This window comes from Acinetobacter sp. YH12049 (assembly GCF_013419875.1).
Classification (GTDB): Bacteria; Pseudomonadota; Gammaproteobacteria; order Pseudomonadales; family Moraxellaceae; genus Acinetobacter; species Acinetobacter amyesii.
In genome coordinates this window covers 1-111109 of record NZ_VOZH01000010.1, presented here as the reverse complement: position 1 = coordinate 111109, position 111109 = coordinate 1, and the positions used below count along the sequence as shown (strand labels likewise).

100 protein-coding genes, 1 pseudogene and 1 riboswitch are annotated in these 111109 nt (G+C 42.3%); of the genes and pseudogenes, 66 read left to right on the top strand and 35 right to left on the bottom strand.

The genetic code is table 11. The features are described 5' to 3' along the window. Positions 1-459 precede the first annotated feature (459 nt). Both aciT and FTU05_RS06240 read left to right on the top strand, forming a co-directional pair. A complete protein-coding gene (gene aciT / locus FTU05_RS06245) occupies positions 460-792 on the top strand; it encodes an AciT family ciprofloxacin tolerance protein (RefSeq protein ID WP_078190616.1) in 333 nt (110 codons plus the stop codon). A gap of 156 nt (positions 793-948) precedes the next feature. Beyond that, positions 949-1428, top strand: a complete 480-nt coding sequence (locus FTU05_RS06240) for an SCP2 sterol-binding domain-containing protein (RefSeq protein ID WP_078190615.1) — start codon at positions 949-951, stop codon at positions 1426-1428. An 80-nt stretch (positions 1429-1508) separates the two neighbouring features. Here the strand turns inward: FTU05_RS06240 and dtd are convergent, their stop codons facing one another. Next, positions 1509-1949 (bottom strand): D-aminoacyl-tRNA deacylase, encoded by a 441-nt coding sequence (gene dtd, locus FTU05_RS06235; protein WP_168379709.1) that lies wholly within the window; start codon positions 1947-1949, stop codon positions 1509-1511. Positions 1950-2178: 229 nt separating this feature from the next. Between dtd and FTU05_RS06230 the strand changes: the two genes are divergently transcribed. The 5 genes from FTU05_RS06230 (at position 2179) to asd (ending at position 7587) form a co-directional block, all read left to right on the top strand. Continuing rightward, complete coding sequence (locus tag FTU05_RS06230; protein WP_180164636.1) at positions 2179-3696, top strand: catalase; 1518 nt, start codon at positions 2179-2181, stop codon at positions 3694-3696. A gap of 185 nt (positions 3697-3881) precedes the next feature. Next, complete coding sequence (locus tag FTU05_RS06225) at positions 3882-4382, top strand: ankyrin repeat domain-containing protein (protein WP_078193253.1); 501 nt, start codon at positions 3882-3884, stop codon at positions 4380-4382. 146 nt (positions 4383-4528) lie between these two features. Then, positions 4529-5737, top strand: coding sequence for a nicotinate phosphoribosyltransferase (gene pncB, locus FTU05_RS06220; RefSeq protein ID WP_111885113.1), 1209 nt, complete (start codon positions 4529-4531; stop codon positions 5735-5737). A gap of 153 nt (positions 5738-5890) precedes the next feature. After that, on the top strand, positions 5891-6739 hold the full coding sequence (locus FTU05_RS06215) for a sulfurtransferase (RefSeq protein WP_180011651.1): 849 nt from the start codon (positions 5891-5893) through the stop codon (positions 6737-6739). Further along, a complete protein-coding gene (gene asd, locus FTU05_RS06210; RefSeq protein ID WP_078193251.1) occupies positions 6736-7587 on the top strand; it encodes an archaetidylserine decarboxylase in 852 nt (283 codons plus the stop codon). The genes FTU05_RS06215 and asd overlap by 4 nt, the downstream gene beginning before the upstream one ends. A 146-nt stretch (positions 7588-7733) precedes the next feature. Here the strand turns inward: asd and FTU05_RS06205 are convergent, their stop codons facing one another. Beyond that, positions 7734-8333, bottom strand: coding sequence for an SPOR domain-containing protein (locus tag FTU05_RS06205; protein ID WP_180135451.1), 600 nt, complete (start codon positions 8331-8333; stop codon positions 7734-7736). 245 nt (positions 8334-8578) lie between these two features. After that, positions 8579-10369 carry an arginine--tRNA ligase gene (argS, locus tag FTU05_RS06200; protein ID WP_180164634.1) on the bottom strand — a complete coding sequence of 597 codons (1791 nt, stop codon included), beginning with the start codon at positions 10367-10369 and terminating at the stop codon, positions 8579-8581. Positions 10370-10546: 177 nt separating this feature from the next. Here argS and FTU05_RS06195 point away from each other — a divergent pair, with 177 nt between their 5' ends. Further along, positions 10547-10834, top strand: a complete 288-nt coding sequence (locus FTU05_RS06195) for a DUF2798 domain-containing protein (RefSeq protein ID WP_372491143.1) — start codon at positions 10547-10549, stop codon at positions 10832-10834. 59 nt (positions 10835-10893) lie between these two features. Here FTU05_RS06195 and FTU05_RS06190 read toward each other — a convergent pair whose 3' ends face one another. From FTU05_RS06190 to FTU05_RS06175, 4 genes are all read right to left on the bottom strand, one after another. Continuing rightward, positions 10894-11487 (bottom strand): hypothetical protein, encoded by a 594-nt coding sequence (locus FTU05_RS06190; RefSeq protein ID WP_180164632.1) that lies wholly within the window; start codon positions 11485-11487, stop codon positions 10894-10896. Between the two features lie 106 nt (positions 11488-11593). After that, positions 11594-12904, bottom strand: coding sequence for a DUF445 domain-containing protein (locus FTU05_RS06185; protein WP_180164638.1), 1311 nt, complete (start codon positions 12902-12904; stop codon positions 11594-11596). A 26-nt stretch (positions 12905-12930) separates the two neighbouring features. Beyond that, positions 12931-13488 (bottom strand): hypothetical protein, encoded by a 558-nt coding sequence (locus FTU05_RS06180; protein WP_180164630.1) that lies wholly within the window; start codon positions 13486-13488, stop codon positions 12931-12933. A gap of 59 nt (positions 13489-13547) precedes the next feature. Then, positions 13548-14087 (bottom strand): DUF924 family protein, encoded by a 540-nt coding sequence (locus FTU05_RS06175; RefSeq protein WP_078190604.1) that lies wholly within the window; start codon positions 14085-14087, stop codon positions 13548-13550. A 210-nt stretch (positions 14088-14297) separates the two neighbouring features. Here FTU05_RS06175 and gshA point away from each other — a divergent pair, with 210 nt between their 5' ends. Continuing rightward, a complete protein-coding gene (gene gshA, locus FTU05_RS06170; protein WP_168379700.1) occupies positions 14298-15875 on the top strand; it encodes a glutamate--cysteine ligase in 1578 nt (525 codons plus the stop codon). 21 nt (positions 15876-15896) lie between these two features. Further along, complete coding sequence (locus FTU05_RS06165; RefSeq protein ID WP_078190602.1) at positions 15897-16424, top strand: disulfide bond formation protein B; 528 nt, start codon at positions 15897-15899, stop codon at positions 16422-16424. Positions 16425-16493: 69 nt separating this feature from the next. On the opposite strand, the gene FTU05_RS06160 is transcribed toward FTU05_RS06165, so the two are convergent. Next, entirely contained in the window at positions 16494-17825 is a 1332-nt protein-coding gene (locus tag FTU05_RS06160; protein ID WP_180025879.1) for an alpha/beta hydrolase, read from the bottom strand. A gap of 242 nt (positions 17826-18067) precedes the next feature. Between FTU05_RS06160 and FTU05_RS06155 the strand changes: the two genes are divergently transcribed. From FTU05_RS06155 to FTU05_RS06120, 8 genes are all read left to right on the top strand, one after another. Continuing rightward, on the top strand, positions 18068-18667 hold the full coding sequence (locus FTU05_RS06155; protein WP_180135479.1) for a YqiA/YcfP family alpha/beta fold hydrolase: 600 nt from the start codon (positions 18068-18070) through the stop codon (positions 18665-18667). A 188-nt stretch (positions 18668-18855) separates the two neighbouring features. Next, positions 18856-20736 (top strand): DNA topoisomerase IV subunit B, encoded by a 1881-nt coding sequence (parE, locus tag FTU05_RS06150; protein ID WP_180164628.1) that lies wholly within the window; start codon positions 18856-18858, stop codon positions 20734-20736. Positions 20737-21110: 374 nt separating this feature from the next. Continuing rightward, positions 21111-22397: an urea ABC transporter substrate-binding protein gene (urtA, locus tag FTU05_RS06145; RefSeq protein WP_180004371.1), complete on the top strand. Its 1287-nt coding sequence runs from the start codon at positions 21111-21113 to the stop codon at positions 22395-22397. 95 nt (positions 22398-22492) lie between these two features. Then, positions 22493-24127: an urea ABC transporter permease subunit UrtB gene (gene urtB / locus FTU05_RS06140; protein WP_180164626.1), complete on the top strand. Its 1635-nt coding sequence runs from the start codon at positions 22493-22495 to the stop codon at positions 24125-24127. A 4-nt stretch (positions 24128-24131) separates the two neighbouring features. Beyond that, positions 24132-25205 (top strand): urea ABC transporter permease subunit UrtC, encoded by a 1074-nt coding sequence (gene urtC / locus FTU05_RS06135; RefSeq protein ID WP_180164624.1) that lies wholly within the window; start codon positions 24132-24134, stop codon positions 25203-25205. After that, positions 25202-26023 (top strand): urea ABC transporter ATP-binding protein UrtD, encoded by an 822-nt coding sequence (urtD, locus tag FTU05_RS06130; protein WP_180164622.1) that lies wholly within the window; start codon positions 25202-25204, stop codon positions 26021-26023. The genes urtC and urtD overlap by 4 nt, the downstream gene beginning before the upstream one ends. Before the next feature lie 10 nt (positions 26024-26033). Further along, on the top strand, positions 26034-26732 hold the full coding sequence (urtE, locus tag FTU05_RS06125; protein ID WP_180164620.1) for an urea ABC transporter ATP-binding subunit UrtE: 699 nt from the start codon (positions 26034-26036) through the stop codon (positions 26730-26732). A 353-nt stretch (positions 26733-27085) separates the two neighbouring features. After that, positions 27086-27568, top strand: a complete 483-nt coding sequence (locus FTU05_RS06120; protein WP_180116803.1) for a DUF1877 family protein — start codon at positions 27086-27088, stop codon at positions 27566-27568. A 17-nt stretch (positions 27569-27585) separates the two neighbouring features. On the opposite strand, the gene FTU05_RS06115 is transcribed toward FTU05_RS06120, so the two are convergent. Together FTU05_RS06115 and FTU05_RS06110 are read right to left on the bottom strand one after the other, a co-directional pair. After that, entirely contained in the window at positions 27586-28086 is a 501-nt protein-coding gene (locus FTU05_RS06115) for a GNAT family N-acetyltransferase (protein ID WP_111885126.1), read from the bottom strand. A 100-nt stretch (positions 28087-28186) separates the two neighbouring features. After that, entirely contained in the window at positions 28187-28948 is a 762-nt protein-coding gene (locus tag FTU05_RS06110; protein ID WP_168379688.1) for an outer membrane protein OmpK, read from the bottom strand. Positions 28949-29443: 495 nt separating this feature from the next. Here FTU05_RS06110 and FTU05_RS06105 point away from each other — a divergent pair, with 495 nt between their 5' ends. From FTU05_RS06105 to FTU05_RS06085, 5 genes are all read left to right on the top strand, one after another. Next, positions 29444-29809, top strand: coding sequence for an HPF/RaiA family ribosome-associated protein (locus FTU05_RS06105; protein ID WP_078190593.1), 366 nt, complete (start codon positions 29444-29446; stop codon positions 29807-29809). A 129-nt stretch (positions 29810-29938) separates the two neighbouring features. Next, positions 29939-30481: an ankyrin repeat domain-containing protein gene (locus tag FTU05_RS06100; protein ID WP_180164618.1), complete on the top strand. Its 543-nt coding sequence runs from the start codon at positions 29939-29941 to the stop codon at positions 30479-30481. A 14-nt stretch (positions 30482-30495) separates the two neighbouring features. Next, complete coding sequence (locus FTU05_RS06095) at positions 30496-31266, top strand: transporter (RefSeq protein WP_180059749.1); 771 nt, start codon at positions 30496-30498, stop codon at positions 31264-31266. Between the two features lie 54 nt (positions 31267-31320). Next, on the top strand, positions 31321-33117 hold the full coding sequence (dsbD, locus tag FTU05_RS06090; protein WP_180164616.1) for a protein-disulfide reductase DsbD: 1797 nt from the start codon (positions 31321-31323) through the stop codon (positions 33115-33117). A gap of 3 nt (positions 33118-33120) precedes the next feature. Next, the gene (locus FTU05_RS06085) at positions 33121-33789 is read left to right on the top strand and encodes a glutathione S-transferase family protein (protein WP_180004380.1); all 669 of its coding nucleotides are present in this window, start codon (positions 33121-33123) and stop codon (positions 33787-33789) included. 34 nt (positions 33790-33823) lie between these two features. On the opposite strand, the gene FTU05_RS06080 is transcribed toward FTU05_RS06085, so the two are convergent. After that, positions 33824-34990 carry a GGDEF domain-containing protein gene (locus tag FTU05_RS06080; protein WP_257230092.1) on the bottom strand — a complete coding sequence of 389 codons (1167 nt, stop codon included), beginning with the start codon at positions 34988-34990 and terminating at the stop codon, positions 33824-33826. Positions 34991-35271: 281 nt separating this feature from the next. Between FTU05_RS06080 and FTU05_RS06075 the strand changes: the two genes are divergently transcribed. Beyond that, positions 35272-35841 (top strand): FMN-dependent NADH-azoreductase, encoded by a 570-nt coding sequence (locus tag FTU05_RS06075; RefSeq protein ID WP_078190588.1) that lies wholly within the window; start codon positions 35272-35274, stop codon positions 35839-35841. Between the two features lie 87 nt (positions 35842-35928). Here the strand turns inward: FTU05_RS06075 and FTU05_RS06070 are convergent, their stop codons facing one another. Further along, the gene (locus tag FTU05_RS06070) at positions 35929-36840 is read right to left on the bottom strand and encodes an alpha/beta hydrolase (RefSeq protein WP_180164612.1); all 912 of its coding nucleotides are present in this window, start codon (positions 36838-36840) and stop codon (positions 35929-35931) included. 155 nt (positions 36841-36995) lie between these two features. Here FTU05_RS06070 and FTU05_RS06065 point away from each other — a divergent pair, with 155 nt between their 5' ends. Then, entirely contained in the window at positions 36996-37433 is a 438-nt protein-coding gene (locus FTU05_RS06065; RefSeq protein WP_078193227.1) for a DUF2147 domain-containing protein, read from the top strand. Positions 37434-37537: 104 nt separating this feature from the next. Here the strand turns inward: FTU05_RS06065 and FTU05_RS06060 are convergent, their stop codons facing one another. Both FTU05_RS06060 and FTU05_RS06055 read right to left on the bottom strand, forming a co-directional pair. Next, a complete protein-coding gene (locus FTU05_RS06060; protein ID WP_180008661.1) occupies positions 37538-37885 on the bottom strand; it encodes a Spx/MgsR family RNA polymerase-binding regulatory protein in 348 nt (115 codons plus the stop codon). A gap of 627 nt (positions 37886-38512) precedes the next feature. Beyond that, complete coding sequence (locus FTU05_RS06055) at positions 38513-39331, bottom strand: exodeoxyribonuclease III (protein WP_078193225.1); 819 nt, start codon at positions 39329-39331, stop codon at positions 38513-38515. Between the two features lie 40 nt (positions 39332-39371). On the opposite strand from FTU05_RS06055, the gene pyrE reads away from it, so the two are divergent. The 4 genes from pyrE (at position 39372) to FTU05_RS06035 (ending at position 41504) form a co-directional block, all read left to right on the top strand. Then, positions 39372-40022, top strand: a complete 651-nt coding sequence (gene pyrE, locus FTU05_RS06050; protein WP_078190583.1) for an orotate phosphoribosyltransferase — start codon at positions 39372-39374, stop codon at positions 40020-40022. 268 nt (positions 40023-40290) lie between these two features. Continuing rightward, on the top strand, positions 40291-40818 hold the full coding sequence (locus FTU05_RS06045; RefSeq protein WP_000537572.1) for a plasmid pRiA4b ORF-3 family protein: 528 nt from the start codon (positions 40291-40293) through the stop codon (positions 40816-40818). A 105-nt stretch (positions 40819-40923) separates the two neighbouring features. Beyond that, a complete protein-coding gene (locus tag FTU05_RS06040; protein WP_044425274.1) occupies positions 40924-41172 on the top strand; it encodes a type II toxin-antitoxin system HicA family toxin in 249 nt (82 codons plus the stop codon). After that, entirely contained in the window at positions 41169-41504 is a 336-nt protein-coding gene (locus tag FTU05_RS06035) for a type II toxin-antitoxin system HicB family antitoxin (RefSeq protein ID WP_035270373.1), read from the top strand. The genes FTU05_RS06040 and FTU05_RS06035 overlap by 4 nt, the downstream gene beginning before the upstream one ends. A 630-nt stretch (positions 41505-42134) precedes the next feature. Here the strand turns inward: FTU05_RS06035 and FTU05_RS06030 are convergent. Both FTU05_RS06030 and FTU05_RS06025 read right to left on the bottom strand, forming a co-directional pair. Continuing rightward, positions 42135-42359 carry a DUF3565 domain-containing protein gene (locus FTU05_RS06030; protein ID WP_180164610.1) on the bottom strand — a complete coding sequence of 75 codons (225 nt, stop codon included), beginning with the start codon at positions 42357-42359 and terminating at the stop codon, positions 42135-42137. Positions 42360-42484: 125 nt separating this feature from the next. Then, a complete protein-coding gene (locus FTU05_RS06025) occupies positions 42485-43231 on the bottom strand; it encodes a GGDEF domain-containing protein (protein ID WP_373685272.1) in 747 nt (248 codons plus the stop codon). Between the two features lie 484 nt (positions 43232-43715). Here FTU05_RS06025 and gshB point away from each other — a divergent pair, with 484 nt between their 5' ends. The 8 genes from gshB to lpxC all read left to right on the top strand — a co-directional run bounded on the left by gshB (position 43716) and on the right by lpxC (position 53079). Continuing rightward, positions 43716-44660, top strand: coding sequence for a glutathione synthase (gshB, locus tag FTU05_RS06020; protein WP_078190578.1), 945 nt, complete (start codon positions 43716-43718; stop codon positions 44658-44660). A gap of 302 nt (positions 44661-44962) precedes the next feature. After that, positions 44963-46060, top strand: coding sequence for an undecaprenyldiphospho-muramoylpentapeptide beta-N-acetylglucosaminyltransferase (murG, locus tag FTU05_RS06015; RefSeq protein WP_180110409.1), 1098 nt, complete (start codon positions 44963-44965; stop codon positions 46058-46060). A 14-nt stretch (positions 46061-46074) separates the two neighbouring features. Continuing rightward, positions 46075-47523, top strand: coding sequence for a UDP-N-acetylmuramate--L-alanine ligase (gene murC / locus FTU05_RS06010; RefSeq protein WP_180164608.1), 1449 nt, complete (start codon positions 46075-46077; stop codon positions 47521-47523). Between the two features lie 59 nt (positions 47524-47582). Beyond that, positions 47583-48512 carry a D-alanine--D-alanine ligase gene (locus tag FTU05_RS06005; protein ID WP_180164606.1) on the top strand — a complete coding sequence of 310 codons (930 nt, stop codon included), beginning with the start codon at positions 47583-47585 and terminating at the stop codon, positions 48510-48512. Between the two features lie 3 nt (positions 48513-48515). After that, the gene (locus FTU05_RS06000; RefSeq protein ID WP_180164604.1) at positions 48516-49370 is read left to right on the top strand and encodes a cell division protein FtsQ/DivIB; all 855 of its coding nucleotides are present in this window, start codon (positions 48516-48518) and stop codon (positions 49368-49370) included. Positions 49371-49438: 68 nt separating this feature from the next. Then, positions 49439-50701 carry a cell division protein FtsA gene (ftsA, locus tag FTU05_RS05995; RefSeq protein WP_078190573.1) on the top strand — a complete coding sequence of 421 codons (1263 nt, stop codon included), beginning with the start codon at positions 49439-49441 and terminating at the stop codon, positions 50699-50701. Between the two features lie 159 nt (positions 50702-50860). Then, positions 50861-52051 carry a cell division protein FtsZ gene (gene ftsZ, locus FTU05_RS05990; protein WP_078193216.1) on the top strand — a complete coding sequence of 397 codons (1191 nt, stop codon included), beginning with the start codon at positions 50861-50863 and terminating at the stop codon, positions 52049-52051. 125 nt (positions 52052-52176) lie between these two features. Beyond that, on the top strand, positions 52177-53079 hold the full coding sequence (gene lpxC / locus FTU05_RS05985) for a UDP-3-O-acyl-N-acetylglucosamine deacetylase (protein WP_180164602.1): 903 nt from the start codon (positions 52177-52179) through the stop codon (positions 53077-53079). A 97-nt stretch (positions 53080-53176) separates the two neighbouring features. Here the strand turns inward: lpxC and FTU05_RS05980 are convergent, their stop codons facing one another. Then, positions 53177-53617 (bottom strand): DciA family protein, encoded by a 441-nt coding sequence (locus FTU05_RS05980; protein WP_111884464.1) that lies wholly within the window; start codon positions 53615-53617, stop codon positions 53177-53179. A gap of 106 nt (positions 53618-53723) precedes the next feature. On the opposite strand from FTU05_RS05980, the gene FTU05_RS05975 reads away from it, so the two are divergent. The 3 genes from FTU05_RS05975 (at position 53724) to FTU05_RS05965 (ending at position 59385) form a co-directional block, all read left to right on the top strand. Next, entirely contained in the window at positions 53724-54416 is a 693-nt protein-coding gene (locus tag FTU05_RS05975) for a M23 family metallopeptidase (RefSeq protein ID WP_180164600.1), read from the top strand. A gap of 281 nt (positions 54417-54697) precedes the next feature. Beyond that, entirely contained in the window at positions 54698-57400 is a 2703-nt protein-coding gene (aceE, locus tag FTU05_RS05970; protein ID WP_180164597.1) for a pyruvate dehydrogenase (acetyl-transferring), homodimeric type, read from the top strand. A 2-nt stretch (positions 57401-57402) separates the two neighbouring features. Beyond that, positions 57403-59385 carry a 2-oxo acid dehydrogenase subunit E2 gene (locus tag FTU05_RS05965; RefSeq protein ID WP_180164595.1) on the top strand — a complete coding sequence of 661 codons (1983 nt, stop codon included), beginning with the start codon at positions 57403-57405 and terminating at the stop codon, positions 59383-59385. Positions 59386-59614: 229 nt separating this feature from the next. On the opposite strand, the gene FTU05_RS05960 is transcribed toward FTU05_RS05965, so the two are convergent. Further along, positions 59615-60136, bottom strand: coding sequence for a hypothetical protein (locus tag FTU05_RS05960; protein WP_180164593.1), 522 nt, complete (start codon positions 60134-60136; stop codon positions 59615-59617). A gap of 58 nt (positions 60137-60194) precedes the next feature. Then, positions 60195-60337: riboswitch (yybP-ykoY riboswitch) on the top strand. A 74-nt stretch (positions 60338-60411) separates the two neighbouring features. On the opposite strand from FTU05_RS05960, the gene FTU05_RS05955 reads away from it, so the two are divergent. The 7 genes from FTU05_RS05955 to recJ all read left to right on the top strand — a co-directional run bounded on the left by FTU05_RS05955 (position 60412) and on the right by recJ (position 67961). After that, entirely contained in the window at positions 60412-60990 is a 579-nt protein-coding gene (locus tag FTU05_RS05955) for a TMEM165/GDT1 family protein (RefSeq protein WP_078190565.1), read from the top strand. A 195-nt stretch (positions 60991-61185) separates the two neighbouring features. Further along, a complete protein-coding gene (locus FTU05_RS05950) occupies positions 61186-61983 on the top strand; it encodes an MBL fold metallo-hydrolase (RefSeq protein WP_078190564.1) in 798 nt (265 codons plus the stop codon). 97 nt (positions 61984-62080) lie between these two features. Then, complete coding sequence (locus FTU05_RS05945) at positions 62081-62446, top strand: YkgJ family cysteine cluster protein (RefSeq protein ID WP_180164591.1); 366 nt, start codon at positions 62081-62083, stop codon at positions 62444-62446. Positions 62447-62665: 219 nt separating this feature from the next. Beyond that, complete coding sequence (gene guaB, locus FTU05_RS05940; RefSeq protein WP_078190562.1) at positions 62666-64132, top strand: IMP dehydrogenase; 1467 nt, start codon at positions 62666-62668, stop codon at positions 64130-64132. A gap of 118 nt (positions 64133-64250) precedes the next feature. Further along, positions 64251-65582 (top strand): phosphoglucosamine mutase, encoded by a 1332-nt coding sequence (glmM, locus tag FTU05_RS05935; RefSeq protein WP_180164589.1) that lies wholly within the window; start codon positions 64251-64253, stop codon positions 65580-65582. Positions 65583-65600: 18 nt separating this feature from the next. After that, positions 65601-66257, top strand: coding sequence for a pyridoxamine 5'-phosphate oxidase (gene pdxH / locus FTU05_RS05930; RefSeq protein WP_180002691.1), 657 nt, complete (start codon positions 65601-65603; stop codon positions 66255-66257). Further along, a complete protein-coding gene (recJ, locus tag FTU05_RS05925) occupies positions 66258-67961 on the top strand; it encodes a single-stranded-DNA-specific exonuclease RecJ (RefSeq protein ID WP_180164586.1) in 1704 nt (567 codons plus the stop codon). Positions 67962-68032: 71 nt separating this feature from the next. Here recJ and FTU05_RS05920 read toward each other — a convergent pair whose 3' ends face one another. Next, a complete protein-coding gene (locus tag FTU05_RS05920) occupies positions 68033-68818 on the bottom strand; it encodes a putative porin (protein ID WP_180164584.1) in 786 nt (261 codons plus the stop codon). 325 nt (positions 68819-69143) lie between these two features. Further along, on the bottom strand, positions 69144-69992 hold the full coding sequence (locus tag FTU05_RS05915; protein ID WP_180164582.1) for a putative porin: 849 nt from the start codon (positions 69990-69992) through the stop codon (positions 69144-69146). Between the two features lie 181 nt (positions 69993-70173). Here FTU05_RS05915 and prfB point away from each other — a divergent pair. The 5 genes from prfB (at position 70174) to FTU05_RS05890 (ending at position 75253) form a co-directional block, all read left to right on the top strand. Next, positions 70174-71269 (top strand): peptide chain release factor 2 gene (prfB, locus tag FTU05_RS05910; protein WP_111884474.1). Its coding sequence is split into 2 segments (ribosomal slippage): positions 70174-70245 and positions 70247-71269, totalling 1095 coding nucleotides; the frame shifts between segments, so codons are not numbered across the junction. A gap of 154 nt (positions 71270-71423) precedes the next feature. Then, entirely contained in the window at positions 71424-71723 is a 300-nt protein-coding gene (locus tag FTU05_RS05905; RefSeq protein ID WP_078190555.1) for a helix-turn-helix transcriptional regulator, read from the top strand. Between the two features lie 37 nt (positions 71724-71760). Beyond that, positions 71761-72849 carry an alkene reductase gene (locus tag FTU05_RS05900; protein ID WP_180164580.1) on the top strand — a complete coding sequence of 363 codons (1089 nt, stop codon included), beginning with the start codon at positions 71761-71763 and terminating at the stop codon, positions 72847-72849. 87 nt (positions 72850-72936) lie between these two features. Next, entirely contained in the window at positions 72937-74217 is a 1281-nt protein-coding gene (locus tag FTU05_RS05895; RefSeq protein WP_180164578.1) for a 3-deoxy-D-manno-octulosonic acid transferase, read from the top strand. A gap of 325 nt (positions 74218-74542) precedes the next feature. Beyond that, complete coding sequence (locus FTU05_RS05890) at positions 74543-75253, top strand: 16S rRNA (uracil(1498)-N(3))-methyltransferase (RefSeq protein ID WP_180164575.1); 711 nt, start codon at positions 74543-74545, stop codon at positions 75251-75253. Here the strand turns inward: FTU05_RS05890 and FTU05_RS05885 are convergent. Then, complete coding sequence (locus FTU05_RS05885) at positions 75239-76210, bottom strand: mechanosensitive ion channel family protein (protein ID WP_078193200.1); 972 nt, start codon at positions 76208-76210, stop codon at positions 75239-75241. The genes FTU05_RS05890 and FTU05_RS05885 overlap by 15 nt on opposite strands. Positions 76211-76333: 123 nt before the next feature. Then, complete coding sequence (locus FTU05_RS05880; protein ID WP_180124383.1) at positions 76334-76912, bottom strand: DUF805 domain-containing protein; 579 nt, start codon at positions 76910-76912, stop codon at positions 76334-76336. 284 nt (positions 76913-77196) lie between these two features. Here FTU05_RS05880 and acs point away from each other — a divergent pair, with 284 nt between their 5' ends. Further along, on the top strand, positions 77197-79140 hold the full coding sequence (gene acs, locus FTU05_RS05875) for an acetate--CoA ligase (RefSeq protein ID WP_180164573.1): 1944 nt from the start codon (positions 77197-77199) through the stop codon (positions 79138-79140). Between the two features lie 303 nt (positions 79141-79443). After that, positions 79444-80622 (top strand): acyl-CoA dehydrogenase family protein, encoded by a 1179-nt coding sequence (locus FTU05_RS05870; protein WP_180164571.1) that lies wholly within the window; start codon positions 79444-79446, stop codon positions 80620-80622. 68 nt (positions 80623-80690) lie between these two features. Here FTU05_RS05870 and FTU05_RS05865 read toward each other — a convergent pair whose 3' ends face one another. The 4 genes from FTU05_RS05865 to msuE form a co-directional block, all read right to left on the bottom strand. Further along, on the bottom strand, positions 80691-81305 hold the full coding sequence (locus tag FTU05_RS05865) for a riboflavin synthase subunit alpha (protein WP_180164569.1): 615 nt from the start codon (positions 81303-81305) through the stop codon (positions 80691-80693). Positions 81306-81430: 125 nt separating this feature from the next. Beyond that, on the bottom strand, positions 81431-82849 hold the full coding sequence (locus tag FTU05_RS05860) for a deoxyribodipyrimidine photo-lyase (protein WP_180164567.1): 1419 nt from the start codon (positions 82847-82849) through the stop codon (positions 81431-81433). Between the two features lie 495 nt (positions 82850-83344). Continuing rightward, complete coding sequence (sfnG, locus tag FTU05_RS05855; RefSeq protein WP_180164565.1) at positions 83345-84451, bottom strand: dimethylsulfone monooxygenase SfnG; 1107 nt, start codon at positions 84449-84451, stop codon at positions 83345-83347. 39 nt (positions 84452-84490) lie between these two features. Further along, the gene (msuE, locus tag FTU05_RS05850) at positions 84491-85222 is read right to left on the bottom strand and encodes an FMN reductase (RefSeq protein ID WP_180108844.1); all 732 of its coding nucleotides are present in this window, start codon (positions 85220-85222) and stop codon (positions 84491-84493) included. 374 nt (positions 85223-85596) lie between these two features. Here msuE and FTU05_RS05845 point away from each other — a divergent pair, with 374 nt between their 5' ends. After that, positions 85597-86247: a response regulator transcription factor gene (locus FTU05_RS05845; protein ID WP_078190543.1), complete on the top strand. Its 651-nt coding sequence runs from the start codon at positions 85597-85599 to the stop codon at positions 86245-86247. Positions 86248-86673: 426 nt separating this feature from the next. Here the strand turns inward: FTU05_RS05845 and FTU05_RS05840 are convergent, their stop codons facing one another. Together FTU05_RS05840 and FTU05_RS05835 are read right to left on the bottom strand one after the other, a co-directional pair. Further along, positions 86674-87441 carry a hypothetical protein gene (locus tag FTU05_RS05840; protein WP_180164563.1) on the bottom strand — a complete coding sequence of 256 codons (768 nt, stop codon included), beginning with the start codon at positions 87439-87441 and terminating at the stop codon, positions 86674-86676. Positions 87442-87870: 429 nt separating this feature from the next. Further along, positions 87871-91359, bottom strand: coding sequence for a PAS domain-containing hybrid sensor histidine kinase/response regulator (locus FTU05_RS05835; RefSeq protein WP_078190541.1), 3489 nt, complete (start codon positions 91357-91359; stop codon positions 87871-87873). A gap of 181 nt (positions 91360-91540) precedes the next feature. Here FTU05_RS05835 and FTU05_RS05830 point away from each other — a divergent pair, with 181 nt between their 5' ends. Continuing rightward, complete coding sequence (locus FTU05_RS05830; RefSeq protein ID WP_078190540.1) at positions 91541-91873, top strand: DUF485 domain-containing protein; 333 nt, start codon at positions 91541-91543, stop codon at positions 91871-91873. A 1-nt stretch (position 91874) separates the two neighbouring features. Further along, on the top strand, positions 91875-93590 hold the full coding sequence (locus tag FTU05_RS05825; RefSeq protein WP_180063017.1) for a cation acetate symporter: 1716 nt from the start codon (positions 91875-91877) through the stop codon (positions 93588-93590). 89 nt (positions 93591-93679) lie between these two features. Here FTU05_RS05825 and FTU05_RS05820 read toward each other — a convergent pair whose 3' ends face one another. Continuing rightward, a complete protein-coding gene (locus FTU05_RS05820; RefSeq protein WP_180063016.1) occupies positions 93680-94054 on the bottom strand; it encodes a hypothetical protein in 375 nt (124 codons plus the stop codon). Positions 94055-94306: 252 nt separating this feature from the next. On the opposite strand from FTU05_RS05820, the gene FTU05_RS05815 reads away from it, so the two are divergent. Further along, positions 94307-95002, top strand: a complete 696-nt coding sequence (locus FTU05_RS05815) for an ion channel (RefSeq protein WP_180008803.1) — start codon at positions 94307-94309, stop codon at positions 95000-95002. A gap of 58 nt (positions 95003-95060) precedes the next feature. Here the strand turns inward: FTU05_RS05815 and omp33-36 are convergent, their stop codons facing one another. Next, on the bottom strand, positions 95061-95957 hold the full coding sequence (gene omp33-36 / locus FTU05_RS05810; protein WP_180164561.1) for a porin Omp33-36: 897 nt from the start codon (positions 95955-95957) through the stop codon (positions 95061-95063). A gap of 1095 nt (positions 95958-97052) precedes the next feature. On the opposite strand from omp33-36, the pseudogene FTU05_RS05805 reads away from it, so the two are divergent. Next, positions 97053-98759 (top strand): annotated as a pseudogene (locus FTU05_RS05805) (diguanylate cyclase). A gap of 41 nt (positions 98760-98800) precedes the next feature. Here FTU05_RS05805 and FTU05_RS05800 read toward each other — a convergent pair. Further along, positions 98801-99610, bottom strand: a complete 810-nt coding sequence (locus tag FTU05_RS05800; RefSeq protein WP_180164559.1) for a toxin-antitoxin system YwqK family antitoxin — start codon at positions 99608-99610, stop codon at positions 98801-98803. 194 nt (positions 99611-99804) lie between these two features. Between FTU05_RS05800 and blaOXA the strand changes: the two genes are divergently transcribed. Further along, positions 99805-100656, top strand: a complete 852-nt coding sequence (gene blaOXA, locus FTU05_RS05795; protein ID WP_180164557.1) for a class D beta-lactamase — start codon at positions 99805-99807, stop codon at positions 100654-100656. 201 nt (positions 100657-100857) lie between these two features. Here the strand turns inward: blaOXA and FTU05_RS05790 are convergent, their stop codons facing one another. Both FTU05_RS05790 and uvrA read right to left on the bottom strand, forming a co-directional pair. Continuing rightward, a complete protein-coding gene (locus FTU05_RS05790; protein ID WP_180164555.1) occupies positions 100858-101718 on the bottom strand; it encodes an AbiJ-NTD4 domain-containing protein in 861 nt (286 codons plus the stop codon). Between the two features lie 147 nt (positions 101719-101865). Next, the gene (gene uvrA, locus FTU05_RS05785) at positions 101866-104697 is read right to left on the bottom strand and encodes an excinuclease ABC subunit UvrA (protein WP_180088773.1); all 2832 of its coding nucleotides are present in this window, start codon (positions 104695-104697) and stop codon (positions 101866-101868) included. A 179-nt stretch (positions 104698-104876) separates the two neighbouring features. On the opposite strand from uvrA, the gene FTU05_RS05780 reads away from it, so the two are divergent. From FTU05_RS05780 to FTU05_RS05770, 3 genes are all read left to right on the top strand, one after another. Beyond that, positions 104877-105260, top strand: coding sequence for a hypothetical protein (locus FTU05_RS05780; protein WP_180164553.1), 384 nt, complete (start codon positions 104877-104879; stop codon positions 105258-105260). A gap of 134 nt (positions 105261-105394) precedes the next feature. After that, positions 105395-105733 carry a GlpM family protein gene (locus FTU05_RS05775; protein WP_180164551.1) on the top strand — a complete coding sequence of 113 codons (339 nt, stop codon included), beginning with the start codon at positions 105395-105397 and terminating at the stop codon, positions 105731-105733. A 188-nt stretch (positions 105734-105921) separates the two neighbouring features. Continuing rightward, entirely contained in the window at positions 105922-106644 is a 723-nt protein-coding gene (locus FTU05_RS05770) for a hypothetical protein (RefSeq protein WP_180164549.1), read from the top strand. Positions 106645-106751: 107 nt separating this feature from the next. On the opposite strand, the gene tenA is transcribed toward FTU05_RS05770, so the two are convergent. Beyond that, the gene (tenA, locus tag FTU05_RS05765; RefSeq protein ID WP_180063008.1) at positions 106752-107417 is read right to left on the bottom strand and encodes a thiaminase II; all 666 of its coding nucleotides are present in this window, start codon (positions 107415-107417) and stop codon (positions 106752-106754) included. Positions 107418-107624: 207 nt separating this feature from the next. On the opposite strand from tenA, the gene FTU05_RS05760 reads away from it, so the two are divergent. From FTU05_RS05760 to ssb, 3 genes are all read left to right on the top strand, one after another. Beyond that, the gene (locus tag FTU05_RS05760; protein WP_180164547.1) at positions 107625-108710 is read left to right on the top strand and encodes a DUF475 domain-containing protein; all 1086 of its coding nucleotides are present in this window, start codon (positions 107625-107627) and stop codon (positions 108708-108710) included. Between the two features lie 155 nt (positions 108711-108865). Next, positions 108866-110230, top strand: a complete 1365-nt coding sequence (locus tag FTU05_RS05755) for an MFS transporter (RefSeq protein WP_078193177.1) — start codon at positions 108866-108868, stop codon at positions 110228-110230. 51 nt (positions 110231-110281) lie between these two features. Further along, positions 110282-110869: a single-stranded DNA-binding protein gene (ssb, locus tag FTU05_RS05750; RefSeq protein ID WP_078193176.1), complete on the top strand. Its 588-nt coding sequence runs from the start codon at positions 110282-110284 to the stop codon at positions 110867-110869. Positions 110870-111013: 144 nt separating this feature from the next. On the opposite strand, the gene FTU05_RS05745 is transcribed toward ssb, so the two are convergent. Further along, the coding region (locus tag FTU05_RS05745; RefSeq protein WP_179992416.1) for a transposase domain-containing protein at positions 111014-111109 on the bottom strand (96 nt) is incomplete at its 5' end.

Below are 111109 nucleotides of genomic sequence, written 5' to 3'. Positions count from 1 at the left end.
GTTAAAATGCTGTGCTGCTTTTCGCACAGACATTTCATCTCGAATCATAATTTCTATGACTTTGTCTTTAAAATCTTTTGAATATCCCATATCTCTATTGTTCTATAGTTTTTAGGATTTGGCTATAGAAGAAAATTGTCGATAAAAACAACAATTAACAGCATTCGAAAAATTAATTTTTTTAGCCTAAAACCAGCTGTTTTTTTTGTAATGACACTCGAAACGAGATGCCATCATTGTTCTAGAAATTCTTTAAAAAGAAAAAATGTAATGACAAAATAATGTTGCGACAAGGTGTGTCGCATGGACAAAAAACGAGACTTTTTTTATGCAAAAAACTCAGCATAATGCTTGCAAGAGATTGAGATCGACCAAATCTATTTACTGAAGATACAGTAGTGAGACGGCTCAGCATCCTGTAAGACAAGAGATGTCAGCTGTCAAATGACGGAGGTTTTTATGTTAACAGCGAATTTAGCAACAATCGTTGGCCTGAGCTTGGTATCGGCGGCTGTGATTGCTGTTTTCTTCTCGCCTTATCGTCGCTGGTTAAGTTTTATGCTGGCGGGGATGCTGGTGTGGGGACTCATTGAAGTGATTCGATTTGGCACACAAACCATGTTTGAATTATCAGTAACTTATAGTTATTTAACGGCATTAATGGCCGCAATGGTGGTATTCACTTTAGTATTGTTACGTGAAGACCGCCGTGCAGAGCGTGCGATGGCAAAGCGCCAATGTATAGAGCACACGCCTGTATATGATGAAGAACAGCAATGTTCGAGCCGATAAGTGCCAGAACAAAATTTCAATGAAAATGCGCCTAAGGGCGCATTTTTTTATGAACGCATTAGTCCGATTTGAGATACAAAGCCTTACTTCTCAAAAGCCAAGTTATGGTAGGATGAAGCCAGTCAATTTTCCAACAATTACAATAGGCTTTAAGTCATGAAACTATCATCAATTCCTGTCGTAAAACTACCTTTAGTTGATGTCAGTACGGATCCACTTGATTTACTCGTGGCAGGTTTAGCGCTTCGTATGAAACAGCTTGCACGTACTAGCCCTAAATTCATTGAATTGGTTCATGAACGTCAATTTCGCATTCAAATCGGTACGGATTTGGGTGTTGCACGTCAAATTATTGTAAATAATGGACAGATTGATACTGTTTCAGGTGATGCTGAAAAAGCCGACTTTATTTTGCAATTTGCGGACAGCGAACAGGGCGTAAAAACCCTGATGAAAGGTGACCCAACTGCATTCATGACGGGTATGCAAAATGGCAGTATTAAAATGGAAGGTGATTTTGGGCTTTTGGTTTGGTTTAACCAAGTGGCGAAGTTAATTCCACCTAAACTTCCAAAACCGGTTAAAGAAAAAATCAAAATCGCACGTGCGTTTATTAAAGAAAAAACAGGTAAGTAAGATTTACGCCTTGTTCTCCTCCTTTAGTGGAAGGATTAAAAAAAAGCCCTCTTTTGAGGGCTTTTTTTATGCTTCAGTTGTTATTCAACTTCTAAATTAAAGGTCACTGGACCGTCATTAACCAAATGCACTTTCATGTCGGCAGCAAAGATGCCTGTTTGTACATGGTCATATTGGCTCTTGGTGTAATCGACCAGCTGTTCATACAGTGCTTTGGCATCGTTTGGCGGCATGGCAGGGCCAAAATCGGGGCGCAGGCCTTTTTGCGTTTGCGCCATCAGGGTAAATTGAGACACCAAGAGGATACCGCCGCCGGCTTGACTGACATTCCAGCCCATCTTGCCTTGTTCATCATCAAAAAAGCGGTATTTCAAGATCTTATCAATCAGCTTTTTGCCTTTTTCTAAATCGTCAGCTTTGCCAAGGCCTAAAAACACCAAAATACCGTGATTAATTTCACCCGTGATCTCACCATCGACCACCACTTTGGCTTCTAAAACACGTTGTAACAAGGCCCGCATAACTTCTTCCGAGTAGAAAATTGAACATAGGGCAGGGATTGTAGCAAAGACAGCATTCTTACGAGGCGATGTGTAGAAATTTTTGGGCTCAAACATTTGAAAATGAACTGTATATTTTTTATAAATCTAATAATGCGATTGAATTTATAAAAATAATCTGTTTTATCTATTTATTGAATGCCAGTATCTTTGCGGGGCAGGAAAGGTATTTAACAGAGAGATTAAGACGATGTTTAAGCGTTCTTTATTGGTTGCGATGTTAGCAACAGCAACAGCGGCGACTCAAGCAGCGCTATTAACTAAAGACAATGGTGCACCAGTAGGCGATAACCAAAACTCGATTACTGCGGGTCCAAATGGTTCAGTTCTACTTCAAGACGTACAATTGGTTCAAAAATTACAACGTTTTGGTCGTGAGCGTATTCCTGAGCGTGTGGTACATGCCCGTGGTACAGGTGCGTATGGTGAATTCGTTGCAACTAAAGATTTATCTGATCTAACCATTGCTTCATTGTTCAAAGCAGGTACCAAGACTCCAGTTTTCTTACGTTTCTCGACTGTAATTCACGGTAAACATTCTCCAGAAACTTTACGTGACCCGCACGGTTTTGCGATCAAGTTCTATACACAAGAAGGCAACTGGGACTTAGTGGGTAACCAAACTCCAGTATTCTTTATCCGTGATGCGATCAAATTCCCTGACTTCATCCATGCCATGAAGCCTAGCCCAATCAACAACGTTCAAGACGCAAACCGCGTATTTGACTTCTTGTCTAGCCAACCATGGGCAACCAACATGTTGACTTATGTGTATGGTAACCAAGGTGTTCCAACTAGCTACCGTGAGCAAGATGGTTTTGGTGTGCATGCATACAAGCTTTATAACGACAAAGGCGAATACAAATACGTTAAATTCAACTTCCGCTCTAAACAAGGTGTGAAAGGTCTGAACGTTAAAGAAGCTGCTGAGCAACAAGGTAAAGATTTCAACCACTTGACTAACGATCTTTATAACAACATCAATGCTGGTAAATTCCCGAAATGGGATCTTTATATCCAAGTGTTAGATCCTAAAGATTTAAACAGCTTTGATTTTGACCCGCTTGATCCAACAAAAATCTGGCCTACAGATCTAGTGAAAGAAACCAAAGTGGGGACTTTAACGCTGAATCGTATGCCAAAAAACTTCTTCAATGAAACTGAACAAGTGGCATTGGCTCCAGGTAACTTAGTTCCAGGTATCGAGCCATCAGAAGACCGTCTGCTGCAAGGCCGTATCTTCTCTTACTCAGATACTCAAATGTACCGTTTGGGTGCGAATCACCAGCAAATTCCAGTCAACCGTCCGCTTGTTGCTGTTAACAACAACAACCAGGATGGTTCTATGAATGTTGGCGGCACTTCATCGAACGTGAACTACGAGCCAAGCCGTAAAGAGCCTAAAGCTGCTACTGAGAAAGCACGCGCTGTTCAAACTCCGCTGACAGGCACAGTTCAACAGATCGGTACCAAAGAGCAAAACTTCAAGCAAGCGGGTGAGCTTTACCGTTCATACACTGCCAAAGAAAAAGACGATTTAATCATGAACTTGGCTGCGGATCTTGGCAACGTAAAAGATTCTGAAACCAAGCACATCATGTTGTCTTACTTCTACAAAGCAGATGCAGACTACGGTATGCGTATGACTAAAGCAGTAAACGGCAACCTTGCAATTGTAAAAGCTAAAGCAGCACAACTGAAAGACTAATTTCGATCAGTCGGAAGGATTGGTAACTAGGGTCTAGAACGTTACCTCAAAAAAGTCCTATGAAGCTCCATACCTTTCCTGCACCCTAGGGGGAGTTTCATAGGCACTCCTTAAATATTCATTTTTTTTAATGAAATGAATTGTTTCCAATTCAATTCTACATTCGATTTCTGTTGGAGTTCATCATGAAAGTTATGCAACATTTGACTTTAGCCAGTCTTCTAGCGTTTGGTTCCGCATTCGCAAACGTGGCAATCGCGGAAGATATCTCCCCCGCTAAAGCAACTGCAAGCGATCAGATGACCTCACAACAGGAATTGATCGCAATTTTCTTTGCTGCAGCCAAAACTGGCAATGAAGAAGTCATCAATGAATTTCTTAAGCACGGTTTTCCGGTCGATGTGCGCAATGCTTCGGGTTTTACACCACTGATGATGGCGACCTATTATGGTCATCAAAATATTGTGACTCGTTTGCTAGAACAAGGTGCAGACCGCTGCGCACGTGACAATAAAGGCAACACCGCATTGATGGGTGCCATGTTTAAATTAGAATGGGCGATTGCAAAGCAATTACGCCAAGTGGATTGCGATGCAAATGCCAAAAAAATGGGGCAAAAGACTGCAGAACAGTTTGCGCGTGAATTTGGTCAAGAAGAAAAATATCGACAGTTACTCAAAAAATAGTGAGCTTGATCGCGCTCAGCTTCAGCAAAAAAATTGAAAAAAGTCGATGAATCGCGGTGATTTATAAGTTATTCCACTAAATCAATCGGCTTTTTATCAATAAAGTATGCTTTAATGCAAAGAGTTGATAAAAACTGAAAGTCTTTATGTCTCCAATCATCCAATCCTTATTAGACACAGATCTGTATAAATTCACCATGCTTCAGGTGGTGTTACACAAATTTCCGCAAACCCATAGTGTGTATCACTTTCGTTGCCGTAACTTGGATGATACAGCCTATCCACTGGTTGAAATTTTGGATGATTTAAACATGCAGCTCGACATGCTTTGTCAGTTGAAGTTTAAAGAAGATGAATTGCAGTATTTACGCAGTTTACGTTTTATTAAAAGCGATTTTGTTGATTATCTTGAATTATTTCAGCTTAAACGCCGTTTTATTAAAGCGGGTATTGATGATGAAGGTCGACTGGACATTTGGGTAGAAGGCCCAATGGTTCAAGCGATGATGTTTGAAATCTTTGTTTTAGCCATCGTCAATGAATTATATTTCCAACGTATTCGTACACCAGAAGTTTTAGCCGAAGGTGAGCGCCGTTTGCAACATAAGATTGCCTTGCTGAAGCAGTATGAAGCACGGCAAAATCCAAATGATCCACCATTCTTGGTCTCTGATTTTGGCACGCGTCGTCGTTATAGTTATGCATGGCAAAAGCATGTAATTGAAGAATTAAATCAGGCTTCACCGTATATTTTCCGCGGTACAAGTAATGTTCTGATTGCCAAAGACTTGAACATTACTCCAATTGGTACGATGGCGCATGAGTTCCTACAAGCATTCCAAGCGCTTGATGTTCGTCTACGTAACTTCCAGAAGTCTGCGCTAGAAACATGGGTGCAGGAATACCGCGGTGACTTAGGAATAGCCTTAACGGACGTTGTCGGTATGGATGCGTTCCTACGTGACTTCGATTTGTACTTTGCCAAACTATTCGACGGTTTACGTCATGACAGTGGCGACCCGTATGAATGGGGCGATAAAGCCTATGCACATTACAAAAAGCTTAAAGTCGATAGCAAAAGTAAAATGCTGACCTTTAGTGATGGTCTAAATATCGAAAAAGCGTGGGATTTGCATAATTACTTCAAAGACCGTTTCCAAGTTAGCTTTGGTATTGGCACCAACTTGACCAATGATATGGGACAAACTGCGCTGAATATCGTACTGAAACTGGTTGAATGTAATGGTCAATCTGTGGCAAAAATTTCAGATAGTCCGGGTAAAACCATGACGGATAATGATACTTTCTTAGCGTATCTACGTCAGGTGTTTGACATCTCTGAAGTTAGCGCTTAAACACAGCATTAGATAAAAATAAAAAAGCCGAATCAATGATTCGGCTTTTTTATATCTAAAATATTGCTAAAGGAATGCAAAAATTCAGAATAATAGTGAAAATGACTTATGCTAAGATCGAATTTAATCGCACAAAATACAACACGAACAACGATGACAGCATCTACACTGAATTTTGGTCTGCTGATTGAAGCGGAAGAATTGGTTCCACATCTTGGTAATGAAAAACTACGGATCGTCGATTTGAGTCGTCGTTCGGTTTATGACCAATTGCATATTCCACATGCACTGCATGTGCAGCCGAAACTGTTAGTGCGCCAAGAAGAACAAGCGATGGGGCTATTACCTGACCAAGCTGGCTTAGAACAGCTCATTCGCTATCTGAATATCAGTCCAGAACATCATGTAGTAGTGTATGACGATGAAGGTGGGGCATGGGCTGGTCGACTGATTTGGAACTTACATTGCCTCGGTTTTGAAAATACCAGTCTCCTCAATGGTGGCATCCATGCTTGGCTTGGGGCAGGCTTACCGACCTCGTCTGAAATTGAGCAATTTGAACCCGTGAGCCCATTGGTTGAAGTAAGTGCAGAGGCGCGTGCTCAGTATCAAACAGATTATGATGAGCTATTGGCTCGTGTGCAGCAGGAGCAGATCCAAGTATGGGACTGCCGTACCGAAGATGAATATACAGGCCTACGTTTGGCTGCGCGACGCGGCGGTCACATTCCGGGGGCACGACATTTCGAATGGAGTACTGCCCTTAACCGGGAAAATCATTTAAAATTGCATCCTTTAGAACGCACACAACAACGCTTAGAACAATTGGGATTCAATTTAAACGAACCTGTGGTGGTATATTGTCAGTCCCATCATCGGTCGGGCCTAGCTTATATACTGGGACGTTTACTCGGTTGGAATATTCGAGCTTATGATGGTGCGTGGAGCGAGTGGGGCAACCGACTCGATAGTCCTGTGATCACCGGAGAGTTGCCGTCTTGAGCCTTACATCTCAGTTAAAAAAACAAATTTTTATTCAAGCTCAGCGTGTTGTTCCACAGCACAAATTATCACGTATCGTCGGTAAATTGGCTGCGAGTGAAAACCCTGTGGTGAAAAATGCTGTGATTACCGCATTTAAAGCACAGTATGGCATCGACATGTCGATTGCTGAGCAAAGTAATGCCCTGAAATTTAAATCATTCAATGAATTTTTCACTCGTTCTTTAAAAGAAGGCGTACGTGTAGTTGATGCAAATGCCAACAGTGTTGTTTCACCCGCAGATGGTGCGATTTCACAACTAGGTAAAATTGAAAATGGTGACGTATTTCAGGCCAAAGGGCAGAAGTTCACCGTTGAAAACCTGATTGCCGATCCACAATTGGCTGAACCCTTTAAAAATGGGCAGTTTGCTACGGTTTATTTGTCACCAAAAGACTACCACCGTGTACATATGCCATTTGCAGGGACATTGACAGAAACTTTGTATGTACCGGGTGAATTATTCTCTGTAAACCAAACCACTGCTGAAAATATTCCGGGTTTATTTGCTCGCAATGAACGCATGGTCTGCTTATTTGATACAGAAGTTGGTCGTATGGCGGTTGTACTGGTAGGTGCAATGATCGTGGCAGGTATTGAAACCGTGGCTACAGGTAAAGTTAAACCGACAGGGCGTTTGGAACTGAATCAACACGATTTATTCTTAGAAAAAGGTGCAGAATTGGGCCGTTTCTATTTAGGTTCAACAGCGGTTGTGTTGTTTGAAGAAAACAAAATGCAATGGGATGCGACCTTTAAAGCCAACTCGACTGTGGTGATGGGCGAAGCTTTAGGGCATACCATTTAATGAATTCCCTGTCCCTTTAGGAGAGGGTTAGGGAGAGGTTTTTGAGCTAAGCTGATGTATTCAAAAAAGAATCCCTTCTAACCTCCCTTTATTAAAGGAATGAATAAAAAAAAGCGCCATCAGGCGCTTTTTTTTAATTTCAAAATTTAGCGTTTTACGACAATCGAGTCGATACTGCTATGACGTAAAGTTTGCTGTGCAATCACAGCAGCTTCTTGTGAATCATAGGGGCCAGACACAACGCGATACCAAACTTTGCCGTTTTCATTACTTTGAATCACATCGGCAGATAAACCGTTCAAAATAATTTCAGCACGTCGTGCATCGGCTTGATCAGGATCATCATAACTGCGCACTTGCAGAATATAACTTGCAGCAACAGGCGCAGTTTCTGTGGTTTCTAGTCCAAGCTCTGTGGTTTCAACTGGCTTTTGTTCTGGTGCATCAACAATCACCACCGTTTCTTTATTTTCGGTTTCTGGAACAGCTTGTTCAGGAATTGGCGTCACTTGTTGCTGAGGCAATAGGTCGTAGAAACGATAGTCTTTATTGGTTTCTTCTTGGTAGTGTTCAGAGGTAATTTGACCTTTCGGTTTTACCGGCTCCCATGGTTTCCATAACATCAAGGCCACCAAGAAACTCAACACGATTAAAATGATCACAAGTGTACCTAACCATGCAGGAATCAATGGTTTTTTAGGCTGATTTGGCCGCTCTGATACACCGCGTTGCGTTTTTCCAAACACGAGGAAACCTCTTTAATTGTAATTGTTACGAACCTAGTAGGAACTGACCCAAAACCAAGTTCTGATTATTATATATTACATGACTGTCATGCTGTTTATGTTTAATTTTCACAATTTCAACATCTTCAAGTTTTCATTAAAAGATGACTGAATATCCATGAAAATACAGGCTCATAAAGAGCCTGTATAGGCGTCAATGTATATGGTTCATACATGGACGGATTCTAACGTATACTAAGAATGGCTTACATTGATTCAGGCGCACTCACACCCAATAATTCAAGACCATTGCGTAAAACTTGCTGTACGTTTACAGACAGTAATAAGCGAGCTTGAGTCAGTTCTGCATCATCACCCAAGACTTTATTTTCGTTGTACCAACCATGGAACAACGCCGCCAACTCTTTCAAGTAGTTACCCACTTGGTGTGGTTCATAGCTGTTTGCTGCACGAACCACAATTTCAGGGTAAGCCGCAAGTTTAGCAAGAACTTCAGTTTCAGCTTCTAACTCAAGTTTAGCTGCAAATTGACGTGCAGCTTCAGCAGAGAATTGAACGTCTGTCGCAGCAGCTTTTTCGAGCATACGGCAGATACGTGCGTGTGCGTATTGGATGTAGTACACCGCATTGTCTTTACTTTGAGACACAGCAAGGTCTAAGTCGAAGTCAATGTGTTGTTCTGATTTACGCATGACGTAGTAGAAACGAGCAGCATCGTTGCCCACTTCTTTACGTAAGTCACGTAAAGTCACGAATTGACCTGAACGAGATGACATTTGAACCATCTCGCCGCCACGCCATAGGCTCACAAATTGAACCAAAAGCACCGTCAATTTTTTAGAATCATAGCCAAGCGCATCAATCGCTGCTTTCACACGTGCGATATAACCGTGGTGGTCTGAACCCCAGATATCCACGATATCGGTATAGCCGCGTTGCAGTTTATTTAAGTGATAAGCAATGTCAGATGCGAAGTATGTAGTTTGACCATTACGACGTTTCACAACACGGTCTTTTTCATCACCAAATTCAGTTGATTTGAACCAGATGTTGCCATCTTTTTCGTATAAGAAACCACGTTGATCGAGCATTTGTAATGCTTCATCAATTTTTTCAGTCAAGGTTGCTTCGCTGAACCATTGATTGAAAGTCACGCCAAATTCACCGAGGTCATCTTTAATGTCATCAAGAATGGCTTTCAGCGCGGCTTGATGGAACACACGGTAACCCGCAGCCAAATGGTTTTGTGAATTATGAATTAGGCCATCAATGTGTTTTTCTTTATCGCCTGAAACAACGACTTTATTGCCTTCGCTATCAAGTTCAGCAGCATATTGCACATCTTCAGGAACATCTTTGTAGATGTCGGCAACAGGGCGTACATAAGCATCGCCATCTTTGTCGATAATGCTTTGTGCGATTTCTTTAACGTAGTCGCCTTGATATGCATTTTTAGGGAAGACCAGTTGTTGACCGGTCAATTCTAAATAACGCAAGTAAGTCGATGTCGCCAAGATATCCATTTGACGACCAGCATCGTTGACATAGTATTCACGGTCAACTTTGGCACCTGTTGCTTCAAGAAGATTGGCAACGGTCATACCGTAAGCTGCGCCACGACCATGACCAACGTGTAGGCTAGACGTTGGGTTAGCTGAAACGAATTCCACTTGAACACGTTTTTCAGCATTGGCCTGTGTACGACCGAACTGATCTTTCTGAGCTTGAATTTGGTCTAAGACAGCAAATCGTTGGTCAGCATTTAAAAAGAAGTTAATAAAGCCAGGACCTGCAATTTCTGCTTTGCTGATATCTGCGACTTCTGGAAGATTTGCCAGAATTTTTTCGGCTAAATCACGCGGCTTCATACCTGCAGCTTTAGAGGCAATCATGGCAATGTTTGACGCAAAGTCACCGTGGCTTCGGTCTTTGGTTCGGGTCAAATTGCTAGTATTGTTCCAGTCATTTGGGAGTACACCTTCAGCTTGAAGGGATTGCACTGCATGATCGAGCGCTGCTTGTATTGCCGTATTCATAATCAGTCGAAAAATAAATGTCGCAGAAAAACGGTAAATATAGCAAATTTCAGGCTCTTTAGGTGAACCCATTTGTTGCGAATAAAAAATATTCGATAAAAGTGAAGCATTGCTTATATCGAAGTAAAACGATATAAGTGGTTTAGCGATTCAGGATCACTGCTTGAGTATATGGACATGTCACAACCCACCCCTAAAATTTTTGGCAATGTGCCGAAGTTAGCTGCACGCTGGGCGCTGATTATCGTGCCGTTTATTTTGTCTTGTCTCATGAGCGGCATTATTTCGTTTATTAATATGCTCAGAAATTTAGGGTGGTTTGAGGGATTTCTTACCCTATGGCTGCATAATTGGATGATTTCTTGGGCAATTGCTTTTCCCATTGTGCTGATTTTATTGCCGTTTGTTCGAAAATTTACAGGCCTGTTGGTCGATATGTCAGGGCCACAGCCACCTGCAAAATAAGCCTGCATGTAAGTCACAGCTGAGTCAAAAGGTGACTTACTGCATTTTGCCTTGAATATTTATAAGCTATCGCGACAACTTACGGCTTTAGAGAGTAACTCGGCTTTGTTGTTTTGGAAGGTATAGAGTTTTGAGGCATTAAACACTTTGATGACTTTAGCTTGAGCGATAGCGGTTTTAAAGTTTTGGAACTTTTGCTGATGGGCTGTCTCAAACGGATTTCCAAAGTTTTTATTGTCGAGCAAAATTTGAATTTGCCCCACATTCGTGTCATGTGCTTTTAGGATGTCTTGGCCATCTGCATTGCTTAAACTGAAAGTAGGGCGCTGAGTGCTGATTTTGCAATTCAATTTGAGGCTCAAGGTGAAATTATCTGCCGATTTATTTTTGAGGGTAGACGTACCTTGTTGATCATTTTCAATATAGACCCACTGATTTTTCGGCATATTGGTCAGTAGGGTTTCTAACTGTTGTTGGGTACTTTTGCTGATATCGACCGTGCCTTTTTTATCGATTTCAGGGGCTTTTTCTTTACCGAGCATGCCCATCACTTTGTCACTGACTGTGCTGCTGGTTTTGGAAATGGTCTGGCAAGCACTTAAGCTACTGATAATAATAATGAAAGGTAGGGTATAGATGGCAGGTAAATGCATAGATTTTATTGTTCTATTAAATTTTCAGATCGGCAAAGTTTAACGGTTCTACGCATAAAGCTCAAACCTACGACCTATCTCCTGTGAGAAGGACTGTAGCGGGCGGCTAAAGCAGCCATTCTACACAGGCACGAATAACCCCCAGTGCAAGGCCAATAAAACCACCGACCACGACACCATTGACTCGAATCATATGCAGGTCGCCACCGACTTCGTTTTCGATCTTATCGATCATTTCACGTGAGTCCCATTCGTGTATACGTTCACTGATAAACCGAATGACTTTTTCACTGTATTGGTCGGAGAGATTGATGGCAATATCACTCATTTTTTCATTCAGCAATTGGCGTACAGCAACGTTAGAGACAAGATTTTCGCCTACTTGTTGAATGGCGACACGTAGGTTTTGTGCAATGCCAGAGTCGGGTTTTTCTAAATCAGAACGAATCGCATCGCATAAAATCACCACTGCACCACTGATAAAATTCAACATTTGTGGACTATCGAGCATGGCATCTTTGGTGCTATTTAGGCGTTGGCTGGCAACACTCTGATTGTCCGCCAGTTGCTGCATAAGCTGCTGTGCCATGTCCTCGATTTTACGGCGCCACGGATGTTCATGGTCGGCAAGCATGGACTCGACACGACTGACCAGTGAATCAATGGTTCGCTGCTGTACATCAATACCAATCCAGCTCGCACCTTTGGCGAGCTTCCAAACTCCAAGTTCTTTAAACAATTGACGTGATAAATCACGGGTTTGTTCAGGGTGTTGTAGCATCCAATCATGGGCTAAATCCAGTCCACGTTGCAGGACATCTTGATGGAAGTCATTTTCTAAAACTGCCCGTAGCATTTCACTGGCAAGATGGTTGACTTGCGTATTGCGTACCCATTGCACGCTGTTATTTTGGATAAATCGTCCAATTTGTTCCTGACCGACAAATTCGAAAATTTTCGGTACCGTTTGCTGAATGACTTGGGTCACTTGCGCATTATTGTGCGGATTGGCCAACCATTTCCCGACGGCAAGTGAGAGATCCGTCTCCGCTAAGCTTTTTTCAACCACTTGAGGTGAAAGAAAATTTTCCTGAACAAAGCGGCCCATCGACTCGGCAATGCGTGCTTTATTGCGTGGAATAATTTCAGTGTGGTCACGTAAAAATTTGGGAATCGGAATCCGACCAAAAGGATTGCGAAATAAGACAGTTATCGCATACCAGTCTGCCAAACCACCAACCACGCCAGCTTCTGCTGAAAGCATCAAAATATGAATAAGCCAGACGTATTCAGGCAGCAATTTAGCTGCGATCATCAATGCAATCCACGCCAGCACCGCCACCACCAAAGCAATGGTGGCAAAGCGTTTACTGCGTTGCAGACTGGGTGAAACAGCGGGCTGTTCAGTTGGGTTCATCAATGATCGGGTCTCTATGGGTTGACTTATTTGGTGGCAGGCTCAGCGGCTACAGGCAAAGGATTTCCTTCGCTGTCTAGACCATATTTAGCCCCGAGTGACTGCAAAATCAAGCGAGCATCAAAGGCATCCTGAGGGGCTTTGGCACGATCTTTATAGCAAGTAATACTGTAGGAAACTTGAGTTGGATCGAGTGTGACCACCTGTGGAACGTCATAAAACGGGCTTGGCCAAAAGCCGGGATGGCGACGGTAATAGCCATATGGATAAGGCATAGGGTCTGGGTAAATCACTGCTTGGCGCGGCGGTTTTTGACTCCGATTACTTGGGTCATCCATGACTTTAAAATATTGAAAGCCATTGTGTAGGGTGGTTTGAGCGGCTTTAACCAAGGTGATTTCTTCGGCAGTGCCATAGCTCATATTGGGTCTAGCTTGGAAGCTAATCCGATAGCTTTGAGCATTTAATGGCGTTGCAGTATAACGACCCAATTGTTCGAAGGTTAAAGGCTTCGATGGGGTGCTTGCACAGCCGGTGAAGCCCAGTGCTGCGGTCATGGCTGCTGCGATAATGAGTTTGTTCATGCGCATACTCCTGTTCAGTCGGTTCATGGCAAGGGGAGATACTGGCCAAAAGCCGTCAATTAAAAGCTAGAATTGGGCTGGGTTAAAAATTCCAATTCCTCTGCTGTAGATGTTCTGCCCAATACCGCATTGCGATGCGGGTAACGTCCAAATCGATCGATAATCACTTTATGCTTTTTTTCAAATTCTAAGTTGATCGGATTGCCCAGTTGCTCAAATAATTTTAACGCGCTTTGATGGATTTTTGTCGATTCGCTATGCATAAAGGGCATATATAAAAATGAGCGCTGTTCAGGGCTTAATTGTAGATCTAAACCCTGCGCGATAGCTTCTTGGGCAAGTGCCAAAGCCAGTGCATCTTGGGCAAAAGCCAAGCCAGAGTCACGGAATAAATTTCGAGAAAATTGATCTAAAACAATAATTTCAGCCAAGCGACCTTCGGCAGTAGTACGCCATTGCCATAGTTCTGCTTGACTGGCCGCTTGATGGATGTCTTTAAACTTTTTTTCGATTAAAACATCAAAATTATTGCTTTTAGCGAACCAATTGGGCTGATTTTCTGGGTTAAACCAAAATTCGAGAATATCTTGATAATTCATAAGTTTTAAGCATTATTAGCATATATTTGTTTATAAAATCACAAATTTCAAATGTCATATAGAGTAAGTTTGTGATAAAAAATTGCCAAAATAAAATCACGGTTTGTCTCAAAACTATACAGTGGGTCATATGCCCACTTCAAATCGCGTTATACTGATATAAACTGATGATTTTATTTTAGTAGTTTCTTCCATTTAAGCGAGATAGCAATGAGTCAACCCGAATCGACCTCTCAAGACATTTTACCGACTTGGGTAGATTCTTCGCTGATTAAAGGAATGTTGCGCGGTATTGAGCGTGAAAGCTTACGTATGCAAAGCAACGGTTTCTTGTCTCAGGCCGACCATCCCCAAGCCTTGGGTGCGGCTTTGACTCATCCGCATATTACGACAGACTATTCTGAAGCTTTAATGGAATTTATCACGCCGCCAAAAGAAACCATTACCGAGGCGTTGAATTATCTGCAAGATATTCACGCTGTTGCACATACGCATTTAGAACATGGTGAAAAACTTTGGCCATTGTCGATGCCATGCATGTTGGATAAAGACGAAGACAGTATTCGTTTAGCGCAATATGGCAGCTCGAATATAGGACGTTTTAAAACCTTGTACCGTCGTGGTTTAGGGGTGCGCTATGGTCGCCGGATGCAGACCATTTCAGGGGTGCATTATAATTTATCCTTCCCAGATCATTTCTTTGAAGCACTACAACAACACGAAACTGACGATGCTCTCAAAGCATTGAGCTTACAAGATTATCGCAGTCATCGTTATTTCGGCCTGATCCGTAATTTTATTCGTTTAACGCCATTGGTGATGTTTTTGGTTGGGGCGAGCCCGTCGGTGTGTAAATGTTTTATGACTGGACGTGAACATCAGCTGTTACCGCTCTTAAAAGGCACGCTATTTTTACCCTATGCAACGGCGCTGCGTATGGGAAATTTTGGTTATCAAAATTCGGCACAAAAACAGTTAGGGATTCACTACAACGACATTCAGGCATATTTGGAAGGTTTGCAAAAAGCGGTGCATACCCCGTATGCCGCATTTAGTCATTTAGGTTTAAATGATGAACAGGGTGAACCGATTCAAATTAATGACCACGTGTTGCAAATTGAAAATGAATACTACAGTTTGGTTCGTCCGAAACAAGTGCCACAGGATGGTGAAACACCATCTGAAGCCCTGCAAAATCGTGGTGTGGGTTATGTAGAATTACGCGCAGTAGACGTCAATCCTTATAGCCCAATTGGGATCAATGAAGACACGGCAGGCTTGCTCGAAGTGGTGGCTTTATACTGTTTATTGCAAGACAGCCCAGCATTGTTAGATGCCGAACAAAATGAAATTGAGAAAAATCAGGCTGAAGTAGTAAACCGTGGCCGTGCGCCAAACGCAGTGATTTTACAGCAAGGCCAAGCGATTCCAATTGAAACATGGTGTCGTACACATGTTGCAGCGATGCAACCGTTGGCTGAATTGCTGGATGATTCTTACAATACAGATATTTACACTCAGGCAATGGCTGTGATGCAATCACGCATCGATGAAGTCGATGAAACATTGTCGGCACGTATGATTAGCGATACTTTAGAACAAGGTGGAACTTGGGGCTTTGGTAGCTTTATGGCCTTACAACATGCTGAAGTGTATGAGCAGCATGTTTTGAGCCCTGAAACTGCAGCATATTTTGCACAAGCTGCTGAGCAGTCTTTAGAAAAACAGGCTCAACTTGAGCAAGACTGCACCTTGAGTTTTGAAGAATATTTGAAAAACTTTAGATAAAAAATTTTAAGAGGATTTACCATGAAATGGAGTTTCCGCTTCGTGAGTGGTTTGTTGTTTTTAGCCAGCGTGATCGGTATGTCTTTTGCGCTGTTTTTAGAACATGTACAAGGCTTAGAACCTTGTCCGTTATGCGTATTCCAACGTATTGGTTTGATTGGACTCGGCATCATTTCATTGATTGCATTGATTCACAATCCAGCATCGAATTGGGGTAAACGCATTTACGCATTGTTGGGGACACTATCAATTCTATGGTCTGCTGGGGTGGCTGCGCGTCATATTTGGCTGCAAAACTTACCGCCAGACAAAGTACCTAGCTGTGGCCCAGGACTGGATTATTGGGTAGAAACGCTGCCTTTAAAATCGGTCTTTGAGCAAGTACTGACCGGCTCTGGTGAATGTGCCAAAGTGGATTGGACCTTCTTGGGACAATCCTTACCGGTTTGGTCATTGGTGTTTTTTGCAGTCTTAACTTTGCTTAGTCTTTGGCAGTTATTGCGTAAATACCCAAGCAAACCAGTGCCACGTTTACGTGATAAATTTTAATTCTATGATGTAAAAAAAAGCCCTCAGTTGAGGGCTTTTTTTACGCATACACATGGTAGAAATTTTACTTTAGGTTAGGGCAATGCCTTCCATACTTTCCAAGTCCATCATAAATTCATAGATATGATCACAAGCTTTATCGTCATTGTTTGGATAGAACCAATGCACGATTTGCTCGGCCACTTGAGGGTGATGCTGAATTTCAAAATGGTTCAGGCCATAAAAAATCGCTTTATGTGAATCTGGCACTTTAAGCTGATAACGTGCATTTGGGTGTTCCCCTAAGGCACTTTTCACGCTGACCAAGTAATCTCCAATCACATGTCGCGTTTTATTGCGACGATGTTCATATTCAATGGTCCCTGCCACGAGGTAGGTATTGATATGTGATGGAATCGGGGCAGGTTTACGGTTGTCGTCCATGAGTCCAATGCGGACATCATTATGTTCCCAATCGTCATCACGCACGCTGCCATAGCGCAAATCTAAAATGCCGTTACTGCGAATATTCACCACGTGACCTACGATTTTGACCAAGGGGAAACGCCCCAATTGATCTTGCAAATGAAATCCGACACGTTCAAGTACCGCACCATGATGTGGTGAGCCCAAGCAGACTAGATTTTCAACTTGATGAATCCATTGATACATATTTTGTTTGCCATAAAAAATGGCACTACGGGACACTAAGCCCCCCATACTATGACCAATTAAGTCGATACTGGTAATACCTGGGTTGCGACGAACCAAATCTTCTAATGTATTGGCAAGGCTGCGGCCATTGGTCGAAATACGACGACCCGTGTTGTAATTTAAATACAGCATGGTGTTGTGGTCACGTTGTGACAGTAATTTTTCACCAATGCCGCCATATTTGGCTGTCGACCATGACAGATGATTCATGCAGAGCCCATGAATCAACAGGGTAATACGACCGGTTAATTCGCCTTTTTGTACCGCACCATAATGGTCGTAAACCACCATTGGTAAGGCCATCGGGTTGTGATATTTCAGTAAATAGTCGCCCAAGACCCCATTCAGCGCGCCCACTAAAAAATGTAAAGACGGCGTGAGCGGTTTGTCGTGTAAGCGTGGGAATTTTTCAATAATGCTACGCAGCGTTGGTGCGAGTAAATAATTGCCATAATTGAAAAAGGTGTTGTAAGAAAATTCGTAAATCCGTGCAATGGTCGGCTGCTTATGAAAGGCTTTCGAGCCTTGTTCGCTCATTCCAAAAATACTGATTAAAATTTCACGTTGAATGTTTTTGATCAAGTCATGCACGACATCACTAAAACGCATTGTCACGAGTTGTGCCAAACCTTCCAGCACATCTGCTTGACTGGGTGGTGTGCGGTCCCATTTACAATAGGTTTCATGCAATGGTGTTAAGCTAGGCATAATGTTCCTATCCTTACATTCAATGCTATCCCTCGATTGTATTTATTACTGGAATAGCCTGAAGTTTCATTGTTTATTTTATACAATTCTCACGAACAGCTTTTACAATACCGATAACAGACCTGTCGGTGAATGCCTTTTGTCTGACAATTTTGCTAAAAATTCAAATTTAAAAATGTGACGCAGTTAGCACTTATATGCCACTTTTAAAGCAATTTAAAGATCAATTTGGAATCAAAATGATGAATATTGTGTATTTGCATGGTTTTCAAAGTAACTCAAATTCAGTGAAAGGACAGATATTGCGGCGCTATTGCGCAGACTTAAATGGTGTGCATGTGCATTTGCCAGATTTGAATATGCCACCGCTACAGGTGATGCAGCAGATGTCAGAGCTGATTGAAGGTTTAGATGATGTGGTTTTGGTGGGCAGCAGTTTAGGTGGCTTTTATGCGACGCAGTTGATGGCACGGCATCATATTCCTGCGGTGCTCATCAATCCTGCGGTCTATCCATGGCAATTATTTCGTGACTTATTTGGCGAGACGGCATTGCCCTATCAGGTGACTGAAACGTGGTGCTTAGATGATGCACAGCTCAATCAAATGCAGGCTTTGGCGGTATCTAAGGTTGAGAATGCAGATCAACTGTTGGTCTTGCTCCAACAAGGTGATGAAACCTTGGATTATCGAGATGCTGCTGGTTTTTATAGTGCGGCTCAAGCTGGCATGGCCATGTTGATCACTGAGGTGGGTGGAACACATGGCATGGATGATTTTGCAGAAAAAATACCGATGCTCTTGCAGTTTTTGTCCGATGCTGTCAAAAATATGCCTAAATAAAATGATCCAATACAAATGCTGAAAAGCTAGATCCAACATACAAAAAATGGGCAGTTACGACATCATTTGACGTTTAAATTGTTTAAGAAAATGGCGGCTGATCGCAAGAGATATGCATTTTAATAAAAAAGCATATACTGTAGCGCTTGAAGAAATGTTTTAACCAAAAAAGTAGGGAATTTTGCAACGTGACGCAATATACGGCTCAATCACTTGAAGTTTTATCTGGCCTAGATCCGGTACGTCGTCGTCCGGGGATGTATACAGACACTACACGACCAAACCATTTGGCGCAGGAAGTGATAGATAACGCCGTCGATGAAGCGCTTGCAGGACATGCCAATAAAATTACCGTGACAGTGTATAAAGATGGCTCATTGTCAGTTGAAGATAATGGTCGTGGGATGCCAGTTGACATCCATCCTGAGTATGGTCAAAGCGGGATTGAAATCATTCTGACCAAACTACATGCCGGCGGTAAATTCAGCACAGACAATTATCAATTTTCAGGTGGTTTGCATGGTGTGGGGATTTCTGTCGTCAACGCATTGTCCAACCGTGTTGAGGTGGAAGTTCAACGTCATGGCAACCTGTATAAAATGGCCTTTGAACACGGTGAGCCAGTTGCGCCACTGGAAGTTTTAGAAGGTAAATGTGCCAAACGTGCGACTGGAACAACCGTGCATTTTTGGCCTGAAGCGAAATATTTTGACTCGCCTAAATTTGCCTTAAAAGCACTTAAACATAATTTAAAAGCCAAAGCAGTATTGGCAGCCGGTCTACAAATCATTTATGTCGATCAAATCAATAACGAAAAAATTGAATGGCAGTTTGAAAATGGTCTGGTTGACTATTTGATGGATGAACTGCAAGACCGTGACATCGTTCCTGTTCCTGCATTTGTGGCGACTGGTGAAGCTGAACGTGCTAGTGCTGAATTTGCCATTTGCTGGAACGTTGAAGGCGGCGAACAGATTCAAGAAAGTTATGTCAATTTGATTCCAACTGCGCAAGGCGGTACACATGTCAACGGTTTACGTTCGGGTGTGACAGATGCGATTCGTGAGTTCTGTGAATTACGGAATTTATTGCCGCGTAATATGAAGCTGTCTGCCGAAGATGTCTGGGATGGCGTCAACTTTATTCTGTCTTTAAAATTCCAAGAGCCGCAATTTTCGGGTCAAACTAAAGAACGACTTTCAAGCCGTGAAGCCTCTAGTGTGGTGTTAAATATTGCCAAAGATGCCTTTGCACTGTGGCTGAATCAAAACTCCGATATTGCTATGCAACTGGCAGAAATGGTGATTGCCAAGGCCGGTCGCCGTTTAAAAGCTGCGAAGAAAGTTGAACGTAAAAAGATCGTTTCAGGTCCAGCCTTACCAGGTAAACTGGCTGACTGTGTGGGCCATACCTTAGAAGAATCTGAACTGTTTATTGTGGAAGGGGATTCAGCGGGCGGTTCTGCCAAGCAAGCACGTGATAAGAACTTCCAAGCGATCATGCCGATCCGCGGTAAGATTTTAAATACTTGGGAAGTGTCTTCTGATGAAGTCTTAGCATCGCAAGAAGTACATGATATTGCGATTGCGATTGGTGTAGATCCGGGCAGTGATGACTTGTCAGAACTCCGTTATGGCAAGATTTGTATCTTGGCCGATGCCGACTCGGATGGTTTGCACATTGCGACTTTACTTTGCGCATTGTTCGTCAAACATTTCCATACTTTGGTTGAGGAAGGACATCTGTTTGTGGCGATGCCACCGCTGTTCCGTATAGATGACAATAAAGATGTGCACTATGCCTTGGATGAAGATGAACTAGAAAGCATCTTAAAGAAATGTAAAACCAAAAATCCTCAAATCACACGATTTAAAGGATTGGGCGAGATGAACGCGAGTCAGCTGCGTGAAACGACTATGGATCCCGATACACGTCGTTTAGTGCAACTGGACTTGGATGACGTACAGTTTACTTCAGGTTTACTCGACAAATTATTGGCGAAGAAGCGCTCTTCAGACCGTAAATATTGGTTGGAACAGAAGGGTAATTTGGCCGATTTAGCGGTTTAAAATTGCAACAAGGAAAAAACCACGCAAGTGGTTTTTTTTTGCTTCAAATTTAGGAAAAGCTGCATGATTTGTGTGCCAAAACACCGTGTTTTTTGAAAAACGTCGCAAAATTGTTCAATTATAGGTCAAATGTTGGATACAAGTTTGTATGCATCTTTGCGGTGATTTTACGATTTTTGAATCGACCCATAAAAAATTAAAAGCAAATTTTATGATTGTAACTATTTGAAAAATAACATTTAAAAATAAATAAAAGCACTCAATCAAAATAAAAAATAAGGCTTGGCACAGTTATTGAATTGCTCTGTTGTGATGAAAGACAACAAATGCATTTTAAAAATGTGAATTACAAGCTTAGGTTGGGAGTGTGAATAATGTTTCAACGCAATGTATTTGCTAAAAGTATTTTAGCGGCAACGATGACTGGGGCGATTGCTTTAACGGGCTGTTCAAAACCTGCAGAAGAAAAAACAGAAAGCGCTACATCAGAACCAAAAGCCGCTGCAGCAAGTGGCGATACTATTAAAGTCGGGATCTTACATTCGCTGTCAGGCACGATGGCGATCTCAGAAACTTCTCTAAAAGATACGGCCTTGATGGCGATTAATGAAATTAATGCCAATGGCGGGGTATTGGGCAAAAAACTAGAACCTGTGGTGGTGGATCCGGCATCGGACTGGCCACTATTTGCGGAAAAAACCCGTCAGTTGATTACCCAAGACAAAGTAGCCGTGATTTTTGGTTGCTGGACGTCGGTATCTCGTAAGTCGGTTTTACCCGTGGTTGAAGAATTAAATGGCTTATTGTTCTACCCTGTTCAGTATGAAGGTCAGGAACAGTCTAAAAATATTTTCTACACAGGTGCAGCACCGAATCAGCAAGCGATTCCTGCTGTTGAATATCTGATGAGTGAAGAGGGTGGTAAGGCAGAACGCTTTGTACTATTGGGCACAGACTATGTTTACCCACGTACCACCAACAAAATCTTACGTGCATTTTTGAAGTCGAAAGGCATTGCCGATGCAGACATCATGGAAGAATATACCCCATTTGGTCATAGCAACTATCAAACCATTGTGGGCAATGTGAAGAAGTTTGCGGCAGGGAAAAAGACTGCTGTGATCTCGACCATTAACGGCGATTCAAATGTGCCGTTCTATCGTGAATTGGGCAACCAAGGCATCAAAGCTGCGGATATTCCAGTGATGGCGTTCTCTGTGGGTGAAGAGGAATTACGCGGTATCGATACCAAGCCGCTGGTCGGACACTTGGCGTCGTGGAACTACTTCATGTCGGTGAAAAATCCAGTGAATACTGAATTCACCAATAAAATGAAGCAGTATGCCGTGGAATACAAACTGCCAAATGCCGATAAATTTGTGACCAATGACCCGATGGAGGCTACCTATGTCGGCATCAATATGTGGAAACAAGCGGTAGAAAAAGCAGGAAGCACAGATGTCGATAAAGTGCGTGAAGCTATGGCCGGCCAAGAATTTAAAGCGCCATCGGGCTATACCTTGCAAATGGATGCGTCGAACCATCATTTGCATAAACCAGTCATGATTGGTCAGATCCGTGCCGATGGTCAGTTTGATGTGGTACACAAAACCGCAAAAACCATAGCTGCAGAGCCATGGAGCCCGTACATCCCGAAATAATTCAATCCAAATGCCTGCTGCCATTGTGTAGTGGGCATGTTTTGATGTGAGCCCTAGATGGGGTTGTTCTATTACTCAATAGGGATGCTTATAAGATGAAAAAATTACGCAATTTCCCGATCCTTTTTCTATTCCTGAGCCAATTATTCTGTCTGCAAATCGTGCATGCAGAAACTGCAGCGGATGTGGTGTCTACGGTGCAATCTGTGCAGCAAGGTGACGCCATTCAGCAATTTGTTCGCGGGAGTTTTACCGAGCGCCGCAGCTTACTCAATCAATGGCCGGGCGATATTGAATCCTTAGATCAGTTGGCCGCATTGGTCGAAAAAGACCAGTTATATAGTGGTCAAAGCGGTCAAACCTATATTTTAGAAACTGACGAAAAATTATTGAGCTATCCTGATTTGCAAACCGTGACGGATTGGCCTGCCGATTTATCTCAAGTCACCTTGGTGAATACCCTTCGTAAAGCCTTAACGTTTGCGCAAGCGAAAGAAAAGCTGCAATCGGATGATTTAAACCAGCGTTTAGATGCGATCGATATTTTAGAAAATAACTTGGCTGAGTTGGATGTTAAAAATATTAATCAATTGTATTTAAATGAAAAAAATAACAAAGTTAAAGCCCGTTTAGCGCAGCTCAAAGCACGTTTAGACTATCAAAACCCCGATGTATTACAAAAAATACAGGCGGCTAAAGTGCTGCAAGATTCTAACCGTCCCGATGTGTTGGCAATGGTGGAGCAGGAATTACAACAAGCCAATCTGCATCCCGAGTTAAAAGCCGCACTGACAGAAGCCAAGAGCAATATTAAAACCCGTATTCAAGCCAGTGAATGGACTGGACATGTCTTTTCTGGACTGAGCACGGCCAGTATTTTATTGCTTGCGGCACTGGGCTTAGCCATCACGTATGGTCTGCTAGGCGTAATTAACATGGCGCATGGTGAACTGATCATGATCGGGGCCTATACCACGTATGTGGTGCAAAGCCTGTTTAAGAGTTATCTCAGTAGCTATGTCGACTGGTACTTGATTGCCGCGATTCCTGCTGCATTTTTTGTTAGTGCTTTGATCGGCATGTTGATTGAACGTACCGTTATTCGTCCCTTGTATGGCCGTCAATTGGAAACACTATTAGCCACCTTTGGTGTGAGCTTAATTTTGATGCAATTGGTGCGCATGGTTTTTGGTGCGCAGAACGTTGAGGTGTCGAATATTTCATGGCTGTCAGGGGGCATTGCTGTGACACCAAGCCTGATGCTGCCTTATAACCGTATTGCCATTATTGGCTTTACCGTTGCGGTACTGTTGTTACTGGTTTACTTGCTGAATAAAACCCGCTTTGGTTTATTTGTTCGTGCCGTGACGCAAAACCGTCAAATGGCACAGGCCGTAGGTATCCGTTCTAGCCGCATTGACATGATGGCTTTTGGCTTAGGTTCAGGGCTTGCAGGTCTGGCAGGTTGTGCCTTAGCACAAGTCGGCAATGTCGGTCCTGATTTAGGACAAAACTATATTATTGATGCGTTCTTGGTGGTTGTGGTGGGTGGTGTTGGCCAAGTATGGGGCGCAGTACTGGCTGCCTTAGGTCTAGGTGTCAGTGGCACTGTGCTGGAAATCGGCATGGGTGCGGTCTTAGCGAAAATTATTCTACTGGTTCTTGTGATTTTGTTTATTCAAAAACGTCCACAAGGTTTGTTTGCCATCAAAGGCCGTTTTGTGGAGTAAGCGCATGAAAATCACTTCGTTATTATCGGATAAACCCTATAGCGGTATGGCGATTGCCGTGTGCTTTGCCATTTTGCTGATTTTGCCTTGGTTACATGTATTGCCAGCCGATTCAGCACTGCATTTATCAGCGTATTGGGTCACGCTCATTGGCAAGATTATGTGTCTCGCCTTGGTGGCATTGGCCTTAGATTTGGTTTGGGGCTATGCCGGCATTTTAAGTTTGGGGCATGGTCTGTACTTTGCCTTGGGCGGCTATGCCTTCGGCATGTATCTCATGCGTGAAGCAGCAGGCGATGGCTTACCCGACTTTATGCGCTTTTTGAGTTGGACCGAGCTACCGTGGTACTGGATGGGTACTGAACATATCGTGTGGGCATTGGCTTTGGTGGTTTTGGTCCCAGGACTGATTGCCTTCATTTTTGGCTTCTTTGCCTTCCGCTCAAAAATTAAAGGCGTGTATTTTTCAATTATTACCCAAGCCATGACCTTTGCTGCGGCGCTACTGTTTTTCCGCAATGAAACCGGCTTTGGCGGTAACAACGGCTTTACCGGTTTTAAAACCATCTTAGGTATGGATATTACCTCTGCACCAATGCGTGCAACCCTGTGTTTCCTCACTGCGCTGACTTTGCTGGTCTGTTTTGTCGGCTTACGCCACTTGATGAATAAACCCTATGGTCGCGTACTTGGTGCAATTCGTGACAGTGAAAACCGTTTGCAATATTTAGGTTATCGCACCTTATGGTACAAGCTCTCTGCATGGGTCTTGTCTGCCGTGATCGCAGGGATTGCAGGCACTCTGTATGTCCCTCAAGTCGGCATTATTAACCCGAGTGAAATGAACCCTGTCAATTCGATTGAAATGGCGGTGTGGGTGGCTGCAGGGGGACGCGGTACGCTGATTGGACCGATTTTGGGTGCAGGTTTAATCAATGGGGTGAAGACCTATTTCACAGTGGCTTATCCAGAGGCATGGTTATTGATTTTAGGTGCACTGTTTATTGTGGTAACGATATTCCTACCAAAAGGCGTGATTGGGCTATTAGAGCGGTTTAAAAAGGAGCGCAGCGAATGAGTGATCAATGGGTTCAACCGCATGGCGGTCATGCTGCTGAAGGCTATGGACGACCGAAGGAGCAGGGTGCGGATTTCAGTCACGGCATTGCCTTGTATTTAGAAAAAGTCAGTGTCTGGTTTGATTCTTTCCGTGCATTAAATGATTTGTCGTTATATATCAAAGAAGGTGAGCTGCGCTGCATCATTGGTCCCAATGGTGCAGGCAAAACCACGCTGATGGATGTGATTACAGGGAAAACTCGTCCGACAGAAGGTTCGGCTTTTTTTGGGCAAACCTATGATTTGGCAAAAATGAGTACAGAGCAAATTGCAGAAGCTGGGATCGGTCGTAAGTTTCAAAAGCCTACTGTATTTGAAAATTTTACTGTGATGGAAAACCTGTTATTGGCAGCACCGAAAGATAAACGGGTGAAAAAGAGTTTCTTCAGCAAACTCGATCCAGATGCGCAAAATGCCTTGGACGAATCTTTAGCACAAATCCGCTTAGAAGAATTAATCCATAAACCGGCAGGGCTGTTGTCACATGGTCAAAAGCAGTGGTTAGAAATAGGCATGCTACTGATGCAGCGTCCAAAGTTGATTCTGCTAGATGAACCCGTAGCAGGGATGACCGATGCTGAAACAGAGCGTACCGCAGAGCTGTGTTTAGAATTGAAAAAGAACCATACCCTTATCGTGGTTGAACATGACATGAGCTTTATTGACACCATCAGTGAAAAAGTCACCGTGTTGGCGCAAGGTGCGATTTTGGCAGAGGGTACATTGGCCGAAGTCCAAGCCAATGAAGATGTCATTGAAAAATATCTCGGACGTTAAGGAGCAGACCATGTTAGAAGCCAAAGACGTCAATCAGTTTTATGGTGGCAGTCATATTTTAAGAGATGTGACATTTGCCGCTCCCGTGGGGGCATGTTCAGTGGTGCTCGGGCGAAATGGTGTGGGTAAAACCACCCTCTTAAAATGTTTAATGGGCATTTTACCGATCAAGTCAGGGCAGATCCTACTGGATGGCAAAGATATTTCTAAGCTAAGTCCAGAACAGCGTGTACGTGAAGGCTTAGCTTATGTACCGCAAGGGCGGGATATTTTCTCGACCTTGACCGTTGAAGAAAATATTTTGATTGGGATGGCAAAATTTAAAGGCGCTAAAACCCGAAAAGTGCCAGAACATCTCTATGAGATTTTCCCCGTATTGGATGAAATGAAACATCGTCGAGGTGGAGATTTATCTGGAGGTCAGCAGCAGCAATTGGCGATTGCCCGTGCGCTCGCTTCCGAACCGCGGGTATTGATTTTAGATGAACCGACTGAAGGCATTCAGCCGTCGATTATTAAAGACATTGGTCGTGTGATTCGTCAGTTAGCTGATGGCGGAGAAATGGCGATTGTTTTGGTTGAACAGTTTTATGATTTTGCAGAAGAACTGGCAGATGAATATACCGTGATGGCGCGGGGGCAAGTGATTGCACAAGGTGTCGGTAGTGAAATGCCTGAAAAAGGCATTCGGGAATTGGTGGCGATTTAACATTTAGTTGACTGCGATGTGTGGCGGGCTTGTATCAATCAAGCTCGTTACTCTTTTCATTCAATTTACTACGCTCAAAAAATCGTTGCTGGTCATGGAAATGGCATCAAAAAAACGAGTGGCATAAATTTTTTTTGTTTTAAACCATAAGCTTAAGTTGTTCTCAGTATCGTCATTTGAAGCTTCAGCATGTCGTGCTTCAGTGATGCTAAGTGCAGTACTGAAACTTTGGTAAAGGGCGAATGGGCATCCATCAGTATTCGATCAACTGCAGTCGAATATACAAGATATCTGCTTTATTTTTGTGTGGATTACATTAATCTAAATGTACGACATAACAAGAAGATAAGAATATGGACGCGATATTATATTTGATCCCACCGAATGATTTGGAAACTCTGATTTTAGAAGCAGAAACCCCTCAAGATGTCTTGGATTCACCTTTTGTACAACACTCCTTTTTTTTAGGGGAAGCGTGGCAAGAGTTGAATCCATTATTAAGCGTGAACAGTGAGTCAGTTGCGGCACTGAGTTATGCCATTCAGGCAGAACATCCTTTGTCAGAGCGACGACCGGGACTGAGCCTTGCAGTGCATTACAATACTGTAGTTCGCGTTGCAGAAATCCATCAGGCATTACAACAGTTAAGCGTGGATGAAATCAAAAAACGTTATTTGGTCACGATTGCAGAAACCGCACCTGAGCAAGAGCTTAAATTGGCCGAATTAAAACTACTTTTTTTACAGTTACAAGATCTTTATCGTGATGCGGTGCGTCATAATTTATCGGTGCTGAGTGTGATACAAGATGGTATTCGTTTGGATAAATTACCATAAACACAGCTCAATACGGGTTATAACTGAAGTTGCATCAGGACGAGATCACGCCATTCACCAAACTTTTGTCCCACTTCGGGCATATAACCTGTTTGCTTAAAGCCTAATTTTTTGTGCAGGGCAATCGAGGCGCTATTGCCGTGATCAATGCCAGCGATCATGACATGCATATTTTGGCTTTTGGCATGCTGAATTAGGTGCTCTAATAATTGCTGACCGAGACCCAGTCGAGCATAGTTTGGGTCAATATAGACAGAATGCTCAACAGTATGTCGATAGCCAGCAAAATGACGGAAAGAACCATAGTCAGCATAACCGGCGATTTGCTGTTGATCCTGATCTTCAATCACCACAAATGGAAAATTTTGCTTTTGGAATTCCAGCAATTTCTGTTGAAAAGAGTCGAGGCTGTAGGCTTGATCATTCCATGTCGCAAAGCCGTTGAGAACTTCATGATTATAGATTGCGAGAATGGCCGCTAAGTCTTGTGGAATTGCAGGTCGAATGAGAAAAGACATGCGCAAATTTCTGATAAAAATAAAGTCAATTTAAAAACTTAGGCATAAAAAAAGCAAGGTGATGAACCTTGCTTTTTCTTCATCGCGTTCTGAGTTGAACTTAGAAATGGTATTTCACCAACGCGCTGACATCGTTTTGGTCCTGACCTTTCAGACCATATTTGTTGTTCCAAACCGAGTGTTCAACACCTACGTAGAGCTTAGTCTTAGGAGAGATATGCTTACCGATATTCCATTTATATTGGCTTGTCCAGTTTAATTCACTAGCTTGCGCCCCTTTTTCAGCTGTTGACCAATCAAGGAAGGCATCTACTAGAAAATCTTCAGAGCCGATTTTAAATGGCACAGCATAAGTGATCGTCATTTGATAATCATCTTTAGTACCGGCTGATTTAGAATCATTATCCGCTTTATAGAAGTTGATGTTTGCATACTGTGTATATGGAATGTCTAAAGCAAAGCCAATACCATACAAGAAGTTATTAAACTCAGAATTTTTGTCGTAGCCGGCATTATGTTCCCAAGTCGTTGCAATAAGAACGTCTTTGATCGGACCCATAGAAAGGTCTTTACCAGAAACTTCACCTAAGCTAAGGCGTGGTGCAAGCTCAAGGTAAGTCGATGCTTCATCATCTTTGTCCCAAGCTTGGTCAACGAAGAAGAATACATCTGAATATTTCAGTTTAGCGGCATATTCAGCTGTGATCGTTTTCTGTTCATTGTTGTCACCATCAAAAGGCACAACATAATTTTCACCATATAGGCCAGTTAAGCTGAAATCTTGCCATACGATAGGTGAAGCTTGAGTGAAAGCAGCAGCAGATGCTAATGCACATGATGCAACGATTTGTGTAAGTTTCATTAAAAAATATCTCCCCCGAGAAGCACTGAAAGCATACAGATTATTAAGCAAAAATAAAGCCAAATTTTACTCAACGGCAAAATTGTTTTGTAATTTGAAGGGGAAATACGCTGTGAATGATCAATGACGGTAAAAGCGAGATTTTGAGTTCGAATTGACTTGTGCAAATAGATGGTGGACGTCGAGGAAATGCACAAAAATATGACCCAAATCAATTAAAACAATGCAAATCTATAATAAAGTCTTACTTTTTTTATGGATATTAAAAAAATATCAAAATAGCACTTGCAAAATTCTAACTTAAGACCGATATTCGAAGTATAAGGACACGGATCTGCAGACTCTAAAGTGTTCATCATTCAATGTGGAGGACGACGTTCCATACAAAGTTGAAGATGGTCATTGCTGTAATATTTACAGCAAATGTAACGTGCCAAGATAATAAGTTTTGCACAAATTTTTATAGCTAATACAGATAGATATGAGGATAATATTATGAACATTGAAATCCGTACAGATAAAAACATTATAAACAGTGATCGACTAATTACATACGTTCGTGCAGAACTTAATGAAGAATTTCAGCGCCATAGTGAACGCATTACCCACTTTTCGGTGCATTTAAGTGATGAAAATGGGGACAAGGGCGGCAGCGACGACATCAAATGTATGATTGAAGCACGTCCAGCAGGTTTGAAACCTGTCGTGGTCAACCATCGTGGTCATAATGTAGATACAGCTATTCACGGTGCAATTGATCGACTTAAACGTAGTCTTGAACATGTGTTCGAAAAGAAAGAGAACCCACGCAGTACGCAACCTGCTTTTGCTGAAGCGGATGACAGCGTAGACGACGAATAAGTCTCAAAATTTAAAAAAAGCCCTGCGGGGCTTTTTTTGTGTGTTTTGTATTTTGTTTTACATGAAATTCAAACAAACGCAGCTTTATTCGGCATAATAGATCAAAATAAATTGAAGTGAGCTTTCCAGATGTTAACAGCGCAACAACAGCTTTTTGTGCAAGCGTTAGAAGAACAAGATCTTGCACAGGTGCAACGCCTGTTGGCAGATGGTCTTAATCCAAATTTTATCGACTTTGAAAAAGGACCTGCGGTTTCTGTATGGTCTGATGGTTTGTTTAAATGGTGGGAAATGGTTTGCGAAGCGTATGAAGCAGGCCAACCCTTAACAGCAGAACAGAAAACACAACATTTAGACGTACATATGCAAATCTTGGAAGCGCTGATTCAAGCCAAAGCCAATGTGTATTTATGGGATGCTGAAGAAATTTATGGTCCATTATGGGATGCCGCGAGTGCAGCATGTGTCCCTGCGGTACAGCGTTTATTGGATGAAAAAGTGAATCCAAATATGATTGATAGCGATGGTTTAACCATTTTGTCGTCGATTAGTGAATTATTTTTTGACTGTGATTTTGACGCGGTAAATTGGTCGGAAGCATTGGAAGAAGAAAAACAAACCTTGGAGCTTTTGCGTAGCCATGGCGCAAAAATGACCAAAGAATTAGCATAATTGTGAGTAAAAACATGACTGTATTTAAAGTTTTAAGCATTGCAACATTATCCAGTTTGAGCCTGTCTGCATTTGCGGCGGATTTTTCATTTGACCGTCCGGGCGCGGGTATGGGCACAGGCATTACCCCTGTAGGTCGTTTGGCATGGGAACAAAGTTTGCCAGCAGCGAGCTATAGTGAAAGTCGTGATGAAAATGGTGAAAAAGTAAAAAGCACCACTTTAAATGCAGACATGTTATTCCGTACTGGTTTGGCAAAAGATTTGGAATTGCAATTGGGTTGGCAAGGTCCTACATGGTCTAAAACCAAAGTTGCGGGTCGCTCAGTTGAAGACGATGGTTTGGGTGATGTCAGCATTGGCCTGAAAAAAGCCATTGATTTGAATGGTGAGAAATTGTCGATGGCTATTCTTGCTGAAGCCATTATTGCAACAGGCAATGAAGGCTTTAGTGCTGAAGATGACATTTATAGTCTGACTTCCGCTGTGGCTTATGATTATAGCGATACAATTGGGACTTCAATGACCATGCGTTATGAGGTTCAAGATGGTGATTGGGCTGTGAGTGCCATTCCGGGAATGGAATATCAAATAGCAGGTAATTTATCGGGTTTCTCTGAGCTGGTTTATCGCAAAGCAGAGAGTACCGATCAGGAAGTGTCTTTGGCTTCAGGTCTGACATATGCCGTTTCGGATCGTATGCAGTTGGATGCGAGCGTCGGTCTAGAACTCACTGGCGGTCATAAAAATTATCAGTCAGGTTTGGGCGTATCTTACCTGTTCTAAAAGAACCCTAAATTTTAAAACGTATAAATACAGACTGAGGATGAATTCAGCTGAATGAAACAATGGACTTATGTTGCGGCAGCGGCTGTGCTGTCGTTCAGTATGGGCGTTTCTGCTCAGGATGCATTACTTTCAGCTGAAGATGCTTTTCCTTTCTCGGTCGTCTCCGATCGTGCAGATCAGGCGGAGCTGAGTTGGGATATTCCAGCGCATTATTATCTGTATCAGCACAAAATAGAGGTGAAGCAGGGCAATCAAGTTTTGGCTTTGGATTTGCCTGCTGCTGAGGATTTAAAAGACGATAACTATGGTCATACGCAGGTGTATTACCAACAGTTGAGTTTTAAAATTCCAACTCAAAAGCTGCAGACCTATCAAGTCAGTTGGCAAGGCTGTGCCAAGGATCGGGTGTGTTATCCACCACAGAGCATCAGCTTTGAAACGGATGCTTCTGGCTTGGTCACACAGCAAAATCTTGCCAGTCCAAATAAACGCTTACTCGACTTCGCAGCAGAAAATAATGCCGAACAGCCCACGGCGAATCGTTTAGATCAGCAGAGGGCAGATAATGCTGCACTGGCTTCTGAACGCTATACCGCAAGCGACCAAATGTGGTCTGAAAAATTAGCGCAAAGCTCTATATTTTATGGACTTTTGCTGTTTTTTGGCCTGGGTTTTTTGCTGGCTTTTACCCCTTGTTCATTGCCAATGCTGCCGATTTTAACCTCACTGATTGTCCGCGACAGCCGAGGTTTAAAAGCATGGATGATTGCACTGACTTTTGTCACCAGTATGGCGATGGTGTATGCCATTCTTGGCTTGGTGGCGTCGTCTGCAGGTTTGAATTTCCAGCGTTGGTTGCAACAGCCTTCGACTTTAATTGCCTTTAGCGTGCTCTTTGTGGTTTTTGCCCTGAACTTATTTGGTTTATTTGAACTTAAATTGCCACGCAGTTGGGTCAATCGCTTAGACCAAGCTCAGTCGATGCAAAAGGGTGGCAGTTTAGTTGGTGCTGGGGTCATGGGGATGATTTCAGCATTGCTGGTCGGTCCTTGTATGACAGCACCGTTGGCAGGTGCATTATTATTTATTTCCCAAACCCAAAGTCAGTGGCAAGGTGCGTTGTTGTTATTCACCCTCGGCTTTGGCATGGGGACCCCGCTATTGTTGGCCAGTGTCCTTGGCTCACGGGTATTGCCTAAAGCGGGTTTGTGGATGAACCAAATCAAGGTGCTCTTTGCTTTCATCATGTTGGCACTGGCTTTGTATTTTATTCGACCATTGATCAGTGAAGCTTGGTTACAGTGGTTATCCCTTGCTCTGGGGCTGGTGTTTAGCGCTTATGTGCTTTGGCGCATTTTATGGCGCAGTACTCAGCTCAAATGGTTGTATATCTTGGTGTTCTGTGCAGCTGTACCTTATATTGTGTACAGTCAATATCAACACAGCCAACGTTTTTTAGTCGAAGAAAACCAACAGCAAAGTGCTTGGCATGTGGCACATACAGCGGAAGAGTTTCAACGTTTATTAAGTGAAATTCCCCAAGGTCAATCCGCGATTATTGATGTCTATGCCGATTGGTGTGTGGCCTGTCAGCCGATTGAACATAAAGTTTTAAAATCGGCTTCGGTACAACAGGCTTTGGCACCGTATTACTTAATTAAGTTGGATTTGAGTCAGTATGATGCAACCCATCAAGTTCTGCTCAATCAATGGGATATTTTAGGGCCACCGACCTATTTATTTTTAGATACAGCGCATCAAGAGATACGTGGACTGCGTTTGACGGGCGCATTTAGCGAGAAAGAATTGCTAGCGCAATTGGAAAAATTTAAATCGCGTGGAGAATAAAAAATGATGCAATTATATATTGCCAATAAAAACTATTCGACGTGGTCTATGCGACCGTGGTTGGTGTTACACGCGTTTAATTTACCCTTTCAAGAGATCTTGATTCCTTTTTCTGAAGAAGCAGATGGCGGAGCATTCAAGCAGCAAATGTTAGCCCTACATGCCAATGGTAAAGTGCCCCTACTGCAACATGACGGTGTGATGATTTGGGACTCATTGGCAATTTGTGAATATTTGGCAGAGCAGTTTCAAGATCTTCCACTGTGGCCTAAAGATCCCACGCAACGCGCATGGGCACGTAGTATTTGCGCGGAAATGCACAGTAGTTTTATGCAATTGCGTAGCTTATGCAGTATGAATCTACAGGCGGATTATGGTCGTCATGGTCAGAGATTATGGTCTGAACATGCTGAATTGCGTGCTGAAGTGACTCGAATCGAGCAGATTTGGTCGAGTCGTCCTGCGGTGGATAGCTTTCTATGCGGTGAATTTAGTATTGCCGATGCATTTTTTGCACCCGTGGTGACACGTTTACAGACCTTCCAGCTACCTGTGAGTGACAACACACAGCGTTATATGCAAAAGATTTTGCAGCATCCTTCTGTGGTGGCATGGATCACGGCTGCTCAACTGGAACAGCCAGTCCGTCGTATGGAACAGTATCCACGTTAAAAGCTCAACGCCACGTCTGACCTAGATAAAAGTTTTAAACCAAATGGCTAAAGCTTTGTTGTTCTGTGTACGCCATGACCATGTTACGACCACCAGCTTTAGCTGCATATAGCGCTTGATCTGCATGGGTCAGTAATTGTTGTGGTACTAATTCAGGCGTTGAAATCGCAATGCCAAAACTGGCTGTCACATGAATCGACTGACCATCATGTCCCCAAATTTCAAGCTGCTCAATGGCTTTTCGACAGCGCTCTGCAATGAATATCGCTTGTTCTAAGTTAGAATTTTTTAACACCAAAATAAACTCTTCCCCGCCAAAACGCCCAACCACATCACTACCGCGTAAATGTTGGTTTAATACTTGGCTGACGAGAATCAAGGTTTCATCGCCTTTATCGTGTCCATATTCATCATTGATGCGTTTGAAATGGTCTAAGTCCAATAAGACCAGTGCATATGTATCTGTTTTAGCACTATCGAGCTGTTCCAAACATTGATTGATACTGCGTCGATTAAATAAATTGGTCAGTGGGTCGACTTGACTAAGTTTTTGAATCAGATGCTCTCGATGACGCCATTGGCTGAGTAAGATTTCAAATAAAGCCAAACAGGTTAATAAAATAGGAACAATGAAAAAGATCATTGAGAAGAGCCAAAAACTATTTTGATAGCCATAGGCATGAGGTTGAAAAATCGGGGCATAGGGGATAATGCCGCGGATGCTTAAATACATGCAAATAGATAAAAAAATCGTGGCTGGGATCAGCATGCTATAGACGATTTTTCGTGTAAATAGTACCAATCCAACGGTCACAAGGCTCACGTAGGAGATCATGGTGGCTGGACTCATAACGCCAATTAAATAACCATCACGACATAAAGAAATGACGAATAAGCCGACCGAAAGATAAGGTAAAATTAGCTGAATCTTGGGATTATCTTTTCCAGCATAGCAAGGCCAAATCAGGAGGACCATTAAGCAAAAAAAGACGATATTGGTCCACAATTGAGAGTGGATGAGATCAAGGTTAACCCACTGCCAAAGTTCTGGCGTGACATAAACATAAAATTTCCAAATGATCCAAAGCAGATGAATGGCTGAGCCAAGCATCAGCATGAGCATACACTTTTTCAGGATACTCCAATTCATCACCACTTCATCTTCCAGCAAATACTGGACGATTCTATTGCGGAGGATCATGTCACGTATGCTTGATTTCACCGTCATCCTGTGTCATTGCCCTGTTCGAGTTATCAGTTTTTTTCTTAAAGTTTATATAGATATCATTTTATAGGCTTACATTAGCATGAAAATTTACACTTGATAACGGTCAAGAACCGCTCAGTAATTTTAAATTTTTTACGAGTTTAAAAAGATTGTTCTAAAAATAAAACATAGTGTCATAAGGATTGGGATTATTCTATTTATGAAAAGTGATTACACTAGGCTCAAGTTAATAACAACAGCTTTAGGTTTTAGTCATGAAAATTTTGCATATTGATTCAAGCATCATGGGCGACGCTTCAGTTTCGCGTCAACTCAGCGCTGAAATTGTACAACAGCTACAGCAAAAACATGGGGATGCGGCACAGGTTCAGCATCTCGATTTAGCAGTACAGCAGATTCCACATCTCAGCAGTGAAATTTTGATGGGTCAAAATGCAGAACAATCGGCTTTAGGCGAGCAGTTGTTACAGCAGTATTTGGATGCCGATGTGGTTGTGGTTGGTGCTGCTATGTATAACTTCGGTTTGCCATCAACTTTGAAAGCATGGATCGACCGTATCAGTGTTGCAGGTCGTACCTTTAAATATACAGAACAAGGTCCAGTGGGTTTGGCAGGTGACAAAAAAGTCTATATTGCCAGCAGTCGTGGCGGTGTGTATGGCGATAACAGCCCTGTAGATTATCAAGAAGGTTTATTAAAAGCCGTGTTTAATTTTACAGGTGTCAGCGATATTGATGTGATTCGTGCCGAAGGTGTCAATATGGGACCTGACATGAAAGCACAGGCAATGGCGACAGCTCAGGCTCAAATTCAAGCCATTTAACAGATTGACATTTCCCTCTTAGGTCAGCATCTGCTGACCTTTTTTTATGGTGACTTTGATCCGTTTCAGGGAATTAGTTTTCAGGGATTAGTCCTGATCCAGTCGGTGTGCAAAATCGGCTAAATCACTTAGCGCACGCTGTCCTTCTTCAAACCATGGGCTAAACATTTGGAAGTTATGCCACATGCCAGTGTACAGCATAAATTCGACATCTAGGCCGGCTTCTTCTGCTTTGACTTTAAAGCGCTGCGCATCATCCAATAAAATTTCTTTAGAACCCACTTGAATATGAATCGGAGGTAGTTCTTTGAGCTCGGCAAAAAAAGGCGAGACCAATGGATCAGCTCGATCGACCGAGCGTGGTACATAATAATCAATGCCTGTTTCGAGGGCTTCTATGCTTAACAGCGCATCATGCTTACGGTTATAACGCAAAGACTCACTGCTCAGCGTCAAGTCTAAAAACGGTGACATTAACACCAAACCACTGACTTGTGGAAGTTGTTCCTGTTGAATTTTAAGGGCTAAGGCAAGCGCCAAGTTTGCACCACAAGAGTCGCCTGACAAAATAATATCTTTGGCTTGAACCCCTTGATCTAATAACACCGCATACACATCAAAAAGGGCATCGAGTGCTTCAGGGAACTGTGCTTCAGGGGATAAAGGATAATCCAAATGTAACACTTGCATTTGCGTGCGTGCCGCAACTTGAGTCAGAAACGCCCGATGCGTGTTCATCGAACCCAAGAAAAATGCGCCCCCATGAATATGAAAAATGAGTTGGGTCGATGCCTGTTGAGGTTTGATTTCTTCGGCTTTTAAGCCGGCTAAGCGAATAGGACGAATTTGTACATCGGGGTTTTGGGGAAATGCACGACACATTTGTTCCAAAGCAAACCTTAAAGTATTGGGCGGTAAATTGAATTGGCTCGGCCCACGAATTGTGGTTTTTAAAATGCTTTCTGTAATCAGTTGTTTCGTCAGTGGCGATATCTTCATTGTCTTTCCATCTTTTTCTATTTTTGGAATCGTGTGAGCATATTTACCAACACAAATTACAAGGTTACACTAAACGGTCACATACAAAAATTGATAAATTGTTGTGACTTTTGGATACTAATGTCGTCTATATCAGACCAGGGAAATAAACAAAAATGAAAAAAATTGCACTAGCATTAGGATTGATGAGTTTAGCCGCATTTGCAAATGCTGCAGATCCGCTAAATGGTACAACTTGGAAAACCATTGATGATAAAACCAAGCAGCCAAAAGCGATTGTAAAATTCACTGAACAAAAAAATGGTACGCTTTCTGCGAGCATTCAGTCAGTTTTGACACCAGGTGAAGAAAACGCTTGTAAAAAATGTGAAGGCCCATATCACAACAAATCATTAAAAGGCTTACGTATTGTGACAGGTCTTAAAAATGTAGGTGGTACAAGCTATGAAGACGGTTCAATTTTGGATCCTCAATCAGGTAAAACTTACAAGTTAAAAGGTCAATTGGCTGATGGTGGCAAAAAACTAGAGCTTCGCGGCTTTATTGGCGTTGCTGCTTTAGGTCGTAATCAAACATGGATTCGTGCCAACTAATTTGACATGATTCAAACAAAAAAAGCCTGACAATGTCAGGCTTTTTTATAGCCTATTTTCAGCCACAATTGAACTAGAGCCGTGCATGAGTGTGATAAAAAAATTTATTTCAATGCACGGTAAGCGCTTTCATCAAAGCCAACCAATAAATCGCTACCTGTATCGAGTACAGGACGTTTAATCATGCTGCTATGCGCTGTTAAACACTGAATCAAATTTTCTTCACTGGCTAAGGCTGTCTGTTGCTCTTCTTCACTGAGTTTTTTCCATGTGGTGCCTTTTTTGTTGAGAATCACATCAGCGCCTTTGGCATCGAGCCATTTTTTTACGGTTTTAGCATCAATCGCTTCTTTTTTATAGTCATGAAATTCGTAACTTAGGCCTAATTCGTTGAGCAAGTCGAAAGCTTTTTTCATGGTATTACAGTTTTTGATGCCATAAATTTTAAGCATGAACAGATGTCCTCAATTATTCAAACAATAAGATAAAAATACAATTCAGCATTATCCTACAGGCTAATTCATCAATGCTCAAAGCTCGATCTGGATGTGGATTGAGAAATAAATGTTTTGCTGTAAAAGTCGCATGTAATAAATATTGGGTATTGTCATCAAAACGACATTTTGGTGTTTTAAAATAGCCTACAGAACAAAACGAATCAGAAAAGAAAGCGCTGCGATAACAAGAAAATTCAGCTTAAGGTTGCACAGTCAAAAGTAGAAAGAAAGCGAGAATAAGAAAATGCTGTGCAGATCGAATTTTTAGCTGTTTTATTTGGGGGATGTTTGAGTCTATAGATGTGGGGACTAGATAAGAGAAAACCCGCATTTAATCATCCTGATCATGCGGGTCTCAATCCAACGTCCATTGTCACATCCTTGAAAACAAGCTAAATCATTTAGTTTGTTTTTATACTTCCTTCGGCGTCCAATCCTTTTATGTCATCCTGACATGTCCCTTTGCCGTGCGACCATAATGCTATGTTCAAGTTATGAGATAAATCCACAAATTCGTCATGTAATGTGAGAAATAAGCTCTAATTGAGTAAACAATCGTTCACTAAATTAATTGTTGGAAGCTTAAATTTTATAATCAATAATGACAGGGGCGTGGTCGCTAAACCATTCATCTTTAAATATCCAAGCATTGACTGTACGTTCTTTCCAGTCTGGTGAACATGCATGGTAGTCGATACGCCAACCCACATTTTTGGCACGCGCTTGTCCTCGGTTAGACCACCAAGAGTAAAGCTCGGCTTCTTTACGTACCTCACGGAAGGTGTCGACATAGCCAAGCTCATCATAAATATGATCGAGCCATGCACGTTCATGTGGTAAGCAGCCTGAAGCCTTTTGGTTCCCAGACCAATTTTTAATATCAATACGTTTATGCACGATGTTGTAGTCACCGCAAACAATCACTGACTTATTTTCAGCACGCCATTGCTTCAAAATTTGTTGATATTCGCCTAAAAATAGGTCTTTGCGCGCCTGAGCTTCTTCACCCGATGAACCAGAAGGCAGGTAGAGCGAGCAAATATGTGCAGTTTGTCCAAGTCCTAAATCGAACTCAGCAGAAATAAAGCGGCCTTGAGTGTCTGCCAATTCAAAACCTAAACCATCTGTCACTGAAACAAAAGGTAGGCGGCTATAAATCGCAGTACCGGCATAGCCTGGGCGTTCTGCAGGGAAAAGGTGTGTAAACCAACCTTCGGGTTTAAATTTATCGGTCCATTGTTCATGGGTAATGCGGCTTTCTTGCATGCAGATGACATCGGCATCTGAAGTTGCCATCCAGTCAAAAATACCTTTTTTTTCAGCGGAACGCAGACCATTCACATTAATTGAAACGACACGTAAAATTTTTTGATCACTTGGATAGCTACTCTTTGGTATCATGCTCAGGTTTAACCTCAAACTTAAAAAAATGGAGCACCTCATGACAGCGCAAGCGGCATTTAATCCACAAGCTTTTATCGAACTGGCATTATCACGTGGTGTGCTTAAATTTGGTGAGTTTACTTTAAAATCGGGTCGTGTGAGTCCTTATTTTTTTAATGCGGGTCTTTTGAATGACGGTGAAGCATTGTCGTTATTGGCTTCTGGCTATGCAGCTAAATTAACAGAATGCGATAATGTGGAAGTGGTCTTTGGCCCAGCTTATAAAGGTATTCCATTTGTAGCAGCAACGGCTGTCGCACTGTCACAAAACCATGGTGTGAGTGTACCTTGGGGCTTTAACCGTAAAGAAGCGAAAGACCATGGTGAAGGCGGTGTGCTTGTGGGTGCATCAGTAGAAGGCAAAAAAGTCTGGATCATTGATGATGTGATCACTGCAGGTACTGCGATTCGTGAAGTAGTGACTATTCTGAAAAATGCCGGTGCACAAATTGCGGGCGTATTGGTGGCGCTAGACCGTCAAGAAAAAGGTCAGGGCGATTTGTCTGCGATTCAAGAAGTACAAAAAGAACTCGAAATCCCAGTTCATGCCTTAATTACCATGAAAGATTTGATGACTTTCTTAGAGGCTAAAGGTGAAACTGAAGCTTTAGCGAAAATGGAAGCGTACCGTGTTAAATACGGCATTTAATTTTTCGGGATTTCAAAAGGCAGCTGAAGCTGCCTTTTTTACGTCTTTAAATGATGATTGTTGCATCTAACTAACAAAAAACGTGAAATATTGCTTAAAAAGTAGGCGTTAAACGTGAAGAATCAATAAAAAGCCGTCTCAGTGCGCTATTTACTGAAACGGCTTTAGTTAAACTATTGATGCTTATAGAAAATTTAAAGAATTTCGTATAACGTGTATTATGTTAATTTTAGATTTACTAAAACTATTTTTTGAGAACTAGGCTGTTATGGGAACTGTAAAGCTCAAATCTTCTGATGAAGTTTTTCAATTAAAAATTAGTCTGCTAGGTAGTGATCCTGAAATCTGGAGAACTATTCAAATTTCATCGGCAGCTACTTTATCTAGGCTCCATAAGGCAATTCAATCCGCTTTTGATTGGGAAGATAGCCATTTACATGAATTCACGACTATTAAGCATGAAAAGATCAATAAAAGACAAAAATTGAAAGAAGTTCTACGTGTAGGTAAAAAAATTATATATACATATGATTTTGGCGATTGTTGGGAACATTTGATTACTGTAGAAAGCAGACAATCTCCTGATTTAAATAAAAAATATCCATGTTGTATAGATGGTCAAAATCATGCTCCATTTGAAGATATTGGAGGAATTTTTGGATATCTTGATATTTTAGATGCATTACAAGACCCCAAACATCCAAGATATGACGATTACATGCAAATTATCGAAGATGAAATAGGAGAGATAGAGTTTGATCCGACCTACTTTAATTCACATGATATTAAGTTTTAAACCTGATTTAACATAAGGGCTGTTATACGAAATTGCAACTAAATATAGTTGCAATTATTATTTAAAAGTAACTATACTTAGTTGCAATAGCAGTAGGGCTGAAGTATGGGTAAAACGGAAAAGTTACTGGAAAAATTTGGAAATTCAAAAAATACATTTCCGTATAAAGATTTAGTCGTTTTACTGAATCAGCTCGGCTATGAAAAATTTGAAATGGCAGGCTCTCGTGTCCGTTTTTTTAATACGAAAACTGAACACATGATTTTACTGCACAGGCCACACCCTGAAAATGAAATCAAAGGTGGGGCTTTGAAATCTGTAAAACAGGCACTCAAGCAGGAGGGATTTTTATGAGCTATTTAAAATACAAAGGTTATCTAGGTACAATTGAACCTGATCTTGAAACAGGTGAGTTATTTGGAAAGCTTGCATTTATCCGTGATCTCATCACTTATGAAGCAGAAACATTAAAAACTCTTGAACAAGCTTTTCAGGAATCTGTCGATGGATATTTAGAGTCTTGTGCTGAATTAGGTAAAAAACCCGATCAGCCATTCAAAGGTACATTTAATGTCCGTATTAGTCCTGAGTTACACCGTAAAGCTGTTTTAGCATCAAGTGATAATTCTCTTAATGCTTTTGTAAGCGATGCGATTCAAGAGAAATTAATGCGTTTAGGTGCTTAATTTATTGAAGCCTAGATTGACATCTAAAAATTGAAAAAAATTAGTAAAAAAGGGAGCTTACAGCTCCCTTTTTTGATTTCGCATAAGGTGTATTATGTTAATTTTAGGAACGCTACAAGATAGATTAGACTCGATTTTTTCTCTTTTTGAGATATAAATAACAAATCAACAGAAAACTAAGCCAAAATAAGTAGTCCAAAATAAAGTAGTGAAGAAGGAACTCATCTAAATCCCAAAAAATAAATAACACGCTTATATTGTTACCAGGTGAAGTGAAATCTCCATCAATTAAGAATGGCTTTGTTGCACAAAGATTTCATAACTATATGATTTTAAAAGTTTTGATTATTTTTTGATCTAAAATTAAATTTATTTAAATCAGATGCTTACATATTTATGCAACAAAGCCATTAAAACTTAACAAAAACCTGAACTTGTAAAATAATCTAAATATCAATTACTTAATTCTCAGAAAAATATTATTATTATTGTGTTATTAATGTTTAATATTTGTGGTTTGTATGTTTTGGATTCTTATAGCAGTTCTAGTTTTGATTAGTACACTATTAATTATTTCTATATTAAAGGAATATCTTAAAAATCCTTTCAGATAAATGACTCAATTTTAATCTATTTAACATAATGGCGATTATACGAAGTACAACACATCTCTTCATCACACTTCTTACATTCCAACATTACCCCTAACTTTTCGTTCCGTCCTTGCTCAGTGATAACCCAAGGACGGTTTTGCCAAGGCGGATCATGCCGGACATGCTGTGTATGACCACAAGCTAAAATGGCATACCAATGATTTTCATCATCCAAGGCAAAATCAACAATGGCTTGCTGCATATTAAACACCTATCTAAATTAAAATGATGCTGAAAAGGGAAAAGAGTTCATGTTGAGCAATCACAACGGCTTGAATATCGAATTGCAAAATAGACTGTGAAATTTGGTTTATTTCTGGCGCACACTTAGGCCGCGACAATTCTATTTTTCCCGCCATGTTTAGCTTTATACAGCGCTAGATCAGCACGTTGAATTGTATCTTCGTAGGTGCAATCTTCAGGCATGATGGTTGTCACTCCTATGCTCACGGTGACATGCGCGTTATCTATTGAAAACCGACTTAATTCTTTTCTGGAATGTTCATGAATCCGTTTGGCAAACTGGATGGCCTGCTCGCAGCCCGTGTTGGGCAAGGCGACCACAAACTCATCTCCACCTAAGCGGCAGGCGCAATCAGTCTTGCGCAGCGTTAAACGAAGAATATCTGCGACTGCTCGGATTGCCTCATCACCAACATGATGGCCTTTGCTGTCGTTGATCTTTTTGAGGTTATCAAGATCGAACATCAAGATCGAGGTCTGTATGGAATGCCGTAGGTATGATTCATAATGTAATGCTAAGTCATGCTCTAATTTTCTTCGGTTGAAAAGACCGGTTAACTGATCTGTATGGCCGAGTTCTTTCAGCTTGATTTCCAGGTTGTGACGCGCTGAAATATTACTTGCGACCCAAAGTACAACGTCTTCTTCATCTACCGAAAAACTGAGAGCTTGGATGCGAACCTCAAACCAAATGGACTCTTCAGGACCATAATCGGGCAGACCTTTTACATCCCTATTGCTCAATTCGTACTCTTCGATGAGTAGATTTCCTGACGCTAGAGCTTGGTCGATCAATTGCATAAAAAAGTTGGCTTTATCTGGCTTGATCACATCTGAAATATAGGTACCAACAAGACCGGAACCATCGTGGTAATAACGATTATCGCGCCCGCCAAAAACTGCAACGTATTTTCCACTACGTTATATGACAAATGCAGGGTCTGGTAAAGCATCAAGAATGATAGCCATCTGCTCAATGTTGATCATCAATGAATTCTATTTTTTTTATTTACAATAATTAACACAATAGCTAAAAAAAATTAAAAGCACGTGTTTTTTTTACCAAAAATAGTGATGAGTGAGATGTAGGTGTGATGAATATCTGTATCGAGGTTTGGCATCGATTTACGCAGGCTTAACGCCATAATATTTTCACGGCTTATTTCCTTTATGGAGATAAGGCCGATGATAGAAATATATCGAATTATCGCCTGCATCACACGAATCCATACATACACATGCAAAATCAGAATAAACAAAAGAAAAATCTCGGCTATACTCGTTCATAAATTGATAATGAACAGAGCACTGAATAATGCGTGTACTTGTTGTGATGGATCCCATCGAAAATGTAAACCTAAAAAAAGATACCTCAATGGCGATGCTATGGGCAGCAGCACGTCGTGGACATGAGCTAGGCTATGCATTACAGCAAGATTTATATATCGATCAAGGCAAAGCCTTTGGTTTGATTTCACCGCTAAAAGTTTTTGAAGACTACAACCACTATTACGAACTCGGCGAAAAACAAAAAGAATCAATTGCAGCTTATGACGTGGTTTTGATGCGTAAAGATCCGCCGTTTGATATGAACTTTGTCTACACCACCTATATTTTGGAACAGGCTGAACGCGAAGGCGCATGGATTATTAACAAGCCACAAAGCCTACGTGACTGCAATGAAAAATTGTTTGCAACGCAATTCCCTGAACTTCAAGTACCGACCTTAGTGACCTCGCAGCAAAGCCTGATTCGTGAATTTTTACAAGAACACGGCGATGTGATTGTGAAGCCATTAGACGGCATGGGCGGTATGGGCATTTTCCGTTTATACCAAGATGGCGTTAATATTGGTTCAACCATTGAAATCCTGACCAATAACGGCACACAGCCGATTATGGCGCAGCGTTACATCCCAGAAATTGTGGATGGCGACAAGCGCATCTTGATGATCAATGGCGAACCCGTACCGTATTGTTTGGCGCGTATTCCGCAAAATGGCGAAGTGCGTGGCAACTTGGCGGCAGGTGGTTTGGGCGAGGCGCGTCCATTGACCGAAAATGATAAAGCCATTGCAGCCAAAGTTGGGCCATTCCTTCGTGAAAAAGGGTTAGTGTTTGTTGGTCTGGATGTGATTGGTAATTACGTGACTGAAATTAATGTCACCAGTCCAACCTGCGTACGTGAAATTGATGCGCAATTTGGCACCTCGATTGCCGATGATTTATTTGATGTCCTTGAGGCAGGTTTAAAAGCTTAATTTTGCACTAGATTTAAAAGAGTCCTTCACGGGCTCTTTTTTGGCCTGCGCTAAGGGGAGGGGAGCTTAAAAAGCAAAAAAACTGTAAGTGAATGCAATTAAAGTGAAAAATTGTCTGATTTTTTTTCAATTCTCATAGATTAATAATAAAACTAGTTTAAACTTTTAAAATAGTAGAAAAAAACAATCATACGCCTGTTGAAAAAAAGTAAATTACCTTTCACGGTCATGCGTTTGTGATTACAATTGTTTGCTTAAAATCGAATATCATTAGCCTCTTTTTAGAATTGAAGAATTAGACAGTGACCGAAGTAACGCAAGTAAAGCCGAAACATGTCATGATGATGGCTGCCGGAACCGGTGGTCACGTCTTTCCAGCGCTCGCTGTTGCCAAAGAGTTGCAACAACAAGGCTGTGAAGTTTCTTGGCTCGCAACGCCAACAGGCATGGAAAATCGCCTGCTTAAAAATCATAATATTCCAATTTATCAAATTGATATCCAAGGCGTACGCGGCAATGGAGTCGTGCGTAAGCTGATGGCACCGTTTAAAATTCTCAAAGCTACTTTGAGTGCCATGCGTTATATGAAACAACTCAAAGTTGATGCAGTTGCAGGCTTTGGGGGTTACGTGGCTGGGCCAGGTGGCTTGGCAGCTCGTGCATTGGGCATACCAGTCATTATCCATGAACAAAATGCTGTGGCTGGGTTTACCAATACGCAATTATCGCGTGTGGCGAAAACGGTGTGTCAGGCATTTCCAAATACTTTTCCAGCTCAAGATAAAATCGTGACCACAGGCAATCCTGTACGGAAGGAAATTACAGAAATTTTAAATCCGTCATGGCGTTACCAAGAGCGTGAAAAAGCTGGGTTGCCATTACGGGTTTTAATTGTAGGTGGCTCACTGGGCGCACGTGCCTTAAATGAATGTGTGCCGGCTGCTTTGCAGCAATTAGAACAGCCCCTCAGTGTATATCATCAGTGTGGTCAAAATAATGCTGAAAGCACATTGGCTCGTTATGCAAATGCACCTGAACATATGCAAGTTGAAGTTCAGCCGTTTATTGAAGATATGGCAGCAGCCTATTCTGCAGCGGATTTGATTATCTGCCGTGCTGGTGCGCTAACCGTCACTGAAATTGCGACAGCGGGTGTAGCAGCCGTGTTTGTTCCTCTGCCAAGTGCAGTGGATGACCATCAAACTGCAAATGCCGGATTCTTGGCCAATATCAATGCTGCAAAAATTTGCCCACAAGCGGACATGACCGCAGAAAGTTTAACAGCGTTGTTGAAGCCGCTGATGAATCGCCAACGACTTATGGAAATGGCGGTTAAGGCTCGACAACAGGCACAACCCGATGCGACACAGCACGTGGTTGGTTTAATTCAAGATTTGTAAAATTCGAGTAATCTATGTCTCCAGCAACGCCTGCCGATCAAGCGAAAAAGCTCATTAAAGTGCCAGAAATGCGCCGTATTAAACACATCCATTTTATTGGGATTGGTGGTGCGGGCATGTGCGGTATTGCCGAAGTATTGAAAAACCAAGGCTATAAAGTTTCAGGTTCAGATATTAAAGCGTCGAAAACCACGGCTCAGCTTGAAGAAAACGGCATTCAAGTTTTCATCGGTCATGCTGCTGAAAATATTCAAGGCGCCAATGTAATCGTGGTATCGACAGCCATTGATTCTGAAAACCCAGAAGTGAAAGCGGCGATTGAAACCCGTACACCTGTCGTGCGTCGTGCAGAAATGTTGGGTGAATTAATGCGTTACCGTCATGGTATTGCCGTTGCGGGGACGCATGGTAAAACCACGACAACCAGTCTGGTGACCTGCATGTTGGCAGAAGAAAATCTGGACCCAACTTATGTCATTGGTGGTTTATTAAATCGTACTGGTGTGAATGCTGCATTGGGTGCAAGCCGTTATATCGTGGCTGAAGCAGACGAATCAGATGCGTCATTCCTGCATTTACAGCCGATGGCAACGATTGTCACCAATATCGATGCTGACCATATGGATACCTATGGCGGTAGTTTCGATGTATTGAAAGATACCTTCGTACAATTCTTACAGCGCCTTCCATTTTACGGTTTAGCTGTGATGTGTGGTGATGATGCCAACATCCGTGAAATTATGCCGCGTATTGGTCGTCCTGTCGTGACGTATGGTTTCAATGAAGACAATGACATTCGTGCCGTTGATGTGGCTCAAGAAGGCATGCAATCACACTTTACAGTTTTGCGTAAAGACCGTGAGCCGTTACGTTTAACCATTAACTTGCCGGGTCTTCATAATATCTTAAATGCCTTGGCAGCGATTGGTATTGCAACGGATGAAGGCGTTTCTGATGCTGCGATTGCGCGTGCCTTAGAAAGCTTCAGTGGTGTAGGTCGTCGTTTCCAAGTACAAGGCGAATTTGAAGTTGAAGATGGCTTGGTGAAATTGGTCGATGACTATGGTCACCATCCAAAAGAAGTCGAAGCGACCATTAAAGCGGCACGTGCAAGTCATCCAGATCGTCGTTTAGTGATGATGTTCCAACCGCACCGTTTTAGCCGTACGCGTGACTGTTTTGATGACTTCGTCGATGTCTTGTCACAAGTCGATCAACTGTTGTTATTAGAAGTTTATCCTGCGGGTGAAAAACCAATTGTGGGTGCGGATAGTCGTGCATTGGCTCGAAGCATTCGTCTACGTGGTGAGGTTGAACCGATTCTTATCGATCCAGTAGAAGGCAACTTACAAGCAGTAATGAAAAAAGTGTTACAAGCAAATGACTTGTTATTAACACAGGGCGCAGGTAATGTTGGAGCAATCTCAATCGAACTTGCTCAAAACAATCTCTATGTAAAATGATCACCGCTTGGTGATCCAAAGTTTGTTTAGACCGTAGATAAAAGTTTAAGGATATAAACGTGTCAAATGCTTCAAAATTCGGCAAAGTTGCCGTGTTATTAGGTGGGAAATCTGCCGAACGTGAGGTTTCTCTCGATAGTGGTAAAGCTGTACTTGAAGCATTGGTGCGTTCGGGTGTAAATGCCGAAGCATTTGATCCGCAGCAACGCAGTGTGACTGAGTTAGTGGCTTATGACCGTGCATTTATCGTACTTCATGGCCGTGGTGGTGAAGATGGTCAAATTCAGGGTACTTTGGAATGGTTAAACATTCCGTACACTGGAACGGGCGTTCAAGGCTCAGCGATTGGTATGGATAAAGTCAAAACTAAACAAGTTTGGCAAGGTTCAGAACTACCGACAGCACCTTATCGTATTGTCAGCAAAGATTCAAATTTACAAGAAATTGTAGATTCAATTGGTTTGCCATTTATTATCAAGCCGGTGCATGAAGGTTCAAGCATTGGTATGAGCAAAGTTGAAAAAATTGAAGACTTTGCAACCGCAATTGCAAAAGCGACCCAGCATGATGCAGTCGTGATGGCTGAAAAATGGATTACCGGACGTGAATTTACCATTGTGATTTTAAATGGTCAGGCATTACCGGTGATTCGTTTAGAACCGCCTGCAGATGTGGCTTTTTATGATTACGAAGCGAAATATAACCGTAACGATGTGCAATATGGTATTCCATGTGGCTTGACTGAAGATGAAGAAAAGCGTCTACAAGCTTTATCTTTACGTGCTTTCCAAGCGGTAGGTGCGAGTGGTTGGGGCCGTATTGACGCGATGCAAGATGCAGACGGAAACTTCTGGTTACTTGAGGTAAATACCGTTCCGGGTATGACCAGTCATTCTCTAGTACCAAAAGCAGCCAATGCCGTAGGTTATAGTTTTGATGATCTTTGTGTCGCAATTTTGGAACAAACCCTGACAGGTGCGGCACACTAAATTATGGCTCAACTTCCTGCGTCTATGCGCCGTAAACGTGCAGCAACGACATCGATACATGACAAACCACCGACACGTAAGGAAAAACTTACCAATGTGGGTGGATGGCTGTTGTTGTTTATTGCATGTGTGGTTTTGATTGCCGGAATTTGGGGGCTATATAAAGTCATGACGGATGCACGTGTGGCTGAACTTGATGTGGTGGGTGTGCGGAGCGCCCAAGAAAAACAACAAGTCATATCATACGTTTCACCGATGATGACTCAAAATTATTTTACCTCTGATTTACGTGTCATTCGTGACCGTACTTTAGAAATCTCTTGGGTCGATCGCGTGGTGGTATCGCGTGCTTGGCCAAATGCAATTCGTGTACGGGTGATGCCGCGTCAAGCGATTGCACGTTGGGGAACTGGGCGACTGTTAAGCGATAGTGGTGATGTATTTGCCGAATTAACCCCGACCAATCATCAGAATTTGCCGTTATTGCATGGGCCGACGAGTCAGTCCAAAATGATGATGCGTCGCTATAATGAAATTAATCAATTGTTTATACCTGTTGGCATTCGTTTAAAAGAATTATATTTAACCGAACGAATGACTTGGTTTATGCAGTTTGATTCAGGTTTACGCGTGATTGTCGATCAGGATCAGACCATGAGTAAGTTGCAGCGTTTAAGTTATCTCGCACACAGTGACTTAAAACCTGTATGGCCACGAATTTCTGCCATCGATTTGCGCTACCGAAATGGTTTAGCGATTCAATGGAAAAACTCTGTGCCAGCAAAGTCGGTAAATGGTCAGTTTGTTGTAACCAGTGATGACATAGGCATTGCGAATGCAGCGCCGGTAAAGCCATAATGATCGGCTTTATAAGTAGAGGCTTTAAGCCATAAATTAAACAAACATGTGAATGGTAGTAGTAAATAATGAATGAAGCTGTTCCCTCGGTTGTTGCGATTGACATTGGGACACACAAAGTTTCAGTTTTGATTGGTAAGGTACACGCGCCAGACAATATCCAAGTGGTAGGGATGGCGACCGCTCGTAACCGCGGCATGAATAAAGGGAAAATTGTCAGTCTCGATAAAGTTGTTACCGCAATTAAAAATGCAGTGCAAGAAGCGGAAGATATGGCGGAATGTCGTGTACATTCTGCGTGGATTTCCATTCCAAGTGCTGAACTAAAAAGTTTTTATGCCTCTGGTCGCACTCCAATTGAAAATAATGACCATGCGATTACCACCAATGAAGTGGTGCGTGCTTTAGAACTGGCCAAAGCCAGTCATTTAACGTCTGACCATTATTTGGTGAGTGCTGTACCTTTAGGTTTTGAACTAGATGATGAACCTGAATGGGTGTTAAACCCGATTCGCATGTCAGCACGGAGTATGACAGGACATTATCATTTGATGATGTTGCCCATCAGCACCATGCAGAATTTGGATCGCGCATTAAAAGGTGCCAATATTGGTGTTGAACGCATGGTCATTTCATCATTAGCAACAGCTGAAGCCAGTTTGCTTAAAGATGAAAAAGAATATGGTGTGTGCTTGGTTGATATTGGTGCTGGTACGACCAATATTGCGGTGTATTTAGATGGTCGCTTGGCGATGACACACACCTTGCAACGTGGCGGTGAGCATGTAACACGTGATATTGCTGCTGTATTGCAAACCACAACAGAAGAAGCTGAACGCATTAAGCTGTTGTATGGTTGTGTTGATCTGAAAGTGGTTAAACCTGAAAGTATGATTCAGTTCCAAGGTATTGATGGTCCACAAACCATTAGCCGTATTGAACTGACCGAAATCATTATTGCGCGCTATGAAGAAATCTTTAATCAAGTGCGTAATGAGTTGGTCGATCATGGTGCGATTCATGGGTTATACCATGGTGTTGTACTCACAGGTGATGCCTGCCAAATTGAAGGGATGGTGACATTTGCACGTCGGATTTTAGGTGTCTCTGCACATTTAGGTAATCCACCTATGCAAGTGTATGCCGATGATCAACAGCAAGCCGCTTTACGTCGTTCACAATACGCGACTGCCGCAGGTCTGTTAATTTTCAGTCAAAGCGAAACACAAGATACGATCGTTGAGCCAGAAGATACGGAAAAACTTTCAGTATTGAATCGGGTAAAACGTGCATGGTCGGGCTTCAATGACACCTTGAAGTCGATCTTTTAAGTTGAAATATTTGGGAATATTGTTGGGAAGTTGTACGGATTATTGCTTGTACTTGACAAGCTGGAACTTGGACAGCATTCTAAAAAACAATTTTTATTAAGATCAAGGCAGTATACGGGCTGAAGTGTCTGCCAATTATGGATTAGGAATTTTTTAGGCATGGCCTCATTTGAATTTTTAGAAGATGATCAAAGCGACAGCAACGGTCAAGCCCGTTTCACAGTATTCGGTGTAGGTGGTGCTGGCGGTAACGCTGTGCAACACATGTTGGAATCAGATATCGAGGGTGTAAAATTTGTTTGTGCCAATACAGACAAACAAGCACTCGACCGCATGAATGCACAATTTAAAATCCAACTCGGCGAGCAAAGTACGCGTGGTTTGGGTGCAGGTGCAAATCCACAAGTGGGTCAAACTGCGGCTGAAGAAAGCCGTGAGTTGATTCGCCAACACCTTGAAGGTACGGACATGGTGTTCGTGACTGCAGGTATGGGTGGTGGTACAGGTACCGGTGCTGCGCCAGTTGTTGCTGAAATTGCCAAAGAAATGGGTATCTTAACTGTAGGTGTGGTGACGACTCCGTTTAACTTTGAAGGTAAACGTCGTCAGCAATCTGCTGAGAAAGGTATTGAAGCACTTGAGCAACATGTTGATTCTCTGATTATTATTCCGAACCAACGTCTACTTAAAGTATTCCGCGATATTTCAATGAAAGATGCCTATAAAAAGGCAGACGATGTATTGTTAAATGCGGTGCGTAGTATCTTTGATTTGGTGGTACGTCCAGGTCATATCAACCTTGACTTCGCCGATTTGAAAACTGCCATGAGTACACGTGGTTACGCAATGATGGGTGCAGGTTCTGGTCGTGGTGAAAACCGTGCGCGTCAAGCTGCTGAGCAAGCGATCCGTAGCCCGTTGTTAGATAACGTGACCATCATGAATGCAAAAGGCATTTTGATTAACGTTACAGGTGGCGATGACGTAACCTTCGGTGAAATTGAAGAAATCACTGATGTGGTGAACCAAATTGTCGATCTTGATGAAGGTCAAGTGTTCTACGGTACGGTATTTGATCCAGATGCACGTGATGAAATTAGCGTAACGGTGATCGCAACGGGTTTAACTCGTAATTCTGCCGATTCTGCTGAGCCAGTGAAACGCCCTGTCGCACAAGCAACGCGTACAGTCGCTTCTGCACAAGTACCTGTAGATGAAGATGATGTGCCAGCGATTCAACGTCAACACAATGAAGCAGCAGCTCCAGCTGCGGCAGCGGCGTCAGCATCCAATTCACGCCCTACGCCAATGAGTATTCAAGACTATTTGAAAAATCAGCAACGTAAATAACATAAATTCAATGACTTAAATGTCTGTTGATTACAAAAGGTAGCTGATCAGCTACCTTTTTGTTTTTTATCAATGGCTGAATATGCTAACGTATAGCGGTTTTGTGAACTGATGATAGAAGACACATGTTGAAACAACGTACCCTGAAACGCATCGTGAAAGCGAGTGGCATCGGACTGCATAGTGGGCAAAAAGTGATGATTAACTTTGTGCCACATCATGCCGATGGGGGGATTGTGTTTCGTCGTATCGACTTAAATCCACCGATTGATATTCCAGCCGATGCTATGCTGATTCAAGAAGCATTCATGTGTTCTAACTTGGTGCAAGAAAATGCCAAGGTGGGCACAATTGAGCACATTATGAGTGCGATTGCTGGTTTAGGGATTGATAACCTGATCGTGGAAGTGTCGGCGTCTGAAGTGCCCATTATGGATGGGAGTGCCGGCCCGTTCATTTATTTGCTTATGCAAGGTGAACTACAAGAACAAAATGCACCTAAAAAATTCATAAAAATACGCAAACCTGTCGAAGCACTGATCGATGATAAACGTGCTGCCTTCCAACCCCATGACGGTTTCCAATTAAATTTTACGATTGATTTTGACCATCCTGCATTTAAGAAAGAATTTCAGTCGGCAACAATCGACTTTTCAACCGAAACATTTGTCTATGAAGTTAGTGAAGCGCGGACTTTTGGTTTTATGAAAGATTTGGATTACCTAAAAGCTAATAATTTGGCTTTAGGGGCGAGTCTCGAAAATGCCATTGGTGTAGATGACAATGGTGTGGTCAATGAAGAGGGTTTACGCTTCTCGGATGAGTTTGTTCGTCACAAAATATTAGATGCAGTGGGTGATTTATATTTGCTCGGTCATCAAATTATTGCGAAATATGATGCCTATAAGTCGGGTCATGCATTAAATAATCAGTTATTACGCAATGTCAAAAGTGATCCAGACAGCTATGAAATTGTAACATTTGATGACATTAATGATTGCCCAATTGGTTATGTGAATGTGACATAAGTCATTGTCTTATAATAGTGATGTTATATTGTATCATTTGCAAGTGTTAAGTCTGTCACATTCTGAATATTCAAATTTATCTGTTACAACTCGGTGGTTACTTTTTATTGCTTGCCAAACGCAGCATTGCTTGGCTAAGCTTAGGGTCGCTCACAAAGTCAGCAGCATTACGGAGTAAATCCTGAGTTTCTGTACTGAGGGTTCTTGAAATTTTTTCAGGGGAATGGGGCGTTGGAGACGGAGTTCTCAGACGGACTTGAATCTTGTGTAAATCCTTGAATTCGTATATTTGTGATAACTGTGCAATATATTGCTTTTGTAAATAGGCCAACTGACTTATCAGTGCCTGATTTTCTCCAGTTAATATAAGTACACCGTTTATATAACAAACGACTTGCCATTGATCCGGTTGGGGTAATAGCGGTTGGACAATTTTCGTAAGCTTCTGCCATGCAGCAACTTGCGTTGAGAGAAACGAAAAGTTTCCTGTTTTTATGTGTTTTCTTGTTGGTTGAAAGACGTTGACAGGTTCTGACATACATATTTCCTACATGTTTATGTCTTAATCTTATGCGCTCCTTTTGACTGATATCAAGGACGAAATCACACAAGGAACAAAAGAGAACAGTTTATAGAGGTTTTTTATGCATTTACGACGTATTTTATTGGCGTTTTCATTGGCTGCTTCGGCCGCTTCAGTCGCTTTTGCAGATTTAGTTGAATTAAATCAAGCAGATTCATCAGATCGTATTGAACAGTTAACTCGCACTTTGTCTCAAGGTGCTTACTCTGAAAGCAATGATATTGATATTCCAGCAGAAACAAAGTTGAATGTTAAAATTAGTGAAAAATCAATTGAACTCAACAATGCGACAATCGCAAAAAAATACGGTTCAAGCAATTCCTCTAAAAACTATTCAGCAAGTTCAAATAATCCATATTCATGGTTAATTGCCCACCCACTTCCAGACATGAAGCGTGTAAGTTCAAACTATGGTGGTCGTACCATGGGTGGCCGTGCGGAGAATCATTCAGGTTTAGATCTTTCTGCGGCTAGTGGCACACCTATTTATGCAACGGGTCCAGGCATTGTAACAAAGTCAGGTTGGGGCACAGGTTATGGTCAATATGTTGAAATTAACCATGGTAATGGTTACCTGACACGTTATGCGCATGCATCACGCTTAATTGTACGTGTAGGCGACCGTGTTGCTGCGGGTGAGCATATTGCTAACGTTGGTTGTACTGGTCGTTGTACTGGCCCACATTTACATTACGAAGTAGTGAAAGATGGTCAACGTAAAAACCCATCAACGTATTTAGCGATGTTGCCATAAGCGCATATAACATCTGTATACGAAGCCATTGTCTGAACCTCTACAGACAATGGCTTTTTTATTTATCGCTAATAACTATAAAATTATCATTCTAAAAAATATTGTCTGTATGAAAAATGGCGAAAATTGACCCAAAAATGTAAATTTGTGTAATTGTTAATCAATAAGTATTTAGTAAATAAATAACAGGGCTATTTCGTATTCATCTGTGGCGATAACTCAGCCTAGCCAAAATATGGTACTAATAGAGCCATATATTTAGCACATAGGATAGGTGAAGTATGGCGTTTTATGGCGATACAGATGCGCAAGAAACCCAAGAATGGCAGGACGCATTTGATTCAGTTTTACAGCACATGGGAACTGACCGCGCTGCATTTTTGCTTGAAAAACTCTATCAACAAGCGATTGCTAAGCACGTTCCCATTCAGCGACTAAATACTCCTTACTTAAATACCATTTCAGTTGAAGAACAACCGCCTATGCCAGGTGATTCGGATATGGAGCGCCGTATTCGTGCGCTGATCCGCTGGAATGCCTTAGCGATGGTACTGCGTGCCAATAAAACAGGTGATGACTTAGGTGGTCACTTGGCAAGTTTTGCATCATCTGCAACTTTATATGACGTGGGCTTTAACCACTTCTTCCGTGCCAATAGCGACAGCTTTGGCGGTGACATGATCTATTATCAAGGTCACTGTGCACCGGGTATCTATGCACGTTCGTTCTTAGAAGGTCGTTTGACTGAAGAGCACTTAAATAATTTCCGTCGTGAAGTTGGCGGTAAAGGTTTGCCGTCATACCCACATCCATATTTGATGCCAGATTATTGGCAGTTCCCAACCGTATCGATGGGTCTAGGTCCAATCATGTCGATCTATCAAGCACACATCCAAAAGTACTTGATGAACCGTGGCCTGATCAAAGAAGAAAACCGTAAAGTTTGGGCTTACCTCGGTGATGGTGAAATGGATGAGCCTGAAAGTACAGGTGCCATTTCACTTGCAGGTCGTGAAAAGCTCGACAATCTGATTTGGGTCGTGAACTGTAACTTACAGCGTCTAGATGGCCCAGTTCGTGGTAATGGTAAAATTATTCAAGAACTTGAATCATTGTTCCGTGGTGCAGGCTGGCGCGTGATTAAGGTGGTATGGGGTCGTCATTGGGATCCGTTACTGGCAAAAGATGATTCAGGTGCCTTAAAAGCGGTGATGGAAGAAGCGGTTGATGGTGACTTCCAACGCTATCAAGTGAAAGGCGGTGCGTATACGCGTGCACATTTCTTTGGTAAGTATCCTGAAGCTGAAGAGTTGGTGCGCAACTTAAGCGATGAAGATATCGATAACCTGAACCGTGGTGGTCATGACCCGTACAAAGTGTATGCGGCTTATGCAGAAGCGATGAAGGCCAATGGTCAGCCAACTGTAATCCTAGCGAAAACAGTGAAAGGCTATGGTTTGTCTGAAGAGATTGAAGCCGTCAACAAGACGCATCAAATCAAGAAAATGCAGCTTGAGTCGTTGAAATACGTGCGTAACCGTTTCAACTTGCCATTTACCGATGAACAGCTTGAAGAAGTGCCATTCTATCGTCCGAGCGAAAACTCACCTGAATTGAAATACATGAAGGCGCGTCGTGAGGCATTGGGTGGTTATTTACCGGCACGTCGTAAAGAAAGTGAGCAGCTAGCGATTCCAGAGTTGTCTGTGTTTGATGCGGTACTGAAAGGCAGTGGCGGTAAAGAACAATCGACGACTATGTTGATGGTGCGTTTGATTTCTTCGTTATTGAAAGAAAAAGCCATTAAAGACCGTGTCGTGCCAATCGTGCCAGATGAAGCACGTACTTTTGGTTTGGAAGGTATGTTCCGTCAGTTGGGGATCTATGCTGCGCATGGTCAAAAATATACCCCTGAAGACCAAGAACAATTAATGCATTATCGTGAAGCCAAAGATGGTCACATGTTACAAGAAGGGATTAACGAAGCAGGTGCGATGAGTGCGTGGGCTGCGTTAGGAACCAGTTATTCAACCAATAACTTGCCAATGATTCCGATGTATATGTACTACTCGATGTTCGGTTTCCAGCGTATTGGCGATATTGCATGGGCTGCAGGTGATGCACAGGCGCAAGGTTTTTTGCTCGGTGCAACTGCGGGTCGTACAACACTGAACGGTGAAGGTTTACAGCACCAAGATGGTCATTCACATATCTTGGCAAATACGATTCCAAACTGTATTTCTTATGACCCATGTTTTGGTTATGAGTTGGCAGTAATCGTACATGATGGTTTAAAACGCATGTACGTGAACCAAGAGCGTGTGTTCTACTACTTAACAGTAATGAATGAAAACTACGAACATCCAGCTATTCCTGAAGGTGCTGAAGAAGGCATTAAACGTGGTATGTATCTCTTCGAAGAAGATGAGAAAGCAACGGTTCAGTTGATGGGTTCAGGTGTGATTCTGCGTGAAGTGATTAAAGCGGCGAAAATCCTTCGTGATGAATATCAAATTCATTCAAACGTGTGGAGCGTCACTAGCTTTAACGAATTAGCTCGTGATGGTATGGCGTGTGAAGAATACAACCGCTTACATCCGTTGGCTGAAGATACGAAAGAAGCTTGGGTCTCTCAATTACTTCGTGAAAAAGACGGTATTGTGGTATCGGCAACCGATCACATGCGTGCATATAGCGAACAAATCCGTGCCTATCTTCCAGACAATCGTCCATTCGTGGCATTAGGCACAGATGGTTATGGTCGTTCAGATACACGTGGCAACTTACGTAGCTACTTTGGTGTTGATGCCGCACATATTGTGGTTGCAACATTGAAAAAACTCGCGGATGAAGGCGAAGTTGATGCACGTTTAGTTAAAGATGCCATCTCAAGCTTTGAACTAGATACTGACCGTCCAGTGGCATGGGCTCCGCAGGAAACGCCGGAACTGCATGCTGTGGCTGACTACAAAGAGGAGAACTAATCATGCAAATTACGACTCCTGATATTGGTGTAGATAAAGCAACGGTCGCTGAGATTTTAGTGAAAGTCGGCGACACCATTAGCGTTGATGACAGCATTGTGTTGTTAGAGTCTGACAAAGCCTCTGTTGAAGTGCCAAGCACTTTGGCAGGCGTGGTGAAAAGCATTGCAGTTAATCTGGGTGACAGTGTTGCTGAAGGTGCTTTGCTGATCGAGTTGGAAGCAGAAGGTCAAAGTGCTGCTACAGCTGAGCCAGTACAAAATGCAACTGAAGACCAAGCAGCAGAACCAACTCCGGTTGTGGAAGCAGAACAAGCTGCAGCAGCACCTGTTGCAGCCAATGCTCCTCAGTCGCAAAGTATCGATGTGCAAGTCCCTGATATTGGCGTAGAGAAAGCTACGGTGAGTGAGATTTTGGTCTCTGTCGGTGATGAGATTGATGTTGATCAAAGCATTATCGTGGTGGAATCAGACAAAGCGACAGTCGAAGTCCCAAGTACTGTATCAGGCCGTGTTGAATCGATCACGATCAGTGCTGGCGATGTAGTGAAAGAAGGTGTAGTGATTTTAACGGTAAAAACGGCGGCTTCATCTGCTGCGGTTGAATCGGCTGCTGTGCAAGAAACTGCACAGCCTGTTGCTGCACCTGTTGTTGCAGAAGCAACACTAGCGCCGTCTACGGCTACAGCGTCTGCACCTGTTGAAATTACAGTGCCTGACTTAGGTGTTGATAAAGCAGCAGTGGCTGAAATTTTAGTCGCTGTGGGTGATGTGGTTGAAAAAGACCAAAGCATCATCGTGGTGGAATCAGACAAAGCAACGGTAGAAGTGCCAAGCTCTACTGCTGGTAAAATCACCGCGATTCATGTTCAGTTAGGGCAAAGTGTCTCTGAAGGCGTCGCTTTGGTGACGATAGAAGCCGAAGGTCAAGCTGTTGTAGCACCCGCACAAGCAGCGAAACCTGCACCAGCTGTAGCACAGCCTGCGACAGTTGCACCTAAAGCTGAAAGCAAAGTTGAAGCAGCTCCACAATCACAAGGCGCAGATAAACTCACCAAAGAGCAAAATGCTGCCAATGCCAAAGTGTATGCAGGACCGGCCGTTCGTAAGCTTGCACGTGAATTGGGTGTGGTTTTGGCAGAAGTCAAAGCATCTGGCCCGCATGAGCGTTTAATGAAAGAAGATTTATTCGCTTATGTAAAAACCCGTTTGACTACTCCGCAAGCGGCACCTGCAGCTCAAGCTGTGGCACAGGTTTCAGGCTTGCCGAAATTGCCAAGCTTTGATGCTTTTGGTGGTGTCGAAGAGAAAGTTTTGACACGTTTACAACAAGTGTCGATTCCGCAATTGTCTTTAAACAATTTTATCCCGCAAGTGACGCAATTCGATGCTGCGGATATTACCGATCTTGAAGCTTGGCGTAATGATTTAAAAGCTAACTTTAAGAAAGAAGGTATTGGCTTAACCATTATGGCTTTCATCATCAAAGCAGTGGCTTATTTGTTGAAAGAAGAGCGTGAATTTGCAGGTCATTTGTCTGATGATGGCAAGTCAGTATTGCTACGCAATGAAATCCACATGGGGATTGCCGTGGCAACGCCTGATGGTTTGACCGTGCCTGTACTGCGTAATCCAGATCAAAAATCGATTAAGCAGATTGCAATTGAGCTGGGTGAGCTGAGTCAAAAAGCACGTGACAAAAAACTGTCGCCGAAAGATCTACAAGGTGCGAACTTTACCATTACCAGTCTGGGTTCAATTGGTGGTACGGCATTTACACCGCTGGTTAATTGGCCACAGGTGGCGATTTTAGGTATTTCACCTGCAACTATGCAGCCGGTGTGGAATGGTGAAGGCTTTGATCCACGCCTAATGCTGCCGCTGTCATTGTCATACGATCACCGTGTGATTAATGGAGCGGACGCTGCACGTTTTGCCAATAAGCTGACGAAGCTGCTCAAAGATATCCGAACTTTATTGATCTAATCTGACCCACTTAAGTTTCAAAAAACCCTGCTTTGGCAGGGTTTTTTTATGGCGTCGTGATGGTGGACTGACAAAGCCAGTCAGGAAGTTCAAGAGGTGAGGGGTAGAGCTTTAATGCTGAGTTTGCGTTGAGGTTATAGGTGAGTGGAAGCGTACGATGTGGGTGCGCCGTCGACCAAAGCTTATGTCGTAAATGTTCAAAGCGTTGGAAGTCTTTTAAAAATAAGCCCTAAAACTTTTCATAATGCCCCAGTTCTTGTACATGTTGATACGCATGTGTTTGGCCCTGTTGGTGCTGGAAGTCATAGTCCATCAGCCAAATACGCTGCGGTTGAAAGAGATGTGCGAGTGAATAGGCTTGAAGGCCGCAATTATTACCATAAACAAAGTACGGTGAATGAAATAACTCCGCTTGCGTATCGATGCGCACGGTTTTAAAGTTAATCACTTCATGTTCAGGATATGGACGGTTGTGACCTAAACCACATCCGCTAATGATGTCACCTTGAAAGCAGGCTTTGAGCATGGGTTGATAGTGTACCCACCACGCATAATCTGAATGATGGGCAATTTGAGCCTGAGGAAGTTGAAGAAAACTTTGATTACAGCAAATGATTAGCAGCTTTTTTGAGGGCTGAATGGTGGTTAAGTCGAAATTGAGCTGAGATGGACCACCTGCAATAATTAATACATCCTGCACATGTATATAGTGTTGAATAAATTCTTGAAATTTTTGATTATTGTTTTGCATATCAAATTGAGTCATCGAAAATTAAAATTGCGAAAACATGCATTCCTCGCTAGAATAGCATTACTTCATTGGGGAGTAGCCGCTTTTTACGCAAAGTAAAAAGGTGATGGTCAACATATTTGCTCTAAAACGAGCATGGTCATCATAGCAAAGAACCAAATGAGCTCTTCGTAGCTTTCTTTTGTTGGCAAGACCTTTGATTTATCACTCTGCACATTGGCTAGCAGGAGGGATAAGTCATCGGTATATGTTATTGCTAGCCAGAGAAATGCACCATGTTAACCGCTTTCTTCATTTCCCTTGCTGTTGTTGCCCTGTCAGAAATGGGTGATAAAACACAATTACTTGCCTTACTGCTTGCTGCACGTTTTCGTAAACCCGTTCCGATCTTAATTGCAATTTTCCTCGCGACTGTGGTCAACCACGGGGTTTCTGCTGTGTTGGGTCAATGGATTACCACTGTTTTAAGTCCAACCGTTTTATTGTGGATCGTTTCTCTGGGCTTTATTGCTATGGCGGTGTGGATGTTGATCCCCGATCAATTGGATGATGAATCTGAAAGTATCAATAAGTGGCAAAAATATGGGGTATTTGGTGCCACTTTCGTTTTGTTCTTCTTGGCTGAAATTGGAGATAAAACCCAAATTGCCACAGTCGCACTGGCTGCACGCTTTGACAGTATTGGCTGGGTGACTTTGGGGACGACGCTAGGCATCATGTTGGTTAATGCGCCTGCGGTATTTATTGGCAACAAACTAGCAGAAAAACTACCGATTTCACTGATTCATAAAATTGGCGCCTTGGTATTCTTGGTGATTGGTTTGGCTGCGTTGGCACAACACTATTTATTTTAAATAGCAATCTCACCTTATAAAAAAATACATGAAATCCTGAGTTAAAAACTCAGGATTATTTGCCAATAAATGAGACCCAATTCACTGATATTTCAGATAATATTGACTGAATATTTATTGTAAGTTTCCCTAAATAAATATATGTTATTCACCTATAGAATATATATTTTTTGATAAAAAATTTGGGGAATGGGAATGGCTTTCGAACGCACAACATCACAGGTACTTTATGATGATGGAAAGCATAAATGTATTAGCTTTACCAGTTTGGTAAAAGGCGAGGGCGTACAGGCGAACCAGTTCCTGATTTTGGATAATGAGCGCGCAGCGGTGCTCGATCCAGGTGGTGACTTGACTTATGTCCCACTGACTATGGAACTGAATAAATATACCCGTTTGACCAATCTTGACTATGTGATGGCCTCGCATCAGGACCCTGACATTATTACTTCGATGCCACGTTGGTTGGTTTATACCGACGCCAAAGTGGTGGCATCTAAACTGTGGGCGCGTTTCTTACCGCATTTAAACTCTGCATTTATGAGTGACCGCATGAAAGGCAACTGGCTAGATCGTCTGATCGAACTGCCAGATCATGGGCAGGTGATTCCATTAGGCAATAGCCATTTGGTGGCTGTTCCTGCACACTTCCTACATTCGGTTGGTAACTTCCAATTTTATGACCCGATTGCCAAAATTTTATTCTCAGGGGATATGGGCGCATCTATGGTGGACGACGCCTCTAAACCTTTAGAAAATTTTGCCGCTCATATTCCTAAAATGAAAGGCTTCCATCAGCGCTATATGTGTTCGAACAAAGTGATCCGTCTGTGGGTCAACATGGTACGGACGATGGATGTGGAAATGATCGTACCGCAGCACGGGACACCATTTATTGGTAAAGAACAGATCAACCAATTTTTAGATTGGATCGAAACCTTACAATGTGGTGTTGATTTAATGGATGAGACAGTTTTTACTTGCCCAGTATAATGACTTGAAAATTTCAAAAAATAATTGAGTTTGCAGATAACATTTTTTAATATTTTTGTCCATAAAATAAGCTTTTAGATGACGAGAATAGATAAGAATGTTGTCTCAAATACCGACTCAGGATGCATGTTTAACCTGTGGAGCATGTTGTGCCCACTATCGCGTTTCTTTTTATTGGACAGAAGGGCTAAATATGCCTGAACATTATACGGAACCTGTGACATCGGTGTATTCATGTATGGTGGGTACGAATCAGGCAAATCCACGCTGTATTGCTTTGGGTGGAGAAGTGGGCAAACAGGTGAGTTGTAACATGTATGAGGCACGTAGTTCATCTTGTAAAGAAGTTCAAATCGCCGATGAGCAATGTAATAAAGCACGCATCGCGCATCAAATGATTCCATTGATCACTATTCCACTGCATGATGCTGAAAATGACGAAGATTTCGATCAAGTCAGTTAAGGCTTTATTTCCAGAATAAATTTATTGAAATTAGGCGGTAGAGTCTTCGGATTCTGCCTGTATTGCACTGGATGCTGACCAACCCCCAGAGTATTCTTGCTGAAAACAGCATATTCGATGGTTAATACTGAAAACTCCGTAAAGAATTGCCGCAATTAAAATGAAAATTGAACGGAAATTTGTATATAATGGCTCACGGAAATTACCAGCGAGACTGTTATGTTGACCATCGTTCAAGAAGCCCTAACCTTTGATGATGTCTTATTACTCCCTGCCTATTCTACTGTTCTCCCAAAAGATGTCTCTCTTAAGACACGTTTCACACGTGGCATCAATTTGAATATTCCACTTGTTTCTGCTGCGATGGATACTGTGACTGAATCACGTATGGCAATTGCAATGGCGCAAAACGGTGGTATCGGTATCCTGCATAAAAACATGGATATTGCTGCACAAGCTGCAGAAGTTCGCCGCGTGAAAAAATTTGAAGCAGGTATGGTGAAAGACCCAATTACCGTTACACCAGAAACGACTGTACGTGAGCTGATTGCTTTAACTCAAGCAAATAACATCAGCGGTGTACCAGTGGTGAAAGACGGTCAAGTGGTGGGTATTGTTACTGGTCGTGACACTCGTTTTGAAACCAATCTTGAGCAACCTGTTAGTAACATCATGACAGGTCATGATCGTTTGGTGACTGTTCGTGAAAACGAATCAAAAGAAAACATCCAAGCATTACTTCAAAAGCACCGTATTGAAAAAGTCCTTGTTGTAAATGACAACAACGAACTGAAAGGTTTAATCACGGTTACTGATTTCCGTAAAGCTGAAAACTATCCAAACAGCTGCAAAGATGACTTAGGTCGTTTACGCGTTGGTGCTGCAGTTGGTACAGGTGCAGAAACACCAAGCCGTGTAGAAGCATTGGTAGAAGCGGGTGTTGATGCGATTGTTGTTGATACAGCACATGGTCACTCTGCAGGTGTAATTGAACGTGTACGTTGGGTTAAAGCCAACTATCCACAAGTTCAAGTGATTGGCGGTAACATCGCGACTGGTGATGCAGCTCTTGCATTATTAGATGCTGGCGCAGATGCAGTGAAAGTGGGTATTGGCCCGGGTTCAATCTGTACTACACGTATTGTTGCTGGTATTGGTATGCCGCAAATCTCTGCGATTGATAGCGTTGCCAATGCACTAAAAGATCAAATTCCATTGATCGCAGACGGTGGTATCCGTTTCTCAGGTGATATGGCAAAAGCGATTGGTGCAGGCGCGAGTACCATCATGGTAGGTTCATTGATGGCGGGTACTGAAGAAGCACCTGGCGAAGTTGAATTCTTCCAAGGTCGTTACTACAAAGCGTATCGTGGTATGGGTTCATTGGGTGCGATGGCAGGTGCAACAGGTTCTGCTGACCGTTATTTCCAAGACTCAAAAGCCGGCGCTGAAAAACTTGTACCAGAAGGTATTGAAGGTCGCGTACCTTACAAAGGCCCAATGGGTAACATCGTTCATCAAATGATGGGTGGTTTACGTTCATCTATGGGTTATACCGGTTCTGCGGTGATCGATGACTTACGTAAAAATGCACAGTTTGTCAAAATTACTGCGGCAGGTATGTCTGAATCTCACGTACATGACGTGACTATTACTAAAGAAGCACCAAACTACCGTGTTGGTTGATATTTAGTAGCTTTTAGCCGAAAAGGCCGTCATTAATATGACGGCCTTTTTGTTTTTGGTGTAAAGTATTTGCAGTAAAAAGTGATGATTAAGATCACCATTAAGAAGTGAGTACAACATGAGTTATTTTGGTACAGATGGCATTCGTGGCAAATTCGGTGAATTGCCTATTACCCCTGAATTTGCATTAAAACTAGGATTTGCCGCAGGTAAAGTATTAAAACAATACAGTAAAAAAGCAAAGCCCATCGTTGTACTAGGTAAAGATACCCGATTATCGGGCTATATTTTAGAGTCAGCATTACAAGCCGGTTTAAACGCAGCAGGTGTTTATGTTCATTTGTTGGGTCCATTACCTACACCTGCAATTGCCCATTTAACCCGTGCATTACATGCCAGCTTAGGCATCGTGATCTCGGCGTCGCATAATCCGTATTTTGACAACGGCATTAAGTTTTTCTCGAGCGAAGGTAAAAAATTGCCGGATGAAATTCAAGAAGCCATTAACAAAGAACTTGAAAATGACTTGGTGATCGAAGACCCTGCAAACTTAGGTAAAAGTGTGCGTGTAAAAGATGCCAATGGTCGTTATATCGAGTTTTGTAAATCAACCTTCCCGTACCATTTTGACCTGACAGGTTTAAAAATTTTGGTGGACTGTGCCAATGGTGCAGCCTATAGCGTTGGCCCTTCGGTGTATCGTGAACTGGGTGCAAAAGTGATTGCGCTGTTTAACGAACCGGATGGTTTGAATATCAATAAAGACTGTGGTTCGACGCATCCTGAGTTTTTACAAAAAGCAGTGGTTGAACATCAGGCGGATTTAGGGATTGCCTTTGACGGTGATGCTGACCGCGTGATTATGGTCGATAAAAATGGTCAGCAAATTACTGGTGACCATATTCTTTATATTTTAGCCACTCAAGCGAGTCAAAAACCTGCGGGTATCGTGGGTACCGTGATGAGCAATATGGCACTTGAAATTGCTTTAGATCAAGCCAAAGTGCCGTTGCTTCGTGCCAAAGTCGGTGACCGCTATGTTTTACAAGGCCTAGAAGAAAAGGGTTGGGTAACGGGTGGTGAGCCATCAGGTCATATCTTGACTTTAGATAAGAGCACCACAGGTGATGCGATCATTGCTTCACTACAAGTGTTGACCGTCATGGTTGAACAAGGCAAAGCCTTGCATGAACTTGTGGAAGGTTTTGAATTATTGCCAAACGTATTAGTGAATGTACGCCTTGCAGCGATGTTTGACCCGTATGCTGTACCAGCTTTGGTGTCTGAATTTGAAAAAGCTGAAGCTCAGCTTAAAGGGCGTGGTCGCATCTTGATTCGTAAATCAGGCACAGAGCCGGTCATTCGTGTCATGGTTGAAGGTAATGACCTTGAAGAAGTCACCGCATTGGCAAATCATTTGGCCGATGCTATTCGTGCCAATGCAGCTTAAATCAAGAGGGGAAATTGCATGAATGATGTGATTAAGGACTTAAGTGAACTGCGTTTAACTTATCAAAAAGGTGAGTTGCATGAAGATCAGGTCAACCGTGATCCACATGAGCAGTTTTTATTATGGTTTAACCATGCCTTAGAAGCACAATTGCATGAACCCTATGCTATGTCTTTGGCTACGGCAAATGCCCAAGGTCGTCCGCACGTGCGGACGGTCTTGTTGCGCGGTGCGACCCATGCAGGTTATGACTTCTACACCAACTATGACAGTCAAAAAGGCAATGATCTGCTCGATAATCCTTATGCAGAATTGTTGTTTTATTGGCAAGAGCAGGAACGTCAAATTCGGGTCAGTGGTCGTGTGGAAAAGATATCTCTCGAAGAATCGACGGATTATTACCATAAACGACCGCGTGACAGCCAAATCGCAGCACACATTAGCACTCCACAAAGTGGTGTTATCGCCAGTCGTGAAGAATTACAACAGCGATTCCAAAATTTGCATGATCAAGTGGAAAGCAAAGACGTATTGGCGAAACCTGAGTTTTGGGGTGGCTATCGTTTAGTTCCGGATTATTATGAATTTTGGCAAGGCCGTCCAAATCGTTTACATGACCGCTTGAGTTATAAACTACAGGATGGTCAATGGGTTTTACAGCGACTGATGCCATAAATGTCTAAACTTTTAATTCAACAAAGACCCCATTTGACGCGCCCTGAAGATATTCAGGGCGTTGCCCCGTTTATTGCTGATTTATTGGCACGTCGTGGGGTTTCTTCCGCACAAGAGCTGGAATTGAAGCTTAAGCACTTACATACGCCAAACTTAAAGGGTTTAGAGCAAGCGATTGAAATAATCGATCAAGCAATTGATACTCAAAAGAAAATCGTCATTGTTGGTGATTATGATGCCGACGGTGCGACCAGTACTGCATTGATGGTCTTGGCACTACGTGATATGGGCGCGGATGTTGAATATCTTGTTCCAGATCGTTTCAAATATGGTTATGGTCTGACACCTGCCATTGCCGATTTGGCCTTCGTGAGCTTTACTCCAGATGTGCTGATTACGGTCGATAATGGTATTTCGAGCCATGCTGGTGTAGCGCAGGCACAGGCGCATGGTATGCAGGTGATCATTACCGACCATCACCTGACCACAAAGGAAACACCACAAGCAGAAGCAGTGGTAAACCCCAATCAGTTGGGATGTGAGTTTCCAAGTAAAGCCTTGGCTGGTGTTGGTGTCGCATTTTATGTGTTGGCAAATTTGGCCAGTATGCGCAAAAAAAATGCTAAATCCACAGCCAATCTCAGCCAATATTTGGACTTGGTGGCCTTAGGCACTTATGCCGATGTTGCAAGTCTAGATCTGAATAATCGGATCTTAATTGATGCTGGTTTGAAGCGGATTCAGCAAGGGCTATGTCGTCCAGGGATCAGTGCATTATTGGATATTGCTGGTCGTGATCCTGCACAGTTAAAAGCACAGGACTTGGGCTTTGTAGTTGGCCCACGACTCAATGCAGCTGGGCGTATGGAGACTATGGATATTGGGATTGAGTGTCTGATTGCGGCAGATTTAAGTACGGCTTATCCGATTGCGCAGCAGTTGAATCAACTCAATATTGAAAGACGCCAAGTCGAAGGGCAGATTAAACAGGAAGCTCTGGCTGAGTTAGAACATATTCAGCTTGATCAGGATAACTTACCTGCAGCCTTGATCATGTTTGAACAGCATTGGCATCAAGGGGTGATTGGGATTGTTGCAGGGCGTTTGAAAGAACAATTCCATAGACCTGCAATCGTCTTTGCCGCAGATGAGGATGGCGTACATATTAAAGGCTCTGCGCGTTCTATCGAAGGTATTCATATTCGAGACAGTATTGAGCGTATTGCTGAATTACATCCGCATTTAGTGAGTCATTTTGGTGGACATGCTGCCGCAGCAGGACTAACCATTCAAAAGCAGCATTTTTCTGAATTTAAAACCGCTTTTGAAGCACTCATCGCTGAGCAAGATGAAAGTTTATTTCAGGCGACTATTTGGACAGATGGTGAATTGCCTGATTCGGCCATTAATGTCGAAACCGTCGATCTTTTGCAAAATTTAAGTCCATGGGGACAAAAATTTCCTGCACCGGTCTATGAAGGCCTATTTAAAGTTTTAGATTATCGTTGGTTGAAAGATGTGCATCTGAAATTAAAACTTGCTTTAGATAATGGCTTAATGGTGGACGCAATTGCATTTAATGCGGCAGAAAAATATGAATTTAATCCTATGCAAGATCAAATCCGCTTGGTCTACGAACTCGATAAAAATGAATTTAGAGGAAATGTCAGTGTTCAATTGAGAGTTCTACACTTGGCTCAATAAATTCTATTTTTACAGGCAAATAAAAAAACCGCTCAGAAGAGCGGTTTTTTTATGGTTTTGACTTCAATGGATTAGAAGCGGTATTTCGCTGCTACACCAAATGAATTGTAGTCATTGTTGCCAACTTCACCGAAACCAACACGACCTTCAAGGCTTACTTGTTGGTTGAAGAATTTACGTGCATTGATCCCTACTTCGTTACGATCAGTGACATCGTTGTTGTAGTAGTCGGCACCAACACTGAAAGTTTTGTCGATGAAGTAATCCGCTGCTAGATTGAATTCATCTAGATCACCGAATGCTGCACCCGCTTCAAGGTTGATGTCTTTACCATTGCTTAAAGTTGTTACGTATTTAGCACGTAAAGTTGGATCTACACCATCATCATCATCGTTATCCCAACCTTTCACACCAACTGCAACTAAGAAGCCTGGTGCAGGAAGATAACCGACTTCAGCGCCGTAGTAAGTTGTATCGTTGTCTATTGTGCCGACTGCAGTGTCAACTTCGACATTATTACGGCTTACATCACCAGATACATAGAAATCTGAGTTTGGTACGAAGTATTCGATACCAACGCCATAAGTATTGTCGTCAACATTGCCACGGTCAGCGAAAGTTGCGTGTGCATTTACGTTACTTGCACGGTTTAAGAATGCAGCTTCTGCAAGAGGAGCGTTACGCGTTTGAACAGGGTTGAAGTAATAAGTACCGTTTACACCAAATTCACTGCCAGAGCTTCCATTATCTGGGTCGATGTAACCAGCTGAAGCGCCTACTTCTGCTTGATAAGCATGAGCTGTACCTGTAATAGCAAGTGCAGAAAGAAGTGCTGAAGCAATTGCGAGTTTTTTCATGGAAACTACCCCTCTAAATTGTTTGGCTAAATTTAATACATTTTTTGTTACAAGTTTTAGTCTAGAGAATTTTTAAAGATGGTCAATCGCTGCAAAGTTGCAGAACTGTGTATTCGGTAATTTTATGTAATTTCAATTACTTAAGATGTTGAAAAATATATAATTATTATTAATGTTTTGTTTTATTAAAACTGTGTAGATATTATGAATTTGTAGATTATTTGGTCAATAACTCGACTTTTTTTAAAGTAAATATTACATCCAAAAGAAAAAAGCACCTCAATTTTGAGGTGCTTTTTTATGCACATTCCTAATTCAAACGAAATTAGAAACGGAAAGTTGCATTGATGTTGAACGCTTGAACGTCGTCACCAAAACCAACCTGACCACCGATTGCTAGGTTCGGGTTAAGGAAGTATTTTGAACGGATAGCGAAGAAATCCGTGTCTACATCACCATCATCTTCGATGTTGTAAGATGCACCCACGCTAAATGCTTGGTCGAAGTAGTAGTCTGCACCAATCGTAACAGAGTCTAAATCACCAAAAGCGCCATCTGCTTCTAGGTTGATGTATTGACCATTATTAAGAGGAGCAACATATTTTGCTTTGACAGCAAAACGGTTATCGTCATCACCATCTTCAACTTTAACGCCGTCAACACCAGCAGCTAAAAGTAAATTAGAAACAGGTAAGAAGCCAACCAATGCACGATAAGTCGTTACATCATAGTCGTCTTTATCAGAACCTGACCAACTTGGGAATTTATAGTTTTCTTTGTACTTAACTCGAGAAGTACCAATTTCACCATTTACATAAAATTGTTGATAGTAGTATTCGATACCAGCCGAAATTGAATGTACATCTTGTTCATCAGTTTCAGTACCAAGTTCAACGCCATCAAAAATTGCGTAATCAACGCTTTCTTTACGATTAAAAGCATATTGAGCATAGACGTTGCTATTATGCCCAAGGAATGCGGCTTCATTTAACGGACCATTACCAGTTTTTACTGACTCAAAGTACAATGTACCTTTTACATCAACAGAATGATCTGAATCTGTATAGTCATCATCCCAATCAGTATATGTATAGCCACCATCAATTTGCGCATCATAAGCAAAAGTTGATGAAGTGATAACAGCTAATCCTAGTGCAAGTAATGTCTTTTTCATAAAACCCTCGAAACATTATTGTTGTAAAAAAAATGTAATAAATAGTAATGCGAGCGTATTGTTCATATTATGTGCATTGAAGTCAATGATTTGGATGCTCAATCTGGCTGAAACTGTGCAAATTCTCTGTGATATAATAGGCGGCTATTTAAGCCAAATTTTTTGATTGAGAGTAATTCACGTGGAAATTAATCCGTATCTATTACAGCTAAAAGACTTAAACGACCGTGGTCAAACATTACGGGGGTATCTTTGACTACGATCTGAAAAAAGAGCGTTTAGAAGAGGTTCTACGTGAGCTGGAAGACCCAGCAATTTGGAATGATCAAAGCCGTGCGCAAGCAATGGCAAAAGAAAAAGGTGAACTCGAAAACGTCATTAACGTGCTCGAAGGGCTTTCAACTCAACTAGAAGATGCCCAAGCAATGCTGGATCTTGCGGTTGAAGCAGAAGAAGAAAGCTTACTTGCAGATGTGCAAGCAGAGTTAACTTCAGCGGAAGCAGAACTTGCGAAATTAGAATTCCGTCGTATGTTCAGTAATCCGATGGACCCGAACCCATGCTATGTCGAAATTCAAGCAGGTTCAGGTGGTACTGAAGCACAGGACTGGGCATCGATGTTACTGCGTATGTATCTACGTTGGATTGAACGTCATGGCTTTAAAGCAGAAGTGATGGAAGAGTCTGATGGTGATGTGGCAGGGATCAAGTCTGCAACGATCCGTGTAGAAGGTGAGTATGCATATGGTTGGTTACGTACAGAATCTGGCGTACACCGTTTAGTCCGTAAGTCACCTTTTGACTCGGGTAACCGTCGCCATACTTCATTCTCAGCGGTTTTTGTATCCCCTGAAATTGATGATAATATTGAAATTGAAATCAATCCAGCTGATGTACGTACTGATACCTATCGTGCATCTGGTGCGGGTGGTCAGCACATTAACAAAACAGACTCTGCGGTACGTTTAACTCACGCTCCAACAGGGATTGTGGTGGCATGCCAGAACCAACGTTCACAGCACGCCAACCGTGACCATGCATGGAAACAGTTACGTGCAAAATTGTACGAACTTGAAATGCAAAAACGTAATGATGCGGCACAAGCGTTGGAAGACACCAAGTCAGATATCGGTTGGGGCAGCCAAATTCGTTCATACGTTTTAGATGACTCGCGTATTAAAGACTTACGTACCAGTGTGGAAAGTTCAAACACCGGCGCAGTACTTGATGGTGATTTAGATAAGTTTATTGAAGCCAGCCTCAAACAAGGTTTGTAATTTAAATTTATATAGAAAACAAAGTTCTATCTGTTCTTGATTAATATATCTAAAAAAATCGATATAAAAATCGAAAAAATACGATATAGTATATTCAAGATGCTGAATAGAACTTTGTTGTCCAAATTTTTATTTAATTAAACCCGTTTAAATTATGGATATTGATTTAATTTTTAAAGCACTTGCCAATCCGACTCGACGTCAAATCTTGGAATGGTTAAAAACACCTGAACAATTTTTGTCAGAAGAACAATGTGGCGGCTTTAATCGTGGTGTATGCGCTGGCAATATCGAAAAACTCGGTAATGTTTCGCAGTCTACGATGTCTAATCATTTGTCTGTGTTACAACAGGCGGGCTTAATTCAAGCCGAGAAATATGGTCAATGGTCGTATTTTTCACGCAATGAAGAACTCATTCAGCAATATATTGATTATCTGCAGAACTCACTTTAAATCATTTTTCGCATTTGAAGTGTCAGGCGAGACATATATGGCTGAACTTAATACTCCTCTCATTTTGGGTGATTTACACCTCAAAAATCGCGTTGTAATGGCGCCACTAACCCGTAGTCGTGCAACCATTGACCGTGTTCCAACGCCGATGATGGCTGAATATTATGCACAGCGTGCAAGTGCTGGATTAATCATTTCAGAAGCAACAGTCATTTCAGAAGCAGCAAATGGCTATTTGCAGACGCCGGGTTTATTTACCGATGCTCAAGTTCAAGGCTGGAAACTGGTGACCCAAGCCGTACATGAACAGCAAGGTTTAATTGTGGCGCAATTGTGGCATGTCGGACGTGTCTCACATCCAGATCTGTTGGATGGTAATACACCGGTGTCTGCCAGTGCGGTACAACAGGCGGGTTATGTCAGTCTGCTTCGCCCAAAACGCGAATATGTCGTACCACGTCCTTTAGAGATTGCAGAAATCAAAAGCATTGTTGAGCAATACAAACAGTCTGCAATTAAAGCCAAAGAAGCCGGATTTGATGGTGTGGAATTGCATGCGGCCAATGGTTATTTGATCGATCAATTCCTACAAAGCAAAACCAATTTACGTGAAGATGAGTATGGTGGTTCTGTCGAAAACCGCGCACGTTTATTGCTCGAAGTGGTGGATGCGCTGATCGAAGTGTGGGGAGCAGGTCGTGTAGGTGTGCATCTTGCGCCGCGTGGTGATGAACACGACATGGGCGATCATGATCCACGTGAAACCTTTGGCTATGCCTTAGAGCAGTTGGGGCAACGGAAGATTGCATTCTTCTTTACCCGTGAATATCTGGCGGATGACAGTATTAGTGACTATCTGAAACAGCGCTCAAATGGTGTGCCGTACATTGCCAATATGCGTTTAAGCCGTGAAGATGCCGTTGATTTATTGGCCTCAGGTAAAGCCGATGCGGTGTCTTTTGGTAAAGCCTATATTGCCAATCCAGATTTGTTTGAACGTTTGCTGGCGAATGCTGCACTGAATGAATTGCAGTTGGAAAATATGATTGGAACTGATGTAGCCGAAGGCTATATTGATTATCCAAGCATGAAAAATAAATTTGGTTCAGGTCGTTCAACCTATTAATCGACACTTGAATACGCATTATCCATTAACATGTGGATAATGCTCTGATATATTCTGCCGATTCAAACCGTTTTTGAGCGTAATAATTTGACTACTCCTTTTTGGTATAACGCAGCTTTGGCGCTGATTAAACCGCTATATCAATGGCGCATCAAAAAACGTGCTGAAGATCTCCAACTATATCAGCAAGAGTGTCTTGAGCGCTTTGGGCCATTTCAGCCGGTTAAAAACCGCAATGCAATTTGGTTTCATGTGGTTTCCGTAGGAGAAACCAACGCTGCACAGCCGCTGATTGAACATTATCTCAAAGCAGGTCATCCGGTATTGGTTACCAATACCACCAAAACCGGACAAGCGCGTGCGAAACAATTATTTTTAAAAGCACCGTATGAATCGCTATTTCAGGCTGTATATTTGCCGGCAGATCAAAAAAAATTAGTCCGTCGTTTTATCGAAAAATATCAACCGAAAATGTTGGCACTAGTCGAAACTGAACTCTGGCCAAATTTGATGATTGAAGCCGATCAGGCCAATGTTCCGTGTTTATTGATTAATGCCAGATTATCTGAAAAATCGGCGAAGGGTTATAGCAAAGTCCCGAGTTTGACGCAGCCGATGCTAAAGAGTTTGAAACAATTATTGGCGCAAGATCAGGCAACTTTAGCGCGATTTATTGAGTTGGGTGCTAACCCGCATACCAGTCAGGTCGTGGGAAGTATCAAATTTGATATTCATGCGCCCGATAGCTTTGTGCAACAAGCAGCGCAGTTGCGTCAAGATTGGGCTTTACAAGAGCGTAAGATTATCACCATTGCCAGTACGCATGCACCAGAAGAACAAAAGCTGCTCGCAGTACTGCAGCCGATTTTGCAACAACAGCCTGAGCTGTTATGTATCGTCGTACCACGTCATCCTGAACGCTTTGATGAGGTTTTTGTAGAAGCGCAGAAACTGAATTTACGCACACAGCGCCGCAGTTTAAAGCAAACGATTCAGCCTGAAACGCAAGTATATTTGGCAGATAGTATGGGTGAGTTATGGCTTTGGCTGGCAATGAGTCAGGCCTGCTTTGTCGGCGGGTCTTTAAATGAACCGGGCGGTGGACATAATATTTTGGAGCCCATCGCGTTACATGTCCCGACAGTATTAGGTCAGCATTATTTTAATTTCCAAACCATTGTGGATGAATTTGTAGCGGCTCATGCGGTTGTGGTTGTGCAGGATTTTGAGCAGGCGGCCAGTGCATTGGTTGAGATCATTCAAAATACTGCGAAAGCGCAGGCTTTAAATGATGCAGCGCAGCTGATTATGCAAAAGAATACCGGGTCGCTGCAAAAGCATATTCAGGTGATTGATCAATACCTTTGATTTTTCAACCATGATTTAAATTGGTTGTTGTTTTAAATAGATGAATGAATAGGCTCGATGGAGTCTTACATCTAAGGTTTGAAGAAAGGGGTTAGCCTTAGGCTGGAGGTACTCTTACGAAACGTTGTTTCTCATTCGGCAAAATGGAATGCGAAGCTTCGCAAGGAAGCCATCTTGCGGTGCAGTGCAGCTCACCGACAAAACGCGTCGAATTTTTATGTCTAACAAATAATCGCTGAAACTTGAGTGATTCTATTGAGTGTTGCCTTGAACCGTTGTGGATGACGTTTTCGCGTATCCAATTGAACTGGGTAAGAGAATTTTTATGAACATTGTCCTGCTTGACCCACGTCAAACTGAATCTGAACTGTGGAATATCAGTGCCAAACGCCAAATTGAGCATTTAAAAACCCATGTCGATGTACAAGTGGGCGATACCCTCAAAGTCGGGATTCGGGAAGGAAAGCGTTATTTAACCCAAATCGTCAGTATTACGGATAACGGCATTCAACTTAAACCCTTACAAGAAGAAGAAGTACCAGCAAAGCATCCAGTGACTTTAATTGTGGCAATGCCTCGTCCGAAAGTGTTGCGCCGTCTGATCATGGATGCCGTCACCTTAGGCGTAGAAAAAATCATTTTGCTGCACAGTTATCGCGTGGATAAAAGCTATTGGCAAACACCTTTTTTACAGCAGCTCGATCACTATGTGACGTTGGGTTTGGAGCAGGCAGGTGACACCATTGCGCCCAAAATTGAACTGTATAAGCGTTTTAAACCCTTTGTGGAGGATGTTTTACCGAGCATGATCTCCTCGGACTATCCGGCTTATGTGGCGCATCCTTATGTCGAAGATGTGATGCCTACAGGGATTCAACATGGATGTACGATCATCATTGGACCTGAAGGTGGATTTATCCCTTATGAGGTCGATTTACTCATAAAAAACGGTTGCCAAGCAGTCAGCTTAGGCAACCGAATTATCCGGACAGAAACTGTGATTCCGTACGTTTTAGGGCGATTATTTAGCTGTTGACGCTTCTGTCTCAGCTTGATCACCACGGTAAACTTTCACTTCCTGTACAGGGTAAGGAATTGAAATACCATTTTGATTGAATGCTTGGATAACGTGTTCTTGCACTTCACTGATCGAGTTCGCAGTGGTGGTTTCTGTGGTATCTACCCACCAACGGACATTCAGATTGACTGAGAAATCAGCCAAAGCATTCACGTTTACGGTAAACGCAGGTTGGCTCAAAATCGTTGGGTCTTTGTCCAAAATAGCCAAAACAATGTTTTTAGCTTTTTGAATATCATCTTCATATCCAATACCCACCACAAATTCACAACGACGACGTTGATAAGCGGTATTCACCGTTACCGCACTGGTGTAAACCGTCGCGTTTGGAATCACGATACGACGACCATCTGGAGAGCGTAGGAAGGTTGCACGGATCTGAATATCTTCAACCGTACCTTCCATGCCTGACACAATAATGTCATCACCGATTTTGAATGGTTCACCGAGGAGAATCAAAATACCCGACAGTAAGTTCTGGAAAATATCTTTAAACGCGAAACCGATTGCGACCGAACCAATCCCCAATGCACTCATGAGCTGACCCGGTGTGAAACCAGGGATCGCAATGACCATTGCAATTAGGAAACCGAAGAACATAATGGCTGAGCTACCCACACGGTTCAGGACCAAAACTAGATTTTGTTTTGAGTAAGAACGGTCAGTGAGCGCTTTACGAACAAAGAATCTAAAGAGTTTAGACAGTAGATAGAAGATCGTAAAAACAATTAATGCGATACAAATATATGGCAGGCGTTCCCAAAATCCATCGACAAATTTATCGATCGTTGAGTAGGCGTCATTATATTTAGAGGTATGTTCCAGCACGGTTTGTGCGGTTTTTTCTGTTGCCTCTTGCAAAAGTTGAGTCGTGCCTTGAGTGACATCACTCAAGGCATTTTCTTTTTCAGCCACGAGTTTTCCAAATGTTCCGGTTTTTCGCTATTTTGCCTGAAATTAGTGACGAAAATAACCCTCATTTACAGGCTTGCGAACAGATGTATCAAAATTCAGACAGGCTCAAATTCGGTTAGTGGCTTAGAAATATTCAGTGCCTTGTTGAATGATTTCTGTTGGCGATTCAATTTCTCCGCTACCCATCATATACGAGGTGATGCTACCTGTAGCCAAGAGCGACAAGACACTGATTAAAATCATCAACCATGCCAGAATTTTTTCCCAAACGGCAGCAGGGCGTGGCGCGCCGTATTGATTTACGGTCGGTGTGCCTGAGGCCAATAATAAATACAGGATAAAGAATAGATTGATCACGGGGATAAATAAAAGCAGTAGCAACCAACCGGCTTTATTGAGGTCATGCAGTCGACGGACGACAAAGACACAATAAAAATAAATGTAAAGAATCATAATCGCCAAATAGGCGAGGCCAGATATCCCAGTGAATATACCAACAAATTGCTCATTTAACGCCATGGTATTGATGTTGAAAATACCCACGGCAAGGCTTAAAGCGATTATGGCAAAAAAGCTGATGATATTGAGAAAGCCATACCAACCAATCATGCTCAGTCGACCAAAACGTCCATCAGGTTTCAGGGGATTATCCGATGTAGTGGTCGTCTGACGGGAAAAGAAAGAAGAGTCATTGGTGTTCATGATCGGATCAACTCAACGTATATGAAAGAATAAAAAAGCGGAGTGCTGAGTAAAATTACCTTTACATTATAGGTTCAAATGAACTGGTCAGATACTGAATTAAAACATGTTTTTGTTGAAATTTTGCTTATAGATGTGCTTTAAATGGGAAAGAATAATACGACCAAAGCATGATTGCTGCGATTAAAAATTAATCGTCATACTGCTGTGATGCAGGAATTATAAAAGTAGAAATGTGGCATGGCATCTCGTGATGAGATGAATCAGATCAAGGAAAATACAATATGAAAGAGATCTATCCAGTACCTGAAAGTTTCAAAAAAACCGCGCGCATCAATGAGTCGGAGTACTTTGAGCGTTATCAAAAATCGATTGAACAACCAGATGAGTTTTGGGCGGAGCAAGCGCAAAAGATCGATTGGATCAAACCGTTTACCCAAGTTAAAAATACCAATTTTAAGCAAGATGATTTCAAGATTGAGTGGTTTGCTGATGGTGAACTGAATGTCAGTGCCAACTGTCTCGATCGACATTTAAAAGAACATCCACATAAACCAGCCATTATTTGGGAAGGTGATCATCCTTCACGGCATAAAATTATTTCTTTTGAAGAACTGCATGATGAAACCTGCCGTTTTGCCAATGTGCTGAAAAAACATGGCGTGGGCAAAGGCGACCGTGTGGTGCTGTATATGCCAATGGTGCCAGAAGCGGCAATTGCGATGTTGGCCTGTACCCGAATTGGAGCAGTACACTGCGTGGTTTTTGGCGGGTTCTCACCAGACTCATTGGCAAGTCGTATCGATGACAGTCAGGCGAAAGTCGTGATTACTGCGGATTGTGGGATGCGTGGTGGTAAGCCGATTCCACTCAAAGAAAATGTCGATCTTGCACTCGACATCGAAGGCACATCTTCGGTTCAAAATGTCATTGTGGTGCACCGTACAGGTAACCCGATCGAAATGAAAGCAGATCGTGATTTGTGGTATCACATGGAAATCATGTCGGTCAATGATATTTGTCCACCTGAACCTATGAATGCCGAAGACCCGCTATTTATTTTGTATACATCAGGTTCGACAGGAAAACCGAAAGGTGTATTGCATACCACAGGCGGCTATTTGACCTATGTGAATTGTACTTTCCGTGAGGTTTTTGACTTAAAACAAGATGATGTGTTTTGGTGTACCGCAGATGTCGGATGGATCACTGGGCATTCATATGTATTGTATGGCCCATTGTCGAATGGTACTACCACCGTGATGTTTGAAGGGGTGCCGCAATATCCAAGTTGGGCACGTACGGGACATATTGTCGATAAACATAACGTCACCATTTTATATACGGCACCGACTGCTATTCGCGCCATGATGCGAGAAGGTGATGCCTTTGTCCGAGAAAGTGACCGTAGTAGTTTGCGTTTACTGGGTTCGGTGGGTGAACCGATTAACCCAGAGGCATGGAATTGGTACTACACCGTGGTAGGTGAAAGCCGCTGTCCAGTGGTGGATACATGGTGGCAAACAGAAACGGGTGGTTTCATGATTACGCCATTGCCGGGAGCAACTGATTTAAAACCGGGTTCGGCGACGCGTCCATTCTTTGGTGTACAACCTTCGATTGTCGATGCTGAAGGCAATGAACTTGAAGGCGCCGTAGAAGGTAATTTGGTGATTAAGGATTCTTGGCCGGGACAAATGCGAACCATTTGGGGTGATCCTGAGCGTTTTATTGAAGCCTATTTCTCCACTTATCCGGGGACGTATTTTACAGGTGATGGCGCACGTCGTGACGAGTCTGGCTACTATTGGATTACGGGCCGTGTGGATGACGTCTTGAACGTTTCAGGGCATCGATTAGGAACGGCTGAAATTGAAAGTGCGCTGGTTGCACATGATGCTGTGGCAGAGTCTGCAGTGGTGGGTATGCCGCATGATATTAAGGGACAGGGGATTTGCGCCTTTGTGACCTTACAAGCCGGGACAGCCGAGACGGATGAGTTGCGTCAGGAACTGGTGGCTTGGGTACGAAAAGTCCTTGGACCAGTGGCAACGCCAGATGCACTGCATTGGGCGCCAGCCTTACCAAAAACCCGTTCTGGTAAAATCATGCGCCGTATTTTAAGAAAAATTGCGGCCAATGAGTTGGATTCTTTAGGTGATACCTCGACCTTGGCAGAACCTCAAGTGGTTGAACATTTGATTGCTACGGTTTATCCGAAGTCATAAGAGCAAATTGAGCGTGAGTAATAGTGTTCTGATGAAAGTTTTATCGCTCATGCGACGGGTTATCAAGGCAATAATGAACGTCCTTTCTCCTATAAAAGTTGATTAGGATGAAAGGACGTTCATGATGCATTTTATCCATCCTAAATACGACGTATAAAATGATCAAATTATAAGTCGCCTGAATCTTGGTGACTTAGATTTCATTAGATATAGATTTTACAGATATAGACTGCAGGCATTGAGATAAGCTGAAAGCCTCTACTTTGTTAAGCTAAAACGGTAACAGAATAATCAGACAGACATATGAATGCTTCAACTCCATTGACTCAAGATCCAATCGATATTGCCCAAAAACTGGCGGCAGAATTTGCCACGACGGCTGCTCAGCGTGATAAGCAGGGGGGGAATCCCAAAGCTGAACGTGATTTGATTCGTCAAAGTGGTTTACTTGCATTGTCCATTGGACAGCAATACGGTGGACAGGGGGCAGATTGGCAGACGATTTTTAAAACCATTCAAACCATTGCTCAAGTGGATAGCTCATTGGCGCATGTTTATGGTTTCCATCATTTATTAATTGCAACGGTACAGTTGTTCGCGCAGCCAGAGCAATATGGCCCGTGGTTTGAACAGACTGCACGTGAGCATTTATTTTGGGGCAACACCCTAAACCCTTTAGACCGCCGTACTACAGCGACGCAACTGTCTGAACATGAATATGTGTTTCATGGCGATAAAAGTTTTTGTTCGGGTTCCATGGATTCAGACATTTTGCTGTGTTCTGGCTTCAATGAAGATGGAAAATTATTGATCGGGGTGATTCCTACAGCACGTGAAGGCGTCAGTTTTCTCGGCGATTGGGACAATATGGGACAACGTCAAACCGACAGTGGAAGCAGCCATTTTGAACAAGTTAAAATTTCCAAAGATGAATTACTACTGAACCCAGGCCCATTAAGTACACCGTATTCGAGTTTACGCCCTTTGATTGCACAGTTGATCTTTGTACATATGTTCTTGGGGGTAGCCGAAGGGGCATTTGAAACAGCAAAAGAAACGGTACAAAGCCAAAAAGCATGGTCAAAATCTTTAGCTGAAAATGCAGTGAATGACCCATTTATTCAAAAGCATTTTGCTGAGTTTTATGTGCAATTAGAAAGTGTACGTTTATTGGCAGATAAAGCGGTTCAGCGTTTGCAATGGGCTTGGGAGATTGGTGAAGCTTTGACGGCGGAACAACGTGGAGAAGTCTCTATTGCGATTGCAACAGCCAAAATTGCAGCCACCAATAGCTCGCTGTACATTACGCAAAATATTTTCCAAGTGATGGGCGTACGTGCCACGACAGCCAAACTGAATTTAGATCGCTTCTGGCGCAATGTACGTACCCAAACCTTACACGATCCGATTGATTATAAATATCAGGAGGTCGGTGAATGGGTGCTCACAGCCAAAGTGCCAGATCCAAGTTTTTATTCTTAAACGTATATTGCACATTGCAAAAAAGCCTCCGTTTTGGAGGCTTTTTTGCAATGTGCTGTCAGTCGATTTTAACGCTGATGAATATTTTCTAAGGTATCAACTAAGGTTCGTGTCGTTTGATCAATTTCATAATTCACGGCATCACCGACTTGGACATTTTTCCATGTAGTGAGGCGCAGTGTTTCAGGAATAAGATCGATTGAAATTTCACTGCTGGCACGATCAACACGGTTCACAGTCAAACTGCAACCATTGAGCCCAATAAAACCTTTGAGAAAGAAATATTTAATATTGCCTGCCGGAATGTGAATATCGAGATGAAAGGTTTCCCCACGATGTTCTAAGTTTTTGATCGTGGCTGTGCCTTCGATATGACCATAAAGATTGTGACCACCATTTTCTGCGCCAACTATGGCTGAGCGTTCGACATTGACCTCATCACCGGCCTTGAGAGCTTTTAGCGTGGTGAGTTGATTGGTCAAATCTGAGACATCAAAATGTACTTGGTTGGCTGCCAAATCAATATGTGTAGCCGTTAAACACACGCCATTAATCGCTACACTTGCCCCGATAAAGACATCATGAAAAAAATTCTGATGATTTGAAATCACCAAGGTTGTGAAGCCATTGCCTTGACGAATGTCTAAGACTTTTTCTAAACCTTGCACGATGCCTGTATACATGTGAGCGTCTCTAAAATGATTTGCGTTTTCTGTATTGTAGGGACAAAACGACCGATCGGCTATGCCTTAGAGTGACCATTTCAGTACAGCGTTTTGATCCCTAGCAGTTCGATCTTGGCAATGGCCTACAATGCTCGGAAAGTTTCAATTGCAGCTAAGCGAGACTGCTTTAAATCAACGATCGGCTGAGGGTAGTTCAATTCCAGTTGAGGATTTTTGGCAAAGGGTTGGTGAATTTGTTTGGCATCCAAATCTGCCAGTTCAGGTAGCCATTGACGTAAATAATCCCCGTTCGGATCAAATTTCTGAGATTGGCTGATCGGGTTAAAAATTCGAAAATAAGGTACAGCATCTGTACCCGTCGAGGCGCACCATTGCCAACCGCCATTATTGGCCGCTAAGTCGCCATCGACAAGGTGCTGCATAAACCATTGCTCCCCCAACCGCCAATCGATCAGTAGATTCTTACTAAGGAACATGGCACAAATCATCCGCACCCGATTATGCATCCAACCCGTAGCCAGTAGTTGACGCATCCCTGCATCGACGATCGGAATGCCCGTCTGGCCGTATTGCCACGCAGCAAAGTCTTGTGGTGCATGGCGCCATTTTATTTTTAAGGTTTTGGTTTGAAACGGCTGGTGCTGAGAAACTTGCGGGTAGTCAAATAAAATGTGCTGGTAAAATTCACGCCAAAGCAGCTCATCGAGCCAAGTTTGTTGTCCTCTGTGGTCGATCTGGAAATAGCCGCCTTGTTCACGAAACAGGGCTTGCAGACATTGGCGAATAGACAAGATGCCCAAGTTTAAATACATGCCAATTCGACTGGTTCCATTGAGCGCAGGAAAGTCCCGATCATCAGCATAACGATGCAGATGTTGTTCAATAAATTCATCTAAGCACTGTATTGCGTGATCTTCTCCAATCGGCCAAAGCTCGATTTGAGCAGCTAACAGCCCTGCGGGATAAAAAGGACGTAAATCAAATTGATTTTGCCACAGCGGATGCGGTTCGAGAGCCGCTTGGGCTTCAATAGTGGGATAACAAGTAGGCAGACTGATGCTTAATTTTTCGTAGCAATTTTTCTTAAATGCACCGAAAACTTGATAAGGATGTCCAGATTGATTGCGAATACTGCCAACAGGAAACAGGGTGCGGTCATGGTACAGCTCAACAGAGATGTGCTGCTGTTCTAATAACTGTTGTACTTCGCGGTCTCGTTTAAGTTCATTCACACCATGTTCAATATGTGCATGAACAGTGTGTATATTGAGCTGAGTACATAGGGTTAATAGCTCAGTGGCGATGTCTGACCAATGGGGAATATGCTGAATAATCAGTGGAATATTTAGCTCAGCCAATTGCTGTCGCAAAAGTTCCAGTTGGGCAAGATAGCGATGGATTTTAATGGGGGCATCGTCATGCCTTGCCCATTGTTCAGGAGAAAGCGCAATAAAGGCAATCGTTGGACCAGACTGTGTCGCCTGCCACAGTGCGCTATGGTCATGTCGTCTTAAATCTTGTCGAAACCAAACCAGTTGCATATTTATTGCCTCGTTTTTGTTGGAAATAACACCAGAATTACGGGGGTATCTATTGGTAATGAAATTATCTAAAAAATAGATTTCTATAAAAAAACCATATAATATCTATGGTTTAACTTAACCGATTGCGCACAATCCTGTCAGCTTAAGCGTACAAGTAACGAAGTTTTTAGACGCTAGGCGCACTTTTAAATTTTACCTAAGATGAACTCATACAGGAACAGGACGTTCCGGAACATAAAACAATAACAAAGTGTTCACCATCAGGACTGTGAAGCAAGACAGGAGTCATGCTTAAGTATCCATATAGAAAAAGCCCGACAGGATGTCGGGCTTTTTCTTTGTCTACAGGTCAGCTCATTTTCTAGAATCAGAGCATGTCTTTAAATGGTACTCGAGATAAAAAATCCCCTAAGCCGAGCCTTAGGGGAGGAAAGTGAAGTGAGCCGGTTGTGATTATTATGCTGATTACATGAGCTGTGACTGCATCAACAATTATGCTGATTTAGCCTGCACAACTTGCTGCTGTTGAGCTTCCAGTTCACGAACCAGTGGCAACACTTTTTCGCCAAAGTATTCCACTTCTTCAATGAAGTGGAGAAAACCTGAGAGAACCAAATCGACGCCTACACTTTTGAGTTCCACAATGCGTTCTGCAATTTGTTGTGGCGTGCCAATCAGATTGGTTTTAAAGCCGTCGTTATATTGAACCAAATCTTCAAAAGTAGATTTTGCCCAGTTTCCTTCGCCTTCTTTGGTGGATGCACCTGCTTCACGAGTTGCATCGCCAAAAGCATTGACCGCTTCGGTATTGGCATTGTCGATAATAGTTTGAAGCACCGCTTGGGCTTCTTCCTCCGTATCTCGGGCAATGATGAAGGCATTCACCCCGATTTTGACCTGATGGTTGTTGGCTTTGGCTTTTTCACGAATATCATCGATCTGCTTTTTCAACTCAGCAGGGGTATTGCCGTTGGTGAAGTACCAATCGGAAACACGGGATGCCATGTCACGTGCTGCACGTGAACTGCCGCCTTGGAAGATTTCAATATGCGGTTTTTGCACAGGTTTTGGAGATAGGGTATAGTCTTTAAATTGATAGTATTTACCATCAAAACTAAAGTTATCCTGCGTCCATACGCCTTTTAGGCTACGAATGAATTCTTCAGAGCGCGCATAGCGTTGATCATGCTCGGGCCATTCTTCACCAATCGCATCAAACTCTCCACGGAACCAACCACTCACGACATTAATCGCAATACGGCCATTGGTAAGATGATCGATGGTCGCCAATTGTTTCGCAGCCAGAGCTGGTTTCCAAGGGCCGGGTAAAATCGCTGCAATGACTTTGAGCTTTTCGGTTTTGGCCAAAATACCATGACTGAAACTAACCGATTCATGTTGATTTTCCGCGTTATAGCCTGCGGTAAAACGAATTTGAGTCAGCGCATAATCAAAGCCACTTTTTTCTGCAGCTTGTGCCAAACGCACGTTATAGTCATAGCTCCAATCGGTACGCTGTTCAATATTACTGACCACCAAACCACCACTGACGTTTGGTACCCAATACGCAAATGTAATGTTTTTTTCTTGTACTGACATTTTGCAAACCCTCGGGATCGAATTGTTATGCTGTGGTGTTTAGGCCACTTGCGTTTTTGGCTTTTTACTATGCAGTCGAGCTTCAGCAGCATCCAAACTTGGAACGGCTGCAGAAGGAAGGACTTCTTCTTGCTCGATTTGCTTATTAATGCCCAAGTTTTGGTTGGCTTGTTGAGACTTGGCTTTCACCACTTCAGCACGCTGACCTTTGGCTGGAGCCCATTCCAAAATCGGCAGCGCACGTGCTACAGCTAAAGTAATGCGGTCACGCAGTAATTCACTATGAATGATGTATTCAGGGGTGAAATCACGATCTGTTGCATAGACACCGATCGGTAATGTTTGCGCTTGGAAGAAACTGAACAATGGACGCAGTTGATGTTCAAGCACTAAGGCATGGCGTTCAGAACCACCCGAAGCTGCAAGCAAGATAGGTACATCGACCAATGCAGTTTGTTCGACAAAGTCAAAGAAGTGTTTAAATAGACCTGTAAATGAAGCACGGTAAACTGGCGTTCCAACAATCAGTGCATCAGCAGCTTCAACGGCAGCAAGGTCATCTTGTACACGTTGTGGCAATTGGTTACGGTAAATCGCGCCACCTAATAAATTGCCAATTTCACTAAACTTAATAAAATGCACATTGATTGGAGTCGCATCACCGAGCTCATCAACAATGGCTTGTACCAAAGCTTCAGTTTTAGATGGATTGTTTAGACCACCTGACACAGCAACAATATTCAGGGGTTTTTGTAGATTAACTTGAGACATTTTTTAAACCTAAAAGTGTGGTTTCTCGGAATGCCTTTTATTAATCCCGATGGGTGGATCACTGTAAAATAACGAAAATCAGAAAAGTTATCTGATTTTTAGATATGTTGGAAAAACCTCAAGATTCGTGAAATTTCAAATTTTAAACTGTTGATATTTCAACATATAATGCTTAGATATAAGCATTTTTACTGTGTTGATAAAATTTATATGAAAATATGATTAGATTTAAAGATTTATAGAAAATGTGAAAAAAGACGCATTTTAGGTGAAAATCTACATTTTAAATGCAAAAAAATAAGTTCTTGCATATCCTTCACATAGCATGTGTGGTTAGAATAGGGTCATTGTGCACAAGATCTCTCACGTTGCTTATGAATATTTTAATCGTTGATGATCACCCGCTGTTTCGTCATGCTTTAATTCAGGCGGTTCGTTATAGTTTGCCTCAGGCGCAAATTCATGAGACTGCAGCAGTCAATGAATGCTATGAACGTCTTGAAAATGGCCCTGAGCCTGATCTTGTGTTATTGGATTTAAACTTGCCAGGTGCTTCAGGCTTTTCTGCCTTGGTGCATATTCGCGCACAATATCCATCGATTCCAATCATTGTGGTCTCTGCGCATGAAGAAGCGTCGATTATCCAACGTGCGATTGCACATGGTGCGATGGGTTATATTCCAAAATCTGCGCATCCAAGCCACATTGGTGAAGCGATTCGTCAAGTCTTAGAAGGCGAGATTTGGTTACCACCAAATTTACCTGCCAACATGAACTTTGACCCACGTGCTGCAGATGAAACAGCATTGGCAGAACGTATTCAGTCTTTAACACCGCAACAATTCCGTGTGTTAATGATGGTGGCGGAAGGTTTGTTGAATAAGCAAATTGCCTATGAGTTAGATGTATCTGAAGCAACTATTAAAGCGCATGTAACGGCGATTTTCCGTAAGTTAGGCGTACAAAACCGAACTCAAGCTGTATTGGCAATTAATGCATTGAATATTGAAGAAAAGAAAATCTAAGGATTTTTTCCAAAAAAAAGACCTCCATCGTGGAGGTCTTTTTTTATGCTGTTTAAGCGATAGAACAATGCGAATTAAACCAATAACTGATATTACGCACCTAAAAGTAATTTCGCATTTTTAAAATGATTTTTAAGTCAGTTCGACGGAGTCTTACATCTAGGGATTAAATAAAGGGATCAGCCTTCGGCTGGAGGTACTTTTGTTTCGGCAAAAGTACCCAAAACCATTGTCATCCGCAAAACTCGTTCACTTGCGCCAAATTATTCAAAGTATCGCAAAAACATTTGTGATTAGAAGTCGTCCTGTCTCAAACACTTGCGGATGACGTTACCGCGTATCGTTCTTTTATTTGAATCAAATTGTGCTTCTGATGTTACTGCGTAACATCAGTTAATACCTTATATAAACAACTTCAACAATAACTTAAGCAATATAGTCTTGTTTAGGCGTTAGATCCGTACAATACAAAGGGTTGAGCGCACATTGCAGTTCATCAATTTGTTCATCGGACACATAGCCGCGCGCTTTGAGATAATCCGCGACACGGTCATCACGTAAACTCAGGAAAGCCGCATCATAAACACCCAAATCCACAAATAGAGCTGCGGTTTCTAAGCTGTTAAAACGGTCCAGATAAACATCATTGTCATACATCAGGAAGATATGGTCTTGCTTGGAGTTGGCATCAACATTTAAACGTTGTGCCAATTCAAATGGCGCTGTTTTAATAAATAGTAAATCAGATAATTCATCAAACTGTGTTTTATCCAACTGGTTTTTGTCGGTTTTGACTTTACCGAGCCAAGCTTTAAATACTAAGACCGCACCACCACGCAGTAGCATGCTCCAAATCTGATGACGGGTGTCCAAACCTAAGCAATTGGATTCTGCTTCTAAATTTTGCAGCAGTAGGTCTTCTTGCTCTGCCAGTCGATCGAATAAGCCAAGACCTTGGGGTTTGTAGGCATTCGGTGCAAAGACATCAAAATTCAGTTCGTCAAATACTTGTAAAGCGAGAGGAACGGCACTGCGATAGAGCGTTTCCAGCGCTTCGACTTGCACATCACTTAATTTGCTGAACTTAAATAGCTGACGCCAATCGATCTCTGGCAAAATGGTATTGGCACCATACTGACGATGAAACTGTAGATTTTGATCAAAACCATGCGGTATTGTTTCTGAAATATTCACAAGATCACTCCTAATATGCGGGGGAGATCAGCTTCTCAAGTGTTGAGTTATGACGCTTCTTGAATTGGCTTGAAACTGATCAACTTCTTATGAATATTTTTAAAACGAACGGCCGCAGCTAAATATACGACTAAAGTTTTAGTTTTTATTTTTGGTTATAAAAATATGATTTAAATCAAATAGATTTTTAATTGTAACTAAGTGTACAAGTGTTCACTCACGCATTCGATATCTTTTGCCATAGGCAATCTTAATTTGATATTTATGGCTAATAAATAGACGAAATATCGGGGCTATTTTGAATGGTCTTGCCGTTGAGACAAATTTTTTTGCCAGTTAGGTAAGTTTAAGTAAAAGCAAGGTAAACAAAAGCCCATTTCATGTGAATGAAATGGGCTATTTTTTACAGAGCGATGTACTGTAACAACGCTACTGATTTGAAATTTTTAAACCAGATAACCATGAACGCAGTGAAGCCGGTTTCAACGGTTTTTTCAGTAAGACGATGTTTAACTCTTTTAGACGTTGCGGTAATTCAGGATCAGAATCTGCGGTAATCAGCGCCACAGGGACATTTTCCTGACGGTTATCTAAAATAAAGTCGAGACCGATCTTGTTGTTATTCAAGTGTTGGTCAACCAACCAAACTTGAATATTTTCTTGTTGAATCAACTCCATGGCCTGTTCAGGTTCAGTGGCTTTAAAGACTTGATAGCCCCATTTGGTCAGTAAGGTCGACATCCCTTCCAAAATGGTTTCATCATTGTCTAAGCACAGAATCTTATAGGCTTTGGTCTTCAGCGGAACCGCTTGAGTCGGTGCAGCGACCACTTTTGGCGCAGCGACCACAGGCACTTCAATCATAAAACACGAACCATGACCAAGTTCTGAGAACACATGCACTGGGTAGTCGAGTAGGCTGGTCATGCGTTGCACGATGGCTAAACCTAAGCCCAGACCCTGTTCGCCCCAAGGAGAGGTATGTCCACAGCGTTCGAACTCTTGGAACAACTTAATGCGCTGTTCTTCCGCGATCCCTGGACCTGTATCCCAAACGCCAATACGAATATGTCCTGGACGTGCTGAACGTAGCACACCCACCACAACACGACCACGCGCCGTATAGCGTAGGGCATTGCTGACGAAGTTTTGAATAATACGACGAATCCACTGTGGGTCGGTGTCAATCCAGAACTGAGCATCGTGTACGGTCAGTTTGATATTACGCTGTGCCGCAATCGATTTAAATTGCAGTTCAAGATCGCTGAGTAAGTCATGCAGCGGATAAGGCTGACGTTTTGGTTGAATGGTTCCACCTTCGAGTCGTGCGATATCCAAGAGGGCAGAGAGCATACTTTCCGCACCATGCAGCGCACGATCTAGTTGCTGAAGCGTTTTACGATCATCGTCATTTTGTACGCTTTGCTCGAGGGCGGTACTAAACAGGCGAGCAGCATGCATCGGTTGCAATAAGTCATGGCTTGCAGCAGCAATGAAGCGGCTTTTCGACATATTGGCTTTATCGGCTTGCTCACGTGCCAATTGTTGTTCGGACAGGGCATCTGCCAACTGTTGGGTACGGTCTTGTACACGCCCTTCAAGCAAGGCTTCATTTTCACGGAATGCGGTAATATCGGCAAAGGTCGTGACGAAACCACCGCCTTCGATCGGGTTCCCGCGCATCTGAATTACACGACCATCTTTACGAATTCGTTCAAATTCGTGTGCGCTGCCGACTTGCATCCAATGCATACGTTTACGCACATGTTCTTCGACTGAACCAGGACCACATTCGCCGCGTTCAGCGTTATAACGAATCAAGTCTGAAATTGGGCAACCGACATAGACAATGTCTTTTGGATAATCAAACAGTTTGAGGTATTGATTATTCCATGCCACCAAACACATATTTTCATCAACCACGGACACACCTTGAGTCATATGGTCGATCATGGTCATGATCAGGTTTTGGTTAAAGCGCTGCCACTGTGAGGCTTGGTCAAGAATATTTGCGACCTGACCGAGTGCTAAACCATTATTGACCATGGCTGTGGTGAGTAGGGTACGGGCAGATGCCGCACCGATGGTGCCGGCAAGATACTGTTCGGTAAAACGCCACCACATGCCGTTGGCGCTGCTATTTTCATTCAAAACGACATTGTTTTGTGCGCAGAACTGGTTGAAGGCGCGCATAGTTGGACCTTCACCGGTAATGCGTTTTGCCAAAGTAATCAGATCACCTACTTTTAAGCGTGCCACATCATGGTGAATATAGCTGATGTCGTTTGATGTACTTTGAGCCGGGAGGGGCTTGGTTTCATAATAAAAGAAACTTTCGGCCTGAATTTGCTCGGCAACACTTGGACGGAAGACGCGGGAAATCCAAATATAGAGGGTGATATTTAAACCGAGTGCCCAAACTACGCCATGGGTAAGTGGATCGAAAGATTCAAACCCTAACAGTGCTTCAGGACGTAACCAACTCAAGCCTAGCGGACCCTGACTTAAAAGATTTTCGGTAAATGTTTTAAATTGTTCAGGCAGGCTACGCAATACGGTTGGTAATAACAGGGTATAAGCCCACATGCCAAAGCCGACCAACAGACCTGCATATACGCCTTGCTTACTTCCGCCGCGCCAATATAAACCACCAATTAACGCCGGTGCAAACTGTGCCACAGCACTGAAGGCCAATAGGCCAAATACCGATAATTGGTCAATGTCATTGAAGAAATGGAAGAACAAGAAGCCCAATAACATGACCGCTAAAATACATACACGACGTGTGAATTTCAGTACGAGTGGTAGGCGTTTGTCATGACGTGACAATAAGCGTGTACGCCACAGTGCAGGCATGATCAAGTCATTACTGAGCATAATCGACAAGGCCACTGACGACACCAACAGCATACCTGTCGAAGCTGAAAAACCACCGAGAAATGCAAGTAAGGTCAACCAGTCTTGGTTATAACTCAAAGGCAGTGAGAGCACAGCAACATCGGGGATTGCCAAGTAGGCAGGTGCTGCATGCAGCGCCCAACTGGCAATCGGGATGATCGCGATAATAGTTAAAATCAGATAAATGGCAAACCAACGACGAGCACCACGGATATGCTTTTCATCTCGCAGTTCAACCACCGCGACATGGAACTGACGTGGTAGACAAATAATCGCTAATGCAGCCAATAAAGTTTGAATCCAAAAGCTTTCTGGCACACCTTTGAGCTGAACATCTTTAAAGGTGGTGTTGATGTCATGGCTGATTTGAGCCATGTTTTCAGGTGATTCAAAAACAAAGAAAAATGCGACTGCAAGTAGTGCAAACAGCTTGACGAAAGACTCAAATGCCACAGCCAACATTAAGCCGCCGTGCTGTTCAGTATTGGCAATCTGTCGTGTCCCAAACATCATCGCCAAAATCGCCAATACACCAGTCAAAAACAGCACACTATTGGTGGTGCCGGTCAGACCAGCGGTCGGTTCTAAAATGACCGTTGCACTTAGGGCAATTGCACGTAGTTGCAAGGCTAAATAGGGAATAATGGCAATCACGGCAAGGATCGTGACTAATGACGCTAAGGGGCCACTTTTACCATATCGTGCTGCTACAAAGTCGGCAATCGATGAAATGGCATGATGCTGACGGACACGGCCTAAACGTCGCCAAATATCATAGCCGAGCGCAACAAATAGCAGCGGTCCTAGATAGATCGGCAGGAAAATAATGCCCTCACGAACCGCGGCACCTGTTGCGCCATAAAACGTCCAAGATGAACAGTAAACCCCTAAAGTTAGACTAAAGAGAAGCATTCTGCCGCGAGTACTGAGCCTGCTGGCATGCTTTTCACCAAAGAATGCACATACAAAGAGTAATGCGATGTAAAGGGCCAATACCCCGACGATAAGCCAACTATTCATAGAGCCTGCAGCATATTAATTCTCGCTTAATGATAACGCATCCATAGGCTTAGGGAGGTTATTGCTCAAAATTTAACGACCAAAGTCTAAATTACAAGAGATAAGGAACATTGGTAAGTTTAGCTTCGAAATAATTCGAATTAGAAAATTGCGCGCCAAGGTTCGGCGTAAGGAGAACATTATGGATGAGAGACAGGTAGAACAAATTCTACAGAATCCAAAATTTAAGGAAATGGTTAGCCGTAAAAGTAAGTTGAGCTGGACTTTGACGATCATCATGTTGGTGGTCTATGTCGGCTTCATGCTACTTGTGGGCTATAACAAAGAGTTCTTGATGCAATCCGTGAGTGGTGGTGTAACCACGATTGGTATGCCATTAGGTTTGAGCATTATTGTATTGTCATTCCTGCTCTGTGGTGTGTATTCGTACATTGCAAATAATAAATTAGATGCATTAAACGAAGAAGCAATGCGTGAAGTAGAAGCAATTACTCAAGAAAAAGGACTTCACTAAGATGAAATGGAATTCATTGAAAGCAACAGCACTGGCGGCTCCCGCTCTGCTCATGTCAAGCATGGCAATGGCAGGACCAGATTTAGGTGAAGCACAACAACAAGCAACCAACTGGCATGCGATTATCATGTTCGCAATCTTTGTTGGTTTGACTTTGTTTATTACCAAATGGGCAGCGAAGCAAACCACGAACACTGCAGACTTCTACACTGCCGGTGGTGGTATTTCGGGTTTCCAAAATGGTTTAGCGATTGCCGGTGACTACATGTCAGCAGCATCGTTCCTCGGTATTTCCGCAATGGTATTCAGTTCAGGCTTTGACGGCTTGCTGTATTCATTGGGCTTTATGGTGGGTTGGCCAATCGTACTGTTCTTGGTGGCTGAACGTCTGCGTAACTTAGGTAAGTTTAACTTATCTGACGTGGTGTCATTCCGTCTGGCTGAGAAACCTGTACGTACACTTGCAGCAGTCAGCTCGCTTGTGGTTGTCGCGTTCTACTTGATTGCACAGATGGTGGGTGCAGGTCAGTTGATCAAACTACTATTCGGTCTAAACTACAACATTGCGGTTGTGATCGTTGGTCTACTGATGATGGCGTATGTAATCTTCGGTGGTATGTTGGCAACAACTTGGGTACAGATCATTAAAGCAGTGATGCTACTTTCTGGCGCAACTTTCATGGCATTCATGGTCATGAAAGGCGTGGGCTTCAGCTTCTCTGAAATGTTCTCTCAATCGATCCAAGTTTTCTCGAAGGTGCATGATGTATCTTTAACTGAAGCTGCAAACATTATGGGGCCTGGTAAATTGGCTGCAAACCCAATTGATGCGATCTCTCTCGGTCTTGCATTAATGTTCGGTACAGCAGGTCTGCCACACATTTTAATGCGTTTCTTCACAGTAAAAGATGCGAAAGAAGCGCGTAAATCAGTAGTTGTGGCAACAGGTTTCATTGGTTATTTCTACCTTTTAACTTTCATCATTGGTTTTGGTGCGATCCTTTATGTTTCAAACAACCCACAATTCCTTGATGTAGCGAAAATGGCGGTAACTGGCAAGCTAGAGCTTGTTGGTGGTAACAACATGGCTGCGGTGCATTTATCTGATGCATTGGGCGGTGACTTGTTCATGGGCTTCATTTCAGCGGTAGCATTCGCAACGATTCTTGCAGTAGTTGCAGGTCTAACATTGTCAGGTGCATCGGCAATCTCTCACGACTTGTATGCAAACGTATTCAAGAAAGGTCAAACAACGCCAGAATCTGAACTTCGTATGTCTAAAATCGCGACTTTAGGTCTTGCGATCTTCGCGATGATTTTAGGTATTTTGTTCGAGAAACAAAACGTTGCATTCATGGTTGGTTTGGCATTCTCTGTAGCAGCGTGTGCAAACTTCCCTGTGCTTGTATTGTCGATGTTCTGGAAAGGTTTAACGACGCGTGGTGCGGTGATTGGTGGTGTGGTTGGTCTAGCAACTGCGGTGATTCTCATTGTATTGTCTAAAGCAGTTTGGGTAGATACATTTGCAATCTCTGAAACACCAGTTAACCCATTCAATGGTCCTGCAATCTTTGCAATGCCATTGGCATTCATCTGCTGCTGGTTGTTCTCTGTAACTGATAATTCAGCACAAGCACAAGCTGAGCGTAAAGCATTCGATGCACAGTATGTACGTTCACAAACTGGTATTGGTATCTCAGGTGCTTCAGATCACTAATCTGAATCGCCTAAAAAGCCCCTAACAAGGGGCTTTTTTTATATCTAAGTAAATTATATGGAGCAGTGGATCATGGACAAATCTCTGTCCTATTTGCGTGTATAACTTTCTCCATTGACCGACATTTTCCAATGGCCTTGATCATCTTGATAAGGCGAGCGCTGAATGGTGAATTGTTGAGAGAAATTATCCTGACCGATGCTAAAGCTCTGATCACCAAAACTGCTCAAATGGGCTTTTATTCGCGACTGTTCAGCACCACTGAAGGTTTGGTTGGCAATACTTTTTTCAGTATGTTCTTGATGGTAATACGTCACTTCGCCCGACGATTTGATCACTAATTCACTGTGGTTGTTTTGCCAAGTCCCCACATAATTTTCATGGCCTTTGAGGAGCGGACTGTTTTGTGTACAAGCAGAGAGCATGAGCAGACAGAGGGGTGCAAATACGAGATGTTTTTTCATAATGAAATCTACCACGTAGGAGATTCCTTTGAATATGTGCCTGAAAACTGAAACTTACAGTAGGTTTTTTGAACCTCTTTGGTAATAAGAAACCCAGCTAGAACAGTGCTCATATGGATGCTTTTTCAGATTAAGATCAACAAATTTTTGCAATAAAAAAAACTCACTTCGTGCTAATTTAAAATCAATCAGTTGATGATGCTTCAGATCAATCATTTCAGCGCATGAAAAAAAATATAGAGATTGAAAATAATGCAAGGTTTTGTAGATTTTTGGAAAAGCTTTAGACTTTTACCCTCAGCATGGCTGTTACTGGTGCAGTTTCTGATCTTGGTTTTAACCGCGATTACCCGAGAAAGTCTGTCTTTTCGTGCGCTAATTTGGGTACTTGGGGTGTCGGTACTATTGATCATTGCCAAAGTGATTCGCCAAACTCCAATGTTTACGATTTTAGGACTGAGTTTTGTTGGCTGCGCCGTATTGTTTTCTACTTTGATTATGCTCGGTGTAAATCATCCGAATATTCAAATTATTGCGCATGGTTTTGAAGCCTGTGCGTATTTTAGTGCAGCCTATGGCTTATTACGCTATATGTTTGCCGATCGTTATTTAACCAAAGATGAACTTTTTGCAGCAGGGGCAGTATTTACCCTCATCGCATGGGGTTTTGCTTTTCTCTATAGTATTTGTCAGTTGATTTATCCGGATAGTTTTGTAAATCCTGCAGAGCCGGGCATGCAGTCGTGGTTAGATTTATTATTTTTAAGTTTTAGTTTGCAGTCTGCCACGGGCTTGTCGGATCTCATGCCTGTGAGTGCGCCTGCACGGGTCTTGGCTATGCTTCAAATGTTCTGTGGGGTGATGTATTTGGCTCTCATCGTTTCACGCTTAATTGCATTGCAATATATTGCCCATTTACCGGAACGCCATGAGCCCAAAGACAAATAATGGCAGGAAAAAAAAGAACGCAAATGCGTCCTTTTTGGTATTCAGTATCTAATATGAATTAGAAACGGAATTTAGCATTTACGCCAACAGTTTGAGTGTCGCCGATAAAGCTTGTTTCAGTCGCTTTAGCTGCTTCATAGTTAGCATTTACATAGCTAGCACCAACTGCAACAGCAGGAGTGATAAAGTAGTTTACGTTCGCGCCCCAAGCTGAGTCTGGAGTACCAGCAAAGCTAGATTCAGCGTAAGAAGCACCAACGCTTAATTTAGGAGTTACGAAAAGATCAGTTTTGAATTGGTAAGCAGTGTCATCACCGTAGATGATGCCTGATTCGAAACCAATTGCCATGTTAGTGTCGTCGATTGCGCCAACATATTTAGCACGTGCAGTGATTGCGTCTTGGTCTTGGCCAATAGTTGTAACTTCAGCAACAGCTTTAGCAACACCGTTACCCATAACGTTGAACGCGTCAACAGCAGCTTGGTCAGCAACGCTAGTGTAACCAACAGCAACTAAGAAGTTTTGAGTTGGAAGCGCACCAACTTCTAATGCATAACGGTCGCCGTTGTCATCAGTGTTGTTTGCATTTTTGCTGTCAAGGATAGTGTGGCTGTAAGACGCGCTTGCATATACAGGAACAACTTTAGTTGGAACATAAGCTTCAGCTTTAGCACCAAAGTTATGAGCAATTACGTCAACACCTTGTGAACCAACTTCGCCGTAGTTGTAAGCAACAGCTACGTTAGAAGCTTGGTTTAAGAATGCAGCTTCTGCTAAAGGGCCTTTTGTAGAGTCAACATTTTTGAAGTAGTAAGTACCTTGAACACCACCAATGAAATCTTTGTCATTTGTAGTTGTGTCGATGTATTCTGCTTGGCCTTGAACTTCAAATTGGTAAGCTTGAGCACCGGTCATGGCTAATAATAAAGCAGTGGCTAAACCGAGTTTTTTCATGATTTTCTACCAGTTGTTACAAATGGATTAAACATTGAGCATTGTATTGTAACAATATATTAAGTCAATGATCCTAAAGGTTATTATTCAGTCTCTGACTCAGATCTTTATTTCATAATAGGAAATTCAGTTTTTACTCTAACTAATAAGTCACTGAAAAAAAATCATTGAGAACAATCAAATAAGTTTGACTAAAGTCGTAATCGAAAAAATAGGCTTGAAAAATTAAACAACTTTTCAATCTGAAATAACAATTATTATTGTTATTTTAATTCAAAATAACATTTATTGTAGTGGGTAAATTCTAACGCTTTTCACGCATTTGAGGTAATAAATCGGGACTTTGACTGCTGAATTGTTGGGCTAAAACTGTTTATTTGCATAGTAAATGGACGTTTTTGTTTTAAATCTGAGGTCTACTTCACTTAAATGAATATCTTAGTGATAAATTTACTATCCTTGTGAAATACTTGGCTTTACATCAGGTTTTATTTGATTCATAATTTGCCAATCGAGTCGTCACACGGTTTAAAAGTGTGACTTTGACCCTGATTCTCCATCATTGTTTTTTATTCGCCCAGCTTTCCCCAAGGTTGGGCTTTTTTTTATTCAAAAATGCAACTTTATATTAAAGATAAAATATAGAGCAAATATCTTGTAGAAATAAATGCACTTTTATGGTGCGTCAATAATTCTATTTATCTTTCAATTAAAATGATATAGACAAAAAAAATCCTGATTTTCAAGGAAAATCAGGATTTTTTAGCCAAAATTTTCGGGAAACTAAAATATTCTGCTGAGGAAGAAATCTAGTGTGCCCTAATACGGTGCATTCTGCACCAATTTATTGCAATTGTAAATATTTATTTAAACAAGTTAATAAAAATATTTCGTTTAGAAATATGCTGCTGTTTTTTAGCAAATTATCTCGTTCTAAAGTGATAAAAATGTGACAGATTAAGCACATTTATATAGAATTTAGAGCTATAAATGTTCACTTTACAAATTAATAAATTATTGGTCATTAATTTAAATATTCCCGCGTTTAGTTGAGAAGTGGGTTGGGGTATGCAACAAGTGTGGGGCATAAAATAGATGGAAACATTACGAACAGAGCATATTAGTAAGCGCTTGCAACTTGCGATGCTAGTAATCGTCTTGTCTATCGTATTTATCAGTGTTCCATTGATTTTGAGCAGCAATCAACATTACCTCAAAAGTGCCGAAGCGCTGAAAGAAATTCAGATGCTGAAAATGGTGGCAGATTTAACCAACCAAATTTCCCGTGAACGTGCGCCAGCCAATAGCGCAATGTCGAGTCAAGGTGAGCAGCGCGAGCAAAAAATTATTGAGTTGGCTGAATATCGTCAAGGCGTTGATCAGCAATATCAAGACACACTGAAAGTTTTAAAAGAAACGGGCTTTGCACCGATTGCCCAGCAGTTAGAGTCCAATTTATATCCATATTTGTTGCAGGGTCGCAAAACGGTCGATCAATATATTGCGCTGCCGACACAACAACGTGAAGCTAAAAAATTGGATCATGCCATTTTGGCGATGTTCCAAGCTTGGGATCAAAGCTATATTGCCATGCAGAAATTGGTCAATCATTCTCATGGTAAAGATACTCGTGTATCGAATTATTACACGCTGATTTTATTACTGGCAGAATTACGTGATCAGGCGGGAAGAGTCGCATCAAATATTATGGCTGCGGTATCATTTCAATAGGAAATTCCAGAGCAAAATTTAGCGCGGAGTTTACAAACCCAGCGTCAAACACGCTATCTATGGGAATTGATCAATGTCGTGCAGTCCGAACATGACAAAACACCCGAGTTTAAACAGTTACATCATGCGGTACGAACGGAATTTTTAGATAAAGGTTTGCCAATTATTGATGGTTTGGCTCAAAAAAGTCTTCAACATCAGCGTTATCACATGGATGGCCCCCAGCTCACTGATGCAATGGTCAATAAATTTGTCACAGTGGTGGAATTGCAAAGTTATATTTTAGATTACAGTCTCAAAGTAGCTGCGGATGAACAACGTGAAGCGCGAAATAAATTGATTTTCACGCTTTTTGTCTCGCTCGTGTCATTACTGACTGCATTATTAACGATGTTCTATGCCAAGAAATGGGTGTTTGAACCTTTAATTCGTGCTCGTAATCAGTTATTTAAACTGGCAGGGCACCGACAAATGGATCAAGGTGTGATTGAACCTGCCAAAGTAGGTTATCTCAGTTTATTTGATGCCATTCAGCATATTGAAAACATGTTGGAACAGCGTGATGCCTTTGAATTTCAGCTTAAACATATTGCCAATACTGACTCACTCACCAATGTCGCCAATCGTTTTGCCTTAGATGAATATATTAAATTTCGCGACAGCCAAAATTCAGGCTTTTTACATACAGCACTGATCGTGATTGATATTGATCACTTTAAACAGGTGAATGACCGCTATGGGCATATTGTCGGCGATTTGGTGATTCAACATGTTGCCAATCAATTACGAAAACATATTCGTTCATCCGACTTGGTGGTGCGATATGGAGGAGATGAGTTTTTAGTCCTGATCGAGGGGATTAATATGCTCAAAGCCCAACACATTGCCGAAACTATACGGCACGATATTCAGAATGTGAATTTTAATTTGGCAGAGGACGAAGCCGATCTCATTGTGACGGTGAGTATTGGAGTGGCAGTGGGGGCCGAAAACTGGATCGATTTATTAGAGCGAGCAGACCAAGCATTGTTTAAAGCCAAAGCTGCGGGGCGTGATCGTGTTTCAGTCTAAATGCAGCTTGGCAGATTCATAAAGTTAGCTAGAAAAATCAATTAATCTTCATCTTTATATAATTTATTGCAGGCTTGTTGGTTCATTTGACTACCATCTTCATTCCAACACTGGGCTTGGGTAATTTTGCCTAAATCGTACTGAAGCACCGCTTCAGGTTGCCCATTGTCATACCAAATTTTATAACTGTTATGACGAACGCCATTACGATAATAACCTTGGCGTTCTAGTTTGCCGTTTTCAAACCACATTTTCAGCTCACCAATCAGTTTATTATTTTGAAAATTGGCATAAGTCCATGGTTTACCATCGCTATACCAGCGTTGGCGCAGGCCATTTTCGAGACCATTTTTATAATTTTGAGAAAAAGCCAGTTGGCCATTCGGATGCCAAATTTTGTAATCCCCCTGCGACTCGCCATTGATGATGCTACTTTCTTGCTCTTTTATCCCATTGGCAAACCAAAACTCAAGTTTGCCCTCGTACTCCCCATTTTTATAAGCAATGCGGCTACGGGGTTTGCCGTTGGGGAAGAAACTTTCAAATACGCCTGAGCCTTGAATACCATCTGGAAAGTGAATTAAATGTTCACATTCACCGTTTTTAATTTTGCTATTACTCAGAAAGATGGTGGTCAGGGCATTGCCATTGGCATAGACATATTGATTTTCAAAGATTCCTTTGTGTTGAGTCGGGGTACTGAGGGCTTTACACTGCGGCTTATCTTTCCATGGGCTAAGATCGGGGTCTTCTTGTGAGACAAACAGCACCATGTATTCGTTTAGATAGCCATCGGCAAAGCTATATATTGGACATAATAAGAGGCTGAAACTTAAGATAAATTTATTCATTGTTAGTATGCTTTTATATTTAAAAAATTATTCGTTGTTGAGTCCACGATAGGCGTCATCATAAGGATGTTTTGTTTAAAAATAAATAGTGGATGCGCTAAGTTTGCAACAGATACAAGACTGTTGAAAAGTAAACAATTCAGGTTTGAACTTCATCTTATACTATGGATTTTAAACACCATAAAAATAGTGCAATGAAAAAAATATATCTATCGTTGATGACTGTCCTGAGTTTGTCAGCATGTACAACAAATGAAGGTATGTTGGATTCATCTCAACACTTAAAACAAACGGCTCAAGCCAATTTAGTAAATTCACGGGTGAGAGAGATTCCGTCTTTATTTAATCAAGCACAGACACAGGCGGTATTTGTCACATTTGATGGTCAGCGTTTGAGCCATTATGGCAATGACTTACAGCGCGCCCACACCGAATACATTCCCGCATCTACTTTTAAAATGTTAAATGCATTAATTGGTTTGCAGCATCAGAAGGCGACAGCCACTGAAGTTTTTAAATGGAAAGGTGAAAAACGTGCTTTCCCGTCATGGGAAAAAGACCTGACTTTGGGTGAAGCGATGCAAGCATCTGCAGTTCCTGTATATCAGGAACTGGCAAGGCGAATAGGTTTGGCGTTAATGCAACAAGAAGTCAAACGGGTCGGTTTTGGCAATGCCAATATTGGCAAACAGGTGGATAATTTTTGGTTGGTTGGGCCGTTAAAGATTACGCCTGAACAAGAAGTCAAATTTGCGTATCAGCTTGCGACAGAGAAATTACCGTTTGATGTCGCGGTACAAAAGCAAGTCAAAGATATGCTTTATATTGAAAGCCGTGGGGATGCGAAGTTATATGCCAAGAGTGGTTGGGGTATGGATGTAGAGCCGCAAGTTGGGTGGTATACCGGTTGGGTAGATGATGGTCATGGCAAGATCACGGCGTTTAGTTTGAATTTGCAGATGGCTGCAAGGTATGATGTGGCGGAGCGTAAGCAGTTGACGTTGGATGTGTTGGATAAGTTGGGTGTGTTTCATTATTTACGTTAATTTTTTGAATTTTGAATTTTGAATTTTGAATTTTGAATTGGCACGTCCTCGCTTTGCATTAGGTTTTAGCTTCCATTGCGTAGGATTTATCTTACTTTTGAAAGCACAAAAGTAAGCAAAATGCTTTTGTTTGACTGAGGGCACATCCGTGCTGCCCCAGTCAAACAGGCGACATCCATGTCGCCGTCATGTGATTGAATTTCAGTTTTGATCTTTGGTTTTATCAATTAAATAGTTAATAAAGTTTGTGCATGCAATGAGCATAAATTTCGCATCTATATAAGTTAAATTCGATTTTTCAAGCATGGCATGGCGGATACCATCTCCATCAGAAGTGTACCCATAGAGTTGACTTAGACTTTTCTTTAATGCTTCATGTAATCCATATTTATCTTCAATAAGTTTTAAAGCTTGACCTAAACTTGCTTTATCATTTTTCGTGACGATCTTACAAATAGATTCGACGGAACTAATGGACTCTTTAATTGAATTTCGATAATCAGGATTTTGACGATCTGACATCAATTTGAGAGCTTGATTTAAATGTTGTTGAACACCTGAATATGGATTGGTTTTTGCTAAAGCTTCTTCGATGGATTGGATTTCTTGTTCGGATGTAATTGGTGTTATTTCGTCATTTATAATGCGATAAACACTATTTTCTCTTTCTAAAGCATTATTGATAAAGCTTATAAAAGTTGCTTTATATCTGCCTTGTAATAGTTGGTTTGGCAAATACTTAATAGTAAATTCAATAAAATCATAAATCTCATACCACTCTAATTTTTTGAAAAAATAATCACGGATTAAGTTTGTAGTATCTAAAACAGTATCAGGGATTTCATCAATTGGCTTTTTAAATAAATGTGCCCAATATGATCTGAATAAAGGGTAAAGAGTGTAATTTTTTACAGATGGATAAAAACTATCACTAAATTTTCCTTGTTCTAAGATGATTTGATGATAGGCATTCCACAGTGCATTCTTTAAGTTATCATCAATACTTTCTTTCTGAATAATTTCTCGAACAGGTTTATATCCATATCTCTCTGAAAAACGCATTATTTCCCCCCAAAATTTTAATCTTATATTTTATTTTTAATCTCCCCTAACCCCTCTTTTTCAAAGAGGGGAACAGCATTTTGCTGGTAATGGAAACTCCCTCCTTTTTAAAGGAGGGTTGGGGAGGATTAAGTACAATAAATCGCGTTATTTCAACATCGGCTTTAAGAACTTCGCTGTATGCGACACTTTATTCTTCGCAACAACTTCAGGTGTACCTTCGGCAATAATCATACCGCCACCTGCACCACCTTCAGGGCCTAAGTCCACAATCCAATCGGCAGTCTTAATCACATCCAAGTTATGCTCAATCACCACGATGGTATTGCCCTTATTACGTAGCTCATGCAGGATGTCGAGCAACTTGGCAATATCATGGAAGTGTAGACCAGTTGTTGGTTCATCAAGCACATACAAGGTTTTGCCTGTATCGCGTTTTGCCAACTCACGTGCCAATTTCACACGCTGCGCTTCACCACCTGAAAGTGTGGTTGCAGACTGACCCAAACGGATATAGCCCAAGCCCACTTGGTTCAAGGTTTCCAAACGACGGTGAATCACAGGAATAGCGTCAAAGAAATGCATTGCATCTTCAACCGTCATTTCTAAGACATCTGAAATGTTACGACCTTTATAGCCAACTTCTAATGTTTCGCGGTTATAGCGCTTGCCGTGGCAGGCATCACAAGGCACATACATATCAGGTAAGAAGTGCATTGCGACCTTAATCATCCCGTCACCTTCACAGGCTTCACAGCGACCGCCTTTCACATTAAACGAGAAACGACCTGCGGCATAACCACGTGCTTTAGCTTCAGGAGTTTGCGCAAACAGTTCACGAATTGGGGTAAACAAACCGGTGTAAGTTGCTGGGTTTGAACGTGGTGTACGACCGATTGGGCTTTGGTCAATATCAACGACTTTATCGAGGAACTGTAAGCCATCAATCGAATCAAATTTCTCAGCCGTTAATGTGGTTGCACCATTCAATTGAGTCGCTGCAAGCGGTAACAAAGTACGGTTAATCAATGTTGATTTACCTGAACCCGACACACCCGTTACACAGGTCATTACCCCTAAAGGAATGGTCAGGTCGACATTTTTTAGGTTATGACCCGCAGCGCCCATCAATTTGATTTGTTCTTCAGGTTTTGGCGGTTGTGTTCGTGTTTTCGGCACATCAATACTGAGTTTTCCTGATAGATATTGACCGGTTAATGAATCTGGATTTGCCAAAATTTCGTCATACGTCCCTTCGGCAATCACATGACCGCCATGCACACCTGCACCGGGGCCGATATCAATAATATGGTCGGCAGCACGAATGGCATCTTCATCATGCTCTACGACGAGCACGGTATTACCAAGGTCACGTAGGCGAACTAAGGTTTCAAGCAAGCGATCATTATCACGCTGATGTAGACCAATCGATGGTTCATCGAGGACATACATCACGCCCATGAGGCCCGCACCAATTTGTGAAGCCAAACGGATACGCTGTGCCTCACCACCCGACAGTGTTTCTGCCGAGCGCGATAAACTTAAATAATTCAAACCCACAGAGACGAGGAAGTGCAAACGTTCACGAATCTCTTTGAAAATCTTGTCAGCAATTTCGCCTTTGGCACCGCTTAAGTTGAGGTCTTGATAATAGCTTTCAGCATCGCCAATCGACATCTTGGTGATTTGCGCGATGGTTTTATCTTTAACTCGGACATGACGTGAAATTTCATTGAGACGTGAGCCACCGCAAGCATCACATGCAGCATTGGATAAATACTGTGCTAAATCCTCACGCACATAGTTCGACTCCGTTTCACGGTAGCGACGCTCTAGGTGAGGTAGAATCCCTTCAAAGGCTTGCACACGTTTGTGCGAACGACCACGCTCATCAATATAGCTGAGGTCAACTTTTTCCTTGCCTGTACCATAAAGGAATTTCTTTTTGGTGTCGGCATCGAGTTCATTCCACGGTGTGTCTAAAGAATAACCAAAATGATCTGCCACTTTTTGGATCATGCTATAGTAATACGGACGTTGACGGTCCCAACCGCGAATCGCCCCTTGGCTAATCGAAACTTCATTATTAGGAATCAATTTGTCAGCACTAAAATGGCTGCGTGTGCCTAAACCATCACAAACAGGGCAGGCACCGAATGGATTGTTGAAGGAAAATAGACGCGGTTCGAGTTCACCTACGGCACGTTCACATTCAGGGCAGGAGTGTTTCGCAGAGAAGACACGGTCTTCTTGTTCGCCTTTCATCCACGACAAAATGGCAATATCACCGCCCATGCGTAAAGCCGTTTCAAAACTTTCTGCAATCCGGTTGCCAAGATCATCACGTACTTTAAAACGGTCGACCACCACTTCAATGGTGTGCTTTTTCTTTTTGTCTAATTCAGGTGGTGTGTCGATATCAATAACTTCACCATCGACACGGGCACGGACAAAACCCTGACCTTGTAATTGTTCAAATAAGTTGGTGTATTCACCCTTACGGTCACGGACCACAGGGGCAAGCAACATAAGCGCCGTGCCTTCTTCTAGACCTTTGACGGTATCGACCATTTCAGACACAGTCTGAGCCACCATCGGGAGGTCATGTTCAGGACAATACGGCGTGCCGACACGGGCATAGAGTAGACGTAAATAGTCGTAAATTTCGGTGATTGTTCCCACTGTTGAGCGTGGGTTGTGGCTGGTTGATTTTTGTTCGATAGCAATCGCAGGACTCAAGCCTTCAATCGAGTCAACTTCGGGCTTTTCCATTTGCGAAAGGAATTGGCGTGCATAGGCAGATAAGGACTCAACATAGCGACGTTGACCTTCAGCATACAAGGTATCAAAAGCCAAAGAGGACTTCCCTGAACCAGAAAGACCCGTAATGACCACAAACTTGTCGCGTGGAATATCGAGTGACACATTTTTTAAGTTATGGGTACGTGCGCCTCGAATACGGATATGGCTTTGGCTCATGCAAGGGGTCCTAAAATATTCATCGAAAAACCTATATATGATAGCGCATGAAAAATGTTCAAGTGTAATTTAAACCTAGATTTATGCGTGACTTTGTGAGAAAAATGGCCGAATCAAAATATAGCTGTCTGTGCCGATGCCCTAAAACATCCGCAAATCAGCAATCTAGGACTTTTAACATGAAATGGCAACTTCATCTCAATCCAATATTAGGTGTGATGGGTTTATTGATGTGTAGTGTGTTTTTGAGTGCATGTACCCCGAACCACACACCGAAAGCGCAAAAATATGACAGCTTAGAACAAGCAACTTTGGCGCTGAATACCGAAAGTGAAAAAATTGATCTGTATATTGCGAAATTAGGTCAAGCCAAAATTGAAGCTGAAAAAAAGCAGCTGGCTTGCGAAAAAATTCCTCAACAGTTTGATTTGGTTTTGGCAATTGTTGAAAACAATCAACATTTGATGAGTGCTGAAGATTTAAAAGTTCAAGCACAGTTTAAGCACATGGCCGAGCAACAAAAAGCGCGCTTTAAATCTAGCCTGTGGTGTAAAGGTGCATAAAGATAAAAGCGTTATGACTGTTCTAAGTTCATCGTTTAAATCTCCTGTGCTATGCGCATAAAAATGCATTGGAAAATCTCAGGACTATCGCAGAAAAGGCGTAAAATGCAGTTTTCTCTAAACTATTGAATGCCATGTTGTCCTTATTTCTCAAAAGCTTAATGGGTGCCTTTGTTGTGGTATTAATTGCTTTGCTGTCTAAAAGTAAGGCGTTTTATATTGCAGGTTTGGTTCCATTGTTTCCGACTTTTGCGTTGATTGCCCATGTGATCGTGGCAAATGATCAGGGTGCAGCCGCATTACAAAAAACAGCGCTGTTTGGACTCTGGTCTCTCATCCCCTATTTCATTTATTTATTGATGGTGTACTTGCTCGCAACACGTATGAACTTAACGGCATGTTTGAGTGTAGCAACGTTGAGTTGGGTACTTGCTGCGGCTGTTTTGATTTATGTATGGCAGAGTTTTCAGTAAGCATCAAAGCCTATATCGATGCTGTTTCAGATTAACTTTTTATAGGTTCTAGATCATTTATAAAACAATAGATTTGTATTAAATTATGATGAATTTCCAATCGCTAAATGTGTGATTTAAAATGTAAGTATTTGAATAATTAATTATAATTCTGCCAGAACAGAAAATAATCATGATAAGAGCAAATAATGTTAAAACAATTTTGGGTGATCATCTGCCTCATGTTTTCAAGCCAAATCCTGTGGGCTGAAGACAGTCAAATCCTCGCGTTTGAACAGTTTATTGACCCGGTAGCCGAGCAGCGTTATAGCGTGAGCGGGCCTGCGGTCGGGCAAAATGAACAGCTATGGTCTGTGGTCTATATGGTGCTGCAAACCAACCAAGTCCCTGACAATACTGTTCTGGACTTTAAAGTCGTTCCCCAAGGTTTATTATCGAAAAATAATCCTGCACAAAAAATACAAGAGTATGCTTTTGATGGTGTACAGTTGGCACAGAAAAAAGACTATGTACTGTCCCAATTCTCCGATTTGAGTGAACAACTGGAAGATCAAACTGGCAAGAAAGTGCAGGATGCATCAATCTTTGATATTAGTCGTGCCCATGTATATGCCCGCGTAGAAGATTGGGTGCCTGACTATAATGCACAAGCTACTCAACTGAATATTGAACTGGGAAAACTCAATGAAATGCAAGTCAAAGGGCTTTATTTCATTTTAGGCAAAGGTGAAAAGCCCAAAGATTTATTGGCTATTGCTCAACTAGATCCGATGGTCAAATCACAATTTCATTCAGAAGAAATGCAGGAACGCAAAGCAGCTCGCAGTGAATTGCGTGAAGCACGTTTGGCGATTTTTTTGGTGATTATCGCGATGGGGATTTTCCTCGGATGGTATCGTTTTAAACGCTAATGCCTGAAATGATCGTGCAAGGTCATTTGAACCGAATCCAACCGTATAAAAAAGGATCTAAAAGCAATTTTAGATCCTTAATTTTTTATACAGTTTAAATCAAAGGTTTATTCTACAGGCCATGTCCGCTGTTGATACGCGCTGTCCCAGAACATCCATTCTAATTTTGCGCCGTTCGTATAAGCCGCATGCATTTTTTCACGTGTATCTGCATCGCAGCGAGCCGCCACTCGATCAATAGTTTGAATCACGTTTTGCACAGCAGTATTGAAGTCTTCACCTGAGTAGGTATCGATCCATGCTTGGTAAGGGTTATTCGGTACAGATTGGCTGACAATGGCTTTGCCGACTTCAGCATAGATCCAAAAGCAAGGCAGGAGTGAGGCAAGGACCACAGGGTAACTTTCTGACCATGCTGTTGCCGTTAGAAACGAAGTGTAATGATGACAGGCAAGGGTCAGTGGAGTATTTTCAAACTGTTCTTTGCTAATGTTGAAACCTTGCATAAAGTCATTGTGCAGACTACGTTCCACCACGATGGCAATTTTTGCCGCTTCAGAAAACTGAATTACATCGTCGGCATCAAATGCCTTGGCTGCACACACTGCAAGCGCACGACCATAGGCCAATAAATAATGGGCATCCTGAATGACATAGTGGCAAAAGGCATCGCGGCTTAAGCGGCCCTGAGCCAATTCCTGATTAAACGGTAGATGGAGTATCTGCTGATATAACGCGGTATTACGTTGCCAAACTTCTTCAGAAAAACGCATTGAACATTCCTGTCGTTAAAAATGAAAGACGGGTCTACACCATGATGCGATGTAATTGAGAGCCTCCATCTTAGAGTGTTTATTCAAAATGTAACGAATAATTTTTGGTTTCAATCCTGAAAAGCGGCATAATTGCGCCATAAACTTAGCTTCAAACTGGGTATTCCCTCATTTTGAAATCTTATTGAATGAATAGGTCGATCTATCATGATGAAACATTTTGGTTTCTCAATCGTCTTTACGATCGTGTGTCTTGCCATTTCTGCATATTGGGGTCTGAATCATGGCCCAAATGCAGGTGTGCAAGCCATGCTGACAGCACTGACCATTACTGCAATTTTGGCAGTGATGGAAGTATCATTGTCATTTGATAACGCTGTAGTGAATGCATCGGTACTCCGTGGTTGGGATCATTTCTGGAAAATGATTTTCTTAACCGTCGGGATCGTGATTGCTGTATTCGGTATGCGTTTGATTTTCCCAATCGTCATTGTTGCTGTAACGGCTGACATGGGCGCTATGGAAGTGGTGCGATTGGCATTGAATAATCCAATTGAATACTCTGCAAAATTGATGGCACATCATGCAGAAATTGCGGCCTTTGGTGGTGCTTTCTTATTGTTGGTGTTCCTGAACTTCTTCTTAGATGAAGGGAAAGATACCCATTGGTTCCGTTGGCTAGAGCGCCGTTTGGCCAATCTTGCAAACGTTCCTGCGATGTCCGTGTTTATTGCCCTAATTGCGTTATTGGTAATGGCAGCAAACGTGGCCGAAGCCTCTCGTCTAGCGGTAGTGATGGCGGGTATCTGGGGGATCGTGGTGTATATCGGTGTCCAAGTATTGAGTCATTTATTGGGTGGTGAACCTGAAGTTGATGAAAATGGTAATGCGGTTGGACATGACGCAAATGGCGTACCGACAGGCGTGATCAAAGCAGGTTTTGGTGGTTTCCTTTACCTTGAAGTACTCGATGCCTCATTCAGTTTTGATGGTGTGATTGGTGCATTTGCGATTACCTCTGATGTCGTAATCATTATGCTCGGTCTTGCTATTGGTGCTATGTTCGTGCGTTCAATGACCATTTACTTAGTGGATAAAGGCACCTTAGATGCTTATATCTTCCTTGAACATGGTGCGCATTATGCGATTGGTGCTTTGGCCTTCATTATGTTGGCGAGTGGCACAGGTCTTCATGTCCCTGAAGTGGTAACGGGTCTAATTGGTGTGGCATTTATTGTTTGGGCTGTGATTGCCTCAATTCAATATAAAAAGCGTCAAGAAAATCTAGGCTAATTTAAATTTGCCTAAAATCTCCCAAAAAGCGCAGCGTCAGCTGCGCTTTTTATTTGTCCAATCATCAGGATATTTAAAATCAATAAAAATCCTGCTTCGCTTTAAGCTGAATGTCCTATAATCCCATTCCAAGATTAATGAATTTTTAACCAGCTATGATGAATGCTCTTGAACGACGCTCAACTTTTGCTTTGAGTAGTATTTTCGCCTTACGTATGCTGGGGCTGTTCATGATTATTCCTGTTTTCTCTGTGGCAGGTCAGCAATATGCAGGGGCAACACCAGCACTTATTGGTTTAGCGGTGGGTGTTTATGGTTTAACTCAAGCGATTTTACAGATCCCGTTTAGTCTAATTGCAGACCGTTATAGTCGTAAACCGTTGGTGGTAATTGGGCTGCTGTTGTTTGCTTTAGGTGGTGCAATTGCTGCAATGTCCGATAGTATCTATGGCGTGATTATCGGGCGTGCGATTGCCGGTGGTGGTGCTGTATCTGCCGTAGTGATGGCTTTGTTAGCCGATGTCACACGTGAAGAACAGCGTACTAAAGCCATGGCCATGATGGGGATGAGTATCGGTTTGTCCTTTGTGGTCGCGTTCAGCCTTGGGCCTTGGCTCACAGGTTTAGTCGGCATCTCGGGTTTATTTTGGGTGACCACCATCATGGGACTTGCCGCGATTGCGATGTTGCTATTGGTACCGAAAGTAACGCGTCATCATAAAAATTTTCAACAAGGTTATCTGACGCAGTTAAAGCAAGTACTGAAAATGCCTGATCTAAATCGTTTACATGTTTCAGTCTTTTCATTGCATTTACTGCTCACAGCGATGTTTATCTATGTTCCGTCTCAGTTGATTAACTTTGCCAATATTCCATTACATTCACATGGTCTGGTGTATTTGCCGCTTTTGGTCGTGAGCCTGTTTTTTGCATTTCCAAGTATTATTTTGGCGGAAAAATATCGCAAAATGCGCGGCATTTTCTTGACCGCCATTGGTGGCATTATTTTGGGATTGGGCATCTTAATTTTTGGTTTCGAATCAAAATATATTTTGCTGACAGGCTTAGGTTTATTCTTTATCGCATTTAATGTGATGGAGGCATTATTACCGTCATGGTTATCGAAAGCAGCTCCAATTCAATCCAAAGCGACTGCCATGGGGGTGAACGCCAGCAGTCAGTTTCTGGGGGCATTTTTTGGTGGTATGATTGGCGGGCAACTATTGTTGCTAAATGATACGGCAATGGGATGGGGCATCCTGACAGGTCTAGCTATTTTATGGTTGATCATTAGTTTTGGATTGGCTCAGCCGCGTTATTTATCGTCTATGGTGTTTAGTTTGCCTGAAGATAAAGAAACGGATGAATGGACTTCTCAGCTTTTAGCAATTCGTGGTATTGAAGAAGTTGTGGTGATGTCTGACCAGCAAGTGGCTTATGTAAAAGTGGATAAGCAGCAGATGGATGAATCTGCGCGACAACATTTAACGCACTTGTTAGGGAAAGAGGTAGCCATTTAAGCATAACTCTTATAAAGTAAATAATAGAAACAAATAGGAAGAATACGTCTGATGCGTGGTGTAAATAAGGTCATTTTAGTTGGTACTTTGGGTCGTGACCCTGAAACAAAAACTTTCCCAAATGGTGGTTCTCTCACTCAGTTCTCAATTGCAACGAGTGATTCATGGACAGATAAAAATACAGGTGAACGTAAAGAGCAAACAGAATGGCACCGTATTGTGTTACATAACCGCTTAGGTGAAATTGCACAGCAATATTTGCGCAAAGGTTCTAAAGTTTATATTGAAGGTTCATTACGTACTCGTCAGTGGACAGATCAAGGCGGTCAAGAGCGTTACACGACTGAAATTCGTGGTGAACAAATGCAAATGCTTGACAATAATCGCCAACAAGGCGAACAAGGTCAAGGCGGTGATTTTGGTCAGCCTCGTTTTAATAATCAACAAGGTGGTTATAACAATAACCAAAACCAAGGTGGCTACGGTAATAGCTCAAACCAAGGCGGTTATGGCAATAACCAACCGGCTCAAGGCAATAGCTATGGCAATAACAACCCAGGTGGTTTTGCGCCAAAACAACAGCCTGCACCGACACCGGCTCCTGCAGCAGCAGATTTAGATGACGACTTACCGTTTTAATGAACCTTAAACACAGCGTTTAAAACGGTAGATCATCATCAAAAAAAGCCCTCAATCTTGAGGGTTTTTTTTCGCAGGTCTCATCTTGAAAGATCAGTTTCATTTTGAAATTGGTAAGCGTCCGCTGAACCCCATGCCTATTTTTTAATTCGATTTAGGTTTCCAGCGGTGTGGTAGCAATTCTTCAATCTGAGTCACTTTATGTGTCGGCAACCTTTTCAGCACATCACTTAAATAGGC

Coding starts and splice junctions, on each gene's coding strand:
- aciT (WP_078190616.1), top strand. CDS start 460: ATGTTAACAGCGAATTTAGCAACAATCGTTGGCCTGAGCTTGGTATCG.
- FTU05_RS06240 (WP_078190615.1), top strand. CDS start 949: ATGAAACTATCATCAATTCCTGTCGTAAAACTACCTTTAGTTGATGTC.
- dtd (WP_168379709.1), bottom strand. CDS start 1,949: ATGCGGGCCTTGTTACAACGTGTTTTAGAAGCCAAAGTGGTGGTCGAT.
- FTU05_RS06230 (WP_180164636.1), top strand. CDS start 2,179: ATGTTTAAGCGTTCTTTATTGGTTGCGATGTTAGCAACAGCAACAGCG.
- FTU05_RS06225 (WP_078193253.1), top strand. CDS start 3,882: ATGAAAGTTATGCAACATTTGACTTTAGCCAGTCTTCTAGCGTTTGGT.
- pncB (WP_111885113.1), top strand. CDS start 4,529: ATGTCTCCAATCATCCAATCCTTATTAGACACAGATCTGTATAAATTC.
- FTU05_RS06215 (WP_180011651.1), top strand. CDS start 5,891: ATGACAGCATCTACACTGAATTTTGGTCTGCTGATTGAAGCGGAAGAA.
- argS (WP_180164634.1), bottom strand. CDS start 10,369: ATGAATACGGCAATACAAGCAGCGCTCGATCATGCAGTGCAATCCCTT.
- FTU05_RS06195 (WP_372491143.1), top strand. CDS start 10,547: ATGTCACAACCCACCCCTAAAATTTTTGGCAATGTGCCGAAGTTAGCT.
- FTU05_RS06190 (WP_180164632.1), bottom strand. CDS start 11,487: ATGCATTTACCTGCCATCTATACCCTACCTTTCATTATTATTATCAGT.
- FTU05_RS06185 (WP_180164638.1), bottom strand. CDS start 12,904: ATGAACCCAACTGAACAGCCCGCTGTTTCACCCAGTCTGCAACGCAGT.
- FTU05_RS06180 (WP_180164630.1), bottom strand. CDS start 13,488: ATGAACAAACTCATTATCGCAGCAGCCATGACCGCAGCACTGGGCTTC.
- FTU05_RS06175 (WP_078190604.1), bottom strand. CDS start 14,087: ATGAATTATCAAGATATTCTCGAATTTTGGTTTAACCCAGAAAATCAG.
- gshA (WP_168379700.1), top strand. CDS start 14,298: ATGAGTCAACCCGAATCGACCTCTCAAGACATTTTACCGACTTGGGTA.
- FTU05_RS06165 (WP_078190602.1), top strand. CDS start 15,897: ATGAAATGGAGTTTCCGCTTCGTGAGTGGTTTGTTGTTTTTAGCCAGC.
- FTU05_RS06160 (WP_180025879.1), bottom strand. CDS start 17,825: ATGCCTAGCTTAACACCATTGCATGAAACCTATTGTAAATGGGACCGC.
- FTU05_RS06155 (WP_180135479.1), top strand. CDS start 18,068: ATGAATATTGTGTATTTGCATGGTTTTCAAAGTAACTCAAATTCAGTG.
- urtA (WP_180004371.1), top strand. CDS start 21,111: ATGTTTCAACGCAATGTATTTGCTAAAAGTATTTTAGCGGCAACGATG.
- urtB (WP_180164626.1), top strand. CDS start 22,493: ATGAAAAAATTACGCAATTTCCCGATCCTTTTTCTATTCCTGAGCCAA.
- urtC (WP_180164624.1), top strand. CDS start 24,132: ATGAAAATCACTTCGTTATTATCGGATAAACCCTATAGCGGTATGGCG.
- urtD (WP_180164622.1), top strand. CDS start 25,202: ATGAGTGATCAATGGGTTCAACCGCATGGCGGTCATGCTGCTGAAGGC.
- urtE (WP_180164620.1), top strand. CDS start 26,034: ATGTTAGAAGCCAAAGACGTCAATCAGTTTTATGGTGGCAGTCATATT.
- FTU05_RS06120 (WP_180116803.1), top strand. CDS start 27,086: ATGGACGCGATATTATATTTGATCCCACCGAATGATTTGGAAACTCTG.
- FTU05_RS06115 (WP_111885126.1), bottom strand. CDS start 28,086: ATGTCTTTTCTCATTCGACCTGCAATTCCACAAGACTTAGCGGCCATT.
- FTU05_RS06110 (WP_168379688.1), bottom strand. CDS start 28,948: ATGAAACTTACACAAATCGTTGCATCATGTGCATTAGCATCTGCTGCT.
- FTU05_RS06105 (WP_078190593.1), top strand. CDS start 29,444: ATGAACATTGAAATCCGTACAGATAAAAACATTATAAACAGTGATCGA.
- FTU05_RS06100 (WP_180164618.1), top strand. CDS start 29,939: ATGTTAACAGCGCAACAACAGCTTTTTGTGCAAGCGTTAGAAGAACAA.
- FTU05_RS06095 (WP_180059749.1), top strand. CDS start 30,496: ATGACTGTATTTAAAGTTTTAAGCATTGCAACATTATCCAGTTTGAGC.
- dsbD (WP_180164616.1), top strand. CDS start 31,321: ATGAAACAATGGACTTATGTTGCGGCAGCGGCTGTGCTGTCGTTCAGT.
- FTU05_RS06085 (WP_180004380.1), top strand. CDS start 33,121: ATGATGCAATTATATATTGCCAATAAAAACTATTCGACGTGGTCTATG.
- FTU05_RS06080 (WP_257230092.1), bottom strand. CDS start 34,990: ATGATCCTCCGCAATAGAATCGTCCAGTATTTGCTGGAAGATGAAGTG.
- FTU05_RS06075 (WP_078190588.1), top strand. CDS start 35,272: ATGAAAATTTTGCATATTGATTCAAGCATCATGGGCGACGCTTCAGTT.
- FTU05_RS06070 (WP_180164612.1), bottom strand. CDS start 36,840: ATGAAGATATCGCCACTGACGAAACAACTGATTACAGAAAGCATTTTA.
- FTU05_RS06065 (WP_078193227.1), top strand. CDS start 36,996: ATGAAAAAAATTGCACTAGCATTAGGATTGATGAGTTTAGCCGCATTT.
- FTU05_RS06060 (WP_180008661.1), bottom strand. CDS start 37,885: ATGCTTAAAATTTATGGCATCAAAAACTGTAATACCATGAAAAAAGCT.
- FTU05_RS06055 (WP_078193225.1), bottom strand. CDS start 39,331: ATGATACCAAAGAGTAGCTATCCAAGTGATCAAAAAATTTTACGTGTC.
- pyrE (WP_078190583.1), top strand. CDS start 39,372: ATGACAGCGCAAGCGGCATTTAATCCACAAGCTTTTATCGAACTGGCA.
- FTU05_RS06045 (WP_000537572.1), top strand. CDS start 40,291: ATGGGAACTGTAAAGCTCAAATCTTCTGATGAAGTTTTTCAATTAAAA.
- FTU05_RS06040 (WP_044425274.1), top strand. CDS start 40,924: ATGGGTAAAACGGAAAAGTTACTGGAAAAATTTGGAAATTCAAAAAAT.
- FTU05_RS06035 (WP_035270373.1), top strand. CDS start 41,169: ATGAGCTATTTAAAATACAAAGGTTATCTAGGTACAATTGAACCTGAT.
- FTU05_RS06030 (WP_180164610.1), bottom strand. CDS start 42,359: ATGCAGCAAGCCATTGTTGATTTTGCCTTGGATGATGAAAATCATTGG.
- gshB (WP_078190578.1), top strand. CDS start 43,716: ATGCGTGTACTTGTTGTGATGGATCCCATCGAAAATGTAAACCTAAAA.
- murC (WP_180164608.1), top strand. CDS start 46,075: ATGTCTCCAGCAACGCCTGCCGATCAAGCGAAAAAGCTCATTAAAGTG.
- FTU05_RS06000 (WP_180164604.1), top strand. CDS start 48,516: ATGGCTCAACTTCCTGCGTCTATGCGCCGTAAACGTGCAGCAACGACA.
- ftsA (WP_078190573.1), top strand. CDS start 49,439: ATGAATGAAGCTGTTCCCTCGGTTGTTGCGATTGACATTGGGACACAC.
- ftsZ (WP_078193216.1), top strand. CDS start 50,861: ATGGCCTCATTTGAATTTTTAGAAGATGATCAAAGCGACAGCAACGGT.
- lpxC (WP_180164602.1), top strand. CDS start 52,177: ATGTTGAAACAACGTACCCTGAAACGCATCGTGAAAGCGAGTGGCATC.
- FTU05_RS05980 (WP_111884464.1), bottom strand. CDS start 53,617: ATGTCAGAACCTGTCAACGTCTTTCAACCAACAAGAAAACACATAAAA.
- FTU05_RS05975 (WP_180164600.1), top strand. CDS start 53,724: ATGCATTTACGACGTATTTTATTGGCGTTTTCATTGGCTGCTTCGGCC.
- aceE (WP_180164597.1), top strand. CDS start 54,698: ATGGCGTTTTATGGCGATACAGATGCGCAAGAAACCCAAGAATGGCAG.
- FTU05_RS05965 (WP_180164595.1), top strand. CDS start 57,403: ATGCAAATTACGACTCCTGATATTGGTGTAGATAAAGCAACGGTCGCT.
- FTU05_RS05960 (WP_180164593.1), bottom strand. CDS start 60,136: ATGCAAAACAATAATCAAAAATTTCAAGAATTTATTCAACACTATATA.
- FTU05_RS05955 (WP_078190565.1), top strand. CDS start 60,412: ATGTTAACCGCTTTCTTCATTTCCCTTGCTGTTGTTGCCCTGTCAGAA.
- FTU05_RS05950 (WP_078190564.1), top strand. CDS start 61,186: ATGGCTTTCGAACGCACAACATCACAGGTACTTTATGATGATGGAAAG.
- FTU05_RS05945 (WP_180164591.1), top strand. CDS start 62,081: ATGTTGTCTCAAATACCGACTCAGGATGCATGTTTAACCTGTGGAGCA.
- guaB (WP_078190562.1), top strand. CDS start 62,666: ATGTTGACCATCGTTCAAGAAGCCCTAACCTTTGATGATGTCTTATTA.
- glmM (WP_180164589.1), top strand. CDS start 64,251: ATGAGTTATTTTGGTACAGATGGCATTCGTGGCAAATTCGGTGAATTG.
- pdxH (WP_180002691.1), top strand. CDS start 65,601: ATGAATGATGTGATTAAGGACTTAAGTGAACTGCGTTTAACTTATCAA.
- recJ (WP_180164586.1), top strand. CDS start 66,258: ATGTCTAAACTTTTAATTCAACAAAGACCCCATTTGACGCGCCCTGAA.
- FTU05_RS05920 (WP_180164584.1), bottom strand. CDS start 68,818: ATGAAAAAACTCGCAATTGCTTCAGCACTTCTTTCTGCACTTGCTATT.
- FTU05_RS05915 (WP_180164582.1), bottom strand. CDS start 69,992: ATGAAAAAGACATTACTTGCACTAGGATTAGCTGTTATCACTTCATCA.
- FTU05_RS05905 (WP_078190555.1), top strand. CDS start 71,424: ATGGATATTGATTTAATTTTTAAAGCACTTGCCAATCCGACTCGACGT.
- FTU05_RS05900 (WP_180164580.1), top strand. CDS start 71,761: ATGGCTGAACTTAATACTCCTCTCATTTTGGGTGATTTACACCTCAAA.
- FTU05_RS05890 (WP_180164575.1), top strand. CDS start 74,543: ATGAACATTGTCCTGCTTGACCCACGTCAAACTGAATCTGAACTGTGG.
- FTU05_RS05880 (WP_180124383.1), bottom strand. CDS start 76,912: ATGAACACCAATGACTCTTCTTTCTTTTCCCGTCAGACGACCACTACA.
- acs (WP_180164573.1), top strand. CDS start 77,197: ATGAAAGAGATCTATCCAGTACCTGAAAGTTTCAAAAAAACCGCGCGC.
- FTU05_RS05870 (WP_180164571.1), top strand. CDS start 79,444: ATGAATGCTTCAACTCCATTGACTCAAGATCCAATCGATATTGCCCAA.
- FTU05_RS05865 (WP_180164569.1), bottom strand. CDS start 81,305: ATGTATACAGGCATCGTGCAAGGTTTAGAAAAAGTCTTAGACATTCGT.
- FTU05_RS05860 (WP_180164567.1), bottom strand. CDS start 82,849: ATGCAACTGGTTTGGTTTCGACAAGATTTAAGACGACATGACCATAGC.
- sfnG (WP_180164565.1), bottom strand. CDS start 84,451: ATGTCAGTACAAGAAAAAAACATTACATTTGCGTATTGGGTACCAAAC.
- msuE (WP_180108844.1), bottom strand. CDS start 85,222: ATGTCTCAAGTTAATCTACAAAAACCCCTGAATATTGTTGCTGTGTCA.
- FTU05_RS05845 (WP_078190543.1), top strand. CDS start 85,597: ATGAATATTTTAATCGTTGATGATCACCCGCTGTTTCGTCATGCTTTA.
- FTU05_RS05835 (WP_078190541.1), bottom strand. CDS start 91,359: ATGAATAGTTGGCTTATCGTCGGGGTATTGGCCCTTTACATCGCATTA.
- FTU05_RS05830 (WP_078190540.1), top strand. CDS start 91,541: ATGGATGAGAGACAGGTAGAACAAATTCTACAGAATCCAAAATTTAAG.
- FTU05_RS05825 (WP_180063017.1), top strand. CDS start 91,875: ATGAAATGGAATTCATTGAAAGCAACAGCACTGGCGGCTCCCGCTCTG.
- FTU05_RS05820 (WP_180063016.1), bottom strand. CDS start 94,054: ATGAAAAAACATCTCGTATTTGCACCCCTCTGTCTGCTCATGCTCTCT.
- FTU05_RS05815 (WP_180008803.1), top strand. CDS start 94,307: ATGCAAGGTTTTGTAGATTTTTGGAAAAGCTTTAGACTTTTACCCTCA.
- omp33-36 (WP_180164561.1), bottom strand. CDS start 95,957: ATGAAAAAACTCGGTTTAGCCACTGCTTTATTATTAGCCATGACCGGT.
- FTU05_RS05800 (WP_180164559.1), bottom strand. CDS start 99,610: ATGAATAAATTTATCTTAAGTTTCAGCCTCTTATTATGTCCAATATAT.
- blaOXA (WP_180164557.1), top strand. CDS start 99,805: ATGAAAAAAATATATCTATCGTTGATGACTGTCCTGAGTTTGTCAGCA.
- FTU05_RS05790 (WP_180164555.1), bottom strand. CDS start 101,718: ATGCGTTTTTCAGAGAGATATGGATATAAACCTGTTCGAGAAATTATT.
- uvrA (WP_180088773.1), bottom strand. CDS start 104,697: ATGAGCCAAAGCCATATCCGTATTCGAGGCGCACGTACCCATAACTTA.
- FTU05_RS05780 (WP_180164553.1), top strand. CDS start 104,877: ATGAAATGGCAACTTCATCTCAATCCAATATTAGGTGTGATGGGTTTA.
- FTU05_RS05775 (WP_180164551.1), top strand. CDS start 105,395: ATGTTGTCCTTATTTCTCAAAAGCTTAATGGGTGCCTTTGTTGTGGTA.
- FTU05_RS05770 (WP_180164549.1), top strand. CDS start 105,922: ATGTTAAAACAATTTTGGGTGATCATCTGCCTCATGTTTTCAAGCCAA.
- tenA (WP_180063008.1), bottom strand. CDS start 107,417: ATGCGTTTTTCTGAAGAAGTTTGGCAACGTAATACCGCGTTATATCAG.
- FTU05_RS05760 (WP_180164547.1), top strand. CDS start 107,625: ATGATGAAACATTTTGGTTTCTCAATCGTCTTTACGATCGTGTGTCTT.
- FTU05_RS05755 (WP_078193177.1), top strand. CDS start 108,866: ATGATGAATGCTCTTGAACGACGCTCAACTTTTGCTTTGAGTAGTATT.
- ssb (WP_078193176.1), top strand. CDS start 110,282: ATGCGTGGTGTAAATAAGGTCATTTTAGTTGGTACTTTGGGTCGTGAC.